106 protein-coding genes, 1 tRNA gene and 1 pseudogene (2 of these 108 only partly in view) are annotated in these 115,343 nt (G+C 42.5%); 67 read left to right on the forward strand and 41 right to left on the reverse strand.

All coding sequences use genetic code 11. From position 1 onward, the window contains the following. Nucleotides 1-76, forward strand: partial view of a methyltransferase RsmF C-terminal domain-like protein gene (locus tag DC487_RS08005; RefSeq protein ID WP_116775433.1) — the 3' end only. The gene continues 1,289 nt to the left of window position 1, outside the view; 76 of the gene's 1,365 nt are visible here — the last part of the coding sequence; its start codon lies off the left edge, out of view; its stop codon occupies nucleotides 74-76. On the opposite strand, the gene coaBC is transcribed toward DC487_RS08005, so the two are convergent. From coaBC to DC487_RS08020, 3 genes are read right to left on the reverse strand one after another with little or no spacing between them, the layout of a single operon-like run. Beyond that, entirely contained in the window at nucleotides 71-1,291 is a 1,221-nt protein-coding gene (gene coaBC / locus DC487_RS08010) for a bifunctional phosphopantothenoylcysteine decarboxylase/phosphopantothenate--cysteine ligase CoaBC (RefSeq protein ID WP_116775434.1), read from the reverse strand. The genes DC487_RS08005 and coaBC overlap by 6 nt on opposite strands. Before the next feature lie 4 nt (nucleotides 1,292-1,295). After that, nucleotides 1,296-1,622: a DNA-directed RNA polymerase subunit omega gene (locus DC487_RS08015; protein WP_116775435.1), complete on the reverse strand. Its 327-nt coding sequence runs from the start codon at nucleotides 1,620-1,622 to the stop codon at nucleotides 1,296-1,298. A 30-nt stretch (nucleotides 1,623-1,652) separates the two neighbouring features. After that, complete coding sequence (locus DC487_RS08020) at nucleotides 1,653-2,570, reverse strand: outer membrane protein assembly factor BamD (protein WP_116775436.1); 918 nt, start codon at nucleotides 2,568-2,570, stop codon at nucleotides 1,653-1,655. A gap of 216 nt (nucleotides 2,571-2,786) precedes the next feature. On the opposite strand from DC487_RS08020, the gene DC487_RS08025 reads away from it, so the two are divergent. Both DC487_RS08025 and DC487_RS08030 read left to right on the forward strand, forming a co-directional pair. Beyond that, on the forward strand, nucleotides 2,787-3,056 hold the full coding sequence (locus DC487_RS08025; RefSeq protein ID WP_116775596.1) for a NifU family protein: 270 nt from the start codon (nucleotides 2,787-2,789) through the stop codon (nucleotides 3,054-3,056). A 78-nt stretch (nucleotides 3,057-3,134) separates the two neighbouring features. After that, the gene (locus DC487_RS08030) at nucleotides 3,135-3,794 is read left to right on the forward strand and encodes a hypothetical protein (RefSeq protein ID WP_116775437.1); all 660 of its coding nucleotides are present in this window, start codon (nucleotides 3,135-3,137) and stop codon (nucleotides 3,792-3,794) included. Here the strand turns inward: DC487_RS08030 and DC487_RS08035 are convergent, their stop codons facing one another. The 11 genes from DC487_RS08035 to polA form a co-directional block, all read right to left on the reverse strand. Further along, nucleotides 3,795-5,030, reverse strand: coding sequence for an FtsX-like permease family protein (locus tag DC487_RS08035; RefSeq protein WP_116775438.1), 1,236 nt, complete (start codon nucleotides 5,028-5,030; stop codon nucleotides 3,795-3,797). A gap of 3 nt (nucleotides 5,031-5,033) precedes the next feature. Then, nucleotides 5,034-5,675: an MBL fold metallo-hydrolase gene (locus DC487_RS08040; RefSeq protein ID WP_116775439.1), complete on the reverse strand. Its 642-nt coding sequence runs from the start codon at nucleotides 5,673-5,675 to the stop codon at nucleotides 5,034-5,036. A gap of 15 nt (nucleotides 5,676-5,690) precedes the next feature. Continuing rightward, a complete protein-coding gene (locus tag DC487_RS08045) occupies nucleotides 5,691-6,449 on the reverse strand; it encodes a shikimate dehydrogenase family protein (protein WP_116775440.1) in 759 nt (252 codons plus the stop codon). Nucleotides 6,450-6,462: 13 nt separating this feature from the next. Then, entirely contained in the window at nucleotides 6,463-7,866 is a 1,404-nt protein-coding gene (locus DC487_RS08050) for a tetratricopeptide repeat protein (protein ID WP_116775441.1), read from the reverse strand. 216 nt (nucleotides 7,867-8,082) lie between these two features. Next, complete coding sequence (locus tag DC487_RS08055; RefSeq protein WP_116775442.1) at nucleotides 8,083-9,474, reverse strand: OmpA family protein; 1,392 nt, start codon at nucleotides 9,472-9,474, stop codon at nucleotides 8,083-8,085. Between the two features lie 220 nt (nucleotides 9,475-9,694). Then, nucleotides 9,695-10,705: an inorganic phosphate transporter gene (locus tag DC487_RS08060; RefSeq protein ID WP_116775443.1), complete on the reverse strand. Its 1,011-nt coding sequence runs from the start codon at nucleotides 10,703-10,705 to the stop codon at nucleotides 9,695-9,697. A gap of 37 nt (nucleotides 10,706-10,742) precedes the next feature. Beyond that, on the reverse strand, nucleotides 10,743-11,390 hold the full coding sequence (locus DC487_RS08065) for a DUF47 domain-containing protein (protein ID WP_116775444.1): 648 nt from the start codon (nucleotides 11,388-11,390) through the stop codon (nucleotides 10,743-10,745). A 67-nt stretch (nucleotides 11,391-11,457) separates the two neighbouring features. After that, a complete protein-coding gene (locus tag DC487_RS08070) occupies nucleotides 11,458-12,498 on the reverse strand; it encodes a sensor histidine kinase (protein WP_116775445.1) in 1,041 nt (346 codons plus the stop codon). Nucleotides 12,499-12,554: 56 nt separating this feature from the next. Next, on the reverse strand, nucleotides 12,555-13,208 hold the full coding sequence (locus DC487_RS08075; protein ID WP_116775446.1) for a phosphatidylserine decarboxylase family protein: 654 nt from the start codon (nucleotides 13,206-13,208) through the stop codon (nucleotides 12,555-12,557). Between the two features lie 41 nt (nucleotides 13,209-13,249). Then, complete coding sequence (locus DC487_RS08080) at nucleotides 13,250-14,380, reverse strand: toxin-antitoxin system YwqK family antitoxin (protein WP_116775447.1); 1,131 nt, start codon at nucleotides 14,378-14,380, stop codon at nucleotides 13,250-13,252. Between the two features lie 16 nt (nucleotides 14,381-14,396). Next, on the reverse strand, nucleotides 14,397-17,216 hold the full coding sequence (polA, locus tag DC487_RS08085; RefSeq protein WP_116775448.1) for a DNA polymerase I: 2,820 nt from the start codon (nucleotides 17,214-17,216) through the stop codon (nucleotides 14,397-14,399). A 206-nt stretch (nucleotides 17,217-17,422) separates the two neighbouring features. Between polA and rsgA the strand changes: the two genes are divergently transcribed. From rsgA to DC487_RS08115, 6 genes are all read left to right on the forward strand, one after another. Next, nucleotides 17,423-18,361, forward strand: coding sequence for a ribosome small subunit-dependent GTPase A (gene rsgA / locus DC487_RS08090; RefSeq protein WP_116775449.1), 939 nt, complete (start codon nucleotides 17,423-17,425; stop codon nucleotides 18,359-18,361). A gap of 92 nt (nucleotides 18,362-18,453) precedes the next feature. Then, nucleotides 18,454-20,280, forward strand: a complete 1,827-nt coding sequence (locus DC487_RS08095; protein ID WP_116775450.1) for an AsmA family protein — start codon at nucleotides 18,454-18,456, stop codon at nucleotides 20,278-20,280. 6 nt (nucleotides 20,281-20,286) lie between these two features. After that, nucleotides 20,287-21,045, forward strand: a complete 759-nt coding sequence (map, locus tag DC487_RS08100) for a type I methionyl aminopeptidase (RefSeq protein WP_116775451.1) — start codon at nucleotides 20,287-20,289, stop codon at nucleotides 21,043-21,045. A gap of 26 nt (nucleotides 21,046-21,071) precedes the next feature. Next, nucleotides 21,072-22,850: a TrkH family potassium uptake protein gene (locus DC487_RS08105; protein WP_116775452.1), complete on the forward strand. Its 1,779-nt coding sequence runs from the start codon at nucleotides 21,072-21,074 to the stop codon at nucleotides 22,848-22,850. Next, the gene (locus DC487_RS08110) at nucleotides 22,850-23,536 is read left to right on the forward strand and encodes a potassium channel family protein (protein WP_116775453.1); all 687 of its coding nucleotides are present in this window, start codon (nucleotides 22,850-22,852) and stop codon (nucleotides 23,534-23,536) included. The genes DC487_RS08105 and DC487_RS08110 overlap by 1 nt, the downstream gene beginning before the upstream one ends. A gap of 75 nt (nucleotides 23,537-23,611) precedes the next feature. Further along, nucleotides 23,612-26,101, forward strand: coding sequence for a YfhO family protein (locus DC487_RS08115; protein WP_116775454.1), 2,490 nt, complete (start codon nucleotides 23,612-23,614; stop codon nucleotides 26,099-26,101). A gap of 47 nt (nucleotides 26,102-26,148) precedes the next feature. On the opposite strand, the gene DC487_RS08120 is transcribed toward DC487_RS08115, so the two are convergent. Further along, nucleotides 26,149-26,760: a ribonuclease HII gene (locus DC487_RS08120; RefSeq protein ID WP_116775455.1), complete on the reverse strand. Its 612-nt coding sequence runs from the start codon at nucleotides 26,758-26,760 to the stop codon at nucleotides 26,149-26,151. 145 nt (nucleotides 26,761-26,905) lie between these two features. Between DC487_RS08120 and DC487_RS08125 the strand changes: the two genes are divergently transcribed. From DC487_RS08125 to fabD, 4 genes are all read left to right on the forward strand, one after another. Further along, entirely contained in the window at nucleotides 26,906-27,652 is a 747-nt protein-coding gene (locus tag DC487_RS08125) for a hypothetical protein (protein WP_116775456.1), read from the forward strand. Nucleotides 27,653-27,663: 11 nt separating this feature from the next. Continuing rightward, the gene (locus tag DC487_RS08130; RefSeq protein WP_116775457.1) at nucleotides 27,664-30,477 is read left to right on the forward strand and encodes a TonB-dependent receptor; all 2,814 of its coding nucleotides are present in this window, start codon (nucleotides 27,664-27,666) and stop codon (nucleotides 30,475-30,477) included. 62 nt (nucleotides 30,478-30,539) lie between these two features. Further along, the gene (locus DC487_RS08135) at nucleotides 30,540-31,769 is read left to right on the forward strand and encodes a M16 family metallopeptidase (RefSeq protein WP_116775458.1); all 1,230 of its coding nucleotides are present in this window, start codon (nucleotides 30,540-30,542) and stop codon (nucleotides 31,767-31,769) included. A 50-nt stretch (nucleotides 31,770-31,819) separates the two neighbouring features. Then, nucleotides 31,820-32,713, forward strand: a complete 894-nt coding sequence (gene fabD, locus DC487_RS08140; RefSeq protein ID WP_116775459.1) for an ACP S-malonyltransferase — start codon at nucleotides 31,820-31,822, stop codon at nucleotides 32,711-32,713. Nucleotides 32,714-32,802: 89 nt separating this feature from the next. Here fabD and metK read toward each other — a convergent pair whose 3' ends face one another. Next, nucleotides 32,803-34,059: a methionine adenosyltransferase gene (metK, locus tag DC487_RS08145; RefSeq protein WP_116775460.1), complete on the reverse strand. Its 1,257-nt coding sequence runs from the start codon at nucleotides 34,057-34,059 to the stop codon at nucleotides 32,803-32,805. A 273-nt stretch (nucleotides 34,060-34,332) separates the two neighbouring features. Here metK and DC487_RS08150 point away from each other — a divergent pair, with 273 nt between their 5' ends. The 26 genes from DC487_RS08150 to DC487_RS08275 all read left to right on the forward strand — a co-directional run bounded on the left by DC487_RS08150 (nucleotide 34,333) and on the right by DC487_RS08275 (nucleotide 59,609). Beyond that, nucleotides 34,333-35,211, forward strand: a complete 879-nt coding sequence (locus DC487_RS08150; protein ID WP_116775597.1) for a diacylglycerol/lipid kinase family protein — start codon at nucleotides 34,333-34,335, stop codon at nucleotides 35,209-35,211. A 9-nt stretch (nucleotides 35,212-35,220) separates the two neighbouring features. Further along, complete coding sequence (locus DC487_RS08155) at nucleotides 35,221-35,571, forward strand: translation initiation factor (RefSeq protein WP_116775461.1); 351 nt, start codon at nucleotides 35,221-35,223, stop codon at nucleotides 35,569-35,571. 397 nt (nucleotides 35,572-35,968) lie between these two features. Beyond that, nucleotides 35,969-36,799, forward strand: coding sequence for a MotA/TolQ/ExbB proton channel family protein (locus DC487_RS08160; protein ID WP_116775462.1), 831 nt, complete (start codon nucleotides 35,969-35,971; stop codon nucleotides 36,797-36,799). A gap of 101 nt (nucleotides 36,800-36,900) precedes the next feature. Continuing rightward, nucleotides 36,901-37,554 carry an ExbD/TolR family protein gene (locus DC487_RS08165; protein ID WP_116775463.1) on the forward strand — a complete coding sequence of 218 codons (654 nt, stop codon included), beginning with the start codon at nucleotides 36,901-36,903 and terminating at the stop codon, nucleotides 37,552-37,554. A 12-nt stretch (nucleotides 37,555-37,566) separates the two neighbouring features. Beyond that, nucleotides 37,567-38,124 (forward strand): ExbD/TolR family protein, encoded by a 558-nt coding sequence (locus tag DC487_RS08170; protein WP_116775464.1) that lies wholly within the window; start codon nucleotides 37,567-37,569, stop codon nucleotides 38,122-38,124. A 20-nt stretch (nucleotides 38,125-38,144) separates the two neighbouring features. Then, nucleotides 38,145-39,029, forward strand: coding sequence for an energy transducer TonB (locus DC487_RS08175; protein ID WP_116775465.1), 885 nt, complete (start codon nucleotides 38,145-38,147; stop codon nucleotides 39,027-39,029). 8 nt (nucleotides 39,030-39,037) lie between these two features. Next, a complete protein-coding gene (locus DC487_RS08180; RefSeq protein WP_082785015.1) occupies nucleotides 39,038-39,274 on the forward strand; it encodes a hypothetical protein in 237 nt (78 codons plus the stop codon). 39 nt (nucleotides 39,275-39,313) lie between these two features. After that, entirely contained in the window at nucleotides 39,314-40,252 is a 939-nt protein-coding gene (locus tag DC487_RS08185; RefSeq protein WP_116775466.1) for a PstS family phosphate ABC transporter substrate-binding protein, read from the forward strand. A 31-nt stretch (nucleotides 40,253-40,283) separates the two neighbouring features. Further along, nucleotides 40,284-42,017, forward strand: coding sequence for a tetratricopeptide repeat protein (locus tag DC487_RS08190; RefSeq protein WP_116775467.1), 1,734 nt, complete (start codon nucleotides 40,284-40,286; stop codon nucleotides 42,015-42,017). Nucleotides 42,018-42,146: 129 nt separating this feature from the next. Further along, complete coding sequence (locus DC487_RS08195; protein WP_116775468.1) at nucleotides 42,147-42,512, forward strand: NADH-quinone oxidoreductase subunit A; 366 nt, start codon at nucleotides 42,147-42,149, stop codon at nucleotides 42,510-42,512. A gap of 59 nt (nucleotides 42,513-42,571) precedes the next feature. Beyond that, nucleotides 42,572-43,126: an NADH-quinone oxidoreductase subunit B gene (locus DC487_RS08200; protein ID WP_116775469.1), complete on the forward strand. Its 555-nt coding sequence runs from the start codon at nucleotides 42,572-42,574 to the stop codon at nucleotides 43,124-43,126. After that, entirely contained in the window at nucleotides 43,119-43,616 is a 498-nt protein-coding gene (locus tag DC487_RS08205) for an NADH-quinone oxidoreductase subunit C (protein WP_116775470.1), read from the forward strand. Before DC487_RS08200 ends, DC487_RS08205 begins: the two co-directional genes overlap by 8 nt. Before the next feature lie 24 nt (nucleotides 43,617-43,640). Beyond that, nucleotides 43,641-44,876 (forward strand): NADH-quinone oxidoreductase subunit D, encoded by a 1,236-nt coding sequence (locus tag DC487_RS08210; RefSeq protein WP_207774340.1) that lies wholly within the window; start codon nucleotides 43,641-43,643, stop codon nucleotides 44,874-44,876. Continuing rightward, on the forward strand, nucleotides 44,869-45,396 hold the full coding sequence (locus DC487_RS08215) for an NADH-quinone oxidoreductase subunit NuoE family protein (RefSeq protein ID WP_116775471.1): 528 nt from the start codon (nucleotides 44,869-44,871) through the stop codon (nucleotides 45,394-45,396). The genes DC487_RS08210 and DC487_RS08215 overlap by 8 nt, the downstream gene beginning before the upstream one ends. A gap of 4 nt (nucleotides 45,397-45,400) precedes the next feature. Then, nucleotides 45,401-46,759, forward strand: a complete 1,359-nt coding sequence (gene nuoF, locus DC487_RS08220) for an NADH-quinone oxidoreductase subunit NuoF (RefSeq protein WP_116775472.1) — start codon at nucleotides 45,401-45,403, stop codon at nucleotides 46,757-46,759. A 16-nt stretch (nucleotides 46,760-46,775) separates the two neighbouring features. Further along, nucleotides 46,776-47,792, forward strand: a complete 1,017-nt coding sequence (locus DC487_RS08225) for a 2Fe-2S iron-sulfur cluster-binding protein (RefSeq protein WP_116775473.1) — start codon at nucleotides 46,776-46,778, stop codon at nucleotides 47,790-47,792. A 13-nt stretch (nucleotides 47,793-47,805) separates the two neighbouring features. Beyond that, nucleotides 47,806-48,843, forward strand: coding sequence for an NADH-quinone oxidoreductase subunit NuoH (nuoH, locus tag DC487_RS08230; protein WP_116775474.1), 1,038 nt, complete (start codon nucleotides 47,806-47,808; stop codon nucleotides 48,841-48,843). A 17-nt stretch (nucleotides 48,844-48,860) separates the two neighbouring features. Next, nucleotides 48,861-49,376 carry a NuoI/complex I 23 kDa subunit family protein gene (locus DC487_RS08235; RefSeq protein ID WP_116775475.1) on the forward strand — a complete coding sequence of 172 codons (516 nt, stop codon included), beginning with the start codon at nucleotides 48,861-48,863 and terminating at the stop codon, nucleotides 49,374-49,376. 12 nt (nucleotides 49,377-49,388) lie between these two features. After that, entirely contained in the window at nucleotides 49,389-49,898 is a 510-nt protein-coding gene (locus tag DC487_RS08240; protein ID WP_116775476.1) for an NADH-quinone oxidoreductase subunit J family protein, read from the forward strand. Next, a complete protein-coding gene (nuoK, locus tag DC487_RS08245; RefSeq protein ID WP_116775477.1) occupies nucleotides 49,891-50,220 on the forward strand; it encodes an NADH-quinone oxidoreductase subunit NuoK in 330 nt (109 codons plus the stop codon). The genes DC487_RS08240 and nuoK overlap by 8 nt, the downstream gene beginning before the upstream one ends. A gap of 67 nt (nucleotides 50,221-50,287) precedes the next feature. Further along, nucleotides 50,288-52,219: an NADH-quinone oxidoreductase subunit L gene (gene nuoL / locus DC487_RS08250; protein WP_116775478.1), complete on the forward strand. Its 1,932-nt coding sequence runs from the start codon at nucleotides 50,288-50,290 to the stop codon at nucleotides 52,217-52,219. Nucleotides 52,220-52,230: 11 nt separating this feature from the next. Then, on the forward strand, nucleotides 52,231-53,691 hold the full coding sequence (locus DC487_RS08255; RefSeq protein WP_116775479.1) for a complex I subunit 4 family protein: 1,461 nt from the start codon (nucleotides 52,231-52,233) through the stop codon (nucleotides 53,689-53,691). 19 nt (nucleotides 53,692-53,710) lie between these two features. Next, entirely contained in the window at nucleotides 53,711-55,105 is a 1,395-nt protein-coding gene (locus DC487_RS08260) for an NADH-quinone oxidoreductase subunit N (RefSeq protein WP_116775480.1), read from the forward strand. A 149-nt stretch (nucleotides 55,106-55,254) separates the two neighbouring features. Next, on the forward strand, nucleotides 55,255-57,732 hold the full coding sequence (locus DC487_RS08265) for a DUF5686 family protein (RefSeq protein WP_165799046.1): 2,478 nt from the start codon (nucleotides 55,255-55,257) through the stop codon (nucleotides 57,730-57,732). A 12-nt stretch (nucleotides 57,733-57,744) separates the two neighbouring features. Next, complete coding sequence (locus DC487_RS08270; RefSeq protein ID WP_116775482.1) at nucleotides 57,745-58,515, forward strand: enoyl-CoA hydratase/isomerase family protein; 771 nt, start codon at nucleotides 57,745-57,747, stop codon at nucleotides 58,513-58,515. Between the two features lie 44 nt (nucleotides 58,516-58,559). Further along, nucleotides 58,560-59,609: an AI-2E family transporter gene (locus DC487_RS08275; protein WP_116775483.1), complete on the forward strand. Its 1,050-nt coding sequence runs from the start codon at nucleotides 58,560-58,562 to the stop codon at nucleotides 59,607-59,609. 15 nt (nucleotides 59,610-59,624) lie between these two features. On the opposite strand, the gene hemW is transcribed toward DC487_RS08275, so the two are convergent. The 7 genes from hemW to porX all read right to left on the reverse strand — a co-directional run bounded on the left by hemW (nucleotide 59,625) and on the right by porX (nucleotide 66,181). Beyond that, entirely contained in the window at nucleotides 59,625-60,758 is a 1,134-nt protein-coding gene (gene hemW, locus DC487_RS08280; RefSeq protein WP_116775484.1) for a radical SAM family heme chaperone HemW, read from the reverse strand. Between the two features lie 34 nt (nucleotides 60,759-60,792). Continuing rightward, on the reverse strand, nucleotides 60,793-61,842 hold the full coding sequence (locus DC487_RS08285) for an ABC transporter ATP-binding protein (RefSeq protein WP_116775485.1): 1,050 nt from the start codon (nucleotides 61,840-61,842) through the stop codon (nucleotides 60,793-60,795). Nucleotides 61,843-61,909: 67 nt separating this feature from the next. Next, nucleotides 61,910-62,725, reverse strand: a complete 816-nt coding sequence (locus DC487_RS08290; RefSeq protein ID WP_116775486.1) for an outer membrane beta-barrel protein — start codon at nucleotides 62,723-62,725, stop codon at nucleotides 61,910-61,912. A 29-nt stretch (nucleotides 62,726-62,754) separates the two neighbouring features. Then, complete coding sequence (locus DC487_RS08295; RefSeq protein WP_133228463.1) at nucleotides 62,755-63,561, reverse strand: hypothetical protein; 807 nt, start codon at nucleotides 63,559-63,561, stop codon at nucleotides 62,755-62,757. Between the two features lie 20 nt (nucleotides 63,562-63,581). After that, nucleotides 63,582-64,127: an RNA polymerase sigma factor gene (locus DC487_RS08300; RefSeq protein ID WP_116775488.1), complete on the reverse strand. Its 546-nt coding sequence runs from the start codon at nucleotides 64,125-64,127 to the stop codon at nucleotides 63,582-63,584. A 77-nt stretch (nucleotides 64,128-64,204) separates the two neighbouring features. Next, a complete protein-coding gene (gene tsaE / locus DC487_RS08305) occupies nucleotides 64,205-64,615 on the reverse strand; it encodes a tRNA (adenosine(37)-N6)-threonylcarbamoyltransferase complex ATPase subunit type 1 TsaE (RefSeq protein ID WP_116775489.1) in 411 nt (136 codons plus the stop codon). A 12-nt stretch (nucleotides 64,616-64,627) separates the two neighbouring features. After that, the gene (porX, locus tag DC487_RS08310) at nucleotides 64,628-66,181 is read right to left on the reverse strand and encodes a T9SS response regulator signal transducer PorX (RefSeq protein WP_116775490.1); all 1,554 of its coding nucleotides are present in this window, start codon (nucleotides 66,179-66,181) and stop codon (nucleotides 64,628-64,630) included. A gap of 227 nt (nucleotides 66,182-66,408) precedes the next feature. On the opposite strand from porX, the gene DC487_RS08315 reads away from it, so the two are divergent. The 7 genes from DC487_RS08315 to DC487_RS08345 all read left to right on the forward strand — a co-directional run bounded on the left by DC487_RS08315 (nucleotide 66,409) and on the right by DC487_RS08345 (nucleotide 72,903). After that, nucleotides 66,409-67,638, forward strand: coding sequence for an HD domain-containing protein (locus DC487_RS08315; protein WP_116775491.1), 1,230 nt, complete (start codon nucleotides 66,409-66,411; stop codon nucleotides 67,636-67,638). 18 nt (nucleotides 67,639-67,656) lie between these two features. Beyond that, nucleotides 67,657-68,691 carry a UDP-3-O-(3-hydroxymyristoyl)glucosamine N-acyltransferase gene (gene lpxD, locus DC487_RS08320; protein WP_116775492.1) on the forward strand — a complete coding sequence of 345 codons (1,035 nt, stop codon included), beginning with the start codon at nucleotides 67,657-67,659 and terminating at the stop codon, nucleotides 68,689-68,691. Between the two features lie 42 nt (nucleotides 68,692-68,733). After that, nucleotides 68,734-70,128 (forward strand): bifunctional UDP-3-O-[3-hydroxymyristoyl] N-acetylglucosamine deacetylase/3-hydroxyacyl-ACP dehydratase, encoded by a 1,395-nt coding sequence (locus tag DC487_RS08325; RefSeq protein WP_207774341.1) that lies wholly within the window; start codon nucleotides 68,734-68,736, stop codon nucleotides 70,126-70,128. 10 nt (nucleotides 70,129-70,138) lie between these two features. After that, nucleotides 70,139-70,933: an acyl-ACP--UDP-N-acetylglucosamine O-acyltransferase gene (lpxA, locus tag DC487_RS08330; protein WP_116775599.1), complete on the forward strand. Its 795-nt coding sequence runs from the start codon at nucleotides 70,139-70,141 to the stop codon at nucleotides 70,931-70,933. A 24-nt stretch (nucleotides 70,934-70,957) separates the two neighbouring features. After that, entirely contained in the window at nucleotides 70,958-71,590 is a 633-nt protein-coding gene (locus DC487_RS08335) for an ABC transporter ATP-binding protein (protein ID WP_116775494.1), read from the forward strand. A gap of 41 nt (nucleotides 71,591-71,631) precedes the next feature. Then, nucleotides 71,632-72,192, forward strand: a complete 561-nt coding sequence (gene efp / locus DC487_RS08340) for an elongation factor P (protein WP_116775495.1) — start codon at nucleotides 71,632-71,634, stop codon at nucleotides 72,190-72,192. A 126-nt stretch (nucleotides 72,193-72,318) separates the two neighbouring features. After that, nucleotides 72,319-72,903: a 5-formyltetrahydrofolate cyclo-ligase gene (locus DC487_RS08345; protein ID WP_165799047.1), complete on the forward strand. Its 585-nt coding sequence runs from the start codon at nucleotides 72,319-72,321 to the stop codon at nucleotides 72,901-72,903. 82 nt (nucleotides 72,904-72,985) lie between these two features. On the opposite strand, the gene DC487_RS08350 is transcribed toward DC487_RS08345, so the two are convergent. Continuing rightward, nucleotides 72,986-73,885, reverse strand: a complete 900-nt coding sequence (locus DC487_RS08350; protein ID WP_239016344.1) for a sugar phosphate isomerase/epimerase family protein — start codon at nucleotides 73,883-73,885, stop codon at nucleotides 72,986-72,988. Between the two features lie 19 nt (nucleotides 73,886-73,904). After that, the gene (gltX, locus tag DC487_RS08355; protein ID WP_116775496.1) at nucleotides 73,905-75,425 is read right to left on the reverse strand and encodes a glutamate--tRNA ligase; all 1,521 of its coding nucleotides are present in this window, start codon (nucleotides 75,423-75,425) and stop codon (nucleotides 73,905-73,907) included. A 95-nt stretch (nucleotides 75,426-75,520) separates the two neighbouring features. Between gltX and DC487_RS08360 the strand changes: the two genes are divergently transcribed. From DC487_RS08360 to DC487_RS08370, 3 genes are read left to right on the forward strand one after another with little or no spacing between them, the layout of a single operon-like run. Further along, nucleotides 75,521-76,762 (forward strand): sensor histidine kinase, encoded by a 1,242-nt coding sequence (locus DC487_RS08360; RefSeq protein ID WP_116775497.1) that lies wholly within the window; start codon nucleotides 75,521-75,523, stop codon nucleotides 76,760-76,762. Continuing rightward, nucleotides 76,740-77,291: a DinB family protein gene (locus DC487_RS08365; RefSeq protein WP_116775498.1), complete on the forward strand. Its 552-nt coding sequence runs from the start codon at nucleotides 76,740-76,742 to the stop codon at nucleotides 77,289-77,291. Before DC487_RS08360 ends, DC487_RS08365 begins: the two co-directional genes overlap by 23 nt. Then, nucleotides 77,281-77,697, forward strand: coding sequence for a hotdog fold thioesterase (locus DC487_RS08370; RefSeq protein WP_116775499.1), 417 nt, complete (start codon nucleotides 77,281-77,283; stop codon nucleotides 77,695-77,697). Before DC487_RS08365 ends, DC487_RS08370 begins: the two co-directional genes overlap by 11 nt. Before the next feature lie 52 nt (nucleotides 77,698-77,749). On the opposite strand, the gene DC487_RS08375 is transcribed toward DC487_RS08370, so the two are convergent. Then, a complete protein-coding gene (locus DC487_RS08375; protein ID WP_116775500.1) occupies nucleotides 77,750-80,215 on the reverse strand; it encodes a family 20 glycosylhydrolase in 2,466 nt (821 codons plus the stop codon). A gap of 116 nt (nucleotides 80,216-80,331) precedes the next feature. Here DC487_RS08375 and DC487_RS08380 point away from each other — a divergent pair. From DC487_RS08380 to DC487_RS08425, 10 genes are all read left to right on the forward strand, one after another. Next, nucleotides 80,332-80,403 (forward strand) — tRNA-Glu (locus tag DC487_RS08380). A gap of 192 nt (nucleotides 80,404-80,595) precedes the next feature. Further along, nucleotides 80,596-81,174: an RNA polymerase sigma factor gene (locus tag DC487_RS08385; RefSeq protein ID WP_116775501.1), complete on the forward strand. Its 579-nt coding sequence runs from the start codon at nucleotides 80,596-80,598 to the stop codon at nucleotides 81,172-81,174. Nucleotides 81,175-81,366: 192 nt separating this feature from the next. Next, on the forward strand, nucleotides 81,367-82,362 hold the full coding sequence (locus tag DC487_RS08390; RefSeq protein ID WP_116775502.1) for a FecR family protein: 996 nt from the start codon (nucleotides 81,367-81,369) through the stop codon (nucleotides 82,360-82,362). Nucleotides 82,363-82,557: 195 nt separating this feature from the next. Beyond that, nucleotides 82,558-85,914, forward strand: a complete 3,357-nt coding sequence (locus DC487_RS08395) for a SusC/RagA family TonB-linked outer membrane protein (protein WP_165799048.1) — start codon at nucleotides 82,558-82,560, stop codon at nucleotides 85,912-85,914. A 24-nt stretch (nucleotides 85,915-85,938) separates the two neighbouring features. Beyond that, nucleotides 85,939-87,363: a RagB/SusD family nutrient uptake outer membrane protein gene (locus DC487_RS08400; protein ID WP_116775504.1), complete on the forward strand. Its 1,425-nt coding sequence runs from the start codon at nucleotides 85,939-85,941 to the stop codon at nucleotides 87,361-87,363. An 18-nt stretch (nucleotides 87,364-87,381) separates the two neighbouring features. Next, the gene (locus DC487_RS08405; protein ID WP_116775505.1) at nucleotides 87,382-88,134 is read left to right on the forward strand and encodes a DUF4843 domain-containing protein; all 753 of its coding nucleotides are present in this window, start codon (nucleotides 87,382-87,384) and stop codon (nucleotides 88,132-88,134) included. Between the two features lie 14 nt (nucleotides 88,135-88,148). Beyond that, nucleotides 88,149-89,648: a PKD-like family lipoprotein gene (locus DC487_RS08410; protein ID WP_116775506.1), complete on the forward strand. Its 1,500-nt coding sequence runs from the start codon at nucleotides 88,149-88,151 to the stop codon at nucleotides 89,646-89,648. Between the two features lie 38 nt (nucleotides 89,649-89,686). Then, nucleotides 89,687-91,627 carry a TlpA family protein disulfide reductase gene (locus tag DC487_RS08415; RefSeq protein ID WP_116775507.1) on the forward strand — a complete coding sequence of 647 codons (1,941 nt, stop codon included), beginning with the start codon at nucleotides 89,687-89,689 and terminating at the stop codon, nucleotides 91,625-91,627. 1 nt (nucleotide 91,628) lies between these two features. Next, on the forward strand, nucleotides 91,629-92,702 hold the full coding sequence (locus DC487_RS08420) for an alpha/beta hydrolase (RefSeq protein WP_116775508.1): 1,074 nt from the start codon (nucleotides 91,629-91,631) through the stop codon (nucleotides 92,700-92,702). Continuing rightward, nucleotides 92,702-93,982 carry an aspartyl protease family protein gene (locus tag DC487_RS08425; protein WP_116775509.1) on the forward strand — a complete coding sequence of 427 codons (1,281 nt, stop codon included), beginning with the start codon at nucleotides 92,702-92,704 and terminating at the stop codon, nucleotides 93,980-93,982. The genes DC487_RS08420 and DC487_RS08425 overlap by 1 nt, the downstream gene beginning before the upstream one ends. A gap of 130 nt (nucleotides 93,983-94,112) precedes the next feature. Here DC487_RS08425 and DC487_RS08430 read toward each other — a convergent pair whose 3' ends face one another. The 5 genes from DC487_RS08430 to DC487_RS08450 all read right to left on the reverse strand — a co-directional run bounded on the left by DC487_RS08430 (nucleotide 94,113) and on the right by DC487_RS08450 (nucleotide 102,050). Continuing rightward, a complete protein-coding gene (locus DC487_RS08430) occupies nucleotides 94,113-95,594 on the reverse strand; it encodes a TlpA disulfide reductase family protein (RefSeq protein ID WP_116775510.1) in 1,482 nt (493 codons plus the stop codon). A 34-nt stretch (nucleotides 95,595-95,628) separates the two neighbouring features. Beyond that, nucleotides 95,629-97,002, reverse strand: coding sequence for a RagB/SusD family nutrient uptake outer membrane protein (locus DC487_RS08435; RefSeq protein ID WP_116775511.1), 1,374 nt, complete (start codon nucleotides 97,000-97,002; stop codon nucleotides 95,629-95,631). Nucleotides 97,003-97,010: 8 nt separating this feature from the next. After that, nucleotides 97,011-100,340, reverse strand: a complete 3,330-nt coding sequence (locus DC487_RS08440; protein WP_116775512.1) for a SusC/RagA family TonB-linked outer membrane protein — start codon at nucleotides 100,338-100,340, stop codon at nucleotides 97,011-97,013. Between the two features lie 29 nt (nucleotides 100,341-100,369). Continuing rightward, complete coding sequence (locus DC487_RS08445) at nucleotides 100,370-101,386, reverse strand: FecR family protein (protein WP_165799049.1); 1,017 nt, start codon at nucleotides 101,384-101,386, stop codon at nucleotides 100,370-100,372. A gap of 82 nt (nucleotides 101,387-101,468) precedes the next feature. Continuing rightward, nucleotides 101,469-102,050, reverse strand: a complete 582-nt coding sequence (locus tag DC487_RS08450) for an RNA polymerase sigma factor (protein WP_133228467.1) — start codon at nucleotides 102,048-102,050, stop codon at nucleotides 101,469-101,471. Between the two features lie 396 nt (nucleotides 102,051-102,446). On the opposite strand from DC487_RS08450, the gene DC487_RS08455 reads away from it, so the two are divergent. After that, complete coding sequence (locus DC487_RS08455; RefSeq protein ID WP_116775515.1) at nucleotides 102,447-102,641, forward strand: hypothetical protein; 195 nt, start codon at nucleotides 102,447-102,449, stop codon at nucleotides 102,639-102,641. A 133-nt stretch (nucleotides 102,642-102,774) separates the two neighbouring features. Beyond that, nucleotides 102,775-102,912: pseudogene (locus DC487_RS17410) on the forward strand (type II toxin-antitoxin system RelE/ParE family toxin); the annotation flags it as partial. A 74-nt stretch (nucleotides 102,913-102,986) separates the two neighbouring features. On the opposite strand, the gene DC487_RS08465 reads toward DC487_RS17410, so the two are convergent. Genes DC487_RS08465 through DC487_RS08480 form a run of 4 tightly spaced genes read right to left on the reverse strand, consistent with a single transcriptional unit; the run spans nucleotide 102,987 to nucleotide 106,087 of the window. Next, a complete protein-coding gene (locus tag DC487_RS08465) occupies nucleotides 102,987-103,829 on the reverse strand; it encodes a DUF6620 family protein (protein WP_239016345.1) in 843 nt (280 codons plus the stop codon). Between the two features lie 18 nt (nucleotides 103,830-103,847). Beyond that, nucleotides 103,848-104,789 carry a hypothetical protein gene (locus tag DC487_RS08470; RefSeq protein WP_133228470.1) on the reverse strand — a complete coding sequence of 314 codons (942 nt, stop codon included), beginning with the start codon at nucleotides 104,787-104,789 and terminating at the stop codon, nucleotides 103,848-103,850. A gap of 54 nt (nucleotides 104,790-104,843) precedes the next feature. Next, complete coding sequence (locus DC487_RS08475) at nucleotides 104,844-105,089, reverse strand: hypothetical protein (protein WP_116775517.1); 246 nt, start codon at nucleotides 105,087-105,089, stop codon at nucleotides 104,844-104,846. A 50-nt stretch (nucleotides 105,090-105,139) separates the two neighbouring features. Beyond that, on the reverse strand, nucleotides 105,140-106,087 hold the full coding sequence (locus DC487_RS08480) for an SPFH domain-containing protein (protein WP_116775518.1): 948 nt from the start codon (nucleotides 106,085-106,087) through the stop codon (nucleotides 105,140-105,142). Between the two features lie 411 nt (nucleotides 106,088-106,498). On the opposite strand from DC487_RS08480, the gene DC487_RS08485 reads away from it, so the two are divergent. From DC487_RS08485 to DC487_RS08500, 4 genes are all read left to right on the forward strand, one after another. Next, on the forward strand, nucleotides 106,499-107,074 hold the full coding sequence (locus DC487_RS08485; protein ID WP_116775603.1) for a Crp/Fnr family transcriptional regulator: 576 nt from the start codon (nucleotides 106,499-106,501) through the stop codon (nucleotides 107,072-107,074). Between the two features lie 62 nt (nucleotides 107,075-107,136). Next, nucleotides 107,137-107,574 (forward strand): carboxymuconolactone decarboxylase family protein, encoded by a 438-nt coding sequence (locus tag DC487_RS08490; RefSeq protein ID WP_116775519.1) that lies wholly within the window; start codon nucleotides 107,137-107,139, stop codon nucleotides 107,572-107,574. Nucleotides 107,575-107,922: 348 nt separating this feature from the next. Further along, nucleotides 107,923-108,150: a hypothetical protein gene (locus tag DC487_RS08495; RefSeq protein ID WP_239016346.1), complete on the forward strand. Its 228-nt coding sequence runs from the start codon at nucleotides 107,923-107,925 to the stop codon at nucleotides 108,148-108,150. Between the two features lie 13 nt (nucleotides 108,151-108,163). After that, on the forward strand, nucleotides 108,164-109,360 hold the full coding sequence (locus tag DC487_RS08500; RefSeq protein ID WP_116775520.1) for a GTP-binding protein: 1,197 nt from the start codon (nucleotides 108,164-108,166) through the stop codon (nucleotides 109,358-109,360). 17 nt (nucleotides 109,361-109,377) lie between these two features. On the opposite strand, the gene DC487_RS08505 is transcribed toward DC487_RS08500, so the two are convergent. The 5 genes from DC487_RS08505 to DC487_RS08525 all read right to left on the reverse strand — a co-directional run bounded on the left by DC487_RS08505 (nucleotide 109,378) and on the right by DC487_RS08525 (nucleotide 112,861). After that, nucleotides 109,378-109,956 carry a Crp/Fnr family transcriptional regulator gene (locus DC487_RS08505; RefSeq protein WP_116775605.1) on the reverse strand — a complete coding sequence of 193 codons (579 nt, stop codon included), beginning with the start codon at nucleotides 109,954-109,956 and terminating at the stop codon, nucleotides 109,378-109,380. 196 nt (nucleotides 109,957-110,152) lie between these two features. Further along, a complete protein-coding gene (locus DC487_RS08510) occupies nucleotides 110,153-110,773 on the reverse strand; it encodes an alpha/beta hydrolase (protein ID WP_116775521.1) in 621 nt (206 codons plus the stop codon). Nucleotides 110,774-110,782: 9 nt separating this feature from the next. Beyond that, nucleotides 110,783-111,076, reverse strand: a complete 294-nt coding sequence (locus DC487_RS08515; protein WP_116775522.1) for a GNAT family N-acetyltransferase — start codon at nucleotides 111,074-111,076, stop codon at nucleotides 110,783-110,785. Between the two features lie 8 nt (nucleotides 111,077-111,084). Further along, the gene (locus DC487_RS08520) at nucleotides 111,085-112,014 is read right to left on the reverse strand and encodes a ring-cleaving dioxygenase (protein ID WP_116775523.1); all 930 of its coding nucleotides are present in this window, start codon (nucleotides 112,012-112,014) and stop codon (nucleotides 111,085-111,087) included. A 199-nt stretch (nucleotides 112,015-112,213) separates the two neighbouring features. Continuing rightward, complete coding sequence (locus DC487_RS08525) at nucleotides 112,214-112,861, reverse strand: hypothetical protein (protein ID WP_116775524.1); 648 nt, start codon at nucleotides 112,859-112,861, stop codon at nucleotides 112,214-112,216. A gap of 54 nt (nucleotides 112,862-112,915) precedes the next feature. On the opposite strand from DC487_RS08525, the gene DC487_RS08530 reads away from it, so the two are divergent. After that, complete coding sequence (locus DC487_RS08530) at nucleotides 112,916-113,602, forward strand: M949_RS01915 family surface polysaccharide biosynthesis protein (protein WP_133228472.1); 687 nt, start codon at nucleotides 112,916-112,918, stop codon at nucleotides 113,600-113,602. A 13-nt stretch (nucleotides 113,603-113,615) separates the two neighbouring features. Next, entirely contained in the window at nucleotides 113,616-114,149 is a 534-nt protein-coding gene (locus tag DC487_RS08535; protein WP_116775606.1) for a GNAT family N-acetyltransferase, read from the forward strand. A 13-nt stretch (nucleotides 114,150-114,162) separates the two neighbouring features. Here DC487_RS08535 and DC487_RS08540 read toward each other — a convergent pair whose 3' ends face one another. After that, nucleotides 114,163-115,343 carry the 3' portion of a SulP family inorganic anion transporter gene (locus tag DC487_RS08540; protein WP_207774342.1) on the reverse strand. The gene runs 349 nt beyond the window's last position, so 1,181 of the gene's 1,530 nt are visible here — the last part of the coding sequence; the start codon falls outside the window, past its right edge; the stop codon is at nucleotides 114,163-114,165.

Here is a 115,343-nt window from a genome sequence, read left to right on the forward strand (position 1 = left end):
TCTCGGCTGGATTAAGGCATTGCCCAACCGAATCAACAATTATTATCCCAAAGAATTACGGATTTCTAATCTATAAGGAATGGCGATGTGCTAAGATGTGCACGCAAATATCGGACGCTACTTCGTCTTTGCTTTTCAGCTCGTAGCGATGTTCCTGTCCATCTCTTTCTATGATGGTAATGTGATTAGTGTCTGTCGAAAACCCTGCTCCAGCATCTTTCATAGAATTTAAGACAATGAAATCTAGATTTTTGCGGGCTAATTTACCTTTTGCATTGGCTAATTCATCATTGGTTTCCAACGCAAAACCCACCAAAGTTTGTTGATCTGTTTTTTGCTGACCTAAGGTCGCCAAGATGTCGGTAGTGCGTTTCAGCGGAAGCGAGAAAAGATCCTCTTTTTTCTTGATCTTTTGATCAGCGTATTCGCTGGGTGTATAGTCGGCTACAGCGGCACTCATCACCACAATGTGAGACGATTGGAAGTGATCCTGACAGGCGGCCAACATGTCTGCTGCCGATCGTACTTTAATAAGATCTACACCTTCTGGTACGATCTCATGCGATGGACCAGAAGCTAAAGTAACCGTTGCACCAAGATCGCGTAATCGCTTAGCGACTGCGTAACCCATTTTCCCACTAGAATGATTACCTATAAATCGTACGGGATCGATCGCCTCATAAGTTGGGCCTGCAGTCACTAAAGCCTTTAGACCACTAAAAGGCTTATCGACTTCATTTAGTTCGGAGGATTGCTTTTGCAGGAAAGCAATGATTTCTTCTGGCTCTGCTAATCGACCTTCGCCAGAAAGTCCACTAGCCAATTCACCATTTCCCGGAGGGACAATTTGGTTACCGTACGATTGGAGTAGAGAAATATTGCGTTTAGTTGCCGGATGTTTCCACATGTCGAGATCCATTGCGGGAGCAAAATATACCGGACACTTGGCGGAAAGATACACCGCCGTAAGCAGATTGTCGCAAAGTCCGTTCGACATTTTGGCCAATGTGTTCGCAGAAGCTGGTGCAATTACGAGTAAATCCGCATCTAGACCAATTTGAACATGATTACTCCATTCTCCGGTTTTCGGATCGAAGTAGTCAACAAGAACGGGTTGTTTGGATAATGTTGCCAGTGTGAGTGGAGTGATAAACTCGGTGGCATCAGGTGTCATAATCACACGGACGGAAGCGCCTTCGTGGATCAATAATCGGACAAGTAGGGCGGATTTGTATGCGGCAATACTGCCGCATACGCCCAAAACAATATTTTTGCCCTGCAAAGAAGACATGAAATTATTCTTGCTCTTTAGCAGGATTTCTGAAGTACACTTTGTCGTGCAAAAAGTCGTCAATCGCTACCAAGCTTGGTTTCGGCAAACGCTCGTAATGCTTAGAGATTTCGATTTGCTCTCTGTTTTCAAATACTTCTTCTAAGTTGTCGCTGCTCGTTGCAAACTCTGCTAGCTTACCGCTCAACTCTTCTTTAATATCTACTGCAATCTGATTAGCACGTTTGCTAATTACTACGATAGACTCATAGATGTTATCAGTACCGGTGTCTAGATCGCGTAAGTCGCGTGTTACCGTACTATTAGGGACAGTTGATGAATTATGACTCATAGTTTATCGTATTTTTCTTGTTGTTATTATTTATTGTGCCTCGTTTGCACTGGCAGCATCAGGACCGCCTGCAATACCAAGTTCTTCTTCGTGTTTCTTTCTAGCTTCGTTCATTTGGTCGGTTTGTTTGACCGCAAGAACGATTTTACGCTCCGCACTTTGGCGCAACGTTTCGAGCTCTTTCACGTATTTGCTTTCTGGATAGTTTTGCACGAAGCTCTGATAGTAATCAATGGCATCATTATAACGCTCTTCTTGACGGAAGAAAGCGCTATGCTCCGCAAACATGTACTGCGAGCGCACGATCAGATATTCAGCTTCTTCGGCATACTTCGTATCAGGATACTGTCTCAGCATACTTTCAAAAGCGATAACGGCCGCTCTAAAATCCGCTGGTTGTGCCATATTATAATACAACTTGGCATTGTCGAAAGCTTTTTTCTCTAACTTATTTCGCAGATTTTGAATCAAATCAGATGCCTCTTCGCTGCGCTCTGATTCAGGATACAAGTTCACAAATAGCTGTAGCTCATCGATGGCTTTGTACGTGTTTTCTTGGTCCAGATTGGTGCGTGGAGAATCGATATAAAAACAATAAGCCGACATAAAACGGCATTCTTCCGCGCGTGCACTATTCGGATAATTCTGCGCAAATGTTTTGAAGTGGTAGCGAGCAGAAATGTAATCCTTCATACGATATGATGTATATGCCGTATAATAACTCAAATCTTCTGCTTCCGCACTTGCGCGGTATTTAGTGAGTAAATCGGTAAATAGAACCGAAGCTTTAGAATACTTTCCAGCTTCGTAATATTTCACCGCTTCTAAGTATTTCATCTGGATATTGTTACTCGCACGCAACCTCTCAAAGCGACTTTTACAAGCGCCGAGACCCAATACCAGCACCGTGCCGAGACAAAAAAACCAGATACGTTTATGTGAAAACATTTTGCAAAGATACTTCAATTCGTACTAATAATCAATTTATTTTTCGAATCTAAGGTAATTTAATAAAGCACACAAAGCGTTTAGCTATCACCTATTTAACATTCTTTAACTCTGTAAAAACTTTAGTCATTACAGTGTTTTATTAAACATCGGATGCGTCAGTGTTACGATAAAATTGACTATCTTTATACCATAATTATAATAGTTAATAGTAAAATGACTTTACACGAGCGCGTTGAGCAGGCATTAGATACCATCAGACCTTATCTAGAGACAGACGGAGGGAATGTGAGTGTGGAAGAGATTACTGCAGATAATGTTGTGAAGCTGAAACTGTTGGGTGCATGCGCGAGCTGCGCTATGAGTATCATGACATTTAAAGCAGGTTTGGAGCAAGCTATTAAAAAGGCTGTTCCCGAGATTGTTTCTGTCGAAGCGGTAAACCTAACCGATATGGACGATCCTAACGCTACCACACCATACTAAATCTACGTTTTTCCAAATAGTCCTGATTAACACATTTTAACAACGCTACCTATGGTGATTGTTTATTTTTGTGCACATATGGCAAAGGGGTTTCCATTTCTTGTTTTCAGTATACTATTCCTAACGGTTTCTTTTGCGCAAGCGCAGAAGAAGGAGATTGTACAATTCTCTGGCGTGATCACGGCAACGGGAACTACTATTGAGGTGCCGTATGTGACTATCATCAATTCAAGTTTTGGAAATCAATTGTTTATTGCCAATCACGAGGGATATTTTACGTTCGTAGCACACAAAGGTGATGTCATTGCTTTTTCGTCCATAGGATACAAGCCGATGACGATTACTGTGCCTAATGATATCCCAGGTGACAAATACAGTTTAAATATTGAAATGGAAAGTTTGGTAGAAGAGCTTCCAATTGTTTCTGTCGGGCCGCCCCTACCATGGGCTAGTGTAGAAGAGTTTACCATGGCCTTTTTGGCCATGAACTCGGGTATGGATGAACATCTGAACGCACGTAGAAATCTTAGTCCTGAAGCTCTGGCCGCGCTTTCTGCAGTTTTGCCACGTAGTCCAGAAGAGATGCAGAGTTTTGATGGGCGAATGAATCACATTCAGATGAACAATTCGGGTATCCGGCAAAATGCGACGACACCCTTCCTGAATCCATTTGCTTGGGGAAGTTTCATCAACCAAATTAAAAATGGTGACTTTAGTAGAAAACGCTTAAAGTACTAGCTACTCTTCGTGAAGCCCTAAAGAGCCAAATCTCGTGATACTGAGTTTTGATGCAGCATACGAAATTAAGATGGACGAGAGCATTACAGTGAAGAAAATAAGTACGAAGTCCATATAGCGCACTTCTACTGGATAAGCATCAAAAAGAGTTTGTCCTCCAGTACGTACAAATCCATATTTTATTTGCAGCAAGCAAAAGGCAATTCCCAGTCCTATACCGATCACACTTCCTAAAAGCGCAATAAGCACTCCTTCAAAGAAAAATATACGCTGGATAAGACTGGCGTCCGCTCCAAAGCTCTTTAATATTTGGATATCCTTTTTCTTGTCGATCACTAACATGGTTAATGATCCGATGATGTTAAAGATAGCGATAACGCCGATTATAGTGACAATAAAGAATACGATCCACTTCTCTGAACTTACCGTCTTGTATAATGTAGGATTCTGCTGCTGTCTGTCTTTGATAACGAAGTCATCACCCAACTCTTTTTGGATAGATCGTTGTATCTTATTGACTTCCGTAGGATCTTGTAAGAATAGTTCAATGGCTGATACGTGGCTTGGCTCACTCAACAGGTCTTTTGCAAAACTCAGTGAAGTGATGACGAGGTCATCAAATCCCTGCTGGAATTTCATGACGCCCGTAGGAGTGATCCTTCGCACGTTGATCTCATCCATAGGATTTAGATTACTAACCTGTGGGTTGATGTTTTTCTTGGGTATGTATAATGCGATCGCATTATCAAACTCTTTGTAAGGAATCTGCAAATTGGTTTGCACCTGAGCACCTATTATAGCAAAATTAACACTGTCTTGCTGCACCTTGTAGTCACCAAAATGCAAAATTTCCTCTGTGGCTTGAGTTTGTAAGCTTTCTTGCTCCACACCTTTGATTCGGCCTACGAATTGCTGGTTGCCATATTGTACCAACACGCGATCCTCCAGAATTTCGCTGTATGATTTGATTGCCTTATCTGAGCGTAGCTCTTTAAATATAGCGCCTTCTGCATCAAATACTTTTCCAGTCGTAGGCTCAATACGCAGATCTGGAGAGAACACGCTGTATTGCGATAAGATAAACTGTTCCATGCCATTGTAAAACGAAAGTACAATGACTAGGGCGGCACTGCTGACTAGCACTCCTACAACACTGATCGAGGAAATGATATTGATCGCGTTTACAGATTTTTTAGAAAAGAGGTATCGCTTCGCGAAGAATAAAGGCAACTTCATGGATTAACCTTGGATGAATGGGTTTGAAGTCTTTTCAAAACCAATCGTAGTACTTGGTCCATGGCCGGGATAAACCGTCGTGTTATCGGGCAGACTATAAATGCGTTCTTTAATGCTTTGTAGTAGTTGACTATGATTTCCTCCCGGAAGGTCGGTGCGTCCAATACTATTGCGAAACAATACATCACCGCCGATCAAAAACTGGTGCTTAGCAGAATAGAAGCAAAGGTGTGCGGGTGAATGTCCTGGCGCCAAGATTGACTCCAACGTTTCCTCTCCTAAGTTAATGATGTCTTTTTCCGATAGAAATTGCTCGGCAATGGGTGCTGCATCGTAATTAAAACCCATTTGTGGTGCATAATTCTGCACTTCCAGCAAAACAGGGATTTCGCCTTCATGAAATTGAGCCAGTAATCCAAAGTTGTCATAGACAAATTTGTTGCCCAAGACATGATCCACATGGCAGTGTGTGTTCAATAGCAAAACCGGATTAAGTCCATTGTTACTGATGAACGATAGAAAGTGTTGTTCTTCCTGTCTATTGTGCATACCCGGATCTATGATAATACACTCTTTCTGATCATTGTATAGAACGTATGTATTTTCTTGATAAGGATTGTAAGTAAGGGTCTCGATTGCTATCATCTTCAAAAATAGAAACTATTTTGCCTGCTGCCAAATCTCCCAATTCTTATCTGCTTGTAGGATCAACATCTCCAAACCATTTTTGGTTAAGGCTCCCTGTGTACGTCCTTGCTTTAAGAAAAGTGTTTCTTCTGGATTATAGATTAGATCGTAGAGGTAATGATTTTCTCCAACTCCATCATAGGGAATAGGAGGGCAAGCATCTACGTTCGGAAAAGTGCCTAATGGTGTACAATTGATAATCAAACGATGTTCAGCGATCATTTCTGTGGACAGATCCTCGTAGCTAATGGCAGAGTCTGAATTGACCCTGCTAACCAGCTGAGCCTGAACATTGAGTTTTTTTAGCACGAACAAAACGGCTTTGGCCGCGCCACCATTGCCCAATACCAATGCCTTGTTGTGCTTGTCGGGATTCCAATATTTTTTTAAAGATTCTTCAAATCCATACGCATCCGTGTTGTATCCGACCAGCTTCTTTTCACCCGAAGGAAGATGCTGGATCGTAATGCAGTTTACGGCACCAATTTGGCGAGCTTCCTCCGATAATTCTTGCAAGTATGGCATCACTGCTTGCTTATATGGAATAGTGACATTACAGCCGACAAAATCAGTATTCTCCTCATTATATAGATTCGGAAAATCTTCGATGTTTGGAATAGGGTATAAATCATAATCTATTCCCCCAATATTTTCCTTTTCCATCTTCTCCACATAATATTTCTTGGAGAAAGAATGCCCCAGAGGATAGCCGACTAGGCCAAGCTTCTTCATATTTGATAGGATCTTATCCGGTGTATTTCTTTATTAATTCTAAAATAACTTGGTTTCCTTCTAGCTGAGGTAAGTATTCAAATATGACATACGCTTTGTCTGGATCTTTGGTCAAAGCGATATCTAAAAAGTTCAGCGCTTCATTCAAATTTCCATTCGCGATAAGATACGCTACAGTACGGTAATACAACAGCGCTTCATCCGGATTGCATTTAATCCCTTCGGCCATGGATTCAATAGCCGCTTCCAGTTTACCTTGCTCAAATAAGAGCGAAGAATAATCTAACCAAGCCTCTGCATCGGTGGGATTCAGTTCTACCACGCGCGAATAAGCGTATTCCGACTCTTCGATTTGATGCAATTTGTAGCGCGCATCAGCAATTGCAAACCAGAAATCTGGGTTCTCTTCGTCTATTTCTAACGCTTTCTTGTAGTAGTATAGCGATTCGAAATAGCGACCTTCCGAATCCAGCGTCACACCAATCCCGAACCAAGCATCGGCGTGCAATGTATCCAGTTTCACGGACTTTTCGTAATACTCTCGAGCTTTGGTCATTTTGTCCAGCTTCTCGTAGCATTCACCAATGGCACAAAAGGTTTCGGCACGCGGACTTTCGAATTCAAACGTATGTTTAAAAACTTCGATCGCTTCACGGTAACGCTCCAAATTGATCAAGGCGTTGCCTTTGTCAAGATAAGCCGGAGAAAAGTTCTCTTGTATTAATATCGCATAATCGTACGCATCAATAGCCTCTTCAAATTTACCTAAATGATGGAAGGCATTCCCCAAGTTGTACCAAGCCACGAAAGAATAAGGATCACTATCGATGTATTTTTGATAAAAGGATATACTCTCTTCCAATCGATCTAAACGATCATAACATTCAGCAATAGCGTATAGCGCATCAGAATTTTCATTATTGAGACTTAATGTCTTTTTGAAAAACTGAATCGCTTTAGAGAGATCATTATTGGATTGATGCATCTGTCCGATCTGAAAATAGATATCGTCCTTAGAATCGCTAAGTTCTAGCGCACGGTAAAAGTTTTCCTCTGCTCTGGCAGAATCTCCATACGAGGCAAAAACAGCTCCTTTGATCAAGTAAATTTCCGATTCGGATGGTTCTAATAGCTCTGCCTTCTCCAATGCTTCTAATGCCAGCGAAAGCTGTTGCATACTGAGTAGCAGCTGCGCTTTGCGAATAAAAAAGTTGGTCTCGAAAGGATGTTGATTTAGGGCAAACTCGGCGACCTGCAATGCTTTTACAGGATCGTTTTTTCCGATGTAGTATTCAATGATTCCTTCGAAGGCAATCGTGTCAAAGAAGTACTGATCTTCATTGCGAAGCATTTCCTCATACCGATCCACTGAGTGCTTCTGTTCTTCGGGCGATCCAAAGTCAAAATTTTCTTCCATAGTACAGTATCTCCTAATGGTTGACAATACAACGTTAATCCGTTGCGTTGAAATGAAGATAAACGTTTTCGAGTTCAAATTATCCCGATTGTTTTCCACATTTACACATTAGACTGTAAACGAGTTACATTGTTTAATGTCGGAAATCATAGAAAACAGAAAAGCCGACTCCTAAGAGTCGGCTTTCTTATGTTGATAATCAACGCGAGGCGTTAATTATTTTTTGATCTCAACACGACGGTTTTGAACGCGACCAGCTTCAGTATCGTTAGACGCTACTGGGTTAGACTCGCCTTTACCTTCTGCAGTGATTTTAGCAGCAGCAACACCAGCGTTAACTAGGTATTGACGAACCGCGTTAGCACGATCTTTAGAAAGGTTCATGTTGTAAGCTTCGTTACCTTCAGCAGACGCATAACCATCTAATTTTACAGAACCGTTAGTATCACGTAGTTCTTTCGCTAATCTATCAAGAGTAGAGTAAGATTCAGTTTTCAATACAGAGCTATCAAATTCGAATTGAATTGGAGCTGCGTAAGAACCTGTAGCTACGTTGTTAACAACTTGTGGCTCTGGGAATTTGATTGGACATCCAGCACCATCTACTTGAGTTCCAGCAGGAGTGTTAGGACATTTGTCAAATTTATCAGATACACCGTCACCATCAGAGTCTTTGCTCAATTGATCAACAGTACCTTCTAAAGTAGATACGCGTTGTTTCAAAGCTTCAACTTCGTTTCTCAATGTGTTGTCTTTCAACTCATCGTATAGAGCAGCAACTGGGTTAGCAAAAGTCAAGTTTTCTTTGTCACGTGATCCTAGAGTGAACTCTAAACCACCAGTAACAGTAGAGAATCTTCCTTTGTAGTCAGCACGAGCTGGTCCGTAGAAGTAGTTATCATCTGTGAAGTTCATCGTATAGCCTAAGTTCAAGGCAACCACTTCAGATAATTTGAATTTCGCACCAACACCTACTGGAATGAAACCAGTCAATTTATTTTTGCGATCTCCTGTGGTAGTTCTATCTCCGAAGATTTCAGAACCCCAGTTTCCTTCGTTGCTGAAAGAAGCTCCAGAGAAATCGTTGTTAGCGTATTGTACTGGATTCGAAGCTAATACTCCCATACCCACTTTAGCGAAGAAGTTAACCGCATTCTCTCTTCTCATGAAGTCGATAGTACCCAATTGGAATACTGCATTCAAGCTACCCGACCAGTCAACACTAACTTCAGAAGAACGAGCTCCACCTGGTAACCACTCAGTACTCTCGATCGCAGGACCAGAAGCATCTGCGTTGAAAGTTTTGATACGACCACGGTTACCTTCCAATTCTAAACCAAATAGGTGAGAGAATTGTTTACGGATAGTCAAACCATAGTACTCACCAACACTGTTTTGGAAGTAACCAACTTTTTGACCGAAAGCGTTAGATCCGCCAGTCAAAACGTTAGGTGCAGTGATACCACCGTGAACACCGATAGACCAAGTTCTGTATTGAGATCTTCCACCGAATACAGTTGGTTGTTGAGCCTGAGCAACTTCAGCAAAACCGAAAGCGGCTACTAAAGAAGCTGCAACAGCTGTTTTTTTAATTGTAGAATAGTTCATACTCTTGTTTTTAAGGTTATTGAATTTTTAATTGTTTCTAATTAATCCCAATTGAACATCACTGTTACAAGAACGATGCCAAAAATTATTTTAGCATCCGTGAATTTGTAAAATTCTGTCCTATGGGTATTGTGCCGTAAAAATACGTTAATACAAACGATGTTTCCAAATTTTAAAAGAAAAATTTCTTCTAAATGGAGCAAATATTTTTTTTGGCTGTCTAAACAATATAGTGGATGATCGCGAATGTGATCCCACCCAATACCGCACTAACTGGAATAGTCAACACCCATGCCCACAAAAGGCTGATCGTAACGCCCCAACGAACTGCAGAAACACGTTTTACAACACCGACACCAATGATCGCACCGGTAATAGTATGTGTAGTAGAGGCAGGAATACCGAAATGCTCTGTAATACCCAATGTCAATGCACCAGCACTTTCCGCACTAACGCCTTCTAGTGGTGTTACTTTCGTAATTTTCGTACCCATGGTTTTTACAATCTTCCATCCTCCGCTCATTGTACCTGCAGCAATAGCCACATAACAGGACAGTGGAACCCATTCTGGCATCGCTTCAAAGTTTGGAATGACTTGTTGCGCGATCAAAGCTGTAGCGATAATACCCATGACCTTTTGTGCATCATTACCGCCGTGGGCAAAACTTAATGCGCCAGAAGAAATTAACTGAAATATCTTGAACCATTTCTCGGCCACGGCAGGACGAGATTTTCTAGCTAGGTTGATAATGATCAAGGTAATGATGATGGAAATCGTCATACCAATGACGGGTGCTAATACAATGAAAGAAATAATCTTCGCGGTAGCACCTAAGTTTACAGCGTCCAAAGGATTGGCTCCTTGAATCAGCGCATATGCCATACCCGAACCAGCGAAACCGCCAATTAAGGTGTGGGACGAACTAGAAGGAATACCATAATACCAGGTGAATAGATTCCAAGAAATAGCGGCTACCAAACCAGCAAAAATCACTTCAAGTGTAATGTATTCCTCTAATACTGTTTTCGCAATGGTATTGGCTACCTTATGATCCGTAAAGTAAAAATAGGCCGCAAAATTAAATAGCGCTGCCCATAGTACCGCTACGAAAGGTGTCAACACTTTCGTGGAAACGATGGTTGCAATGGAGTTCGCTGCATCATGAAATCCGTTGATATAATCAAACGCGATCGCTAATATGACAACAACGACAAGTAATGTAGTAATCATGTACTATTTGTTTTCTTTGTAAAGTACGCTGTGCTAATTACGCGTTTTTAACTAATATACTCTCCAAAACGTTGGATACATCCTCACATTTGTCTGTGGCCGTTTCCATTGAAGACAAGATTTCTTTATGCTTGATAAGGATGATGGCATCTTTTTCAAATTCGAATAATTCAGCCACTGCTTTCTCGAAAATGTAATCTGCTTTATTTTCTACACTGTTAATACGCACACAAGAATCGGTAATGTTACGTACGTTTTTGATGTCTTTCAACTCGTAAACTGCTTTGGCTACATGTTCTGTTGCTTCGATTAGCAATTCTGCCAATTCTTTCATGGCCTGCGTAGGGTTTTCTACTTTGTACAAATCCATGCGGTTCGAGGCGCCGTGGATGTAATCTGCCACATCATCCAGTGAGCTCGCTAATGAGTGAATATCTTCGCGATCGAATGGTGTGATGAAGTTTTTGCCCAGTTCCAAGTGTATTTGGTGTGTGATATCATCACCGCGATGCTCCAAATCTTCTATCTTTTTCGCTAATGTTTTACGTAATTGACTATCCGTTGTGTTTACAGATTCATTGAGAACCTTAGCCATTTCGATCAGGTTAGAGCCTGCTTGCTCGAAAAGAGGAAAGAATTTTTTGTCCTTAGGAACGAAAAAATTGAAGATATTACCTAATGCCATATAATGTATTGTTTAAGCTTACAAAAGTATGTAGCTAATGTTAAGTTAATGTTAAGTTTCCTTGTTTTTATCCGTTGGTCAACTTTGCCTTTTGCAGTGTAAATGAAAAGGTTGTCCCAATTCCCTCGGTACTTCGTACATGCACACTTTGCTGATGTGCTTCCACAATGTGTTTTACAATGGATAGGCCTAAACCAGAGCCGCCAATATCACGCGATCTACTTTTATCAGTCCGGTAAAAGCGCTCAAACACGCGAGAGAGATTTTTCTCTTCAATACCTTGTCCGTTGTCTGTCACTTCAACTAATATCTGCTCAAAAAGGGGGCTGGTTTTGATAGTCGTCGTTCCGCCGCGGTTTCCATATTTGATGGAGTTTTCCACTAAATTGATTAAAACCTGTTGGATTTTCTTCTTGTCGGCCTTTACAAAGATCTGCTGTGTGGATTTGTTGGCCATCTTTAGGGTTATATCACTGCTTTTTGACTTATCTTCCAAATATTCGATGGTGTCGTTGATGAGGTCATTAATATCGAAGCGTTCAATATTGAGTACCACTGCGCCTGATTCTAATTTGGCAATTTCATCTAGATCATTGATGAGATAGCTTAGTCGGTCGATATTGCGTGAGGCTTTTGCTAAAAAGGTCAAAGCCATATCAGGATCTTCTTCCATCATACCATCTTGCAAGGTTTCGATGTATCCTTGCACTGCAAATAATGGTGTCTTAAATTCGTGTAAAGTATTGGAGAGAAATTCTTTTCTAAATTTCGCTTGCTCTTTTAATCGGCCGATTTCCGACATTTTTTGGTTGGCCCAAGCAGAAACTTCCTGTTCTGCTTCTGCAATAGGATTTTCTGGGCGGTATGGTCCGAGTGCTTCTTTCAGATCTTTACCCAGCTTGAGGTTGGTGATCAGTTTATACAGATTGTGGATTCTATCATTAATCGATTTCTCCAGCACGGTACTGATAATCAGATAGCTAGCCGCAAATGCAGCAGCAGCTATGGTTGCGGGGCGCTTCCATTCTGACATGAAATACAACAAGATACCCAAAATAACACCTGCAAAAGAGAGTGAGACAAAGAAGGATATCTGTCTAAAGGTCATACGGACTTTTTTGAGTGTATAAAACTCAAATATACAAATGCTTTATTAAGGAATTGTTAAAGGCGGGCTAAAGTCGTTTTGCCGCCGACGACCTTATCGCCAATTTTGACGTCAACTTGCGTACCGATCGGCAAGAAAAGATCGACACGAGAACCAAATTTGATGAAGCCAAACTCAGCTCCTTGCTCCACTTGATCGCCTTCGTTCACATACCATACAATTCTGCGAGCCAAAGCTCCAGCAATTTGTCTAAACAACACTTCCACACCATTCTCTTGCTTTACGACGATGGTCGTACGCTCGTTATCCGAAGAAGATTTAGGATGCCAAGCGACCAGAAATTTGCCGGGATGGTATTTGAAAAAAGAAACCAATCCGGTGATCGGACTTCTGTTGATATGCACGTTTACAGGTGACATGAAGATGGAAACCTGCAAACGTCTGTCTTTAAAATATTCGTTCTCCTCGGTTTCCTCAATAACTACTACCTTGCCATCTGCCGGACACAGTATGGTATTCGCTTCTTGTGTAATCTTGCGTGTCGGACTGCGGAAGAATTGTAAAATCGTCAGGATAAGAAATGCAGATAATAGGTAGAAGAACCATTTAATATACGTATTGGCGTCGTAATAGTTGGCTATGGCATTCACAATAAAACAAAAGAGAATGACTAAAGCTAAACTGGTGTATCCTTCTTTATGAAATTTCATGTCGATATCTGATTAATACCCGCAAAAGTAATCTTTTTGTCTTACTTATTGTGCTCCAATTTTCGTTCAATACGATTCGTCTGAAATTGTAGGCTATTATCTGCCGTTGTAGACATGGTGCCGTATACCGTGATCGTGTCATCAATGTACTCTCCAAGTTTAAAGGAAGGCACATAATATGGGATGGATTCGACCACTCTTTTAAAGCTATTTTCCAATTGGCCAGGTAATGAACGAATAATCGTCGTGCCGCGAGGCGTGCCATCTTTACGCACGCGCACTTCAAATGCGTAATCGGTAGTGATCTGACTGTCAGCTTTCAACAATTGGAAAGAATTGCGCAGGTATTCGGCAAGGTAGACGGTAAATCCTGTAAAATCATCATATGTGCATTGCTTGAATAACAAAGTCTCTGCACGATAGAAGTTATCGTAAGGCAGAATTCCATATGCTGGCGTCGTATACTCCGCATCTTTAAAGGCATCGTAACCTCGTATCAATACGCCATCACGATAATATTCCTCGGCCGCAAATTCTTTTTGTTTTGCTTCCGGATTTTCAAAATGCACGGTCCATGCTCCATTTGGCAAACCATCTTTGATGCGGCCGCTCATCGAATAAAATCCAAATCCATATTCTGAAAATCCGTCTATTGGATTGAGAAATTCATACCGCCCATCACCTAACTTCACGTTCAACTTTCCTCGACGATCCCATTGTGATACGATGCGCGTGGTAGAATCAGAAAATGAGACACTCAGATACGGTTTTCCATCGGGATAAAAATAGTTCCAAAAACCTTCTGGCTTGTTGTCTTTGAATGTTACTTCCCATTTTATCTGCCGATTAGGATGATAGGCGATAAAAGAGCCATTTTTTGCACCCTGTGTGTATGCGCCTGTCAATAGAAGGGTTCCATCTCCACTGTAATCTGCAAATTTGCCATCGAACTTATTCGTTGCGCGATCAAATCCTGCACGTCTTTCAATTGATTTAAATTCACAGTTTTTATCGACCAAAAAGTAGTTTCGATCATAAAAGAAGCGAACTTCATCGGTATCGATCCGCTCGAAAAAAACATTGCTAATCGAATCTTGTGCCGTCGCCACAGACAAAGTCAACAAGAACGATAGGCAGTATAAAAATAAAGTAAGTGTGTTCTTCTTTTTCATGTTTAAAATTGAAATGCTAATGTGCTTCCAACCAGTTGCTTCCTTCACCAATCTCGACTTCCAAAGGAACTTCCATCCTTATAGCCGTTTTCATGCGATGGCTGATGATTTCTTTAAATGTGTCTACTTCCGACTTCGGCACATCAAACACCAACTCATCATGCACCTGCATGATCATCTTTCCTTTTAAGCCTTTTTCCACAATATCCTGATGGATGTGGATCATCGCTACTTTAATCATATCGGCGGCAGAGCCCTGAATGGGCGCATTAATGGCGTTGCGTTCCGCGAAACCACGCACGGTCATGTTAGCCGAATTGATATCTCGTAAATAACGTCTGCGTTTCAGAATTGTTTCCACGTAACCTTTTTCCTTCGCCGTTTCAATAGTTTGAGACATGTAGTTGCGAATGCCGCTGTATTGCGCAAAATATTGATCAATGATCTCAGCCGCTTCTTTTCTAGAAATCTTCAAGTTTTGCGAAAGACCGAAAGCGGATTGACCATAAATAATTCCAAAATTCACCGCTTTTGCGTTACGACGTTGGTCGGAAGTAACATCTTCCAATGCGATGCCATATACGCGCGCTGCTGTAGCGCGATGGATATCTTGGTTTTTCTGAAAAGCTTCCATCATGTTTTTATCCTTACTCAGCTCAGCCATTAGGCGCAGCTCAATCTGCGAATAATCGGCCGATAAGATCACATAATCCGCATCTCGCGGAATGAAAGCCTTGCGCACTTCGCGACCGCGCTCGGTACGGATGGGAATATTTTGTAGATTGGGATTTGTGGAACTCAAACGGCCCGTAGCCGCTACCGCTTGATTGTATGAGGTGTGAATCAGACCAGTTTCCGCATTGATCAATGTCGGCAAAGCATCTACATACGTAGATTTTAGCTTTTGCATCTGCCGAAAGTCCAAGATGTCTTGTACAATATCCGATTTGTCGGCCAAGGCCAACAATACATCTTCACCTGTTTTATATTGGCCGGTCTTTGTTTTCTTCGCTTTTGGATCCAGTTGCAATTTGTCGAACAGTACTTCTCCGAGCTGTTTTGGGGAAGCAATGTTGAACGTAACGCCCGCTTTTTCGTAGATGGATGCTTCCAATTTGGCGACATCTTTTTCTAAGCTTTTCGAAATGGTTTTCAACGTGTCAACATCGATCTTCACACCATTTTGCTCAATGGAGGATAGCACATACACCAACGGAAACTCTACTTCATGCGCAAGTTTCTCCGTGGCACTATCTTGCAATAGCGGTTCAAAAATGGCCTTGAGTTGCAGTGTGATATCAGCATCCTCGCTGGCATACTCTTTTATTTTCTCGATCTCTACATCGCGCATCGATCCTTGCTTTTTGCCTTTCGCACCGATAAGCTCAGTGATAGATACTGGCGTGTAGCTCAAATACGTTTCGGCAAGCACATCCATGCCGTGGCGCGTATCTGGATCGATGAGATAATGTGCCAACATCGTGTCAAACAGTTCTCCGCGAAGCTGTACATCGTATCGTGAAAGCACTAAAATATCATATTTAATGTTTTGGCCGATCTTTCCAATTGCTGGGTTTTCTAGTAAATTTTTGAATGGTGTAATGATCTTTAGCGCTTCTTCGCGATCAGCCGGAGTTGGCACATAGTACGCGATGCCTTTTTCTAGCGCGAATGACATCCCCACGATCTCTGCAGAAAGTGCATCAAGGCCAGTGGTCTCTGTGTCAAAAGCAAATTCCTTGCTTTTGGCCAACAGCTGCACCAATTCTGCTTGTTTTTCTGGCGTATCCGCCAAATGATACGTGTGCGCTATGGTATTGATGCTGTGCTCTGCTACAGTTGGTTCAGATCCTGTTGTCGGCATATCTGGAAAACCGGATTTATCTGCGCTAAACAGATCCATCTGCCCATTAGATTTTTTGCTATCCGTATCTGTTATGGTGAAATCATCCCCAAATACGCGCTTTCCTAAGGTTCTAAATTCAAGCTCGGTAAAGAGTGGTTCCAACAATTCCTTGTTCGGAGCCGTGTATAATAATGCCGCTTCATCTAACTCCGTTGGCACATCCAGTAGAATGGTCGCCAATTTCTTAGAGACCAAACCTTGCTCTGCAAAATTCTCGACATTCTCTTTCTGTTTCCCTTTGAGCTTATCCGTATTCGCAATCAAGCCTTCGATGCTGCCATATTCCTGAATTAATTTTTTGGCAGTTTTTTCGCCGATTCCCGGTATTCCTGGAATGTTATCCACCGCATCACCCCATAGACCTAAAATGTCGATTACCTGCAATGGATCGGTGATTTCCCATTTCTCCAAAATCTCAGGTACGCCAAGTACTTCAGCGCCATTGCCCATTCGAGCAGGTTTGTAAATGAAAATATTATCGGATACCAGCTGTCCAAAATCTTTATCTGGCGTCATGCAATACACCGTAAATCCGCTTTGCTCTGCGCGCTTTGCCAGTGTACCGATGATATCATCGGCTTCGTAGCCATCTTTGGTAATGATAGGAATGTCAAATCCTTCAATCAGGCGAAAAATATAAGGAATAGAAGCTGCCAAATCTTCGGGCATCTTCTCCCGCTGTGCTTTGTATGCTTCAAAATCTAAATGACGTTGCGTTGGTGCATCCGTGTCAAACACGACAGCAATATGCGAAGGCTGTTGATTCTTCAATACTTCTAACAAAGTATTGGTAAATCCCATGATCGCCCCCGTATTCAAACCATATGAAGTGAGGCGTGGCACTTTGTTTAACGCAAAATAGGCACGGTATATTAAGGCCATGCCATCCAGAAGAAACAGTTTTTTATCGCTATTATTTGAGGAGCTCATACTAGATTTTTAAAAATTCGAAGCGTAGCAAATATACTTTTTATTTTTATTAGAACTACGGTTAGAGGAGGAGAATTGGCCTATTCTAATAGCCTAATGTGAGCCGTGCGGCAATGGATATTTGCCGCGAAGAACATCTTTCTTACATCGCTTTTCGTAGCTTTGTAGCGATACGCATGATTAAGAATAACGTAGTATAGAGCGCAATGACAAATCGAGGAATATTAAAAGGTCTGGTAACCAAGTCGACTGGAAGTTGGTATCAGGTGCTCGGTGAAGATAATCAGCGCTACGAATGTCGGATCAAAGGAAAATTTCGTATCAAAGGCATCAAGACAACCAATCCGATTGCTGTGGGCGATCGTGTCACGATCGAGCCAGAACAAGAAGAAGGCTTTGCAGTCATTACCACACTAGAACCGCGAAAGAATTACATTATCCGTCGTTCGATCAATCTTTCTAAACAAACGCAGATCATCGGAGCCAATTTAGATCAAGCATTGCTGGTGGTTACATTGGCTTCGCCGCCAACTTCTATGGGATTCATTGATCGGTTTTTGGTTACGGCCGAAGCGTATAGTATTCCCGCTGTCTTGGTGTTCAATAAATTGGATCTTTTTAGTGACGAGGGATTGGAAATTCTTCACGAATACCAATCCGTTTATACCAAAATTGGTTACACCTGTTTAGAAGTTTCTGCATTAGAAGGTACGAATCTCACTTCCTTGCACGCACTGTTGCAAGACAAGATTAGCTTGGTTTCTGGTCATTCTGGCGTGGGCAAATCGACCTTGATTAATGCATTGATTCCTGATATCAGTCTGAAAACAGGTCAGATATCGAGTTGGTCTGATAAAGGGAAGCATACCACGACATTTGCCGAGATGCTTGATCTACCTTTTGGCGGCAGCTTAATTGATACACCAGGAATTCGTGAGTTGGGTGTGGTGGATATTGAACCACAGGAGCTTTCGCACTTTTTTCCGGAAATGCGTGCGCTGATGAATCAGTGCCGATTCAACAATTGCAGACATATAAATGAGCCCGGCTGCGCCGTAATGGAAGCCGTAGAACAGGAAGAAATCGACCTATCCCGTTATGAAAGTTACTTGAGTATTTATCATAATGAAGATTCTAGGCATTAACCCGCTGTAAGATAAATCTATACCGTAAAAACATCGGTTCACTTTCTTTGTTAAGGAGAATACTTAATAGTAATTTTGATCAAATACAATTTATGAAACCTATTTGGAAGTGGATCATTGGTATAGTCAGTGCGATACTCGTGATTATATTGGGCGCAGCTTGGTACCTCAGCAACAATTACAAGCCGATTTTAGAAGATAAACTTAAGGAAATCATTGCCGAATCGTCGGATGGTCTTTATAGTTTGCAGTATGATGCGCTGGATCTCAGTGTAGCGCTCGGTAATGTGACGTTGAAGAATGCGGTATTGATCCCAGATAGCGCGGTGTACGAACAGCTGGTGGCAGCCGAAAAAGCGCCAAATAATCGGTTTCACATTGCTTTAGATGAGCTGAAAATTCGCCGTTTCGGTGTCATGAATCTCTTGCTTAACAAAAAGTTGAGCATCAGCTCTATTGAGTTGGCTACGCCTACAGTGCATATGATTAGTCAGCCGCATGCCTATAATGATACGGTGAAAAATGAGCAGCCGAAAACATTGTACGAGCAGATCAAAGATGATCTTTCCGCCATTGCAGTCGATAAAATCGATTTTACCAATGTGAAATTTAGCCATACAAAAATCGCGGATGGTAAGCGATCAACCATGGAGCTGGATAGTGTGCAGTTGCATATTCGGGATGTCTTGATTAATGAGCACTCCGAACAAGATTCTACGAGACTGTTTTATACCAAATTAGTGGATTTATCCTTGCCAGGGTTTGAGTACGATTTACCAGATGGTTTTCACCGGGCAAAATTCGATCATCTAAAATTCAATACGCAGAAGCGCAGCTTATTGGTGAGCAAAGTTTCATTCGCTCCGCGAATGAGTAAAAGTGAATTCTTTAGAAGAAAAGGAAAGAAAACCACGATGGCGATCATGAAAGTGGATAGCCTGAGTTTCGAAGGATTGGATATTGCGCGCTTGATCGACGATCAGAAAATCTATGCGCAAGAAGCTAGGCTTAAAGATGGCTCGGTGTCACTGTATATGGATCTTCGGTATCCATCGACGCCCAAATCACAAATTGGGAACTCACCACATCAGCAAATCATGAAACTCAAGCAGTCGATTCATATAGATACGGTGTACATCAATAATATCGACGTGCTGTACGGTGAGACCAGCAAAAAGTATAACCAAGAAGGTATTATCACGTTTAACAACGCAACGGGTATCATCACGAATGTGACCAACGATACGGTTGCTTTGCAAAAAGATAAATTTATGCGTGCCGATCTTCGCGCGAAAATTATGAATTCGGGCAATTTACATGCTATCTTTGGCTTTGATATGTTGAGCAAGAATGGCGCGCATACCTACAAAGGTAGCTTAGGCGCGATGAAAGCCACGGCATTCAATCGCATCATCAAGCCGTTGGTCAATGTAGAAATCAGCTCGGGCAACATTCGAAAAGTGAGTTTTAACATGGCCGGTACAGATTATCGGAACTGGGGCGATTTTCGGTTTGACTACGATGACTTGAAGGTGAAGATTTTGGGTAGCAAAGATGAGGAAGGAAAGCGCTCTAGCAAAGGCATTTTATCCTTTTTAGTGAATCAGATACTTATAAATGATAGTAATCCAGACGCGAACGAAGTATACCACAAAGGGACTGTGGAATATAAGAGAGATCCTACACATTCGTTCTGGAAAACCTTGTGGCAAAGTTTGTTGGATGGTATAAAACAAACGGCTGGAATTAGTGCAGAGCGTGAAGCGAAACTAACGCAGGCTGGACGCAAATCGCAAGAAGCTGCAACGGGAGTAAAAGGTGCGGCACAAAGAACAGGTGGATTCATTAAAGGCTTGTTTAGTAAGAAGGACAAAGAAGACGCCGATAAAAAAGAAGAAAAGAAGAAAAAATCAAAATAGCAATCTATGTCGATAACGAATGAGCAAGAGCTGAATGGGATGAAAAAGATTAGCGAAGTGGTCGCTCTCACGTTGAAGGAGATGATCGCTTTCGCAGCGCCAGGAATGTCTACCAAAACATTGGACAACTATGGTCGCGATATTCTCGAATCATATGGCGCCGCTTCTGCTCCTTTCAAAACTTACGGTTTCCCTGGTTGGACTTGCATCAGCGTAGACAAAGAATTTTGTCACGGCATCCCGTCCGATCAGCGCATTCTGCAAGAAGGACAGTTGATTAATATTGATGTGTCGGCGGAGTTAAATGGATTCTGGTCCGACAATGGAAGTTCCTTCGTCGTTGGGAATGTCGCATCAGAACATGAAAATTTATTGCAAGCATCTCGCGAAATTTTGCATGAGGCCATTGCACAGATCAGCGGTGGAGTACGTATTTCGGATGTGGGCGAGCTGATGGAGAAATCGGCCAAGCGCCGAGGATACCGCGTGATCAAAAACCTCACAGGGCATGGCGTCGGTCGAAGCCTGCATGAAGCACCACACGAGATTGCTAATTTTCGTGATCGATTCAATCGCGAAAGATTCAAAAAAAATACGACTGTAGCGATCGAAACATTTATCTCCACCGATTCTTCGGAAGCCGTAACGCTGAAAGATGGTTGGACGATGGTGGGCAACAAAGGTGGTTATATGGCGCAGCATGAGCATACTATCTTAGTAACTGGAGGAAAACCCGTGATTCTGACATCAAGTAACGGTGTGTAATTTGTATCTCTGTTCGGTGATTACCTATGTCGGAACTATTCCAATACATTATCAGGTATAAGGCACAGGCTCTAGATAAAATCATGTTTTATCTAAGCTTGTTTTGCACAGCGATTATCTTATTGCATATTGGTTTTGTTCGAGATCTTTTCTGGGCGAATATGCTTGGGCAGTCAGCGATTATACTATTCTACGGCCTTTTTTCTCTCGAGTTCATTCGGCTTTTTGCCAGTGTATTCGTACTGAAAAAAATAAATGTAACACACTTTTCGAGTGTCTTTCTGAGTGCTTACATGCTCTTTGTGATTTTTGTGCGGCATGTCGGTTGGTCAGGCGAAGTGGATTTTACCAGAGACGAATGGGCTTTTCTTGGCGTCGCCCTCGTTTTTTTAACACAATTGTCTAAGAATAGCCTGTTTTTAGACAAGTTATATTTCAATCCTACCATACTCTTTGTCATTAGTTTCTTAGCACTTATTTTATTGGGTACGGTGTTGCTGATGCTTCCGCGTACATCCATTGGCGCACCATTGGCATTTATAGATGCCTTTTTTATGTCGACGAGTGCAGTCTGTATTACAGGACTGCAAGTCACGAATATTGCTACGCAGTTTTCCTTCTTCGGTCAGTTTGTGATCTTGTTGTTGATCCAAATCGGTGGTCTTGGCATCATGACTTTTACGGGCTTTTTTGGTTACTTCTTCTCAGGTGGTTTTTCGTTTAAAAATCAATTGATGTTTGGCGAGGTGCTAGGGGAGAGTAAGTTAAATGAGGTAATCAAAACATTGCTAATGATTATTTTCATCACATTTTTATTAGAAGCGATCGGTGCATTCATGCTATTCTTTTCGATAGATGCTGCGCAAATTCCAGACGTAGGCTACCGGATATTTTTTGCGGCCTTTCACGCTGTTTCCGGATTTTGTAATTCAGGATTTACCCTGATGGAAGGCGGTATGGCCGGCAATGTCTTCCGGTTCAATTATCCTTTTCAATTGGCACTGTCGAGTATGTTTATCTGCGGAACACTGGGTTTCGGAGTTATTCACAACTTTTATACCTATGGAAAGAAAACGGTGACCGCTTACATCGACCGATTTATCAGACGCCGTCGCGTCGTGCACAAAGCACACAACTTTTCATTCGCACATAAATTCGTGGTGTATTGCAATATCATTGTGATTGCATTGGCCACGATCTCGTTTTTCGCATTAGAATATCAGCGCTCATTGGCGGCAGATGAAAGTATTTGGGGAAAGATGACTACCGCATTCTTTATGGCGAACTCCGCGCGAACCGCTGGATTCGAAACGATCGGAGTTAGTTTGCTGTCTATGCCAACCTTGATTATGTCGGTGACATTGATGTGGATTGGATCGTCACCGGGATCTACAGGCGGCGGTGTGAAAGTCACTACTATTGCGGTAGCATTGCTCAATGTCGTGTCGCTTGCGCGTGGCAAAGAATCCATTGAAATTTTTGGTAGACGTATCTTACCAGAGTCGGTGAGTAAAGCTTTTGCCATTATATTGCTGTCTATACTCTCGATTTTGCTTTGCTTTATTTTTCTCAATGTCACGGATGGCGATCTGGATACGACCGCGTTATTGTTTGAATCCATTTCGGCATATACTACCTCAGGTCTGAGTTTGGGCATTACAGCCGAGCTCAGCTCGGCTGGCAAATTGGTCTTAATGACTACGATGTTTGTCGGTCGTGTCGGTATGTTGACACTTTTGGTGGCATTTATTAAAGACTCGTCTAAGAAGAATTATATTTACCCATCAGAAAAGCTGTTATTTTAATGAAGTACATCGTATTAGGACTCGGACATTTTGGAAGATCATTGGCCATACGGCTCACCGAGATGGGACATGAAGTGATTGGCGTAGACGTAAAGCTGACTTTGGTAGAGCAATTTAAAGATCAGATTACGCACACGGTATGTCTGGATACCACGGATCGAGAATCGGTCAGATCGTTGCCGCTCAAAGATAGTGATGCGGTGATTGTGGGTATTGGTGAAGATGGTGGTGCATCTATATTAACGACGGCTTTGCTCAAGCAACTTCAGGTAAAGCGCATCATCGGGCGAGTAATTTCTGATCTGCAGAAAACGGTTCTTGAAGCGATGGATATCGCTGAATACGTGATGCCAGAGGAAGAAGCTGCCACACGGTTGGCGATGCGCTTAGACAATATAGATATTGTCGACTCGTTTCAGGTGTCTGACAAGTACAGTATTATTGAGACTAAAGTGCCAGCGAAATATGTCGGTTTATCTTTGCAAGAAGCGAATCTGACCAATATCTATAAAGTCATTGTACTCACCACACTACGCGATCAAGTCGGCAGTGCGCTCGGTCAAAATCGGCTTAAACGCGAAGCAACTGGTATTGCTAAATCGGACACAATCTTACAAGAAGGCGACGTGTTGGTCTTGTTTGGAGAAATGGCGGATATTATGCGCCTGATTCGTAAAGGGGAATAGCGGGAAATACTTCCTTGTATTTTAAAATATTTATATATTTTTGACCCTTAATCGATATTTAATCCAAAAGCGCGCATGAAAAATTGGTTCAAGGAGAATGCCTCCCACCTCACAATTATAGCGATACTCGTTTTACTCGTCTTTTTTTATTTCACCCCAGTTTGGCAGGGCAAAACCTTAGCTCAGTCGGATGTCGTGCAAGCGGCCGGTGGCCAAAAGGAGATGTTTGACTTCAAAGCAAAAGATGGGAAAGCACCTTTATGGACAAACTCCATGTTTGGCGGTATGCCTGTTTACCAAATATGGTTAGGGCACGAAGCCAACGTCACAACTTATATTTCTAAAGCGCTGCGCGCGGTATTTCCTCCACCAGCAGATATTTTATTGCTGTATCTTTTAGGCGGATATCTATTATTTAGTGTACTCCGGCTCAAACCTTGGTTAGCTGCGGTCGGTGCTGTCGCATTGGCCTTCTCGTCGTACAATATGATTTATATTGAGGCGGGTCACATGAATAAAGCGTATGCTATTGCTTACATCGCGCCAATTATCGCATCTATTATTTTATGTTATCGCGGTTCTTGGCTGTGGGGAGGCTCTTTGTTGGCGCTATTTATGGCGTTGGAGATTCGCACCAATCACATACAGGTTACCTATTATCTATTCATTAGTTTATTGGTGTTAGTCGGTTTTGAGGTGTATTATGCTATTCGCGACAAAAAGCTGAAACCATTTTTACAATCTACTGCGGTGCAGTTGGGTGCGGTGCTAGTTGCAGTGCTCGTGAATGCGACCGTATTATTCCCGACCTACGAATATAGCCAGCTGACTACACGCGGCAAAGCCAACCTGACTAGTGCAGAAAATGGTGGTGGTGCGGAATCTGGTCTTACTAAAGAATATGCTTACGGTTGGTCGCAAGGTGTGGGTGAGAATATTACTTTCTTGATCCCAAATGCCTATGGCGGCCGTTCGGGTGGTGTGCTGGATAAAAATTCTAATGTTGCCAAGTTCGTTAAAGGCCTGAATGTTCCAGAAGCACAAGCAGAGCAGTTTGCGCAATCTATGCCAACCTATTGGGGCGAAAAAATGTTCACTTCAGGACCTTGGTATTTCGGAGCCGGTGTGATCTTCCTTTTCATTTTAGGAATCGTCATCGTTAAAAACAGATATAAGTGGTGGTTGGTGTCTGCTACAGGCCTCACTATTTTCTTGGCCTTTGGAAAGCATTTACCTTTCATTTCGGATTTGTTCTTCGATTATTTCCCGATGTACAACAAGTTCCGCGCGGTAGAATCTATTTTGGTGATCCCGTCGGTCTTGATTCCCATTCTGGCTATTCTGGCCTTGGATCAAATCATCAGCCGTGCGGCAGAGGTCAAGAATCTGGATAAAAAATTACTGTATACAGGTGGCGGTGTAGCAGCGCTTTGTTTGCTGATCGCCTTAATGCCGGATCTTTTCTTGAGTTTCCGTTCTTCTACGCACCAGCAATTGATCACTTCGTACCAACAGCAAGTTGGCGATGCGGCCATGGGCAATGAAATCGTCAATGCCTTATTGAAAGACCGCGCAGCCATCGCAAGCGCAGATGCTTGGCGTTCTTTAATCATCGTGCTGATTACTTTTGGAGCGGTTTGGTTCTATATCAAGAAAAAAGCTTCGCTTACGATCATGTTAGCCGCAGTTGGTTTAGTGACGCTCGCTGATTTATGGACGGTAAACAAACGTTATTTAAATGACGAATCCTTTAATAGCCCAGCAGCTTTGCAGGATCATATGCCGAAGCGCGAAGTAGACGATCTTATTTTGATGGATAAAGATCCATCATACCGTGTGTTTGATTTGACGACCAGTCCATTCCAAGATGCGCGCCAATCCTATTATCACAAAAGCTTAGGTGGCTATCATGCAGCGAAGCTAATGCGTTTTCAAGAAGTGTTGGAGCATCAGTTTGATGGTGCCATCAACGAAGATGTATTGGATATGTTCAATGTACGCTATGTCATTACGCGCGATCCGAAAAACAATTCAGAACGTATCCAAAGACGTAGTTCAGCAGCTGGAAATGCTTGGTTTGTAGACAAGATTACTTTCGTAAAAGACAATAACGAGGAGATGAATGCTCTGGATAGTTTCGATCCGCGCAAAGAAGCATTTGTCAACAAAGAATTTGAAGACAAATTAAAAGCAACACAATTGGGTAACAGTGCTAACGCACAAATCAATTTGGTTTCTTACCATCCAGATACCATGCGTTATGAATATACAGCACCCCGCGATGCATTCGCTGTATTCTCTGAAGTGTATTATGAGAAAGGTTGGAAAGCATATGTAGATGGTGAAGAAGTGCCGATTATTCGGGCCGATTATATCTTGCGCGCGTTACAGCTTCCTGGTGGAAACCATGAGGTGGAATTTATCTTCGCGCCACAATCTATGAAGACCAGTACTGTATTATCTATGATATTCTCTATCGTATTGGTATTGGGTATTGCGGGAGCACTTTTCTGGCATTACCGCAGGAAAAGCCAAACACCAAAAGTGGTAGTGAATCACAAATAAATTTTTCTGCACCCTGTTTAGGTGCAGAAAGAATTATACTAAAACCTTTAGAATAATCGAAGCTGCGGATCGGTTACTCTAAAGGTTTTTCTATGATGTGGTGTCAACCCAAGCTCTAGAATGGCGTTACGATGTTTGATCGTGGGGTAACCTTTATTACTCAACCAGTCATATTCTGGATGTTCTACCGCGATGTTGTGCATGTATTCGTCGCGATACGTTTTAGCCAGAATAGAAGCTGCGGCAATAGATAAGTATTTGCCATCTCCTTTTACGATGCAGGAATATGGTAGTGTTTGATAGGGAACAAATTTATTCCCATCTACAATGATGTACTCCGCTGGCGTTTTCAGCATGTCCAATGCGCGGTGCATCGCCAGATAGGATGCCTGGTGTATATTTATTCGATCAATCTCTTCGGCAGAAACAGATGCTACGGCAAAATCCAGCGCTTCTTGTTCTATTACCGTGCGTAAGGCATGGCGTTTCTTTTCCGATAGCTTTTTCGAATCATTGAGAATCGGATTATAATAATCCAAAGGAAAAACCACGGCGGCAGCAAATACAGGACCAGCTAAGCAACCTCGCCCAGCCTCGTCACAACCAGCTTCGCGCAAATCATTTTGGAAAAAAGAGAGTAAGGGAACAATTTCTTGCATAACGACACGAATTTAAGAATAATTGTAACTTATGTGTGATAAAACCTCATTTACACTTATTTACACTCCGAATGATTTCTTTTGTCAAAGATTTATTTTTTATAGTTGCTTATTTTAGCGCCGCCAAAAAATAAATTAACTTAACATGAAGAGATTAATAAGTGCTTTTATACTATTCTTTTTGGCTTGTGCGACGTTTGCGCAAGCTAAAAAATCGGACGCGAAGTTTATTTCGGGTCTTCAAATGGTCATAGATGGACAATTAGAAGATTGGAGCACGCAGTGGAATACTGTGGGAGATAAAGAGCCGCTCTGGACTTATGCTATAGGCTATGATGATCAGTATCTTTTCGTTGCGGTTAAGGTGATTGATCCAGCTTTACAATTAGAAGCAGCAGCGCATGGCATATCAGTCATGGTAAACAAAGACGGTAAGAAAAAAGATGGTATGCAGTTCATATTTCCGGTACCAGATGCAGAGACGATTCGATCTATGTTGGAAATGGGTGATTTCTCTGCGACACATGTTAAGACAGAATTGATTGCGCGATCGCGTGGCTATAAAGTAAAGGATTTTCCCAAAATAGTAGATGGTTTGTTGTCTTTGAGTAATGCGTATGGTTTGCAAGCTGTTGCGAAAGTGGATGCCGCCGATCATTTGGTTTACGAATCGGCCATTCCATTAGCACAACTAGGATTGCCCGCTTCTGCAATAACACCAGTGGCTATAGAAATAGCCATTCAGAATAGATGGAACAACCGACTAACAGCTCAAGCACATCAACAACAGAAACCATCTGCACAACAACAAACCGGCGCGCGAGCAAAATCGCCCTATAAAGGTAAAACTGCAGTGTGGGTTATAGATAAGCTGCCTTTACAAAAAGATTAAGTACAAAAAAAATGAAAATTCTAAATTTCCTTTTCATCGGCATTCTCGCTCTCATGAGCCAATTCGCTTATGGCCAAACGGGCAAAACCGTGCAGGGTATGCTGCGCGATACAGAAGCAAGACCTATCTCTGGCGCTACAGTTAAGCTTGTATCTGCTCAAGATTCTATGGTAATGACCTCAAGTCCTGCCGGTATTTATAACTTTGATTTGGTCAAGGCCGATCAATTCAAAATTACGGTCAGCAGTCTTGGTTTTGAAACCTATTCCAAAGATTTTGAATTTCCTGCTGGACAGCAAAAAATGTTCATTCCTAGCTTTGTGCTAGATGTCAATTCCAACTTGATAGAGGAGGTCGTGATATCTGGCGTATTGACCGTGCAGGTAAAAGGTGATACGGTAGAATATTCTGCTCAAGGGCTAAAATTGCGGGAAGGTGCCGTCGCTGAAGATGCCTTGAAAAGATTGCAAGGTGTAGAGGTCGATAAAGATGGTAATGTAACGGCGCAAGGCGAAGCGGTAACACGGGTACGCATTAATGGGAAGGACTTCTTTGGAGGTGATGTAAAAACAGCGACCAAAAACTTACCGGCTAATATCATTGATAAGATTCAAATTGTGGACGATTATGGTGATATGGCCAATCTTACCGGCAATCGAACGGGCGATTCGGAAAAAGTATTGAATATACAAATCGATCCCAAATACAATAGTGGATGGATGACGACTTTGCGAGCTGCGGGCGGGACAGAAGATCGGTTCCAGACCACGGCCATGGTAATGCGAATGGCCGACAAAACGCAAATATCTGTTTTGGGGAATTTAAATAACTTAAATGCGTCTATGTTTGACTTTCAAACAATGGGCGGCGGTGCGCGGAATCGGCAAGGCGGCGGTGGCAGACCGGGCGGAGGTCAATTCTCAAACAATCAAGAGGGTATTACTAAAACTAGTGCCATCGGACTAAACGTAAGACACGATTTCAGTGATAAATTTAAGATTTACGGTAGTTACTCTTTTGAGCGGAATGACAACAACACGTTGTCGAATGTATTTAGAGAATATATTGGATTGAATCAGACAGAAGAGGAGAACTCCGAGAATAATAATATTAGAGCAAACCACCGATTTGAAACCAATATTGAGTGGAACATTAGTGATAAAGACTATATCAAGCTGACACCCCAATTCGGTTTCAACGACAACAAAACAAACAATACGGCCAGCTCCATCCTGTTTAGAGATTCATTATTAGATAACAATCAATTGTTGACCACGCTATCCAACTCTACAGCACCGCGCTATAATATAAGTGGTTTGTACAATAGAAGAATGAATGATCGAGGTCGAAATTTCTTTATCAATTTCAATTTCGACAATTCGGTCACTGAGCGTGATGTTAATGAAGCATTAGAGCGTCAGGTTTTTGACCCAAACAATCAGCAAACACCGGCTAGCGAAATCTATCAACAAGTTCTGCAAGATGTGCAGAATAAAAGCTGGAATGGTGGAACCTCACTATCCTATACCGAACCATTAACTGACAAAAGCAAAATTGAGGTAACCTACGATTACAATATCAGCGATTATGATAATACGGATCGTCAGCGCGCGGTAGATCGTGAAAACAATCCGATTGATGGGTTACCAGGCTCTAACTACAACTATGCATACGATTACTCATTCACCACACATCGGGCTGGTGCAAGTTATATGTTTGAAAACGATAAAATTAAATACTCCTTAGGGGCAGCCGTGCAGCCGTCTTTACTGCGTGGAGATGCTTTTAGTGCGAATGATGACGCAGTTATCAATCGGACGAATTTAAATTTTGTGCCGATTGCTAGATTCGAGTACAAGTTTTCACGGCAGTCTAATCTTTCCATGAGCTATTCCGGCAGGGCAACCGAACCAACTGTTACGCAGATTTTGCCATTTGAAGTAACCCGTAACTTGATGACCACGACCGGAAATCCAAATCTAGATCCAGAGTTCCGCCATCAAGTGCAATTCCGTTTTCGTGCCGGGGATGTGCAAAAGGGGAAAAATTTCTTTGCTGTACTGCGCGCCGAACTAATCAATGATCGCGTAGTAACCATGAATAAACGCTTCGCGCGACCAGGACAGGGAATGTTTCAATTTGTAGATTATAAAAACGAAACTGATCCGATTTACAATATCAGCTCATTCTACATGTTTGGACGATCTTTAAAAGACAAAACCTATAATATTACTTATATGGGTGGCGTGACGTACAATAAAAATGTATCCTATCTAGCGACTGATTCCTTAGCAACACTAGATGATTACCGTAAAAACGTGGCCAATAACGTGATCCTAATGCAAAACTTATTCTTGCGTTATACACCATCAGAGCGTATAGAGATTAATCCCGGGGTGCGTTTTACGTACAATATGGCAAACGCTTCCTTGCCAGAGTTTGATGCTCCAAACATTACGACCGTTGCGCCAACTTTAATAGGTTCTGTCAACTTGACCAAGAGCACTATTTTTGGAGCAGACGTGTCCAAGTCCTTTAATAGAGGCTTTGCTAATAACGTTAACCCGTTTATCATCAACAGCTACATCGAACAACGTTTTATGAAAGGTGACAGAGGCGCGTTACGCCTGCAAGGATTTGATTTGCTGAACCAGCAGGTAAACCTAAACCGATCGATTGGTGAAGTTCGTACAGATACGCAGACGAATAGGTTAGCGCGCTACTTCTTACTATCGTTCACCTATCGCTTCCAGAAATTTGCTTTGGGCACGCCAAGTGGGTCACAGAGCGACTTGCCATTCGACAAGCCACGCCCACGGATGTAAGGTGGTAGCGCTAATTTTATTTATAATCGTACCTTTGCGTGCACTTCTTAGTAAAGCAACGTATGGGGTATCATATTATACAATTAGACAATGGAATACGCGTGGTGTTAAACCAACAAGCGTCTAGCATCACGCATACTTGTTTGATTGTCAATGTAGGTTCGAGAGACGAAGAAGAAGGGAAGTTCGGTATGGCACATTTTATTGAGCATTTATTGTTCAAACAAACTGCCAAACGCAACACCAACCAAATTCTCCACCGATTGGAATCTGTGGGTGGTGATCTCAACGCATATACTACCAAAGAATACACCTGTATCCACGCGTCTGTTTTACGGCCTTACTTAAGTCGTGCATTGGATCTTTTTGAAGATATTACTTTTCATTCCACGTTTCCAGAAGTAGAAATGATTAAAGAAAAGGGTGTCATTCTGGATGAAATGGCTTCTTATCTAGATAGTCCCGAAGAATCCATTATGGATGATTTTGATGATCTGCTATTTGCAGGAACAGGGTTAGGGCACAATATTCTGGGATTAGAAAAGGATCTGCAGTCTATCACGCAACAAGATGTAAAAGATTTTATCGCTAATAATTATACCGCCGAAGACATCGCCATTGGCATCTCTGGCGACTATACGCCAAAAGAGATTGAGCGGATGGTCAACAAGATCTTTACCTTTCCATTGCGTCAATCTCGTGACAAAGCGCCTGCTCTACCAGCGCTTCCTGCGCCAAAACACGAAGTCGTCTACAAGCCGATCAACCAAGTGCATTATGCTTTGGGTGTACCAGCATATGGCATTCACGATGCGCGCAAAACCACGCTTATGCTACTCAATAATATGCTTGGCGGCATTGGCATGAGCTCCATTCTGAACCTATCGGTCCGAGAGAAATATGGTATCGCGTATACGATAGAATCTAGCTACGCCATGTATGGCGATACAGGTATTTTTAGTATATATCTCGGTACCGACGAAGAAAAAATAAAACGAGCCACCCGATTGGTTCGCAAAGAACTGGATAAACTGATCCTAAAACCGATCAGCGAAAGCACGTTAAGCAAAGCAAAGCATAAATTTAAAGGGCAGATCGCTTTAGCCGAAGAAAACAGAATGAGCGTGATCATTGCCGAAACGAAAAACATGTTGGACTATAATAAAATTATCACCTTAGACGAAGTTTTTCAAAAGCTCGATGCGGTTACGGCGACTAAAGTACACGAGGTAGCTACAGAACTGTTTGCTGCTGATCGCATGTCGTCTTTATCTTTTGCGCCAGAAGATTAGATCTAGATTGATAGTATAGTTAAGGAATAACAAGAAACAATAACATAGATATGAAAACAGCGTATATTTTTCCGGGTCAGGGTGCCCAGTTTGTGGGAATGGGACAGGAATTGTATCAACTAAATGATACCACCAAAGCTTTATTTGAGCAAGCAAACGATTTATTAGGCTTCCGGATTACGGATATTATGTTTTCGGGAACGGATGAAGATCTAAAACAAACCAAGGTTACTCAACCAGCCATCTTCTTGCACTCGGTGATTTTAGCCAAAGCGTTGGGCGACAAATTTCAACCTGCTATGGTTGCCGGACATTCATTAGGTGAGTTTTCTGCCTTAGTAGCAGCAGGCGCTTTGTCTTTTGAAGATGGTTTATTATTGGTTTCCAAACGTGCTAATGCGATGCAGGCCGCTTGTGAGGCGCAGCCTTCTACGATGGCAGCTATTTTGGGCTTGGAAGATGAAGTTGTAGAGCGTATCTGCGCGGAGATTGAAGATGTGGTTGTTCCCGCAAATTACAATTGCCCAGGCCAATTGGTGATTTCTGGTTCTATCGAAGGTGTGGACAAAGCTTGTTTGTTGCTAACGGAAGCGGGAGCCAAACGCGCCTTGAAACTAAATGTCGGTGGTGCGTTTCACTCGCCATTGATGGAGCCGGCTAAATTAGAATTGCAAAAAGCGATTGAAAGCACCAATATTCAAACGCCAATTTGCCCGATTTACCAGAATGTCGATGCCAAAGCCTACACAGATCCTGCGGAAATCAAAGCTAATCTAATCGCACAATTGACGGGTGCCGTGCGTTGGACACAAACGGTGCAACACATGTTAAACGATGGTGCAGAAAACTTCGTAGAAGTAGGTCCAGGAAATGTATTGCAAGGCTTAGTGAAAAAAGTAAATAGACAAGCAGCCACCTCATCGGCGAGCGTAGCAGCAGAATAATAGAGATTAACCTATTTCACGAACTAGATTAAACCAAGAGAGCCATACATCTGTACGGCTCTCTTGTTATTTATAGAACAATCGAATTATTACAATCCGAAAGCTTCTTTTACTTTATCTACGTAGTCCAGTTTTTCCCAGGTAAAGAGATCCACCTCTACGGTTTTCGTTTCACCCGTGCTACTTTCAAACGTTTTAGAAACCGTTACGGGTGTACGACCCATGTGTCCGTAAGCGGCTGTTTCCGAATAAATTGGGTTACGTAAGCCTAAACGTGTTTCGATACCATACGGCGTCATGTCAAATAATTGACCGATCTTTTCTGCGATATCGCCATCGCTCAAGCCGACTTTACTGGTGCCGTAGGTGTTTACATAAATTCCCATCGGATCTTTTACACCGATTGCATAAGAGATTTGTACCAAAATCTCGTCCGCCAAACCAGCCGCTACCAGATTTTTCGCGATATGACGTGTGGCATAAGCCGCAGAGCGGTCCACTTTTGAAGGATCTTTTCCTGAGAATGCACCACCACCGTGCGCGCCTTTTCCACCGTAGGTGTCTACAATGATCTTACGGCCAGTCAATCCTGTATCGCCGTGCGGTCCACCAATCACAAATTTTCCGGTTGGATTAATGTGGTATTTGATATGATCGGTGAATAATGGTTGCAATTCTGCTTTCAATTGTGCTTGTACGCGTGGGATCAAGATGTCGATCAGATCTTGCTTAATCTTTTGCTGCATCGCCACCTCATCGCTATCGAAATCGTCGTGCTGCGTAGATATCACAATCGTATCGATGCGCAATGGCTTGTTGTTCTCGTCATATTCTAACGTTACCTGCGCTTTTGCATCCGGACGTAAGTAGGTGATTTGTGTATTCTCACGACGTAGTTCCGCCAATTCATACAACAAGCGGTGCGACAGATCCAATGCCAACGGCATGAAGTTTTCTGTCTCGTTGCTGGCGTAGCCAAACATGATCCCTTGATCTCCAGCACCTTGATCTTGCTTGGTCTGGCGCTCTACGCCTTGATTGATCTCATTAGATTGTTCGTGAATCGCCGACAGAATTCCGCAGGAATTCGCTTCAAACATATACTCCGACTTAGTGTACCCAATGCGTTGAATCACTTGGCGCGTGATTTTCTGCACATCCAAATAGATGTTCGATTTAACTTCACCAGCTAAGATCACTTGTCCAGTGGTGACCAAAGTTTCGATAGCTACTTTAGAATCCTGATCCCAGGCTAGGAAGTTATCGATTAAAGCATCTGAAATCTGATCGGCAATTTTATCGGGGTGACCTTCCGAAACAGATTCGGATGTAAAAAAATATCCCATAAGTCTTACTTAAACTTTAAATAATTAACGATTTGTAGAGAATGCGGGCAAGGTGTTAAAGCATTATTCGAATGGTTTTAGCACTTTTTTTCTGTGGTTGCAATCTCTTTGTCTATCTCGGACGAGATAAAAACGCAAATCAATCCACTTTTTTGTTGCTGCAAAACTACGACTCTTAATTGTATTTGTGAAATGCAATGTAGCATTCGTCCAAATAATAGATTATAATGACAATATTTTTAGCTTATCTTTATGATTCGTATAGGTAAATCGATGAATACAAAAAAGAAGATCCTGTTTGTGATCAATCCCATTTCGGGAGGTAAACGAAAGACGGCATTTAAAAAGCAGATTCTCGACACGCTGGATTTGAATAAGTTTGAGCCCACCTTTCAGCAGACAGACCATGCTGGACATGCCCACGAATTAGCAAAACAAGCGGTCGTCAATAAATACGATGTGGTAGTGGCTGTTGGTGGTGACGGCACAATCAATGAAATTGGATCTGCACTCGCCGGCACAGATACGCCTTTGGGAATCATACCAGAAGGTTCTGGAAATGGGTTGGCCTTGTATTTGGGAATTCCGCTGAACGAAGCTGGTGCAATTCGGCGCATCAATAGATTTGATATGATGACGGTAGATACGGGTCGTGTCAACGATCGCTTCTTCTTTAATGTTGCAGGAGTTGGGTTCGATGCTTCTGTAAGTGATAAGTTTGCGACAGATTCTACGCGCGGACCGATAGGTTACTTACGTACCGTGATGAATTTGTTGGGTTCGTATCGATCCAAAAAATATAAACTTACGATTGACGGGAAATCATATGAGCGTGAGGCATTTATGATCAGTGTAGCCAATTCGCCACAATATGGGAATAATGCCTATATCGCACCAAATGCATCTGTCACCGATGGATTGATTGATGTATGTGTTGTACATAAATTTCCCTTGTATTTGTTGCCGATGATGGTTTTTCACCTATTTAATAAGTCGGTCGATCAGTCGGAGTATGTAGAGATCATTCCTGGCAGGGAAATTAGTATTGACTCGGAAGACATTGGTCCTGTACATGTCGATGGTGAACCACTGGCATTGGAAGCGCCATTAAAATTTACAGTACAGGAAAAATCCTTAAAGATCATTTGTTAGTATATAGATATGGCGAAGCAGAAAAAGCAACAATATGAGGGAGTCGTATATTCTACGGCCGAAGATTTTAATTACAGTCCGTTTGGTGAGTTGGCTACAGAGGAGACCCTACCCAATCAACAACAGCAATTACGAGTGGGTTTGGATCGAAAATCACGCAAAGGAAAAGTTGTTACAATCGTCGAAGGTTTTAAAGGGCAAGAAAGTGATTTGGAAGCACTTGCCAAGCGCTTAAAGCAGAAATGTGGCGTCGGCGGAGGTGCAAAAGACGGTGTAATTTTGATTCAAGGAGACTTTAAACAAAAATTAATTGATTTGTTAAGTGCTGATAATTATAAAGTTAAGGGTTTTGGCGGGTAAAATATTTGTTTAAACACAATACTGCATAGAATATACCGTTTATAATAGCACGTGTAATCTATTATGAAAATCGATGAGTAAACACTTACTTAATTTTGACATTTAATAATTTGATAATTTGCATATGAGAAAAAAAATACCTTTCATTGCAAAACCAAAATCAAAAACAGTCTACTTTGGTTATTGAAATAGAATTGAAAAACGAAAGAGAACTGCTGGCTCTATTTCATTACAGACATATTGGCGTGATTTTATGGAATTGTGTAACGGGAATTTTATTTTTATCATAAAATAGTATATTTGTTTTTGAGGTACATCAGTGAAACGAGGTATTTCTTAGAAAATTTTTGAATTAAACTATAATAATTAACAACAGTAAAATCTAAAAATCAGTAAAATGGCAAACGCACCAAAAACAACAAGTCCTGCTAAACAAGAGGGAGGAAATTCGGGTAATTTATTTGCAAGTTTAGCGATTATCATATGTTTGGTAATTGGTTATTTAGTTTATGAGTTTGTAATGGGTTCACCTAGCAACTTTATAGACGGAAATCGCGAGAACCAACCTTTGCCAGGAAACTACTATGGTATGGTTTATCACGCGGGAGTTATCGTACCAGTTCTTTTGGGATTATTCTTAATGGTATGGGTATTCTCTATTGAGCGCTTCATCGTAATTGGTAAAGCTTCAGGTACAGGTAACGTAGGTAACTTCGTACGCAAAGTACAAGGTTTATTGAGAGCACAAAACATTGACGCAGCTATCTCTGAGTGTGACAAGCAAAAAGGTTCGGTTGCAAATGTAATCAAAGCAGGTTTGTTGAAATACAAAGATGTTCAAGCTAACCCAGGATTAGATGCAGAAAAATCTGTATTGGCGATCCAAAAAGAAATTGAAGAAGCTACTACGTTAGAAATGCCAATGTTGGAGAAAAACTTAACAGTTATCGCAACATTAGTATCTATCGGTACACTATCTGGTCTACTAGGTACAGTAACTGGTATGATCAAGGCCTTCTCTGCGTTAGCAACAGGTGGTACTCCAGATTCAGCTAAATTGGCGAATGGTATCTCTGAGGCCCTAATCAATACGGCTACAGGTATCGGTACTTCTACTATCGCAATTATCTTCTACAACATTTTGACTTCTAAAATCGATACATTGACTTACTCGATCGACGAGGCTGGTTTCTCTATCGTACAAACTTACGCAGCAAACCACAAGTAAGATATATGGTGAAATTATTTTAGATTTCTTTATGGAATCTGAAATAATTAATCATCATAAAGATGTAGTGAGTTAAGTAAGTAATTTAAAAGGAGACAGAAATGGCAAAAGCAAAAGTAAAAAGAGCAAGTACCGTCATCGATATGACGGCCATGTGTGACGTCGCTTTCCTACTTCTTACCTTCTTCGTATTGACGGCTACGGCGCGTCAACCAGAAACTTTGGAAGTGGATACGCCTGCTTCTACTGTAAAAGAAAAACTAGTTGGTGACAACATCGGTATGATTACAGTAGGTAATGAAGGCAAGATTTTCTTCGGATTGAAAGATCCAGCGGTTCGTCGTGAGACGTTGAAGAACATCAGCGCTAAGTACAAAGTCAATTTTTCTGAAGAAGAATATGAGCAGTTTGCAGCGTCGGAAGATTTTGGTGTGCCTGTGCGCACATTGAGACAGCTGCTTTCGTTGCCGAAAGAACAACGGAAAGTGGAAGTTCAGCCCGGTATTCCGGTGGATTCTACAGAAAATGAATCAAATGAACTTTATCACTGGGTGCAGCAGGCAAGGTTAGCGACTGTAAAGGTAAATCGTGATCGCGAAAACGAACAACGTGATTTCGTAAATCCAGGTCCAATGCAGGTCGCTATCAAAGCAGATGCGGAAGAAAAGTACGCAGTAATGAATTTGATCATTGAGACGCTTAGAAACCAGAAACAAAACAAATTTAGTTTTATCACTGGCCTAAGAGCGGAATAAGAAAATAGGAAAATGGCAGAATTAAATCAAGATTCCGGCGGCGGCAAAAAAGGCGGCAAGGTAAGATCAAAGAAAAACGGTGGACGGGTCGATTTGACCGCCATGGTGGATCTAGCATTCTTATTGATCACGTTCTTTATGTTGACGACATCCTTAAATACGCCACAGGCGATGGATGTGGCCATGCCGGATAAGAATAAAGATCTCAACGAGCAAAATCCAGATATTGATATCGCAGATAACCGCTCGATAACTCTATTGTTAGGATCCGATAACAAGTTAGTATGGTACTATGGTCAGCTGGCAAAGCCGATCACAGCTCCTACGGTCACCGATTACAGTGCGGAAGGTCTTCGTAAACTGTTGATTGAGAAGAAAGCACAAGTGCCTAAAGTAGCTGGTGGAAAGGATCTTATCGTAGTTATTCGTCCGAGCGATCGATCTGTTCAACGGAATCTCGTCGATGTTTTAGATGAAATGAAAATCGTGGATATAAAGCGTTTTACAATTTCGAAGATCAAAGCAGAAGAGATAACTGTTTTGGAAACTAACGGAATTTATAACAATTAATCCCGTATAAATAGAAAGATATGTTTGGATCTAAACTAGATTTGTTCAAGAAGGAGTGGCTTGAAGTCGTCTTCGAGGACAGGAACAAAGAATACGGGGCTTATGAGTTGCGTAAGAACGCCTACAAAGCAACCAATATTGGTTTGCTAGCGGTAGTCGTCATTGTAACCGTCATTAGCTTGCCTAAAGTATTCGGATTTAGCTATTTCCCTGCAGGTGAGCCTAAGGAGGAAATAGAGTATACGGAAGTAACACTGGAGGATTTGGATATACCAGAACCGGAGGAAGAAGAGGAAGAGGAACCGATTGAAATCGAAGAAACTCCGCCTCAACGTATCGCCGAAGAACCGCCAGCGCAAGATCTTATCCGTTTCCCTGACGTAAACGTGGCAGATGCCAAAGACGTGAAGGAAGAGATCGTTTCGCAAGAAGAGATCAAGGAAAAGAATGCTACACCGGCACGTTTAACTTTAAAAGGAACGCCAGGAGCTACTGGTGTACCGACAGGTGAATTCGGTCCGAAAAAAGTAGAAGGTGCTATTACTGGTAGTACAAAGGGAGATCCTGATGGCGACGCAGATCCAAATAAGATCTTTACGTCGGTAGCAGTAGAGCCTGAGTATCCAGGAGGTATGGCAGCATTCCGTAAGTACGTGGAAACCAGTTTTCAATATCCTTCAGGTGCGATTGATGCCGGTGTTAAAGGAGCTGTCGAATTGACATTCGTTGTTGAGAAGGATGGATCATTAACAGACATCAAAGTCTTGAAAGATTTAGGTTACGGAACAGGTCAAGCAGGTGTGAACTTGTTGAAACGTTCTAAAAAATGGAAACCAGGTATCCAGAATGGTCGTCCAGTACGTGTTCAATATAGATTACCAATCTCGTTGAACTTACAAAACTAATAATACAGATGTCGGAAAATCGACGTATATCAAATTATAGACGGAAATCGCCCACACAGCGATTTCTGTCTATTTTAGGGCTGGCGATGTTCTTATTTTACTTCGTCTTGGGTCTGGTTGTCATCTTCTGGGAAGAACTTCCAATTCAAATTGACCCCACCTATCGCAAGCTTTTTGGTGGTCTGCTGATCGTGTACTCTTTTTTACGATTTGCTAGACTTTGGCAGAATAATTTTAGAGATTAGTATTAATCCTTTTCTTATTTTTCTATTCTTATATAACAAATGGCAAATTATTTGAACATATCATTATTTTGCGCAGCACTCCTAGGGTTAGCTGCCTGCACTAATAATTCTGGTGATGGCAGTCAGCAACGTACCGAGACGCCATTAGCAGATGATAGAAATGATATTTTGACCGGCAGTATGACTGTCATTGTCGACGAATCCGTGGCAGACATCATGAAAGACCAGTTGGATGTTTTTCGTTCGTCCTACGTTAATACGGAGGTAAAGTTGGTTGCCGATGCGGAACGTCCTGCCATCAATCGTTTGTTGAATGGAGAAGGCAGTATTGCTATCTTGAAAAGAAAGCTCACAGAAGCGGAAGCTAAAGGGTTTACGCAGCGATCGATCAAGCCTCGTATTTTTGGCGTTGGGTATGATGCGGTAGTATTTGTCGCTAACACAGCATCATCAGATTCTACGATCAACTATAAAGAGATCGGCGATCTATTAGCTGGGAATACTGTAGGCAAAAATAGCTTGGTATTCGATAACATAAACTCTAGTTCGTTACGTTTATTAAAGGAAGTAACAAATGTGGAGAAGGTAAGTGCCGCACAGGTGTCTGCAGCTGGGTCAGCCGCAGATGTTTTGAATACGGTGCAAAACAAGTCGAATACAATTGGTGTTTTAACGTTGAATCAGTATTTGGCTCTACGAGATTCATTAGGCAGTCCCGATATAATTCGTATATTGAGCGTAAGTAAAGAAGTCAATGGATCGGCTTATCGTCCTTCGCAAAGTACACTCGGCGATGATACTTATCCACTGAAGCATGAGTTCTTTGTGTTGAATTATCAGCCGAACATGGGGTTGGGAATTGGTTTTTCGGCATTCCTAACAGGTGATAGGGGCCAGCGCGTGGTGTTGAAATATGGACTATTGCCATTTACAATGCCAGGCAGACAATTAATTATTCGAGACGAAGCAAATTTTTAATAGAGTAAACAACAAGAATTAGAAATAGATTATGACAAAAAGAGAATTATTTTTAGGACTATTAATGGCTAGTGTAGCGGGCGGTGCCAGCGCACAGAAGTTGAAAGACGCGCAAGAAGCTATGCAAGTCGAGCAATATGACAAAGCAAAGGGCATATTGCAAGAATTGATTCAAAAGAAGCCTAAAGATGCAGAAAACTACTTTTATCTAGGTCAAATCCATTTGGTGAATGATAAAGTAGACTCGGCACAGATCGTGTTTCAACAAGGTGCATCAAGCGATGCGAAGGATGTATTGAATACAGTAGGATTAGGTGCGGTTGATTTACAAAAAGGTAATGCATCTGCTGCAGAAAGTAAATTTACTCAAGCTACTTCTAATTTAGGTAAGAAAGATTACTTGCCATTGTATTTCACAGGTCGCGCATACATCGCAGCTCCTAAGCCAGATTACACGAAGGCTATTGAATACTTAACTCAAGCAAAAGAGAAAAATGCGAAAGATCCAATGATCCCTATTGCATTAGGTGATGCCTATGCTGGATTGCGTGAAAGTAACCAAGCATACATCAGCTACCGTGATGCTTTGAGTTTGGATGAAAGCTTAATCGCTCCAAAAATCGGACAAGCGGTAATTTCTCGTTGGGCACAAGCTTATGATGTGGTTATTGAAGATTTAAATAACTTAATCACAGAAAACCCAACTTACGCACCTTTGTACCGTGAGCTAGCGGAGACGTATTATTACTCGTCGCTAAAAGCAGCGGAAGAAGATTACCGTGAGATCAACCAAAAAGGTTTAGATGCTTACAAAAAGTATTTGGAAGTTTCTGGTGATCAATCAATCGATGCGCAAGTTCGTTATGCCGATTTCTTGGTTTACACTGGTAACTACGAAGAGTTGAAAACAGTAGCTCAACGCCTAAGTAGCATTCCGGGAGTAGATGCGAAAGTATACCGTTATTTAGGATACATTACTTTCTTGCAAGAGAAAGATTATGCTAAAGCAAGCGAGTATATGGACAAATTGTTCCAAGAAGTAGAAGAGACTAGATTAATTGGTCGTGACTATTTGATCGCTGGTCTTGCGGCAGTATCTGCTGGAGATGAGGCTAAAGGTACCGAGTTGCTGAAAAAAGCGGTAGAGAAACAAGGTGAAGACGAAGATTTGGATTCGGAAATTGCTGAAACAGCATTCGCGAAATACCAAGATGGCGAGCAAGATATCGCGATGAAAATCTTTGCTATTCCTGCTGCGAATCCAGAATCTGATTACTACTATGATTCTAACTACTACTTGGGAACGACAGCGTATACTGAAGGATCTAAATTGTATATTGGTCAAGGTGGTGAGCCGGAAGATAAAGGCGCAGCTAACTTAGAGGCAGCTAGACCATATTTGGAGAAAGCAATCAAAGCTTTCGATGTAGTTTTGGGCGCTAAGAAACCAGAAACTATCGAGAAATACTTAGTGAACGCGATGTATTTCAAAGGTCTTTCGGAACTAGCATTGGATAACTTGCAATTTGATCCGGAGGCGCACCAAGGTTTATTTGTTCCTACTTTCGAGCAATTAGCAGCTTTGTTGTCAGAAAAAGCAGAATTACCTGATGTGCAGCGCGGATACTTAGTAGATGCATACAACTACTTAGGTTACCACACCTATTTTAAAGGTGATATGCCTAAAGCGAAGTCTTACTTCGAAAAATCTTTAGCAATTGATCCAGAAAACGAAACAGCAAATGCATTCGTGAGTCAAATGTAATAGTAAAGGTTAACAATAAAGTTAAAGGGTTGATATTTATATCAGCCCTTTTTTTTTACTCTTTAATTTTATATATTTGATAGAGAGAAGATAAGAGAATTCTAACACGATTATAATACAACATTGCCAATGGAAAATACACCATTTGACTATGTGCCTATATTGATTCAGCTTGCTGTAGCTGCTGGCTTCGGCATTACCACAATTATTGGTACACACTTGTTGGGGCCGAAGGTACGCAACGCGAATAAGCTTACGTCTTTCGAATCTGGAGTCGAGGTGATCGGCAACGCACGGCAACCATTTTCCATTAAATATTTTTTAGTAGCCATACTCTTCGTCATCTTCGATATAGAAGTAATTTTCATGTATCCATGGGCGGTTAACTTTCGGGAGTTTGGATGGGAAGGATTAGTACAAATGTTTGTCTTTATGGGGTTGTTGTTGCTGGGCTTCATATACATCCTAAAGAAAAAAGCATTGGATTGGGAGTAAGAATTATGGTCTGATAGTACCTTAGGTATGATTCAGCGTAGAGAAAGGAACTTGAACAAATGAGTCAAATAACACTAGCCGATCGCCCGCCTGGAGTGGAGGGATCAGGTTTTTTTGCAACAACATTAGATAAGGCGGTCGGGTTGGCTCGTGCCAATTCCTTGTGGCCACTTCCTTTTGCAACATCATGTTGTGGAATTGAGTTCATGGCGACGATGGGATCTACTTACGATCTAGCGCGTTTTGGCGCCGAACGGCCTAGCTTTTCGCCGCGTCAGGCAGATATGTTGTTGGTGATGGGGACGATTGCCAAAAAAATGGCGCCTGTGCTTAAGCAAGTGTATATTCAAATGGCAGAGCCGAGGTGGGTCATTGCTGTTGGTGCTTGTGCATCAAGCGGCGGCATATTCGATACATATTCCGTATTGCAAGGTATAGATGAAATTATCCCAGTAGACGTATACGTTCCCGGCTGTCCACCGCGACCAGAAGCGATCTTAGATGGTGTGATGCGACTGCAAGATATCGTAAAAAGCGAATCGCTGAATCGCAGAAATACACCAGAGTACAAAGCATTATTAGAGAAGTACGGTATACCAACGGATAATGGATAAATTAAATAATCAGCAACTGCTGCAACAGCTAACAGATCACTTTGGTGAAGATATTACGCGTCATGAAGAGCCATATGGCTTACTGACGGTGCATACTAACAAAGAGCGAATTATAGAATTACTCCGCTTTCTGAAAGAGTCTGTTGGTTTCATTTATTTAACTGATATCACCGCGGTGCATTATCCCGAGGGAGAAAACACTTTTGCAATCGTATATCATGTCCACAATTTGGTGGAAAATATACGCGTGCGGATCAAAGTATCGATCCCGGTCAGCGATCCTAAAATACCTTCTGCTACGGTAGTATGGGCAGGAGCCAATTGGATGGAGCGTGAAACGTATGATTTTTTTGGAGTTCAATTTGAAGGGCATCCCGATCTACGTCGGATCCTCAATATGGATGACATGGAGGTCTTTCCAATGCGGCGGGAATATCCATTAGAAGATCCAAACCGAGTAGATAAAAGAGATTTTTATTTCGGACGTTAGTCCACATTATAAAGCGCGATACGCATGAGCAAGCCGATCACTGAATTGACATCTAACAGACCCGTATTCGAGGAGCATGATCCAGAAGAAGTGCTAACCACGCTCAATCTGGGGCCTACGCATCCTGCGACGCACGGTGTATTTCAAAATGTGCTGCAAATTGATGGTGAGCGTATAGTTAGTGGTGTGTCTACCATCGGCTACATTCATCGCGCATTTGAAAAAATTGCAGAACACCGTCCATTCTATCAAATCACGCCGCTTACGGATCGATTAAACTATTGCTCCGCTCCGATCAACAATATGGGTTGGCATATGACGGTCGAGAAGTTACTAGAGATTGAAATCCCCAAACGCGTACAATACATGCGCGTGATCGTGATGGAGCTGGCGCGAATAGCGGATCATATTATCTGTAATGGAATTTTAGGTGTAGATACTGGAGCATTTTCTGGCTTTCTGTATTTGATGCAAGAACGCGAGTTCATTTATGAAATCTTTGAAGAAGTCTGTGGCGCTCGATTGACAACCAACATTGGGCGAATAGGAGGATTCGAGCGTGACTTTAATGCCGTTGCTTTTACGAAAATCGAAGAATTTGTAAAGCGTTTCCCGGCGGTGTTAGCCGAGTTTCAGGAGCTATTTACACGAAATCGCATATTTATTGAAAGAACTTCCAATGTCGCGGCCGTAACGCCCGAGCAAGCGTTGGATTATAGTTGGAGTGGCCCTATTTTGCGCGCTACTGGCGTGGATTACGATGTACGTGTCCTATCGCCATATTGTTCGTATGAAGAATTTGAATTTGATGTGCCCGTGGGCACCAATGGCGATGTATACGATCGCTTTATGGTGCGCAACGAGGAGATGACGCAATCTATTCGGATCATCGAGCAAGCGCTGGAAAAAATAAAAGGCGAACCAAAAGGCGTATTCCATGCGGATGTGCCTGAGTTTTATTTGCCTCCTAAAGAGCAAGTATATACTAATATGGAGGCGCTTATTTACCATTTCAAAATTGTGATGGGTGAATGGGAAACGCCTAAATCGGAAGTATACCATGCGGTAGAAGGAGCGAATGGCGAATTGGGCTTTTACCTCATACACGATGGCGGTCGCACACCCTATCGCTTGCATTTCCGTCGCCCTTCGTTCATCAATTATCAAATGTTTGCGCCGATGAGTAGCGGAATGCTGCTTTCAGATGCCATTATTAATATGAGTAGTTTAAACGTAATCGCGGGAGAGTTAGATGCTTAATGTCAAAGAAAATCTGGTAGTAGACTTTTCTCCTAGCTTGCTGGAGAAGTTTGGTGAGATCGTCGCTCGCTATCCGGAAGGTCGGCAAAAATCTGCTTTGCTACCAATCTTGCACGAAGTGCAAGCTGTATATGGCTGGCTGAGTGCAGATATGATGGATAAAGTTGCTTCTTATCTTTCGATTAAGCCTATCGAAGTGTACGAAGTCGCTACATTTTACAGCATGTATTTCTTACAGCCGCAAGGCAAATATACGTTGGAAGTGTGCCGCACTGGCCCTTGCTGTTTGGTAGGCGCAGAGAAGATCATGGATCATCTAGAAGATAAGCTGGGCATCAAGGAAGGCGAGATTACGGCTGATGGATTATTCTCTTGGCGCGGCGTTGAGTGTTTGGCTGCGTGTGGATTTGGTCCTGTATTGCAAATCGGGCCAGAATATACGTTTTATGAAAAACTCACGCCAGACAGTGTGGATGCGTTAATCGCAAATTTGAGGACCGAAGCACAAGCTAAAGATTAGGATCATGGGTCGAAAGTTATTACTCACACATATAGACGTACCCGGCATACAAAGTTATTCCGTGTACAAGGCGCAAGGCGGCTATCGATCGGTCGATAAAGCCCTGAAATCTATGAGTCCGGACGACGTGGTCGAAGAGGTAAAGAAATCTGGACTACGCGGACGTGGTGGAGCAGGTTTCCCGACGGGAATGAAATGGAGTTTTCTGGCGAAGCCAGAAGGCGTGCCACGCTACTTGGTGTGCAATGCCGATGAATCAGAACCGGGAACATTCAAAGATCGTTACTTGATGACTCATATTCCGCATGCCTTAATTGAAGGAATGATCGTGTCCAGCTATGCATTGGGCGCACACACTTCTTTCATCTATGTGCGCGGTGAAATGATGCCACAAATCCGAATCCTCGAAAAAGCGATTGCAGAAGCAAAAGCAGCAGGATATTTAGGTAAAAATATATTAGGATCGGGCTACGATCTCGAGTTGTATGTACAACCTGGAGGCGGAGCTTACATCTGCGGTGAAGAAACGGCTTTGCTGGAATCCTTGGAAGGTAAACGCGGAAATCCGCGTATCAAACCACCTTTTCCAGCTATTGCAGGGCTTTATGGTTGTCCGACGGTAGTCAATAATGTCGAATCAATCGCAGCGACCGTGCCTATCATCAATGACGGTGGCGAAGAGTACGCTAAGATAGGCATCGAGCGCAGTACGGGAACAAAATTGATCTCTGCTGGTGGCAATCTGGCTAAACCCGGGGTGTATGAAATAGAACTTGGATTGCCCGTAGAAGAATTTATCTACTCCGATGAGTATTGTGGCGGTATTGCCAATGGCAAGAAGCTGAAAGCTGTCGTAGCTGGAGGATCTTCTGTACCGATCTTACCCGCCAATCTCATCACGAAAACAATCAAAGGCGATCCACGGCTAATGACCTACGAATCCTTGGCCGATGGCGGTTTTCAATCGGGTACGATGATGGGATCGGGCGGATTCATCGCCTTCGATGAAGATCAATGCATCGTGCGAAATACTTGGAATTTCACCCGTTTTTACCGACACGAGAGCTGCGGACAATGTTCGCCTTGTCGTGAAGGAACCGGTTGGATGGAGAAAGTGCTCTACAATATTGAGCACGGCCGAGGTACCATGAATGATATTGATCTCCTGTGGGATATTCAACGAAAAATTGAAGGAAATACCATTTGTCCATTGGGTGATGCAGCAGCATGGCCTGTTGCGGCAGCGATACGACATTTCAGAGATGAATTTGAATGGCATATCAACCATGGGCAAGAAGCACAAAGTAGAAACTATGGATTAGCACATTATGCGGATCCTTTGGAAGTCGTAACGGAATCATAGCGCAAAGAAAACGGTGATGGCGGAAGAAATACAAAAATTTCAGGTAAGTATAGATGGTATCTCGGTGGAAGTAGATGCCGGCACAACCATATTGAATGCAGCTCGTCAGATCGGTGGAGATATTGTGCCGCCAGCGATGTGTTATTATTCGAAGTTGGAAGGTAGTGGCGGTAAATGCCGCACATGTCTGGTAAAAGTCACTAAAGGATCTGAAAAAGATCCTCGCCCGATGCCGAAGCTCGTCGCCTCTTGCCGTACTACGGTGATGGATGGCATGGAAGTGCAGAATATCACTTCGCCAGATGTAGTGGATGCGCGCAAAAGCGTCGTGGAAATGCTTTTGATTAACCACCCATTAGATTGTCCGGTTTGTGATCAGGCAGGAGAATGTAAGCTGCAAGACCTGGGCTATGAACATGGATCAGAGAATACGCGCTACGATTTTCCGCGTCGTACCTTTGAACGTATCGATATCGGCGACAAAATCCAATTGCATATGAATCGTTGTATTCTGTGCTATCGCTGCGTATATGTGGCTAATCAATTGACCGATACACGTGAACACGGTATTTTATATCGTGGCGATCATGCTGAAATATCCACTTTTATTGAAAATGCATTAGACAACGATTATATCGGAAATGTGATCGATGTATGTCCGGTAGGCGCATTAACCGACAAAACCTTCCGCTTTAAAAATAGAGTATGGTTCACGAAGCCAGTCAATGCGCATCGTGACTGCCCGTCTTGCTCGGGTAAAGTGACCTTATGGTACAAGGGAGCGGATGTCTTGCGCGTCACGGCACGTAAAGATGAATACGATGAGGTAGAAGAATTTATCTGCAACACTTGTCGGTTCGACAAGAAGGAAACGGCCGATTGGACTTTAGAGGATCCGACTAAAATAAGTCAAGAGTCGGTGATCGCATCTAACCATTATTCGCAATTCCAACCACCAGCGGTTATTGCAGAAAATACCCCATTGAAAGAAGCTAACTGGGAACAGTTGGCCAGAACGGAAAAATTGAAATAAACCACTAGAAGATATGGAAACGGCATTTCTACTCGAAAAATTGATATTAGTGGTTGTCATATTCACGATTACACTGGTAATTGCGATGTATTCCACCTTGGCAGAGCGTAAGATTGCAGGTTTTATGCAAGATCGGCATGGGCCAGATCGTGCAGGTGCTTTCGGAATTCTGCAGCCCTTGTGTGATGGTGGTAAATTCTTTTTTAAAGAAGAAATCATTCCGGCAGGCGCGCACAAAGGTTTGTTTATCATGGGGCCAGTCATTGCTATCATCACGGCGTGTATTAGTTCGGCTGTTATTCCGTGGGGACAAACTTTGACCTTTGGCGATACGACGATCACATTACAGGTGGCCGAAGTGAATATCGGTGTGTTATACATTTTTGGCGTCATTGCCTTAGGTGTGTACGGCATTATGCTTGGTGGCTGGGCATCTAACAACAAATTTTCGTTGATGGGCGCTATTCGCGCAGCGTCACAAAGTATTAGTTACGAAATTGGCTTAGGCTTGTCATTGATCGCTTTGCTCATGGTAACAGGTACACTGTCTATTGGCGAGATCGTGGCGCAGCAATCGGGATTTGTCAATTGGAATATCTGGTCGCAACCGCTTGGTTTTATCATCTTCGTTACCTGTGCTTTCGCTGAATGTAACCGTGTACCTTTCGATTTGCCGGAGTGTGAAACCGAGTTAGTCGGTGGTTATCATACCGAATATTCGTCGATGAAACTGGGCTTGTACATGTTTTCAGAGTACATCAATATGTTTGTGTCGTCGGCATTGATGGCGGCCTTATATTTTGGTGGGTACAACTTCCCTTTTATGCACGATTTGGGTCTGTCGGCCAATTGGATCACGATCATTGGCGTTTTGGTGTTTTTTTCCAAAATATTTGCCTTTATCTTTTTCTTTATGTGGATCAGATGGACCTTACCACGTTTTCGGTACGATCAACTGATGCGCCTAGGATGGAAGAAGTTGATACCCTTGGCTATCGCCAATATCGTATTGACGGGCGTGATCATATTGATCAAGGATACATTTTTTTAGAGAGAGAGGAAATTCATATGCAGTCGTTATCGAATAGAAAAAAAGTACTGGAACAAAAACCGATGAATTTCTGGGAGCGCATTTACCTGCCTGCCATATTCAAGGGATTGTCCATTACTTTAAAGCATTTTTTTAAGAAAATCCCGACCGTGAAATATCCGGAAGAGGTACGACCTTATTCCAAAAATTTCCGCGGACAACATTCTCTCAAGCGTGATGAGGAAGGTAGAGAGCGCTGTACCGCTTGTGGATTGTGCGCTTTATCCTGTCCCGCAGAAGCCATCACCATGACATCTGCAGAGCGTGCCAAAGGCGAGGAAAACCTATACCGCGAGGAGAAATATGCTTCGGTATATGAGATCAATATGTTGCGTTGCATATTTTGTGGCTTATGCGAAGAAGCTTGTCCGAAAGAGGCCATCTATCTTGATGGGCCACATGTAACAGCCGACTATTTGCGGAAGGATTTTATCTATGGAAAAGATAAATTGGTGGAGCCCAAATTTGACATTACTAAACTTGCTAAAGACTAAATAAATAAGCCGATGTCCTTTTTTTATCTCGTGGCTTTTCTATCGGTGATTTTTTCACTGATGACCATTTTTACGAAGAATCCCGTACATAGTGTGCTGTACTTAGTGATCACATTTTTCACTTTCACGGTGCATTACATTATGCTGAATGCGCAGTTTTTGGCCGTGGTGAATTTTATCGTGTACATGGGGGCGATTATGGTCTTGTTTCTATTCGTACTCATGTTGCTGAATCTCAACAAAGATACCGAACCGATGAAATCTCCTTTGGTAAAGGTGATGGGAGCGATCGCAGGGATGTGCTTATTAGCGACGTTTCTTGGTGCTTTTCGGGCGTTGGAGCAAAGTGATGTACTCATCAAACCGCATGAAAATATTGGATTAGTGGAGAACTTAGGAAAAGTGCTCTTCGGAGAGTTTCTACTGCCTTTTGAATTGTCTTCTATTCTGTTGCTTACTGCAATGGTCGGAGCAGTGCTGTTGGCCAAACATGAGAAAGGAGTGAAGAAACAACATGGATAATTTCATAACTAATCTTCAAGGCGTGCCATTGCAGCATTATTTGATCTTCTGTAGTACCATTTTCGCTATTGGCGTGGTGGGCGTGTTGACCAGAAGGAATGTCATCATTATCATGATGTCGATCGAATTGATGCTCAATTCAGTGAATCTGTTATTAGCGGCCTTCTCTGCGCATCATGGAGATGCTGCAGGTCAGGTGTTCGTCTTTTTCATTATGGCATTGGCGGCAGCCGAAGTGGCTGTAGGCCTCGCGATCGTGATTATGGTGTATCGAAATACTAAATCGCTTGATATCGACTCCTTAACCAAGCTGCGCTTGTAATTGCAGCACCTAGAAAGAACTTTGCTAACTCAAGAATATAAACTTGCATAGAAAAAATTAACCACGTATGAACGAATTGATCTGGATAGTGCCCTTGCTGCCTTTGTTGGGCTTCGTATTCATCGGGACTTTACGAAATTACCTACCGCAGTGGCTCGTAAGCTTGGTCGGCTGTGGCACGGTACTCGCGGCATTTGTCGCCAGTGTGGCGCTATTTTCGGAGGTGTACGGCGCAAGAATGGTAGGTGGTACCGGCGAGATAACGCAAGAGTTATTTACTTGGATTTCCGTATCAGATTTTCAGGTTTCTTTTCGCTTTTTGGTAGATCCTTTGAGTGCCATCATGCTCTTAATCGTCACAGGGATCGGTTTTCTGATTCATCTGTACTCGACGTCATACATGCATAAAGATGCAGGATTTGCTAAATTCTTCAGCTATTTGAACTTATTTATCTTTTTCATGCTGCTGTTGGTGTTAGGTTCCAATTACTTGGTGATGTTTATTGGCTGGGAAGGCGTTGGTTTATGTTCTTACCTATTGATTGGGTTCTGGTACAAAAACACTAACTATGCAAAAGCGGCTAAAAAAGCTTTTGTGATGAATCGGATTGGCGATTTGGGTTTTCTAATTGCCTTGTTTTTCATGATTGCACACTTTGGTACGTTAGAATTTGCTGGCGTGCTGGGGCAAGCAAAGCTGATGGTTTCTGGCGACGCGACTTTATTGATCATCACCTTATTACTTTTCGTAGCAGCAACGGGTAAATCGGCACAAATCCCACTTTTTACATGGTTGCCTGATGCGATGGCAGGGCCAACGCCTGTTTCAGCGCTGATCCACGCGGCAACGATGGTTACCGCCGGTATTTACATGATTGCGCGATCAAATATCATGTTTACGCTATCGCCGATTACCATGCAAGTGATTGCTATTATAGGTGTGGCGACTGCTGTCGTGGCAGCATTTATTGCGCTGACGCAAAATGATATCAAAAAGGTATTGGCCTATTCGACTGTATCTCAATTAGGATATATGTTTCTGGGATTGGGCGTCGGTGCTTTTACGGGTGCATTTTTCCATGTACTGACACATGCGTTTTTCAAAGCCCTGTTATTTCTCGGAGCAGGCTCTGTGATTCATGCGATGAGCGATGAGCAGGATATGCGAAATATGGGCGGACTGCGGAAAGCGCTGCCTATCACCTTTGCGACGATGTTGATCGGTACGATTGCTATCGCGGGTATTCCACCGTTTGCGGGATTCTTTTCTAAAGATGAGATCTTGGCGTATGCTTTTGTCGAGAACCCGGTCTTTTGGGTACTTGGTTTAGGAGCAGCGCTCATGACGGCTTTCTATATGTTTAGATTGCTGTTTATGACCTTTTCAGGAACTTTCCGAGGTACAGACACGCAAAAAAGCCATTTGCATGAATCGCCTTGGCCGATGACGACTGCACTGATCGTGCTAGCGTTACTATCCGTGGTGGGTGGTGCGCTGAACGTGCCAGAAGCCTTGCATGGTCATCATTGGCTAGCCAACTTCCTGCATCCTATTTTTGCGGATTCGGCGGCTGTGTCGGTGCCATTCAGTTTAGATCATACGACCGAATATCTGCTGATGGCGGCGTCAACCATAGCCGCATTGGCAATGGCAGCCGTGGCGTATACGCGCTATGCCAAATCTTCAGCAGAAAGGTCAGAAAAATCAGTAAATGATCGAGGCATTTTGTACCGTCTGTCCTACCACAAGCTGTACCTGGATGAAGCCTATGAGCTTTTGATTACAAAACCGCTGAGCAGTTTGGCTGGCGCATTTAAGCAAGCTGATGTGAAGTTGGTCGATGGATTAGTAAACGGCGTGGGTAGAATGTTTGTAACCGCTGGAAATGGCATCCGTCATTTGCAAACTGGGCACGTTAGTTTTTATATATTTATGATGGTATTGGGCGTCGCAGGCATTATGTTGTATGGCCTTATTGCACAATTAATAGAAAGATAACCTAAGAATTCATGGACAACCTTTTTTCGCTGCTGCTGCTTCCTTTAATTTCTGCTATCGTTCTGGTCTTCGTGCGCTCGGATCGGGCTAAATGGGTGGCATTGCTCTTATCCTTAATCAACTTAGGACTTACCGTACCGTTTCTACTGCGTTTTGATCCACAAGCTGGAGTACAGTTTGAGCAGATGTGGGTATGGATTGAGCGCTTGAATGTCAACTTTCATATTGGTCTGGATGGCATTAGCTTACCGTTGGTTTTATTGACCAACGGACTGATTCCGCTGATCATTGCGACGACGGATCATACGCGATTCAAAGGGAATTTTTATGCGTTGGTGCTTTTTATGCAGCTTGGGCTTTTGTTGGTCTTCACAGCATTGGATGCATTTTCCTTTTATGTAGGCTGGGAGATTGCCTTGATTCCGATTTATTTTATCTGCGCTTTGTGGGGTACTGGTGATCGCGTTGCTACCAACCTCAAGTTCTTTATCTATACATTTGCTGGAAGTATTTTGATGCTGATTGGTATACTTTATCTCTACCAACAGACACCAGCTGGCAGTTTTGAATGGACAGCATTTGCTGGTTTAAACCTTCCTGAAACGACACAGCATTGGGTTTTCTGGGCATTCTTTCTCGCATTTGCGATTAAGATTCCTATCCTTCCATTTCATACTTGGCAACCTAACACCTATGTACAAGCGCCTGCCGCCGGTACCATGTTGTTGTCTGGTATCATGTTAAAAATGGGCGTTTTTGGCCTAATACGTTGGCTATTACCGATCGCGCCTTTAGGCGTAGCAGAATATGGTACACTGGTGATGACATTATGTGTGATTGGAATTGTCTATGCGTCGCTTATTGCCTTTCGGCAAGATGATGCAAAGCGACTCATTGCTTATTCGTCTATTGCGCACGTTGGCTTAATATCTGGCGGTGTATTTTCTTTAACGGTTGATGGTTTGCAGGGCGCCATGATCCAGATGGTGAATCACGGGATCTCCGTAGTCGGGCTGTTCTTTGTGATTGATCTGATCGAGCGCCGGACCGGCAGCAGAAGTTTATCGGAGCTCGGTGGATTGGCTTCGCGTACACCTAAGTTGGCCATTGCATTTTTAATTTTGGTGATGGGCGCGGTAGGCTTGCCATTAACGAACGGTTTTATCGGAGAGTTTCTTTTATTGAAAGGCTTGTTTGGTACAGCAGGTTATGGGTTGTGGTATGCCGTTTTTGGTGGACTCACCCTGATATTGGGCGCGGTATACATGCTTCGACTTTATCAGAAAACGATGTTGGGCGAATTGCCCGAGCAATGGTTTTCTGTTTCCGATATCAAAAGCACGGATGTAGTTATATTGGGAATTTTGGTCGTATTAGTCGTGGTTATCGGCGTATTGCCCAACTACCTGCTAGAGCTATCCGAGCCAGCAATAAACAATTTATTACAGCAAATCTCATTTAGAACAGCATAGCTTAATACCAACAGACATTATGGGTGCAATTATCACGCTTTCATTATTGGCAATACTGCTTTTGTACTTAGGGCTCTTTAAGGCCAAAAGTGCGCTGCTGCCGGTCACCTTAGCGGGCTTAGCATTAGCCATCGGTTTCGAGTGGTACGGCTGGAATCAAATGGCAGCGCCACAATACAGCGGAATGGTGTTGTTTGACCATTATGCGATTGCATTTTCGATTTTGTGCATCTTTATCGCTGGCTTAGTATTATCGCTTTCCAAAGCTTATTTTAAGGCGATCAGCGAAAATGTAGCAGAATATTATGCCCTAATCTTATTCTCCTTAGTAGGCGCTTTATTGGTGTGTGCTTATCACAACTTTGCCATACTATTTATTGGTATAGAGGTAATGTCCGTCGCTTTATACATCTTGGTAGGCATTCGAAAGAAAGACCGCGCTTCCAACGAAGCAGCATTAAAGTATTTCTTGATGGGTGCATTCTCTACCGGATTTCTGCTGTTTGGTATTACGCTGATGTACGGTGCTACCGGATCCTTCGATCTGAACGAATTGCAACAGTACGTGCGCAGCACGCCAGATCATCAGATCTCGCCATTATTCTTTGCAGGAATTTTATTGATGTTGGTGGGCTTATGTTTCAAAGTGGGCGCAGCGCCATTTCACTTCTGGACTCCAGATGTGTACGATGGATCGCCAATTTTAATCACGGCTTACATGAGCACAGTGGTAAAAGTAGCTTCTTTTGCCGGTTTCTTGCGGTTGTTTTCTATGGTGATGGTGCCGTTAGACGGTTTCTGGGAACCATTACTACTAACCATTGCGATCATTACGCTATTTGTGGGTAATATCTCCGCCTTAGTACAATCTAGCTTCAAGCGCATGCTCGCCTATTCTAGTATCGCACATGCGGGTTATATGTTGTTTGCTATTCTTTCGATAGGAAGTCTCTCGCCATCGGCGATCCTCACCTATGGATTGGCTTATTCACTCGCTTCCGTTGTGGCATTTGCAGCACTTATTTTGGTGAAAAGACAAATTGGTACTGATCAGTTCGAATCATTTAATGGATTGGCCAAGCAAAACCGATTCTTGGCTTTTGTCGTTACCGTAGCTATGCTGTCGTTAGCAGGTATCCCATTGACCGCAGGTTTCATCGGAAAGTTTATGATGTTTGGCCGGGTGATGGAAAGTTACCATACCTTACTATTGGTATTGGCTGCGATCAATGCGGTCATCGGTGTATGCTACTATTTGCGTGTGGTCGTGCATCTTTATTTCAAATCTGTAGGTGATCAAGTCGAAACTTCGGCGATTAAAGTGCCTTTGAATTTTCAAATCATATTTGCCATTTCGATCCTGTTGACTTTAGCGGTAGGCGTCTACCCAGAATGGCTGATCAATTTGTTGTAAATGTGAAGCCAAAGCGAACGTTAACAAAGAAATAAGTTTTTCCTCTATAAGCGATTAACTCTGCGAACAAATTGTATCTTTATCAGAGTGAGCATTGAGGATACATGACTATAAGGGCGTTAGCGATTAGATATATATACCTGCTTTTCTTGATATCGTGTTTAACACCTGCCGTATTTGGACAGCATAGAATCCAAGGTGTAGTCGTAGACGAAGATTCGGGAAATAAATTGATGGGAGTGTCGGTGCGTGTATTGGGAAGCAATACAGGCGCATCCACGGACTCTATTGGGCGTTTTGTCTTACTTTTGGACAAATCTTATGCGCAGGTGGAGCTTACCTCTATTGGCTATGCAACAAAAGTGTTGCGCGTAAGCGAACAAGAACCCAACTTGATTTCACTGCGAACCGAAGGTACGCTTATTGATGGCATTACGATTCGTTCAAACCGACGATATTCCAATAAAGATAACCCTGCTGTGGAGCTGATCGACTCGGTCATCCGTTACAAATCACAAAACCGCCTCTCTGGAAATGCACGTATACAATTTGAACAGTATGATAAGATTAAGATTGGGATTGTAGACCCCCCAAAACTCTTGAAACGTACGCTAGCAATGGTCAACTTTCCGACGGATTATATGGATAGTCTCACGCTGCCAGGGAAGAAATTGTTAGGGGTTTATCAAGAAGAAAACCTAGCCAAAGTATATAGCCAACGAAATCCATCGCGCTCCAAACGCCGGATTGAACACCAGATCAAAACAGAATTTGATCAGCGTTATGTGAATAATCCCAACATCCAATCTTACATCAATTATGTGTTGCAGCCGATAGATATTTATGATGAAAGTATCTTCATGCTCGACAAGCTAATATTGAGCCCCATTGCCAACAGCGGAAAGACCTTTTACAAATATTTTGTAATAGATACCGTCAAGAATGAATATGGTGAATTTCTGGAGCTAGAATTTGTACCGCGCAATGATAAGGATTTATTATTTCGAGGCAAGTTGCAGGTCGCATTGGACGGAAGCTATGCCGTAAAGCGCGCCGAATTACACCTCGGAACGTCGGCTAATATCAATTGGATTAGTTCGGTAGATTTGGAGTTAAATTATTCTCCGACAGCAGATGGCGTAATGCTGTTAGATAATACTCATGTTGGCGTATCTTTTGGATCGGAGAATAATCAAGCTATGTATGCTGAGCGAATGAGTATACATTGCGATTATGACTTAGATAGTCCGATTGACAACTCAGTATTTGGCGGGCCGCCAATCGAAGTGATACCCAATGTGAGCGCATTTATTCCTAATAGACCGATACCACTTACGGTGTTTGAAAGAAACACCTATGAAAATATTAATCGACTTAAGGAGAATGCTGCTTTTAGATCCACCTTGGCCTTTGGATATCTGATTGCACAAGGATATTATAACCTCAATGAATTCGAGCTGGGGCCATTAGAGTACACGTATAGCCGAAATAATATTGAAGGTAACCGCATTCGTTTCGGTGGTAGGACAACACCACTGCTGTCCGAAAAGATGTATTTAGAAGGATACGTGGCTTATGGTACGCGTGACAATGATCTGAAATATTTCTTGCGAACGGCTGTATCTTTGGATGGCGGCAATATTGCCACTTTTCCAGCGCATTATATAGAAGGTACGATCCAACACGATATTTTAGAGCCAGGGCGACAGCCTAGCTTCTTGCGCGGGGATAGTTTCTTCGAATCGTTTAGAAGCAATCGGCCGACTAAATGGTTTATGACTGATGCGTACCGATTGGGTCATGTCGTGGAATTTGGAAATCATTTCTCCATTGCCACAGCCTTTAGCCATATCAGACGAAGAACCATCGGCGATTTTCGATTAATTAGTTCGGGCGATCCAACCCTTGCTGTGCGTGATATTAATACCAATGATGCAGAAGTGATTTTGCGTTGGGCACCTTACGAACGATTTTATTATCGAAACTTAACCCGAAGCACCATCATCGAACGCCATCCGGTATTTACAATACAATATAATAAAGGGCTGAAAGGTTTTTTGGATGCGCCGTATGATTATGATATGATCAAGGCTTCGGTATCACGCCGATTATTCTTAGATCAATTTGGTTTTGCAGATATAACAGTTACGGGGGGCAAAATTTGGGGCGTGTTGCCTTACACGCTGCTACACATGCCCAATGTTAGGCAGCAAGAATTGGACGGTCGGCACGAAATTCGCTATGATTTGATGAACAGCATGGAGTTCGCGGCAGACCAATATGTAAAGTTCGGTTTTCAGCATGCGTTAAATGGCTTTATCTTTAACAAAATTCCGTTGTTGCGCAGGTTAAAGTTGCGTGAAATTTGGGGAGCACAAATGTTTTATGGACGTATGAGTCCACAAAATGATCCGGCGCTTAGCGATCGAGTCCTTGAATTTGATTTAGACGGAGATGGGTTGCCCATAACGAGAAGCCAGAATGGAAAACCTTATTGGGAAGCATCGGCAGGAATAGATAATATCCTTCGTGTGCTGCGCGTGGAATATGTGCGCAGGCTCACACATCGAGACTTTCCAAACATTAGTCAAGATAGATACCGCGTTTCGCTGTCCCTAAATTTCTAAAACCAATACGTTATGTACAACAACATTAAAATCCAATTGCTCGATCAAACCGCGCTATTGGAGATCGACCGTCCCAAATTTTTAAATGCACTCAGCAGAGAAACGCTGGAGGAAATTGAGCATGCTTTTCAGCATGATTTACTTCAAAATACCGCTATTCGTGGCGTCATCATCACGGGAGCTGGCGAGAAAGCCTTCGTAGCAGGCGCCGACATTAAAGAGTTCGAAAACTACAGTTCGGAAGAAGGGATGGCATTAGCGAAGTGGGGGCACGGAGTGATGAATCGTATTTATGAGTTTCCAAAACCCGTCATCGCGGCCATTAACGGTTACGCTTTAGGCGGCGGTTTGGAATTAGCCTTGGCATGCCACATTCGTATCGCTTCTGATAACGCTAAAGTAGGACTTCCAGAAGTTTCCTTGGGATTGATCCCCGGATATGGCGGTACGCAACGCCTTGCGGATTTGGCGGGGCGTGGAAAAGCATTGGAAATGATCATGAGCGGCGAGATGATTGATGCGCAAGATGCGCAACAATGGGGCTTAGTAAATCATGTGGTTAGTAGCGATGAATTAATAAGCAAATCAACCGATTTGTTGAAAAAGATGTACAGCAAATCTTCTCACGCGATTGCCGCAGCTATAAAAGCGATAAATGCAGGTTTGGACAAGCAAAAAGATGGATATGAAAGTGAAATTGCAGCCTTCGGCGACAGTTTTGGAACACCTGATTTCCGTGAGGGGGTAGATGCATTTCTTGCTAAACGCAAACCAAATTTCTAATTTGTTGTTATAACAACATCATATCGTAAATTTTTTAACTTAACATGGAAAACCCGGTTTTTTCTCAGAAAGAACGGAATATAATTATTCTGCTCATTGTCCTTGTATTAGGAGGCATAATCTTGTACGCCACGCAAGGCTTATTTGGCGCTTTCTTAGGCACCATGCTCATGTATACGCTTTTTCGTGGACTCAATATCTTTTTGATTGAACGCTGGAGATGGCCGAAGCCCGTGTCTGCGATCTTTATCATCATCATTTCCATCTTAATCATTGTATTACCTTTTTATGGAATTGGGAAAATGTTGTTTTCCAAGGCAATTGAGCTACAACGCGATCCAGAATGGATTAATAATTTGGTAGGTGCCATCAAGCAATTTGCGGGTGATAAATTGGGTCAGCCAGATTTCATTGAGAAGCAGTTGGAATCCAGCTCATCGTATATCGGCGGTCTATTAACGAATACCTTGGGAGGAGCGGCGAATCTATTTCTGGAAATTACCGTAATGTATTTTATCCTCTATTTTATGTTTGTGGGCTACAAAAGTTTTGAGCAGTCCTTACGATTCTACTTGCCGTTTGATGATTCCAGTGCGGGAGTTCTAGCTGAAGAGTTTAAAAATGTCACGTACGCCAATGTTATTGGACAAACTTTGATTGCTATCGTACAAGGAGCTTGTCTCAGTATTGGGTTCTATATATTTGGTGCATCAGATCCCTTCTTTTGGGGAGTGATTACGGCAATTTTGTCTTTTATACCATTATTAGGGCCGCCACTTATTTTTGTTCCAGCGGCGGTGATTATGTTTTCTCAGGGAATGACTTGGCAACCGATAGGTTTATTGATTTGGGGATTTGGATTGGTGATTAATATCGACAATGTGTTGCGGTTTATCATTGCAAAACGTATGGGCGATATTCATCCCATCATTACCGTGGTAGGTGTGATTATTGGTATCCCGTTGTTCGGACTGTTGGGTTTAGTGTTTGGCCCTCTATTATTGGTCTACTTTTTATCAGCCGTCAAAGTATATAAAGCAAACAAACGTTTATCCTTGAAGGAACAAACTATTCGAGAGAAAATGCGTGATTGAGGAGATTAATGTTTCTTAATCTTCTTCGGATAGGACAAACAGCTCACTGGCAATAAGATCAGCGAGCTGTTTGCCTTTTGGAGAAAGTTTCAGCGTATCGTTATCATACAAAAGCGCTCCACTACCGATATAGGGTTTAGCTTGTTGTAGCAAGAGTTGCATCACATCAACGCCAAATTGCTGCTCGACTATATCTCTGCGAATGCCCCACATGGTGCGCAGGCTCGTCATGATGTATTCATTGATGCGATCTTCTGTGCTCAGCACCTCACTTTCCAACGCAGGCATGTCATTATTAATGCCGCGCATGTACAATGCATTGTTGCTTTTATTCCAGGATCGTGATGTGCCATTGAAAGAGTGCGCCGATGGCCCGATGCCTAAATAATGCGTGCCATTCCAATAGTTCGTGTTATGCTGCGCATATTTCCCATCTTTGGCGAAGTTCGATATTTCGTAATGCTCAAAACCATTCGCTGTCAATTTATCGATGAGAATGGCCATTTGGTCAGCACTTTGTTCCTCATCAATGGGTTTTGTCTTCCCTTTTTTGATCTGATGATGTAATGCAGTTCGCTCCTCGACCGTCATGGCATAGGAGGAAATATGTGGTACGCCATAGCTAATTAACTGATCAATATTACTGTGCCATTTTTCATCGGTCAATAAAGGATAACCATAGATAAGGTCGCACGTAATATTATCAAATCCGGCATCCTGCACGCGTTTGATCACCACATCTGCTTCTTGCGCATTGTGTGCACGATTCATCCAGCGAAGATCTTCTTCGAAAAAGGATTGAATGCCAATGCTAAATCTATTGATTGGCGTAGTGCGAAGGTCTTGTATTTTAGAAAGGTTAAGATCGTCTGGATTGGCTTCTAGCGTAATCTCTGCCTGAGGATCTAAGGTGAAATGTTGTGAAATTTTATCTAACACACGCTCAATATCCGAAGCCGCTAACAGAGAAGGCGTGCCGCCACCAAAATAGACCGATTGGATACGACGATCTACCAAATAATCTGAGCGCAGCTCAATCTCCCGAAGCAATGCACTGACCATCGCATCCTTATCTCCCAACTGTGTGCTAAAGTGAAAATCACAATAGTGGCAAGCTTGTTTACAGAAAGGAATGTGGAGATAAAACATGAGAATAATTACAATAAGAGAGTTGTATCGCTATTTAACCACCAAACTCGATAAACCTTTCAAAGCTTACCTGCACTTTATCGCCTTTGGCGAGTGTTGGAGTTCCAATCTTCGCTGCACGAACGCTAACATCTCCATTGCCTGCGACGTATTCGTAATACATTCCGCGGAACTTAATTTCTTGAATTTGACAGCGAGCAGATTCGTCCGCAACCAATGAAATATCTTCTTGATGGATAGCAATCGTTGAGTCTGTCTCAATGTCCAAAGCGCGGGCCTGCGATGCAGAGAGAATATTGCTTTTGGCTAATAATTGTGCGGTGTAGATATTGCTCGGCTTGAAGTATAAATCCTTCGGATTACCGCTGTCGATAATCTTACCATCTTTCATGACGATCAATTGATCGGACATAGCCAACACCTCTGCCGGATCGTGAGAAACCAATAGCACAGTAAGCCCAGTATCCGCCACGATCTGCTTAATATCATGTTGCAACGCATCGCGAAAAGCAGCATCTACTTGGTTAAATGGTTCATCCATCAACAGGACTTCTGGATCATTGATTAAAGCGCGACAAATGGCTACACGTTGGCGTTCGCCACCACTCAAATCCGCAACGCGCTTCTGCGCAAGATGGGATATTTGTAGCTTTTGTAATGTTTCTTCTGTTTTGCGCTGCTTGTACTCTAGATTGATATTCGATAATTGCGAAGCCACATTATCCCACACTTTCGCGTACAGATTGAGATCGTCAAAATTCTGAGAAACCATCTTCATAGCTTCATGCCCAGGAATGAGCTTGTCTTTGCGTGTTGGTACCAACCAGCCACGGTAACGGATTTCCCCGTTCGTGGGCTCGAGCAATCCGTAGATCAATTTTAGTAACGTACTCTTGCCACTTCCCGAAGCTCCGATAATCGCCGTGATGCTATTCTCTTGGATTCCGACACTTACACGGTCGACCGCAACGACATCGTCTTTGCCCTCAAAAACACAGGAAACATCATGGACATAGATTAAAGGTAAATCATGTTTTTGTGTGTCTTGCGGTACGTATTGACAAGAGGAGGAAGTCGTGCTCATAAAAAATGCCGGATCCTTTTAGGTGATCCGGCACAAAAATACGGTTTTAAAATCAGGAAATGATTACCTAGAAACCCAAGGTCAGACCGAATGCAAAATTCTTGAAACCTTTTTGATCTGGAGATTGTTCGAACATATCGTTCATATAATATTTGGTGAAAACACCGAATGAACCAAATCCTACCCGCAGATGCGCACCATACTGGAAAGATTGTAGGTTGTAGGTATCCCGAAAACTTTGTTTGCCCAATTCATCGCTGCGCAATCGTTGCGAACCTTTTAATAAGATGCCAAACATTGGCCCTGCCACAATGCGTACACGATCGCCACCGCGGCTACGGCCGCTACGCCATTCAAATGCCACTGGTACCCGTAGGTAAGTAGAGGTCAATACGTTCTTCGTGTAGTTTACCTCATTGCGATCTACAAAAGTCGGTGTAAGCGGCGCTTGATTCTGATTCAATATCACATTGTTGGTCAATCGCATGTAGTTCCATTCAAAGCCAGCTGCGGTATATATCTTGAAGTTATCATCTAAGCGAACACCAAACTGTGCAATATCAAAACCAAAATTAGAGGCTCTGCTGTGCGACAAAAATTGATTCTCTTCCGAGAAGGTAAAGCTACCATTGTCCATCGGACGGGAGAAACCCCAATCAATGCGTGTGAACGTCAATCCGCCAAAGATACATGGGTATTTTACTTTCTTTTTACTGCTATTATTGTCTTCGTCGTCACCCTTTCCAAGGGTAATATTCATATTTACTTTTCTGCTGGAATCACGTTCGGTAATTAAGCTGTCTTGTGTCTGTGCTTGTGTGGCGGTGGTAGCTGAAAGCCCGAATGCAATCGCGACAATCAGTAGGTATAGATATGTTTTCATAGTAATTTTGTTGAAATATATGGTGATCGTTATTTGCGTTTTTTTGTTCTGTTTTTGGCGAAGAGATTACCTATTTCGAGTCGGAAAGAACCTTCGTCATCCTTAAGTACATACACGTCTTTTGTTACCTGTGTTGGTGTATTGTCACTCACCACGTCGATGATTTTGTTAATGACGTTGCTCGTTGCTTTGCGTACTGTGCCTGCAATCATCATTTCCTCCTCCTCTTCAAATGGCTCAATAAGTGGCTTGATCGGTTCTACATCGGTTACAAAACGAGTAGGCAGATTTACCGCTGGGACCTCCGCCAATCTAACTGGCGGTAAATCTAGAGCTTCCGCTTGTTCTATTGTCGCCAGCTGATTTACTTCAGGCTGGTCAACAGAAGCGATGTGCTTTTGTTTTACGGATTCGCTCGGTATTTCTCTGACAGATTCTTGCTGATGCACTGGTGTTGTGCTGTAAGCCACTATCTTTTCTTCCGTTATATGGCTAGGAGTTGATTCTACGTCAAAAGAACTGCTTTCGTTCATTTGCTCAACCTCCTTTTGTGCCGGCGGCTGATGCGCCATCTCTTTTTGCGGAGCTGTGATTTCCTGTTGCGTCGTAAAGTAGGCGAATAATCCTACTCCGACTAGGGCACAAGCTGCCGCATACTTTACCCATTGGTAATTTCGTTTTTTGCTAATCGCAGGAATTAGTGGGACGATTCGGTCCTCGCTCTCCGCCTCCTCATCCAACTGCTGCGCGATCTTGTCCCACAATTGTGGGCCCGGAGTTGCCTGCTCGCTTTCGAGCGCATCACGAAACAGTTTGTCGAGATCTTTCTCTTTCATATCCATTCCTCCTTATATTATTAACTAATATTATCCATCTTTAGTAATCGTTCTTTCAGCCAGCTCCTTGCTCTAGACAGTTGCGATTTCGAATTTGTTTCTGTAATCGATAGGCTGTCGGCAATTTCTTTGTGACTGAATCCTTCAATAGCATACAGGTTGAAGATCGTTTTGTAGTTGATGGGTAGTTGATTGACCAATTGCAACAAATCTTTGTATGCCGTCTGATCGGCCTGAAATGTGCTAACCATCTTTGATGCACCGGTGCCTTCTTCTTCCAGATCGACATACATGATCTTCCTTTTTCTATATACTTCAATCGCGGTATTGACGATCACGCGCCTAATCCAACCTTCCAAAGATCCAGCGCCGTCATACAAATGGTGTTTGGTGTATACTTTCACAAAGCCCATTTGTAGCATATCTTCTGCTTCCAGATGATCTTTGGCGTACCGCAAACACACGGCAAACATCTTCGACGAAAAATGATGGTATAAAGCTTCCTGTGCTTTGCGATCCTGCTTTTTGCAGCCCTCCCATACCATGTCAATATTCGTCAGTTTCAATTTTTACTAGGTTTTATAAGCAAGACGGGGCTTCTCAACGAATGGTTGCAGCAGAAATGAAAAAAAGTTAAAAAATCTTAAATCAGTTCGATGATGCGACTGTCAGGTCCGGTAACTTTGATGTAGACGGATTTTGAATCTGGAGGTAATAGGTTGGCGATTTTATCCGGCCACTCGATGAGACAGTAATTGCCGGAGTATAAATATTCTTCATATCCCATGTCAAAGGCTTCCTGCTCGTCTCGTAATCGATAGAAATCAAAATGATAGATAGAGCCGTTTGTGGAATCGTATTCATTCACAATGGAAAATGTGGGGCTAGATGTATTTTCAATGACACCAAGCTCCGCACAGATTTCTTTAATGAACGTGGTTTTGCCGGCGCCCATGTCTCCATAGAATAAGATCACGCGGGCATCGGAAAATGATTTTACTATTTTTTTGGCGACCGCGTTGAGGTCTGCCAAGGTATCTACGCGGTATTCCATAAGCAAATTTACTTATTTCGGCGTGTAGGTCGCAAATGGAATAATCATTTCTTCTAGTGAGATCCCTCCGTGTTGGAAAGTGCCGTAGAAATGATTCACAAATTGATTGTAATTGTTTGGATATACAAAGTAAGCATCTTCTTTAGCGAAAGTATACACCGAACTGATGTTTATCTTGGGGAGCTGTGCATCGTGTGGATTTTTGACCACAAATACATCTTTGTCCTGATAGTTCAGGTTTTTACCTTGTTTGTACCGCAAGTTCGTGTTAGTGTTGCGATCACCCACGATTTTACTCGGTTTTTTAACGCGAATTGTGCCATGATCGGTCGTCACAATAACGCGGACTTTGTGTTGCGCCAGCCACTTCAGCACATCTAACCAAGGCGAATGCTCGAACCAAGACAAGGTCAACGAACGATACGCGGCATCATCGTTGGCCAATTCACGAATCATCGCCATATCAGTGCGCGCGTGCGAAAGCATATCGACGAAATTGTACACCAATACGTTCAGATCATTGTTCATCAGGTTGTTTAGATTTTCTAAAACATCCTTTCCTTGCTCGTGCGTTAATATTTTGGTGTACGAATGCTTGATGTCTTTACGGTATACTCGCTTGATTTGATCAGCCAAGAATACGTCTTCGTACATGTTTTTGCCACCTTCATCATTATCATTTTGCCAATGATCGGGGAAGCGGCGTTCCATTTCCAACGGCGTTAGTCCACTAAAGATGGCGTTTCGCGCATATTGCGTTGCCGTTGGCAGAATGCTATAATAGCTGTCTTCTTCTTCCAGTCGGAAATATTCGGTAATGATTTCATTGATCACGCGCCATTGATCGTACCGCAGGTTGTCAATCAGAAAGAAAAAGGTCGGTCGGTCCTCTTCCATGGTCGGGAAAACCTTTTTCTTAAAAATGTGATGGGAGAGTGTCGGTCCGCTGCCTGGATCATTGATCCAACCCAAGTAATTGTTCTCGATGTATTTGGCAAACAGGGCATTGGCTTCCGATTTTTGCATCGTTAAGATTTCATGCATGCCGCTATCTTCCAATTTTTCAAGCGATAGTTCCCAATACAACAGTTTCTTATAGGCTTCTATCCATTGCTCATAATTCAGCGCATCATTCATGATAGTGCCTAGATTTCGGAAATCTTGCTGATAAGCCAATGACGTTTTTTCGCTAACTAATCTTCGGTTCTCTGTTAGCTTCTTTATCGTCAGTAATATCTGTTTAGGATTGACCGGTTTTATAAGGTAATCATCGATTTTCGAACCAATAGCGTCTTCCATCAAATGTTCTTCCTCGTTTTTGGTGACCAATACGGTTGGAATCGAGGCATTGACCGATTTCAGGATGCTCAGTGTTTCTAGTCCGGTAAGCCCCGGCATATTCTCGTCGAGAAAAACAAGATCGTATGGATCGCTTTTAAAGGCATCTACCGCATCGTAACCATTATTTACGGTCTTGACTTTGTATCCTTTTTGTTCTAGTAATAATATATGAGGCTTCAGAAATTCAATTTCATCGTCTGCCCAGAGTATACGTGTTTTCTGCATGTGTGTTGTCTTAGGAAATCATTCAGTTCAACAACTGAAGTTTAAAAATGATTTGAACGGTGAAGATAAGGGGAAGAAAACCATCCTGTGCCTCAACAATCAAATCGTTGTGCTTTTTTAACAAGAATTAACGCATATCTGTGTATCTTTGCCGTTATATTCGAGCAGTATTACGCTTAAAAGTAAGGCAAAAAGGCTAGATTATTATATTAATAGACTATAAAGTATTGAATAAGAAAAAAATAATTAATGATCCGGTGTATGGTTTTGTAACCATTCCATCTGCCTTCATTTATGATCTTATTCAGCATCCCTTCTTTCAGCGGTTGCGGTACATCAAGCAAGGCAGCATGAGCCATCTGGTGTATCCTGGTGCATTGCACACACGCTTTCAGCATGCTATTGGTGCTATGCACTTGATGAGCTTGGCTATTAGCACCTTACGTGCTAAAGACGTGGAAATATCGGAAGAAGAAGAAGAAGCGGCACTAGCGGCAATTCTTTTACATGATATTGGGCATGGTCCATTTTCCCATTCTTTGGAGCAAACCATAATCGAAGGCGTATCACACGAGATGATATCCTCCGTTTTGATGCAACAGCTCAATGAGGCATTTGAGGGTAAATTGGATTTAGCCATTTGTATCTTTAATAATAAATATAATCGTCCATTTCTACATCAGTTGGTGTCCAGTCAATTGGATACCGATCGGATGGATTACCTTAATCGCGATAGCTTTTTTACGGGTGTTTCAGAAGGAGTTATTTCATTTGATCGCATCATCAAAATGCTTTACGTCGTGGATGAGCAGTTGGTCATAGAGCAAAAAGGTATCTATTCTGTAGAGAAGTTTTTGATCGCGCGAAGGCTGATGTATTGGCAAGTATACCTGCATAAGACCGTGGTCGCTGCCGAGCAGATGTTGCTTCAAGCATTACGTAGAGCCAAAGAATTAGCCCAAGAAGGAGTAGCTTTATTTGCTAGTCCGGCATTGGTTCATTTTTTACATCAACGCATCACGAAAGATAATTTTCTGAGTGATCAGTCTCATCTATCGTGGTTTACTCGTTTGGATGATACCGATATTATGTCGGCCATCAAGGCTTGGAGCACTCATGAAGACAAAATTTTACGCATACTGTGTTCGAAGTTGATGAATAGAGAGCTGTTCCGTACCGAGATGCGTAGCGGAGCCGTGACTGCGACTGAATTTCAAGAGTTGCAAAAGCGTACGCAAGCCACTTTTGAATTGCAAGATCATGAGGTAGATTATTTTGTCTATGCGCAGACTATTCAAAATAGCGCATACGACCCAACTCAGAATAATATAAACGTATTGGCGAAAGACGGTACATTACTAGATATTACGGCCGCATCAGACTTGTCAAATCTAGACGCATTGTCGAAAATAGTGGTCAAGCATGCCGTCATCTACCCAAAAGAAATTTTTAATTAAAAGAGTCCTTTACACGCGATGAAATTTTCAGCTCAACAAATTGCTACATTACTGCAGGGCACAATAGAAGGAAATACCGAAGTGGCGGTATCTCGCCTATCGAAGATTGAAGAAGGCGATTCCGAAAGCTTGTCTTTCCTTTCTAACCCGAAGTATGAGCAACATCTTTACGATAGTAAAGCGGCGATCGTCATCGTTAATGCCTCTCAAGTGTTGGATCCGCAGCGTACGGTAAGTCCAACTTTGATTCGTGTTAAGGATGCTTATCAAGCTTTTGCCGAGTTATTGAAGATCTATGAGCAAATGCGTTTCGATAGATCGGGGCGAGAAGAATACAGCTTTGTACACGATTCTGCCCAGCTTGGAGAAGGATATTATGTCGGCGCTTTTGCTTACATCGGTTCGCAAACGGTATTAGGGGAAAATGTCAAAATCTATCCACAAGTATATGTCGGCGATAATGTACGCATTGGCGATAATTGTACGATATATCCGGGAGCTAAGATCTACCATGATTGTGTGTTGGGCGACAATGTAACCGTACATGCAGGATCTGTGGTTGGGAGTGATGGTTTTGGTTTTGCACCACAAGAAGATGGGTCTTATAAGAAGATTCCGCAGATCGGAAATGTGGTGATAGAGGATGGTGTGGAGATCGGAAGTAATACCACGGTGGATCGTGCAACACTGGGACAAACAGTCTTACGCCGCGGTGTAAAATTGGATAATCTGGTACAAATCGCGCACAACGTGGAAGTGGGTGAAAATACAGTGGTGGCTGCACAAACGGGAATATCCGGTAGCACGAAGATCGGAGAAAACGTGATTCTTGGTGGTCAAGTAGGTATTGTTGGCCATATCTCTATTGCTAAGGGCACACAAGTGCAAGCGCAATCAGGAATAAATAGATCAATTAACGAAGAAAACAAAAAATGGGCGGGTACGCCGGCATTTCCTTATCAAGGGGAACTCAGATCACAGGTACTATATGCCAAATTGCCTGAGTTGGAGAAGAGAATTGCCGAACTGGAAAGACGCCTTCGCGAAAAATAATAGCTACATTTAATACATACTTGAGTCAATATAATGCTAGATATGAATGTAAAACAAAGAACTATCAAGTCCGACGTGCATATTTCGGGTGTAGGACTACACACCGGACATCACGTAAATATATGTATCAAACCTGCTCCGGAAAATCACTGGTACAAATTCCAGCGTGTGGATTTGGAAGACAAGCCATTGATACATGTAGATGCAGACAATGTAACAGACACCTCACGAGGTACTACGATTGCGCAAAATGGCGGATCGGTGAGTACGATAGAGCATTTGATGTCTGCTTTAGTCGGTCTGCAGCTTGATAATATCTTGATCGAGATTGACGGCCCTGAAGTGCCGATCTTGGATGGTAGTGCAGACATTTATGTCGCTAAACTGCGCGAGGTTGGCTTTGTAGAGCAAGATGCTGATCGCGAATATTTTGAAGTAAGTAGCAATATTCATTATAACGAACCCGAACGGAAAGTAGAAATCGTGGCTATGCCATTGGATGGCTACCGACTAACGTGTATGATCGATTTCAATTCGCCTGTGCTTGGTAGTCAGCACGCATCTATTAGTCATATTTCGGAGTTTGAAAAAGAGATAGCTTCCTCCAGAACGTTCTGTTTCCTACACGAGCTAGAAATGCTCGTACAACAAAATCTAGTAAAAGGTGGCGATTTGTCCAATGCCATCGTTATAGTTGACAAAGAAATTGAAGAAAGCGAGCTTGTCAAGCTAGAGCACGTATTCAATAAGAAGGTAGAAGTGGCTAGCGAAGGCATTTTAAATAATGTGCAGCTACGGCACTTAAATGAGCCTGCTCGCCACAAATTGCTTGATATGATTGGTGATTTGGCTTTGGTAGGCCGGCCGATAAAAGGGCATATTATGGCGGCGCGTCCTGGTCATGCGGCCAATGTCGCGTTTGCGAAGCGTATTAAAGCTCAAATGAAAAAAGAGCGTTCGCGCAAAAACGTTAAAGTCTATGATTTAAACATGACTCCGGTATACGATACCGTACAAATCATGAAAATATTGCCACATCGTCAACCGTTTTTGATGATCGACAAGGTTTTAGAGCTATCTGAACAACACGTCGTCGGTTTGAAAAATGTAACGATGAACGAAGATCTGTTTATGGGGCATTTCCCAGGTTCGCCATTATTTCCTGGCGTATTGCAGATCGAAGCCATGGCACAAACGGGTGGTATCTTGGTGCTCAACACAGTGCCTGATCCAGAAAACTGGTTGACACTGTTTTTGAAAATAGAAAATGCCAAGTTCAAAAACCCAGTTCGCCCGGGCGATACAGTGATATTTACCTGTGAGTTGCTAGAGCCGATACGTCGCGGCATTGCTCGCATGAAAGGAGTTGGGATGGTCGGCGAAAAGATAGCGAGCGAGGCGGAATTGATGGCGCAAATCGTTCGAGTAAAAGAATAAATTAAGCATGATGATACAACCATTATCATATATACACCCCGAAGCGCAAATAGCGCACAACGTGGTGATCGAACCTTTCTCTACCATACACAAAGATGTAGTGATTGGAGAAGGAACGTGGATCGGCTCTAACGTGACGATCATGGATGGCGCGCGCATTGGAAAGAATTGCCGCATCTTCCCGGGAGCTATTATCTCGGGTGAACCCCAAGATTTAAAGTTTGAAGGCGAAGTGACGACCGCAGAAATCGGCGATAATACCACGATTCGTGAATGTGTCACCATCAACAGAGGTACGAAAGATCGTTACCGTACGGTGATTGGTAAGAACTGTTTGATCCAAGCATATAGCCACATCGCGCATGATTGTTTTGTGGGAGACAATTGTATTTTCTCTAATTCGAGCACACTTGCCGGGCATATTACTGTTGGCGATTACGTGGTTTTGGCAGGAATGGTTGCTGTGCATCAATTCTGTAAAATTGGATCGCACGCTTTCGTGACTGGCGGTACGTTGGTGCGTAAAGATGTACCTCCATATATCAAAGCGGCACGCGAGCCAATCGCATATGCCGGAATTAACTCTGTCGGTTTGCGTCGTCGTGGTTACACGAATGAGCAAATCAATGAAATTCAGAATATCTACCGCGTGCTTTTTGTGAAGCACAGTAACTTAGGTAAAGCTTTGGATATTGTAGAGACTGAATTTGAAGCGACAGAGCTTCGAGATGAAATCATCGGATTCGTTCGAGCTTCAAACCGTGGTGTGGTCAAAGGTTTTGGCCAAGGACGCGCTAGTCTGTAGCAGCAAAGCACTAATTGCACGGACTTGAAGATCACGCTGCACGATATAGGAAGAAGGTATAACCGAGAGTGGATATTTAGACACCTCAGTTATACCTTTTCTGCTGGAAAAAGCTATGCGATTCTGGGGCCAAATGGTTCTGGGAAATCGACCTTGATTAAAGTGCTGACAGGTAGTTTGTCGGCCAGCGAAGGCACGATACAGTATGAGCGCACTTCGGCGGATATTTGCTTGGTAGATGATGTGTACAATCATCTCAGCATGGCAGCACCTTATATGGAAGTGATCGAAGAGTTCACCCTATCAGAATTGATTGACTTTCACTTCAAACACAAAAGCTATTTGCCGGGCTACGACAAAGAATCACTATTGCAATTATCGCAATTACAATCTGCCAGAGATAAGCATATCAAACACTTTTCTTCTGGGATGAAGCAACGTCTCAAGTTGGTGTTGGCCTGCTGCTCGGCCAGCGATCTAGTTTTTTTGGATGAGCCGACCAGCAACTTGGATGTACAGGGTGAAAACTGGTATCTAGATCTTGTGCAGCAGACTATTGGTGCCGAGAGAATCTTGATTGTTGGCTCCAATCAGCCAAAGGAATACAGTTTTTGTGACGAACATCTCCATATCCAAGACTACAAGCTTTTTAAATAACCGCGGATTTTTCTATTTTTGAGTCCGAAATAAAAACTATTATGGCTAAAGCATCAGACGTAAAATCTGGAAATATATTGCGTTTCAACGGAGAGTTGGTAAGCGTAGATGAATTTTTGCACCGTACACCCGGAAATCTAAGAGCATTTTACCAAGCTAAAATGCGCAATTTGAAGACTGGTAAGTTGGTAGAATACCGCTTCAGAACTGACGAGGAGGTAGAGATTGCCCGTGTAGAAACAAATGATTATCAATACCTATACGATGATGGCGATTTCTTCGTGATCATGGACAATGATAGTTACGAGCAATTCAATGTGCCAAAAGCTCTTTTTGGAGGTAGTGCACGTTTCTTGAAAGAAGGTATGAACGTTATTGTAGCTTTCGAAAGTGAAGAACCGATTATGGCGCAAGCGCCAACTACGGTTGAGCTAGAAATCACGTACACCGAGCCGGCTGTAAAAGGAGATACATCTACCAATGCATTGAAAAGTGCTACGGTAGAAACTGGAGTGGAGATCAGAGTACCTTTATTTATCAACCAAGGTGATCGCGTAAAGGTAGATACTCGCACAGGAGATTATATTGAACGCGTAAAATAATTTATACGAGTTTACTATTCCTTCAATAGCACAAACGCGGCCTCTGGTAAGATCCAAAGGCCGCGTTTGTGATTTAAAGACGGGATAAGTCGCCAAACCATTGCGGCAGCACAAAGAACCAACTGGATGGAAAACATGACGAAGGACGAACTGAGAGCCAGTTTTAAGAATAAGCGTCTGGCGCTTTTGCCAGCAGAACGGCAAGCGTTGGATGATCAATTGCTGGAAGGGTTGAAAAGTCTGGACCTCTCCGCTGTAAGGTATGTACATATTTACCTGCCTATTGCGAAGTGGAAGGAGTACGATACGATGCCATTCATTCATTGGCTACGCCAATATCATCCTGAAATACATATCGTTGTTTCAGTATCTGAGTTGAAGCATGGCACTTTAGAACATTTTATCTGGAATACAGAATCGGTGGTGAAAAATGCTTGGGGGATTCCTGAACTTGTGTTACACCCCAATACGAATCGGGTAAATCCTACGGATATTGATTTGGTGGTGATTCCTTTATTGGTTTGCGACCACGAAGGAAATCGTATCGGTTACGGGAAAGGGTATTATGACCGTTTTCTACAAGCTTGTCGATCGGATGTACATAAGGTTGGTATCTCGTATTTCGAGCCATTAGATGAGCTTATTCCGGCAGATCCTTGGGATGTGCCGTTGGATAGGCTGATTACGCCAGCAGGATCAATTGTTTTCTAATATTTCTACGACACGTTATATTAAAAAAGCGATCAAGACTCCGAGTCTTGATCGCTTTTTTCTAATTAGCTGCGCGAAGCGCTTACAGTGCTTTTCTGAAATTGGCAACACTAGTTTTAACATCACCAGCATTGTTTTCCCAATTGTGTTCGTATTCTGCAGAGATCATTCCTTTGAAGTTCTGACGTTTCAGCTCTTCGATGATCTGTGGCATGCCGATCACACCCGTTCCCCAGTGCACATCGTGCGCCGATTTATCGTTAGCTACATTTAGATCTTTGAAGTGCATATGGTATACTTTTCCTTCTAGTTTTTTCAAAGATTCTACTGGATTCAATCCTGAGCGCTCCCAGTGACCGACATCAGCCGCTGCACCCATTTTGTCACTTCGGCCTTCAATCGCTCTTAATACAGTTGTAGGATCCCAATACGTCGAAGGGTCTGGGTGATTATGAATGGCTACTTTAATGTTGTGCTCATCGCACAATTTAGATAAGATGTCCAAATGTTCTGCCTTTGGCTCACACACGATCACGCTGATGCCCATTTCTTTCGCGAATTCAAAGATCAGACGCCATTCCGCTTCGTCTTTTCCATCCACTACGCCGTAAGCATTTAAGGTGATGCCATTTTCAGACAATAATTCTTTAGCTTTTTTGCGGCCTTCGGCAGATAGTTGATGGCCAGTTTTATCCGAACTACCTTTGGTCAAATCTTGACCAGGATACATTTCTACGTGTTGTAATCCCGCTTCTTTGATCTTTTGCAATGCTTCTTCGAAAGAGAATAGACGAAATGTATACGCTTGTGCGCCCAGTTTCCATCCTAATTCTTCTTCTGGATAACTTGCTGCAACCGATGTGCTGCTGTCTGCCGTTTCTTCAGCAGTGTTTTGAGATGTTGAATTGTTGTTGCAAGCAGTCATAGTCCATGCTAGCACGGTCACCAAAGCTGCTTGTAGCATCGTGGTTTTTAGTTTCATAGTGATGATTTATTAGTGATTAGTTTTGTATGATTTCAAGGCCATTTTTGATACGATTAGCCACTTGCTCTTTGCCAAGGGTTTCGACAATCACAAAGACATCTGGACCAAATTTTCCGCCTACCAACATGATGCGCAACGGGAGCATCAACTCTCCTACTTTCAATCCAGATTGTGCAATTTTCTCTTTAAATATAGTTTCTAAATGACTCGCCGTCCAGTCAGATTGTTCCTCAAAAAGCGCAATTACTTCTTCGAAGAAAGCTGTCTTTTCAGGTGTCCATTTTGGTTTTACCGCAGCTGTATCCAAGGATTCTGGCGCCTGAAAGAAATATGAAGCATGTTCCCAGAAGTCCGCAACGAAGGTCATCCGGTCTTTTACCAACGCCAAGGTTGTATTTACTTTATCTGCCTCCGCATTGATGCCTTTTTCGGCTAATAATGCTATGATTTGAGGAACTAACTCTTCATTTGGTGTGCGTTGGATCCATTCTCTGTTGAACCATTTAGCTTTTTCAAAATCAAATTTTGCGCCCGCTTTGCTGATGCGCTCGAATGAGAACTTTTCAATAAGCTGCTCCAACGTGAAGAATTCTTCTTCTGTGCCATCATTCCATCCCAACATCGCCAACATATTGACAAATGCTTCTGGTAAGAAACCTTTCTCGCGGAATCCTATCGTCGTATTCCCAGATGCAGGGTCAGTCCAATTCATCGCATATACAGGGAATCCTAAACGGTCGCCATCGCGTTTACTAAGTTTTCCGTTGCCATCTGGTTTTAAGATCAATGGCAAATGCGCCCATTGTGGCATTTCTCCTTTCCATCCCAAATATTCCCAAAGCAAGATGTGTACGGGTGCAGATGGAAGCCATTCTTCGCCACGGAAAACGTGGGAGATTTCCATCGCTTTGTCGTCCACTACCACGGCTAGATGATACGTAGGCATGCCATCGGCTTTTAAAAGTACTTTATCATCGATTAAGCTAGTTTCAAAAGCGACACGACCGCGAATCATGTCTTCGAAAGAAACGGTTCCTTCTGCAGGGATTTTGATGCGGATCGTGTGTGGGTGGCCTTCGGCCAATAAGCGCGCTACTTCTGCTTCATCCAAGCTTAGGGAGTTGCGCAAATCAAGGCGGTTTTCGTGGCTATAGCGAAAGTTTGGTTGCAGTTTACGCTCTTCGTCCAGCTCTTCAGCCGTGTCGAAAGCGTAATAAGCGTGTCCCTTTTCGATTAATTGCTCGGCATATTGACGATATGAAGGTTTGCGCTCGCTTTGGCGATATGGTCCGAATGAGCCCGGTTTCTCCGGACTTTCGTCTGGTGTGATACCACACCACGCTAGACATTCGTTGATGTATGATTCTGCACCAGCTACAAAACGCGTCTGGTCGGTGTCTTCGATACGAAGAATGAAATCTCCTTTGTGATGTTTTGCAAATAGATAATTGAACAATGCGGTACGTACACCGCCCAGATGCAAACCGCCTGTAGGGCTGGGCGCAAAGCGCACCCGAACTTTCTTTTCCAAACTCATAACCACAAAACTACATATTATTTCCCGATCGTGACAGCGTAAATGGCCTCCTGCTAATTAGAAAATGCCTATTTTGTAAAGCGATTTAGAAAACTATGCAACGAAATCCGTACCGTCACCATCGACAACATTGGAAGTTATTTCTGTTTTTATTTGCAGCTATGATTGCGGCAGCATCCCTGCTATACACGAATTATCTGACCAAAAGTCTGTCAAAATCTGAGCGCACTAAGGCCGAAGTGTGGGCCATGAGTACGCGAACAATCGTTTCCTTGCCAGATGTGAATGACGAATTTATCAGTTTTATTTACGCGGTACGTGATAGTCTTTCTTTGCCAGCAATCATTACAGATGACACAGGAGATATAATCTTTTGGCGTGATTTAGACAGTACACGGACAAATATTCAGACAGAAGCAAGTGACACCTTGTCATCCAAGCTGGTGTATGATCCGGGCTATTTTGCAAAAGAGCTCGCCGAAATGCAGCGCCGACATGCGCCCATTATCATTGAGTTGGAAACGGCAGGACAGAAATGGTTTGTGTATTATAAAGATTCGGATGCCCTGCGGCAACTTCGGATCTTTCCATACATACAATTGTCTTTAATCGCGATATTCTTGATTATTGCATATACCGTATTCAATTCTATCAAACGCTCGGAAGAAAACTTAGTATGGGTCGGAATGGCCAAAGAGGCTGCACATCAGCTCGGTACGCCGATTTCCTCTTTAATGGGTTGGCTGGAGCTGGCTCGAGCAACCTTTGATACAGAAGACAGTACGTTGTTTGACGAGATGGAGCGCGATGTATATCGGCTGGAAGTGGTAGCCGATCGCTTCTCAAAAATTGGTTCCGATCCGCATCTTTCCAATCACAATATTTATCATGTGGTCAAAGAGTACATGGATTACTTTCGCGTGCGTACCAGTGGCCGTATTTCTTTTGAACTGGAAGGTGATCAACATGTGGAAGCCATGCTCAATGTACAGCTGTTTGATTGGATTGTGGAGAATCTCTTGAAAAACGCGGTGAATGCGATCGAATCGGAAGGCAAGGTGCACATCTCCATTCATGAAAATATCGCTAAAGAAGAAATCTTCATGGATGTGAGCGACACGGGGCGTGGTGTGCCAAGATCGAATTGGGAAACAATTTTTCTGCCTGGTTTCACCACAAGGAAACGTGGCTGGGGCTTAGGCTTGAGTTTGACCAAAAGAATGGTGAAACTACATCGTGGCCAGATATTTGTGAAGGAATCCGAGGTGGGCAAGGGTACCACATTCAGAATAATTTTAAAAAGTAATTTGAGATATGAACCAACTCAAATCGGATGATTATCCGGCGATTTACAAGGAGTATATCGATAGTGTAACCGAACCGGTTATGAATGAACTCGCAGAAAAATTGAACTCTTTTCCAGAGTTTGTGCGTAGCATTCCCGAGGAGTTAGGTACTTATGCTTATGCCGAAGGCAAATGGACGGTAAAGGAAGTACTTTGTCATCTTTTAGATGCCGAACGCATTATGGCGTATCGTGCCTTGCGTTTCGCGCGCAATGACATGACAGCCTTAGCCTCTTTTGAGCAAGATGAGTTTGTGGCCAATGGTCGACATAATGAACGGTCTTTTGAAAGCATTATTGAGGAGTTTATGGCTTTACGACAAGCCAACATTCTATTGTTTAAAACATTTAATGAAACGGAGTTGAGTCGCAAAGGCATGGCATCTGATCGCTTGATTAGTGTAGAGGCGTTTATTTACATTATTGCTGGCCACATGAATCATCACATGACCATTTTGGGCAGTCGCTATCTCAAAGACAACAATAACAATAATAATCAAAAGCAACTGCATGTGGTTTAAGGAATACAGTATCGCTGAACTCAATGAGCTTTTCGGCAAGAATATGAGTGGCTTTCTAGGCATAGAGGTGATAGAAATTCGTGAAGATGCGCTTGTAGCGCGCATGCCGATCACTGATAGAGTGAAGCAGCCGTATGGGTTGTTGCACGGTGGCGCTTCTGTCGTGCTGGCTGAGTCGGTCGGTAGTGTAGCGACGAACCTCATTGTAGATCCAGAAAAATATGTAGGCGTGGGTTTGGAAGTAAATGCCAATCACTTACGTCCGGTGTTATCTGGTGAGGTCATTGCAACCTGTACGCCGTTGCATATTGGCGGCAAAACGCACGTATGGGATATCAAAATCAGAGATAGCAAAGGCAAATTGACTTGTGTGTCTCGTTTGACTGTGGCTATCGTCCGTAAATAAAAATTCCCCACATCTTGCTTAAAAGATGTGGGGAATTTTTATTTTCTCATTTTTACTTCGTGTAATGACTCACACGACCTTTACGACCGTCTACATCGATGGTAAATACCTGAATTTTTTCACCCGCTTTTAAAGATAAACCTCCTGCTGGAAATGGCTTTGCATTTGTGTCAGAGCCTGCGGTATAATGGATTGGAAAACCCGGATATTCGGCATTCGCCCATACTTTTCCATCTTTTGCTTTGAGTCCTACAGCGGGTAGGCGATAGTGAAATCCGCCGGCAAAGCTGCGCAATTTTGGTAGCTCCTGTTTACCGATCTTGTCAATAAATCCGGCATACGTTTGATCAAATGCTTTTTTATCGAAGTTAGCTTCGCTTTCCCATTCGCTCGCTGGTGCCCACGCACGTTCTGCCAAAGCAAAGAAACGCGGGAAGATCATGTAATCCATGGCATCATTATCCAACACGGTTTCTGCCCACAAAGCGCCTTTCAACCCTTTCAGGTGTTTTGCACCTGCTGCTGTCAGTCTTGTTTTGTCTTCAAAATGTTTTTTGCCTAGTGGCTTGCCACGATCTGTATATTCGATATTGGCAAAGTAACTTTCTGGAAGTAATGAATACGCATGGTATAAATCTGTTTTAGAAGCCCAAGTCAAACCAGGCTCTTCAAAGCGATTGTCCCAAGCCATATCAAAATAAAAGTTGCTCGCACTTACGAATACCGTATTATGCCCGGCGTTCGCTAGTTTATAAGCCAAATCTTCTTGGCCACCGCCGATGGTATTATTCCACACATCGAGCAAAAATCCACGATCGGCAAAAGCTTCATTTACTTCCATGCCTTTGCCTCGATTCACCATGCCCACTTCTTCCCATCCGGCCATAGTCAGCTCTTTTTCTTTCAGGATCTTATGTACGCGATCTATGTAATACGTCCACACTTCGTGTACCGAAGAATAACCTTGCTCTTTCATTAAAGCTTGCACTAGTGGTGATCCTTCCCAAGATCCGGTTGGCAGTTCATCACCGCCGATAGAAATAACTTTTAATGGTATGCCTGCTTCTGCATAGATAGCTTTAATCTCGTCCATGATGTGCGCAATGAAGCGATAGGTGCCAGGCATGGCTGGATTCATCACGTTATCTTGCCAAAATTGAGCAGAATAGTAGGTCGATGTGTCCTGAAAATCATTCATTAAGAACCGTTCGGCTTCTTCTTTTTGTCCGGCTTTCAATAAGCGATGGTAGCGAGCTTCCATGGCTTTCACTGCGGCGCGAGCATGTCCTGGCGTCTCCACTTCGGGAATCACGGTGACAAAGCGTTCATTCGCGTAGCGCAATAATTCTTTAAACTCCTCTTTCGATAAGTATTGTTTCTCTTTTACCGTGGCACCTGAGCCGTACGATGGCTGAATGCCAGATCCATCTGCATATTGCGGAGTTCTATTGGCTCCGATTGCAGTCAACTCAGGTAATGAAGGGATTTCCAAACGCCATCCTTCGTCGTCAATAAAGTGCAAGTGCAGTTTGTTTAACTTGTACCGCGCCATCACATCCACATATTTTTTAAGTGTTTGTAGATCTTTGAAATTGCGCGAAATATCCAACATCAAACCACGGTAAGCATAGCGCGGAGCATCTTTTACTTGTACAATTGGGAGCGAGATCGATTGGCTTGCTTGAAAATTGGGTGGAAATAAGGATAACAAAGATTGCAGTCCATAAAATGCCCCTTTGGCATGGCTAGCCTGCAGGCGAACGCCTTTGGCATCTACCGAAAGCTGATAGGCATCTTCAGCTAATCCTTCGACCTTTTCAATCGCTAATTGTGCATTGTTTGGTTGATCAACGTTTTTAAGACTCCACGTAGAAAAATCTTGAGCTACTTCATTTAATACGGTAGATAGCTCTTGTGCTATCGTAGCATCGATATAATAAGAGAAACCTTTTTTTAGTTCGTATTGACCTGCTGATGTGGTTAGAGATTGCGGAGTAGGCAAGATTAGCTGTGTATTCGTACCTTGAAATAACGCGTTTTTATCGTACAAGTCAGCCAGCATTTTGACGTGCTTCTCTGCCGATAATTGCGGCGCAGCGATCTCTGGATTCGGTAAAGCGATCACCTGACTTGGATCTTTTCGTGATTGCAGGTAAAATCCATTGGGCGATATAGAGGTATGTGTAATCGGAAAATCCGTCTTGTACGTTAAGAGCAATGAGTCGCGATTCGTCAGACGTATGGCTTCCTTAAAGTTGACGCGATATAGATTCCCATTCTCGTCAGATATTTTATATTTAGCTTGTTCTTGTTTCTTAAGATGATAGTTGGAATTGAACCAAAGATCATATGTACCTAGATCCAGCGCTTCGTTTTGGTTGTTTTTTAATACAATATCAAACTGCTTACCGGTAGTGTCATTTGGTGAAACTCGCCAACTTAAAGAATAAGGTTGTTGAGCGTATCCGATACTCAGGGCAACAAGATAAGCGGAAAGTGATAGGCCTATTTTTTTCATGGGATGGATATTACGTTGGTCTAAAATAGCTTTTTTAAAAGGTCGCTGCAATTTTTTAAAAATAATTTTGATCTGTAGGGATATAATTCTATATTTGCACACCGAAACAGAAAATCGGCCCGTTCGTCTAGGGGTTAGGACGCCAGATTTTCATTCTGGAAACAGGGGTTCGATTCCCCTACGGGCTACTAAAAAATGATCGAAAGCTACAAATCAACGATTTGTAGCTTTTGTCGTTTATGGGGTCCCGAAAAGTTCAAAACCTTAAAGAACCACCACAAATTCTCACGCTACAGCAACGATCTTCTTAACAACCTACTTCTAAAGTTTTAAAAAATTATATTTGCGAAGAACTATATTGCCTCACGCAGAAGTGCAAAATGGAAGAGCGCTCCAAACATATTGATCAATATTACATCGTAGGTTTAAAAAACCGCGATAAGGCTATTTTCGAAAAAGTCTACGATCTGTATTGGTCAAGCTTGTATATTTCTGCGTTTAACGTGCTTCGCAATAAAGAGCAATCCGAAGATGTCGTTCAAGAGGTCTTTAGCAGCTTATGGAATAATGCAGAATCATTGGCCATTCTAAACCTCAATGCTTGGCTATTCTCTGCTGTTCGGTACCAAGTTTTTAATATTTTAAGATCGGGCAAAGTGCGTACGCGCTTTGAAAACCTGTATATCGTGGAAGAACTCACACAGAATATCGGAGAGCTAAAATTAGTCAAGGAGGATCTGCATCGTCGCATGCTTGAAGGCATAGAACAACTGCCTCCGCGCTGTCGAGAGATTTTTATATTAAGCCGTATTGACCGCTTATCCCATCACGATATCGCCGTCAAATTAGCGATATCCGTCAAGTCCGTAGAAAACCAAATTTCTATTGCGCAAAAAAAACTTCGCATTTCCTTAAAGGATTTAGCGTACCTCCTTCCCTTGCTTTTTTACCGATCCTAGCTTCCTCCTATTATCTATAGTGATTGATAGAATTCCATTCTTCCGGATCAATCTTTCACGTATTAACACTGTTTTAATGTTTTTTTAATAAATTTTTCATTTTCCTTTGGGGGTTAGCTCGCATTAGCGTTACATACATATAAAAGGGGGTAATAAAACCTCGTGCCTGATTAACCGTACAATTAAGAAAAGATGGATCGCAATCACCTACATCAACTGGTAGACAAACTCAATAGTGGTCAACTATCTGCTGACGAGCGGCAAGAACTCATGGACTATTATAATAGCTACCAATGGTCTTCTGCTTGGGATGCGTCTTCCATGGGCGAAGAATCTGTCGTAAAAGCGGAACTTTTTGCTCGAATCCAAGAAAACCAATACGCAAGCAAATCTAGAACAGGTAGATCCTTATCATTTTATATGCGGATTGCAGCATCCCTACTTTTGATCGGCGTTTTTTCGTGGATGACCTATGTCTTTGTCATCAATAAAGAAGATATGATCGTCGTGTCGACCGACAAGGAAACGAAAGAGATTGTGCTTCCAGATGGATCGACGGTGACTTTGAATGTAAATAGTTCGGTGAGCTATCCCGTTGCATTTACGGGCGATTCGCGTCAGGTTACATTTTCGGGAGAAGGATTTTTCGAAGTTCAGTCAGACAGTTTGCATCCTTTTATCGTGTCCACCCCACAGGTCAAAATTCGCGTGTTGGGCACTGCATTTAATGTGAAAGCATATCAAGAAGACCCTGCTGTAGAGACCTCACTGATACACGGGAAAGTAGAGGTGTTGAAGGCTGACGATGGCAAGTTACTCAGTACCCTTAGACCACATGAAAAAATTGTGGTGAAAAAGGAGCATTTAAATTCGAATAAGAACAAGACGAGCATGCCAAAGATCGCTATTCAAACACTTGATTTTCTAGAAGACGATGATCTATCCAGTCCGGTCGATGTCGCATGGAAAGAGGGCAAATTTGCTTTTGTCTCGATGCCGCTACAAGATATCGGTAGAGAGATGAAAAGAAGATATGGCGTAGAGATAAAAATTGAGAATGATGAAATCGCCAATAATCGATATTCAGCCACATTTGAGAAAGAGGGTATTGATGAAATGTTGCGTGCACTCATTATGGTGAAACCATTTTCGTATAGGAAGGAGGGCAGTATCATTGTAATCTACTAACTCAACTAATTAGTAGTGCACAGAAACTGTCAAGACAATTCTGTACACTACCGGTTTTAGTAATCGAGAGGTTTTAAGATTGGCGTCCGTACCTCTCTATTGATTAACTATTAAATCCATTCTAAATCTATGAATAATTTTTTAAAGCAGAATCGCTTTAACCAGACTTCTGTTTGCCCTAAAGTTTTAATATATATGAAACTGACGCTATTATTGGTATGCATCGGCACACTGAGTGCAGCGGCCAATGCCATTGCTCAAAACAAGGTTTCGGTGAATTACCGGAATACTTCTCTACATACATTCTTACATGATATGGAGCAGAAGTCCAAAGTGCGCTTTGTGTATAGTGATGATTTATTTGATCAGAATATCGAAGTTTCGGTGCGTGCGACCAATGAAGATGTCGTAGCGGTTTTAGAGCGTGCTTTTGAAGGCAAGGATATCACCGTATCAAAGGTCAATAATACGTTGTACGCAATACATCGACAAGAAAAAGAAAGATCAGCTCTTGATAACTCCAATCAAGAAAAAGAAGTAACTGGTCGCGTCGTGGATCAAGAGGGAAATCCACTTCCTAAAGTTACGTTCTGGGTGGTCGGTACACGTTATGGAGGAACGACATCCGAAGCGGGTAGTTTCCGCATCATTCCACCAGAAGGTGGTACTCAAATTGAATTTAAATATTTAGGTTTTGTAACCCGTATCGTGGCCATCGGCGATGGAAAAATGGGAGATATCGTGTTACAAAAGCAAGATAATGTGTTAGAAGAGGTCGTCATCAATACAGGTATGTTTGAGCGTAAAGCGGGGACATTTACTGGAAGTACGTCGACTTTTAATCAGAAACAGATCAAAGAAGTGACCAATCAAAACGTATTGTCTGCGTTGGCCATTTTGGATCCTGCTTTTCAAATGCTAGCTAATAATGATTTTGGCTCTAATCCCAACATGATTCCAGATATTCAGTTGCGCGGACAAACCGGCTTTTCCGAGGATTTACGTACAGAGTACAGCAACATTGCCAATCAACCACTCTTTATTGTGGATGGTTTTGAGTCGACTATACAGCGGGTATTTGACTTGAATATCAACTTTATTAAAAGTGTCACGATATTAAAAGATGCTGCCGCGAAAGCGATGTGGGGTGCCAAAGCGGGTAATGGCGTGGTGGTTATTGAAACATTGCGACCACAGGTTGGGCAAATGCGTATTTCATACAATGCCAGCTTAAATATTCAAGCGCCAGACTTGAATAGCTACCGGATGACCAACAGCCACGAAAAAGTACAAGCCGAGGTGTTAGCGGGTAAATACTTCTCTGCGAATCCAGAAACGCAAGCAGCGCTTACCAAAGTATATTCTCAAAATCTCAAAGCAGCGTTGGACGGAGTCGATACCTATTGGCTTTCGCAACCACTGCAAAATGGTATAGGTCAACGTCATTCGGTAACGCTTGATGGCGGTGAAGAGAGCCTGCAATATTCGGTCAATCTGGGTTACAATAATGTTAAGGGCGTGATGATCGGATCGGATCGTGACAACTACACCGGTCAGTCTGTGCTAGTTTACAGAAAAGGGAAACTTTCTGCCACCAACAACTTAACGGTTGATCGTAACTTTTCTCATAATAGCCCGTACGGCACCTTCCGCGATTATGTACGGATGAATCCGTATTGGCGTGTGCATGATGATAATGGTAATCTTATTAAATCATATACTATTGGTACTGGCGCTTCTAGCCTGATCGTAGGAAATCCATTGTACAACGGCACGCTAAATTCTAAGGATGGAAGTAACTATACGACCATTACCGAAAACTTTCAGGTGGACTATAGGCAAAATGATAATTTGAGGTTCAATGCGCGTGTAGGATACAACCAACAAAATACGGCAACCGACTTTTTCCGCTCTGCTTTACATACCGATTACTTGAATGTTTCACCGACGAGTGCGGAGTATCTAAATCGAGGAACATATAGAATAACCAATGCTTTTCAAAAAGCATATACCGTAGACTTAAGTGCGATTTACAATAAAGTAATTGGAAAACATGAGTTCTACTTCAATGGTATTTTGACCGCTAACGAAAACGTTACCGAGATGAATGGGATGAGCATGGTCGGTTTTCCTAATGATGAGTTGAATAATATCTCGATGGGTAAGCAATACCAAGAAGGAACAAAAGCACTGGGCACGGAGAATACCGTGCGTGTTGCTGCCGCTACTGCTGCCCTCAACTACGTGTTGGATAGAAGATTTTTGTTGGACGCTTCGTTTCGCCGAAATGCTTCCTCGCAATATGGCCGTAATGCTAAATGGGGTAATTTCTGGTCAGTAGGTGCAGGGTGGAATTTGCACGAAGAAGAATTTGTGCGAAACCTCGGTTGGGTCGATTTGTTCCGCATCACAGGTAATACGGGCGTAACAGGAACGCCTCCAGGACAAAACGCGTATCAAGCATTAGCCACTTACAATTATATATTAGACAGAACGTACAATGGCGACATGGGTTTGGAGCTGATGGCTCTGGCCAATCCTAACTTGCAATGGCAAAAAGTAGCAGAGACGAATTACCGCGCCGAGTTTGGATTTTTAAATCGCTTCAATGCTAGTTTCGACTATTACATCAAGAATACCAACAACCTGTTGTTGAGTCTGGAGATTGCACCTTCGCTAGGCTTCTCCGATTATGCAGAGAATATTGGCGATGTACAGAACAAGGGATTCCAAGCGACCTTGAATTACCGTTTGATAAAAGATACAGGCCGAGGTTTGAATGTGAATATTTTCGGAAATGTAGCACACAATACCAATAAGATTCGTCGTATTTCAAGTTCCTTAGAAGCATTGAATAATCTGAATAGCGATAAATATGATGAGATAGGAGGCGACGGCCAAGCTCTCGCTCCAAAAGGCGATAGACAGCGGCCAGCACGACGTTATGAAGTCGGTCGTTCCATGTCAGCGATATGGGCCGTACGATCTTTGGGTATTGACCCATCTAATGGTCAGGAAATATTCTTAAAGCGCGATGGCACCATGACGTACCAATGGGCTGCAGAAGATCAAGAAGTATTGGGCGACACGCAACCGCTATACAACGGAACGTTTGGAGCAAATGTACAGTACAAGGATCTGAGTGTGAATTTTGCCTTCACCTATCGTTGGGGCGGACAGATGTACAACTCTTCTTTGGTGAGCTTAGTGGACGATGCAGACTTTAATTACAACGTGGATATTCGTGCATTGGAAGATCGTTGGAAGCAACCGGGTGATGTTTCCTTGTTCAAAGGAATTACCGAATTGAGCTCCACTGCTACGCGCCCGACCTCACGTTTTGTGCAAGATTACAATGAGTTTATTTTTTCATCGGTGAGTCTGTCGTACAATTTTACAAGAATGGGCTTTGTAACCAAGTCACCATTCAAAAGTTTAATGGCGACCTGTAATCTAAACGACTTAGGACGATTGAGTACCGTTCGCATTGAGCGTGGAATCGACTACCCCTATGCTCGTACACTATCGTTTAGTGTGAGTGCAAGTTTTTAGTAACCATTTATTAGAAGAAATACAATGAAAGCATATACTACATATTTACATATTGGAATTATCGCTCTGGCGGTATGTCTATCATCGTGTGAGAAATGGCTGGATGTAGCTCCACAAACTCAAATTGAGGCGGATCGCGTTTTTGAAAAAGAATCTGGATTTCAAGATGCTCTGACCGGCGTATACGTCAAAATGACGGATCAAAAGTTGTATGGGAGAGAGTTGACCTTTGGCATGTTGGATGGCCTCGGCGGGCAATTCAATGGCTTGGCTACAGCGAATGAATATTACTCCACCATAAACTACGATTACAATCAAGAGACCTTTATCACAAAATCGGGAGATGTATTCGAAAGCGGCTACAACACCATAGCCAATATCAATATGCTCATCTCCAATTTAGATAGCAAAGGGCCAAGCTTGTTCTCCGGTGTCAATTACCATACTATTCGAGGTGAAGCTTATGGACTTCGTGCTTTTCTGCATTTTGATTTAGTACGGTTGTATGGATCTGCCATCGCGGCCAACGGAGAGACAGCGCTTGCCATTCCCTATATGGATGCGGTTAGTGTGACTCCAAAAGAACGCTTATCAACGCGCGCTATTCTAAATCGCGTGATAGCAGATTTGGAGATCGCTGCCGAAGAGTTGAGAATGTACGATCCTATTGTCCCTGCCAATGCGGCAAATGCCACAACCTACCTGCGTGATCGATACTTAAAATTCAATTACTATGCGGTAAAAGCATTGCAGGCGCGCGTATATCTGTATGCGGGCGACAAAGAGCGTGCCTTGGCTGCGGCCAAAGCGGTGATTGAGTCTAATGTGTTTGAATGGACACCATCTTCAGAAATCGCCACTACGGTGGAAGGAAATAGAAACCGTGTATTCACACAAGAGCTCATCTTTAGCTTGTATATCAATGGTATGTCTACGATTACAAGTCCTTTTTATGATGAAGGTGTATCAGGTGCTCTTTTGAAAAGATCTGACTTCGATTATTCAAACCTATTTGACAATAAAGATGATTACCGGTTTGTCTATTTGACGAAATACAGCGATGCGGTGTGGGCTAGATATTCTACCAAATTTGTACAACCGCCATCTTCACAAGCAGCTTTTAGCAATCGTATGCCGATGATACGTAAGTCGGAACTCTATTACATTGCAGCAGAATGTTTGTTCGAAACCAATCCACAGGAAGCCATAAACTACCTAAATACCGTGCGCACGCATCGTAATGCAGGTGAGTTATCGTCTTCCTTGTCTTCAGCAGATGTAGAAGGGGAAATCAAAAATGAATACCGCAAAGAATTGATCGGCGAAGGGCAGATCTTTTACTATTACAAGCGTATGAATGCGGAGCAAATTGATGGTGTGTATATCACAATGACAGAGAATACGTATGTATTGCCTTTGCCTGATCGCGAAATATCTTATGGACAATAATTCGAAAGGAATAGCAAGATGAAGACATATTTTAAACAGATAAATGCAGCTATTATACTTTCGAGTGTGATTGCGTTTTGGAGCTGCGAGAGAGATATTATAGGATACGAGCAAGATGCACGCGTCTATTTCTTTGAGCGCGCCAATGATGTTACTGCTACGCGTATTACACAGCGCAGCTTTACATTCTTAACCTTAAAAGAAGAGCAACAGAAGGATACCCTACACATCAAAGTAAAAACAATGGGCGAAGTGTCTGCCAACGATAGATATCCCATTGCAAAAACGATCAAGGAAGGTACGACAGCGGTGGAAGGAACCGATTATGAATTTATTCCAGGATTGGTTGCTGCCAATCAGATTGAAGGTTACGTAGCCGTGGTTTTACATCGTACAGTACGCCTCAAGCAGGAAACAGTAATGCTGAATCTCACCATTGGAGAATCGGCTGATTTTAAGGGTGGTGTGCGTGAAGATGATACATTTTCACTGAGTTGGTCTGACCGTTTAGTGCGTCCAGATAATTGGCCATTTGCTTTTGGAGCCTATAGTAATGTGAAGTATCAGTTTGTGATCGATGAACTGGGGATTGCGGATTATCCGGCGCAGTTGAGCCCACGCATTGAAGCAAAACCCGGCGAATATTCATTAGCCGATTTGACAGATATGGCCAGTCAGCTTCGCATCCGATTGAGAGAAGTAAATGAACAGAATGTAGGCAATCCCAATTATCCTTTACGGGATGAAAATGGGGTGTTGATCGTATTTTAAAAAGGAGCATACACATGAAAGGAATAATATATTTAGTAATGGGGCTATTTTTTGCCGCTTTTACAAGCTGTAAAGAAGACCTCGGCTCGTATGACTATGTCGATACGGATATCGTTCAGATCGATACCACCGGAATGGGATCTACTTACCGTATAATTCGTTTATCCAATCTAAAAATTTCACCGAAAATCCGTGTTCCCGAAGGGCATAATGGTACCTATCAATGGTTGTTGTATGCGAAGCAAACTTCCAACAATTCTTCGATGAATTCGAAAGAAATTTCGGATCGTCCAGATTTAGATGTTGTTATCGCAGAACCTATTGGCGAGTATGTTGCAGAATTAATTGTAACGGATCAGACAACGGGTATCAAGTCTAATGTGACGTTTAATGTCAGTGTAACCGCCAATATGGAATTTGGGATGATGATCTTGTATCAAGGTTCGGCCGGTGGCGATGTGGATTTTATTCGTACGCCAGCGTTGTCTAGTACCATTACCGAGAAAACCCATGTCAAAGGCTTATACAGCCTCTCGATGGGCAAGCCGCTTAGCGGTCAAGCCAAATTTATCTGGAGCGCCTACCAAGCGTTTCAGATTACCAACTGGATCACTTTAGGAAGTGATAATTACCTAGCACGTTTCAAAGGTGGAGATTTTACATTTATTCGTGATCAAGAAGATATTTATCGTCGCAGAGAGACAGAAATCAACCCGCAAGCTTATGTATATAACAGCAATTCATTGCATGTGTTGGTCAATGGTAAAAAACTACATGTTACTGGAAATGGATTTTACGAAAGTGATATCAAATTTCCGGGAGCAGTAGATGGCAATTATGAGGTAGCGCCTTATTTGGTGCAGCGTCACGCATCAGCGTTCTCTACCATAGCTTATGATCAAAAAAATGGTCGCTTCATTCGATATTATCTATCTAATAACTCCATTGGTGATTTCGCTCAGCCTACACCAGGTCAGTTGTTTAGCTTGAGAAATGTTGGCAAAGATATGCTCTACATGTGCAATGGTGCTTCCAATTATACCTATGCTTTCTTTAAGGATAAAACAGGCAACGGTCGGTGGATGCATGTCATAGATTTTACAAAAAGTGTAGATGGAGGTGATTTAGCTGTGGGTATGTACGATATGGCAGCTTTGCCAGAGATAGAGCAGGCCAAGTATTATCAAGTGAGTGGTTTTGGTGGTTTTGCTTACTACGCTACTCGTGATAAGATATATAATTATGCCTACCGCAACGCCAATACCGCGAGTGTCGCATTTCAAGTGCCTGCGGGAGAAGAGATTACGTGCATGCGATTTTACAAGCCTATTCCGAATATTAGAGTTACAGACAAAGAAGAAAGAGTGTTATACGTAGCAACATGGAATGGCACGGCAGGTAAAGTCTACGAACTAGCCTTAAATGAAACCTCAGGTGTTATTTCATCTAACCCCGTTAGCACATTTGAAGTGGGAGGCCGCGTCGTGGATATGGCTGCCAGAGCTACCAATTAAAAGCTAAAAAACAACGAGAATTAAGCAACAAATACGAAATGAAGAATATCAAGAACAGAATTAAAGTATTAGCCGCAGCCATTTTTTTCAGCACTTCGGCGATAGCACAGACGCCAAACTTTAAGGTGACGCCGGAATTTCCGAAGGAAAATGAAAAGGTAGAACTTAGCTATGATGCCAGACAGACATCGTTGAAAGATGCAAAGGAAATCACCGCTACGCTCACAGGATATCAAAATTTTACATGGACACAGGAGCAGCTCAATTTCACTAAGCGCGATTCCGTGTGGACCGCTAATTATGTTATCCCATCAGGATTGGGTTTGATGAACCTTGTCTTTCAATCAGGAGAATTGATGGATTTGGGTGGAGATCAGACCTATTCTTACATTCTATCCGCACCTGACGGACGTCAAATATCGGGCGGTATGCTGGGCTGGGGTTTGCTACGTACACCTCATATTGTAAAAGGCGTTCCGTATGTGGTAGATAGCGCTTCGTACAAGACGGATGAAATTCTGATGATGTGGGTAAAGTACGAATTGCAGTATCACCCGGAAAATAGATTCAAAGTATTGTATGCGGCAGCATCTGCCTTGAAGCATATGAACACAGAAGCGTCTTTAGGGAAACTGAATAATGAGCTGAATACGCTCATGCAAATCCCTGATTTGAAAGAGGAAGATCTTTTGGAAATTCAGAAGGTGTATAAAGAGGTCTTAAACGACGATGCTAAAGCTGCAGAGTTACAGACACTGATCACCACACGCTTTCCTGATGGTCAGTATGTTAAAGATCAACAACGGTTGGCCGATTTCAAGAAGTTTACGGAAGCAAGCACTGATGAAACCCGTTTAGCATTGGCAAAATCATTCTTGGATAAACATCCGTACAACGAGGCGGAAGCGGCTTTTAATGATGCCAATCGTATTAGTTACATCACAGTGTACTGGAGTTTGTCTGTCTACACTAGTATGGCTAAAGATCTGGCAGCATACACAAAATACATTTCTACTTTGGCGCCTTATGAGGCCATGAGTAATGTAATCTACCGTACATTAGATGTGCCTTATTTATCGCAGAAAAGCATGAATGCACAAGAGATTTTACCGTATGCTCGCGTGGTAATGGACAGGTTGAAGTATTACAGAGATAATTTTCAAGGCGATAAATATGCAACTTTGTACTATACCAACGCCGATCTGTTTGCGAAGATATTAGTAGACAATGGCCTTTTTGATGAAGCATTTGAATACGCTTCTGCTGCGCAGAGCATTCAGAAGTACGAGCGTGCTGACCTAAATGATACGTATGTCCGTGCCTTAGAAGGTCAGAAAAAATCCAAAGAGTTGAGACAAGCGCTGGAGACAAGCTATAGATTGAATCAAAGTTCCACCTATATGTTGGATCTGATGAAAGCACTATACATCGTTGATAATGGATCCGAAAAAGGGTATGATGCCTATATAGCTTCTTTAAAAGACGCAAGTAAGGGCGAAGAATTGAAAGCTAAGGTCAACAAGTTACTCATCAGCAAAGAAGTGCCTAACTTTCAGTTGAAAGATCAATACGGCAATACAGTTTCATTAGCTGATCAAAAGGGAAAAATTGTTGTGCTAGATTTTTGGGCTTCTTGGTGCGCACCTTGTAAAGCAGCTTTCCCAGGTATGAAACTCGCTGTCGATCATTTCAAAAACGATGATAATGTGGTTTTCTTTTTCGTAGATACGCAAGAGAAAAAAGGTGATATGACGGAGTATGTGAAAAATTATATGGAAGAGAATAATTATCCTTTTACCGTATTGTTGGATGGCGACAGCAAAGCATCGACAAGCTTTGGTGTAGGCGCTATCCCGCACAAGATTGTGGTAGGGCCAAATGGGAAGATGCGGTTTTCAGAAGTAGGCTATATGGGCAGCGCTTCAGAATTATCGGATGAGATTATTGAGATGGTACGTGTGTTAAAAGAGGGTAAATAGTATGAGGAAGTTGATTAACCTATTGGTTTTGTCTATGTGTTTGATTCCAGGATTAGGTTTTGCACAGCAGTACAAGCAAGAGGATGTTATTATCAAGACAAAAAAAGATACAATACAAATCGGTGCGACGATTACTGTTCCTGCCAGTGCCGGTTCATTTCCTGCCCTAGTTCTACTTTCTGGGACTGGGGCGCAGGATCGTGATGGTACCATGGCGGGGCAAAAGTTATTTGCTCAGGTAGCAGATTACTTGAGTCAGCGCGGATACATTGTATTACGCATGGATGATCGTGGTGTGGGCAGAACCACAGGTAATTATATGGATGCGACCACCGCGGATTTTGCTAAAGATGCTTTGGAAGCGGTGGAATATCTAAAAGCGTACCCACAAGTAGACGTCAATAAAATCGGTCTTCTTGGACATAGTGAAGGCGGCGCTGCAATGTCAATTGCCGCTTCTCAATCGGATGATATTACTTTCTTGGTAAGTTTAGCTGGTCTAGCGACTAATGGTATGGAGTCACTACTTGTTCAAAACGAAAATATCGTACGTAATTCGCCTGCTACACCTGTAGATCAAGAGCGCTACAATCAAATTAATAGATTGATGTTCTCTACAGCTTATCAATATGCGGAGTCGGATAGCTTACATAGTAAGTTGAATCAGGTGTATGATTACTGGAAGCTTAAAGACGATTTGTACTTCAAGACATTGGGTATAGAGCATGATCATTTTAGGTTTCCCATCTATTCTTACTCATCGTATGCCTCTGGTCCATGGTATAGATATTTTGTGCGCTATAACGCAGAGAAAGTATTAAGTCATGTAACAGTGCCAATCTTAGCGATCAATGGAGATAAAGATATGTTTGTGGATCCAACCAATCTAGACGGCTGGAAAAATTATAGTCAGTCAGGACAAAAAGGTTTGGTCACTACGATCTTATTGCCGCAGGTCAATCACCTGATGCAACAATGTGTGACTTGCGATACGAAGGAATATGCGGAGCTAGGCGCCATGCCGATCAGTACGCTGGAGCTCGTGGGTGATTGGTTAGACAAAACGGTGAAATAATGAAGCAGCGTTTTTTTCTGATCGTTTTGTCTTTGGGGCTATTCGGTACACTATCCGCGCAGGAAAGTCAGTCTACCAAAAAGGTGAATACGATTATAGAGCATCTCAATACCAAGAATGGCGATGCATTGTTGCGTATGATGGCAGATAGTGCCCGCATTGGCAATCTACCGAAGGTAGATAACAGCAAAGTGGTGCCAGAGATTTTATCTAAATTCAATAGCATAACAGATTTTTCTGTGTCTAAAGAAGAGCGTTTGCCCAATGGTGATCTGATGATTTCTTTGCGTGTCACCTACCAAGATGGTAAGGAAGGCAAGCCTACTTTCGCCTTTAATAAAAAGGGAGATATCGTTAATCTAGGCATCATTAAGGCTCGACTGACTGGCAATCCAGAGCGCGCATTGGCAGATGCCTTGTCGACTGCTATCCAGCCAGATACGGTTCAAATTCCATTTCAAATGATGAATGGTCTTATTTATGTACCTGCAACACTGAACAATCAACAAGGATATTTTATGTTTGATAGCGGTGCTCCAGTACTTATTCTTCGGAAAAAGTATATCAGTGAAGCCCATATCAGCAAGGATGTCTCTGTCGATTTCACTGGGATGGGCGGCATGATGCAAGACGTAAAATGGGCGACAGGAAATACCTTAGATTGGGGAGGTATCCAATTGAATGACTTAGATGCTCCGGTCGCTTCCATGGATGACATGGAGTTAGAAAATGGCGTTCCTATTTTTGGCTTGATGGGCTACGGCATTCTGAAAGGATATCAGCTTACCTTCGATTACAACAAGCAAGTACTTTTATTAGAAAAGGTGGATGAGCAGGGCAATTTGACAGGTGCTCAATTTGCTAAAGGCGAAATTCTTGCTAGCTCCGTCATGCGTATGAAAAGGCATATTCCAATCATCGATGTAATGGTAGATGGAGCGATCTATCCGATGGGAATCGACTGTGGTGCCAATGCAAATGTGATTAAAGTAGCAGCAGCGGAGGACCTAGCCGAACATATGGATTATGAGGAAGAGCAGGTCGCCATTAACGGAGTTGGCGGCTCTGCCCAGAATAATAAAGTGGGATTTTTGATGCATTCCACTGTTGGAACGGTTGCGTTCGAAGATATGTACACCGCCGTGACAGATCAAATGATTGGCGGAGGCGCTGGCGAGCAAGCATTGCCTATTGTCGGTTTATTAGGAACTCCCTTTTTGAATCAATATAAAATGACGTTAAATTTCAATAAAGGAGAGATTTCCTTTTATCAAAAATAAGTGTTCGTAGTTTAGTTTAATAAATATAAGAGCCTGTTACCGAAAGGAAACAGGCTCTTTGAGATTAGCACTGTAATTGAAAAATCATGAAGAAATGCTCAAAACATCAGTTCCTGATAGTTTTTCGAAATTAGGATTTTGTTGCCGCTTGATAGGGCTTTTTAGCTGCTTCGATTAATTCCTTCATCTCCATTTTGATGTAATCTACATTGGGCGATGAGCCGGTTAAGAAATAACGGATGTTGCCGTCGGCATCGATTACAAACTTTGCTGGAATGCCTCTTACACCAAACTTTCCAGCCAATACTTCTCCAGTCTGCGCGTCTTTCTGGTCATCATACAATACCTCAAAAGGGTAGTTGTTTTTCTCGATGAATGATACCACATTTTTCTTGTATTCTTTGTCGCGTTCCCAAGTGTTGATGAACAAGAATTGCACATTTTCATCGTTCTCGTACATGGCTTGAGCAGCTTGCATGCCCGGGAAGGAACGAATACAGGGCTGACACCAAGTTGCCCAGAAATCCAACACCACCACTTTGCCTTTCAGGCTGGCCAAGCTCACTTTTTCACCCTTAAGATTTAGCAAGTCGAATGCTGGTGCCTCTTTGTAGATGGCCATTTCTTTAATGTGCTCCTGAATAGATTTTACCAGCTCCTGTTTCAGACCAGCATTAAACCGTTCATAGCCCTGCATAGAACCATTCAGCTCAGCGTAGAGTCTTTTCAAATCATTCTCTACGTTAAACTGCCCTTTGGCATACAGTTTTGAAAGCACATTATACGCCTCCAATTTACGATTCGTGCCCATCAATGATTTGTAGTACACGTTTGATAAGCCGTCCGCTTGTTCAGGCGCAACCGCCATCGCTTTCTCAATAAGATCCAACGCTTCGGCGTACTCTCCTCGGTTTACCAAGATACCCACGTACGCAGACATAGAGCTCGCATAACCCATGGCAGCAAATTTGGCTTTATTATCCTTTTGCTCTTCGGGCAGGCTAATATAATAATAAGCGTCGTCCATCGCGACCTTCAATAGCGGTGCTGCGGAAACTGTGTCGCCAGCCGCTAATAAAGTTTGTCCGACAGGCAGATAACCGTTTCCACGCCAAAAACGCTCGTGCATCTGCTCCAGATATTGAATGGCTTGCGTGGGTTTTTCTTCTTTGGCAAAAGTTCCCGCCAAATTAGCGAGCACATAATCGTACGTGAGCTCCTGCTCTGGGAAGTTTTTCACCGGCCATTTTTTGACCAACTCTTTATATGCCTTTTCTTTCGCGGCACTACCTTCGGCCTCATAAAATACCTCGGTAATGTATGTATCTCTAGTCAGACTGCCTTTTGGAAATTTCTTTGTAGCCGTCTTCGTTACGGCCTCCATCTTATCCTCGTGGCCGAGTGTACGAAGGATGTTGATCGTCATGCGGTAATCTTCTTCGGCCTTCAAGTTTTTGACGTCGCTAAACAAAGCATTCGCTAAGGAATCCTTCTGTTCTAGTGTGCCGTTTTCCAAGACACCGAGATTTTTTTGGTACAAGTTTTCTGGCTGCTGCTGCGCGTAACTAAAAGTTGCGGTGAGGAGCATAGCCATCAATAATTTAGTTTTCATATTGTATATGTTTTTATGGTTGACGTATGTAATGTTAGTTTTCGTAGCCTGCGTTTTGAGTCAGGTTATTATTTAAGAGGATTTGTGCGTTTGGAATCGGGAAAAGCACATCCGTAGCCTGCCAGTTCGCCTTGATTGGCGATAAGACTGCTGTCGCCCGATTGGTGCGTTTTAAATCAAACCAACGATGTCCAAGCTCCCCGAAAAACTCATGCAAGCGTTCCGTTTCGATTGCCGTTAGCAGTTGTGTCTGCGTGAGCGATGCAGATAGTCCAGCCAATCCCGCACGCGTACGAATAGCATCCACATCTTCCTTCGCGCCAGAAAGATTGTTGCGGTTAGCACGAGCTTCGGCACGGATGAGGTACTGTTCTGCCAAGCGCAGTACAATATGGTATTCATTGCCGGTTCCGGACGAAACTTTATACTTTGTAATAGCATAATAAGCTTTGCCAGAGACAGTTTTTGGAGCGGTCCAGTTGGTTTTGCGCGAATCTACCGTCGGAGTTGTCTCAAAGCTATTGTATGCGGCATCTGGTAGCGTATAGGCTGGGATTACATTGGCCACGGTAATGTATGTTGCTCCGAATGTGGTGACACCATTTAGGTTGGCAATTTGGAAAATCACCTCGTTACTGGTGTTGGTGAAGTTACTCGTTGTTGCAGGAAGGCCATACTCCGTAGCCTGCAGCACTTTTGTAGCTTGAGATTCGGCTTTTTCCCAGTCATTTCGGTAGAGGTAAACGCGTGCCAATAGGGCACTAGCGGCATGCTTATTTACGCGTGCTCGGAATGTGCCTTCATAGGCAGTTGGTAGTTTACTTTCGGCGTCAGTCAGGTCAGCAATAATCTGTGTGTATACTTGATCGGCAGGCGTTCTTGCTAAAGAAGCTTGATCAAACACTTCCAAGTCGCTTAACACATGCAAAGGAACATCGCCATATAAATTGACCAGATACAGATAGGTATATGCACGCATAAATTTGGCTTCTCCCAAAAGTTGGTCTTTCACGGCCGGTGTTAATGTAGTAGATCGTTCTAAGCCAAAGATCGCGTTGTTGGTGTTCTTAACCAGTTGGTACAGACTTCCCCACAAGTTGTTGACAAAGCTATTGGTATTCAACAATCCATTGTTGGCAAACTCCAATAAACCAGCATCGGCGGCGTTATATTGCAAATCATCGGCAGCCATTCCCGAATAGAAGGTAGTAGTACCTAGGTTGCCAATACCGGAAACATACAGACCGAGAACTACGCTTCGAGCGGAAGCATCGGTGCGAAAGGCATCATCTAAAAGTACTTGAGTTGGCGGTGCGCCCAGCTCCACAAATTTCTCACAAGATGTAGAGAGCAGAGATCCGGCTAGGATCGCGGCAGAAAATATATGTTTATTAAAAATAGTTTTCATGACGGTAATTAAAATTGACAGTTAAATCCAAAAACGATAGTTCTGAGCGGTGGTAGAACCTGCCCGATAGTTCCGGTTCCCAATCCCGATGGTCCACCTTGCACTGTAGTTTCGGTATCGAGCACATACTTGTTTTTTGCCCAAGTAAACAAGTTTTGTCCCTGTGCGAAGATGTTGACATTCGACATCTTTGTGCTGGATAGCCAACTGGCTGGCAAGCGATACGATAAGTTGACAGAGCGAAGTTTGATGTAAGAGGCATCGCCATACACCGCATTCGAATTCGTATATTGATTGTACGAGGTATACACGGGATTGCCAGCCGTAGTCGTGGCAGCTGGAATATCTGAACTACTATTTTCTGGTGTCCAGCGGCCTAGCCAGTATTCATTCTGATTTACCATGGCACCTGGTCTGGTATTCAATATTTTGGTCACGCCAAAACGGTGGTTAAACTGGAAAAATACACCGAGTTCAAATCCTTTGTACGTAAACGTGTTGTTGAACCCACCATAGAATGGTGTTCCTAAATCAGCAACATAACGGTCATCTAAATTAATCACCCCGTCTCCATTACGATCTTCATACATCGCAGCGCCGGTAGTAGGATTCACACCTTGGTAGTTATACAAACGAACTAAGTTAATGGGTTCGCCAACGATGAAGCTGCTGGCGAAGAAAGATTGCTCAATATTTGGAAATTCGAGCAACTTATTCCGGAAGAAGGTGAAGTTGGTCGAGGTCTTCCAAGAGAAATTTTGGCTTTCGATGTTCGTCGTGTTTAATTCCAGCTCCAATCCCGTGTTTTGTATTACTGCTGGCAAATTGGAGGTGTAACTGTTGTAGCCGACTTGTGTAGGCAAACCTGCCGAGGTGATCTGATCGCCAGATCTGTTTCTAAAATAGTTTGCTGTGAATAAGATGCGATCTTTTAGGAAACCCAGGTCTAATGCAAATTCCAGTTTCTTTGTGGTTTCCCATTGGATAAACTCATTCGGTAAAGTCACCAAGTTCATCGTGGCATTGCCCAGATAAGCTTGCGAGGAAGAATACAATTGTAGATAGATGTAATTTGATATTTGATCATTACCCGTCGTTCCAAAACTTCCGCGGAGCTTACCGAAACTCAGAAAGTCGACATTATCGGCTACAAAATCTTCTTTCGAGAATATCCAGCCCATACCAACGGCACCAAAATTTCCGAAGCGATTTTTAGGGCCAAAGCGTGAAGATCCATCGCGACGGAAAGTACCATTAAAGAGGTATTTCTCTTTCCAGTCGTAGTTTAGCTTACCAAATACCGCATTGTACTTGTACATCACCAAGTTGTTGCTTGCTGTAAATAAGCCTGCAGCACTCAATGAGCCCAAAAGGGCATCATTACTATAGTTCGATCCATTCGTGGTTTGCGTTGCCGAAGAGTTCTGTTGGAAACTCGTTCCCAATAAGGCAGTCAAATTTCCGTCTCCAATCACTTTGTTATAATTCAAAGTCGGTTCGATGATCCAGTTCTGCGCTTTGGTATTTGAAAAGGACGAAGACCCCAGTGTCGTTGCTACCGTATTATTTAAACTCGTGGAAGGCGTTTGATTATTTTGTTGCAATTGCGTGATGGTATAACCAAAATTTGCTTTGGCAACTAAACCCGGAGTAATGTTGTAGCTTAAGTTTGCATTTGAAATCAAGTTGTTGGTTTTGCCAATGTATTTGCGATCCAGTAATGCAATGGGATTGTTAATACCAAATGAGGAAGGCAACCAGTGGTAGGTGCCATTTTCATTGTATATCGGGTAATTTGGTGGCAAATTGTAGAAAGAAGATACATCTGAGCTCGGCATATCCGTCATGTCATTGGCATAACTTACCGAGAAAGCTGCATTGAATCTTCCATCGCTAGATTTATGATCTAGATTTAGGCGAGAGGTAAAACGACTGTTCTTACTATCACCGTAGAATACCGTGCTTTCCCTTCTGTATCCCGAGTTGAAGAAGAAGCGCGTGTATTCATTTCCGCCTGATAGATTGGCTTGTGCATCGGTAATATGTCCGGTATTTCCTATCAACAATTTCTGCCAATCCGTTGCGGCATTTTGATCCCATACGGTCAGATCCGGTGCATTGGCTGTCGTGGGTGTTATACCATCATTCGCAAAAGCCTCTTTCCGTAAAGCCAAGTAATCCGGCAAGTTCAGCATCGGAATAAAGCGATTTACTTCCGTAAGACCTGTGTTGAAATTAACCCCCACTCGCGTACGACCTGCAATACCTTTCTTCGTGGTAATCAAGACGACACCGTTGGCTCCGCGACTACCATAAATAGCGGTAGCATCGGCATCTTTCAAAATGTCAATCCGTTCAATATCGGACGGGTTAATCATGTTGAATGGACTTAATCCGCCTGATGCGCCTGAAATACCAAATGCGTTGAGATTATCTGTTGCTGGTGCGCCACCGTTGAAGTTGGTGAAAGGTACACCATCCACGACATAAAGTGGTATGGATCCAGAAGTCGTACCGCTTAGCGACGCCTGATTTCTGATCTGCACTTGAACACCACTGCCCGGTACACCGTTATTTTGTGCTATCAGCACGCCCGGCATTCTGCCGGAAAGCGCAGCAAGTGGATTACCAACAGGTTGCGTTTCGATATCTTTTGCCGTAATAGACGCGACTGAACCGGTGTTGAGACGACGCGTTGTCGTACCATAACCGATAACGACGACTTCCTCCAAACTTCCTTTTTCGGGGATAAGTTTGATAGGAGTATTTGATTTCGGTAGATCTTTCGCGGGGATTTCCAATTTTTGATAACCAATAAAGGAGAATATCAGGGTAAGGTTATCTCCTTCGAGCAACATCCCCCAATGCCCGTTGGCATCTGTCGCGGTACTCGTTTGCACGTTGCGGTAATCCAATTTCTGGTAATTTTTGACCACAATGCTAACGCCTGCTAATGGTTCGCCGACTTCGTTGACCACTTGTCCGGCAACGCGCGTTTTTGGTTGGGCATTTTCGCGGATGGAGATGATATCATTATTCATCACTTGCCAAGTCAGGTTGCTTCCTTCCAAAGATTTACTCAGAATCTCTTTGACCGTCAATTGCTTTCCGACTAAGTTAATCGTCTTGTTGGGAAGGCTGTTTTTGCTGTAAAACATTTTGTACTTACTCTGCTCGTTGATAGATGTAAACACATCCTCCAACTGTCCATTTCGAATAGAGATGTCCATCTTTTGAGTCTGAGAATAAGCGTATCCTGGCACATGGAGATGTGTTAAGCAGGATAATAGGATGGCGAGCCTCGCAGTCCTAGTTAGGTTAGGTAGTTTAGTATTCATAAGTTTGTGTAGATGCTATTATTCTTGTGTTAAGGCGTCGTGATGCTGATGTTTCCGGCGGTGTCTTTTTGATAGCGAAATGCCGCTACGGCCTGTAAGCCTTGCAGTATATCGTCCACCGGTTCATTATCGAAGGTGGCGGAATACACCTGATTGGCTACTGCTTGGTTTTTAATCGTGATTTTTACGCCGTAGATACGTTCTAGTCTGCGAGCAATCTGTGCGAGCGATTCATCCATGATCGTCACCCGTTTGACCATCCATTCTGTCTCGGTAGCTTGACCATCTTTTTCAGAAATAGCGATGGGTCTAATATTAGTCGCGACGTTAGGGAGTGTGTGCGGTTTATCCTTTTCCCGAATAGATTTCATTTCTTCAACAGGTGTATTTTCTAGGACGAATTTCTCTTTCGGTTTTAAGAGGTGTTTTTCCTTTTCTTGTCCTGTTTTCCAAACTTCCACCTGGCCACGAATAAGCGCCGTTTCGGCCTGTTGATCCTCTTGATAATCTCGTACGTTAAAGGCCGTTCCTAAAACGCGGATTTCCATGCGAGGCGTGTGAATCAAAAAAGGTTTTTGTTCGTTTCTCGCCACATCAAAATAAGCTTCCCCTATCAGTGTTACTTCTCGCGTTGAGCTGTTTTCGAATGATTTAGGGTAGATCAGCTTACTTGATCCATTTAAGGTGATTTTCGAGCCATCTTCCAGTATGATTTCCCGCATTTCACCACCTGCCAATTGTAATTCCTCTGTCCTTTTGAAATAGTTTGTTTGGAGATAGTAGCCTAGAAAAAGTAGCCCGAACAGTAATGTGGCCGCCGCGGCGAAGCGCATTCTGTTTTTGGATGCGCGATAAGGAGAAACCGATTTTTTCATGTTGGCTTCCACCGTGGCTAGATTTTCCGCTAACGCTGTATCACTAATATGGTGCTTAGATCGTTGTGCATAATGCAGATAGAAACTGTCTAGCCAGCGCTTTTCCGCTGCTGTAATAGGCTCTCCACTACGATACCGTTTTAATAGTTGCTCGATATCCTTTTTATCCATGTTCATAGGTTGTCTTTTCCGGCATTGCTGTCGGTTAGTTATACATATGACGGGGAACTAAAGGAAAGGGAGTACTGTGATATTAAAATAATGTTAAAATAACAGGAATAAGCAGGAAAGCTAGCTTGGTACGTAGATAGCGTAAGGCATTATGCACTTGTTTTTTTGCCGTTTTCTCTGAGATATGCAGTTTTTCCGCGATTTCTTTGTAGGAAAGCTGTTGTTCGCGGTTAAGTTCAAAGATTTCTTTGGTTCTATTGGGTAGCTGCTGTTTCTTTTCTTCAATAAGGGCAAAAAGGTCTTTCTCTAAAAGGTGCTCATCCGCGAAACAGTTGCCTTCGCTTTGGAAATGTAATAGTTCATCCATATATTTTGCCACTACTTTCTCATGACTAATATGGTCTAATATCCGGTGGCGAACAGCCTGATATAAATAGGCGAGTGGCGTGCTATGCACGGTCCATTTCGCGTGCTTAGCCCAAATGCTAAGGAAAACATCTTGGATAATATCGTTACACAGTTCGGTATCGCCCGTCATGTGATATGCATGGCGATACAGCGCCGTTTTATGCCGAAGAAACAATTCGTCGAAGGCGCGTTGGTCGCCACCGTTGACTAAAGTCACCAGTGTCATATCATCCAAATCCACCCATCTATTATTCAAAACTGTTTCGGTACTAAATATGTTGATTTGATAAATTTAAAAATTATTTACATAAATAATGCGAAATGATCACTTAAAGTGCTCTATTGGTTTGTTTTTATTAAAATATGGGTGTGTAATTTATAAATATTTCTTCTGGTTGCGATTTTTCGTTAGAACGAAATTTAGATATAAAATTTGGGATTAATTGCATTTAACTGCTAAGGGAGGTTTTGTATTGCAAAGGATTTGATCGGGTCAGTAATGCTTAGAACTCTTCGTTACTAATCTTTTCACGCTATGGACTTCATGTGTGTTTTCTGTAACAGCTAATGCTATCTTTTTATCTTGAAAGCCTAGGCTAATAATTTTATTTTTCAGTAACTTTAGGATAGTTTTAGTAAGAGAGATGCCATCATGGAAATCACGATCAAAATAGATAAGCGTAGCAAGCAAGCAAAAGTATTCTATGAATATCTAAAAACGCTTCCCTTCGTAGAGCTTAAAGAACCGCGTTACAATGAAGATACAGAAAAAGCAATAAAAGAGGCTAAATCAGGCAAGTCGACTAAAACCAACTTAGAAGAATTCAGGAAAGAGCTTTATTCGTAATGTATCAACTTGAACAGACCGGGAGGTTTAAAAAGGATGTTATACGTGCTAAAAAACGTGGTTTAGATATGCGACTTCTTGATGAAGTCGTTACTCATCTAGTTGAAAGAGGTGTGCTTCCAATAAAAATAAACCGCACAAGTTAACGGGAAACTATAAGGGACTTTGGGAATGTCACATTCAGCCCGATTGGCTATTAGTTTGGGAACAAGATGATGCGATAAGACTTATTACATTGATAAGAAGCGGTACCCACAGTGATTTGTTTTAATAATTAACACAGAAGTTTCAAGATAATAAAAACCTGCAAAATCAATTTACAGGCTTTTAAAGTTTTAAGCGACATTAAAAATCGATGTCATCCGCAATATTGCTTCCTTGCTCAGCGGCAAACATAGCTTTGTATTCCTCTTCCTTAGCCTGCTGATATTCGTGATCATCTTGAATTTCGTTGGAGTCAAAATTCTGATTACGATTGGTCATCCATTCCATGGCTACCGCTTGGAAATCCATCAATGAAATTCCGAATTTATCTTCGATCCATTGCGCTCCGTCCAATCCATACGCATACGCGGCTGTGCGCGCTGCGTTAAGTTCAAGGTAGAAGTATTTGTCGGTACGCATTCTGTCCAGATTTTCATTGCTAGCGCTAGGTTCTTTTCCGTCGGCCAAAGACAAGATTACGGGATGATTAGGTGCGTGCATAAATGCCTCTCCGTACAATGTAGCAACAGTGAATGTCTCATCTTCCTGCATACGTTTTGGCCATAGCACATTGATTTCTCCCCAAATAGCTTGGTCAATACCGAATGCTGAGAAAAGTGTGTTTTCATCATAATTTGTGATATTCATTGCAATGGCCGCATAGTCATTCAGCGAAATACCATGTATTGGTTCTAGGAGTGGATTGCCATCCGTATCACTTTGGCTCACAAATCCAGAAGTGGCATAGCCGCTATATTTCAGTGAGTTGGCCATTTCAAATTGAATAAAATCATCTTGACCTGTTTCCGGATTCCATTCTTGGTAGATTTGACGTAGGAAATGCCGTTTGTAGCTAGAGCGGTCACCTTCGTCCCAAGCAGTTCCATCTTGTGCGATCTGTTCGTTCAGTCTTCTTTCCAATTCTTGGTCAAATTGTTCTTCTGTGTAGTGTGTTCCGTGTAATGTTTTTGGATCTAAAGTCATCTTATTCCATTTTAATTATTAGAAGTTTCTTCGTTGTAATCCTTGATAAAAGTTCTCTGTCTGTTCAGCCAAGTCTGGCACGAGTCTTTTCCATTCATCAAACATAGCACGTTGGTATTGCTGATAATACTGGGGTGCTAGTGCTAGCGAATCTTGACGTCGTTTTTCTAATTCTTTGATCTGCTGCAAGTAGCGCTCATTTTCCCGATGGTTTTTCATCGGTGAAATGTTCAGTTTTAATTGATGTGCTTCATGATAAATGTCTCTTTCTCGCTGCTGTTCCTGATGGTATTTGTCCAACAGGTGCTGTGTGCGCTGCTCAGCCAATCCGCGTCCGATTTCCTCTAATCTCGAGGCTAAGGTGCTTGGCTTGAACGTATTTTTGGTTTGGCAGCTTGGGCAAGCGAGGTGCGAAACGATGAAATATACTTTCGTCAAAGGAATGGTATCTCCGCATTGGTGGCATGTAAACTTGTTTTTGATGCGTTCGTGCTCAGCCATTAATTGGCTGTACAGTGCTTCGTAATCGGTAAACTGCGATTGCTTTAATTTCTCGAAATGATGCTGGTATTTTCTATCGAAATCATTGTGATAGCGATCAGAACAGGTCATTCGGAAGGAGGTTAATTCTCGATGATTTGGATGCAGCACGCCAATGGCAGAATTGATTTGATAATAGAGATCTTCAATCTTCTCCTCGTAAACTTTCTGTGCCTTATCTCGTATGCTATCTAATTGGCCTTGCACGCCACTGTAGAGCGCGTAGAATTCTCGTTCGTTATCTGCTTTTACAGCTAGCAATTCAGGAATCGCGGATTCTGTGAGTTCCTCCATGCGTTCTTCCAGTTTTGTTAAGAATGCAAAAAGTCTTTCCTGTGCCTCCTGAAGTAAGGGCAACCACTCGGGGGCTTGGTTCGCTGCGGAGGAAGAGTTGTTGTCGTTGTTGAAAAAGTTAAACATCGTTTTTTCTGAGTTTACATGTAACCGTTGTATAACATGTTTTGGCGATAGCCTTTATTTTGAATTATCCTCCTTTTTCAGGTTGATACCGTCGGTTATTTTTACCGCAATAAACTGAAATCCACAATAGGCGCAGCGCGTTACGCCATCCTGCTGGGCTCGTCCAGCACCACAGTTTGGACAATCTTTGATCGCCATTTCGGCGGCGCTGTCCTCTCCTTTGCCACCATAATATTGTTGTGTTTTGGCCTTATTCTTCAGTCGCTCTAGTATAGAACTTGTTTTTTTCTCTGTTGACATAAGATTCTTGTAGGCTTACTTTGATTTATGATCCATTCGTCTAAGATGTGTTATAACTTATCGAGCAAATCCGCTTTTTTGGTTTTGAATTCGGCTTCGTCGATCAACCCGCTGTCGAACAATACTTTTAGCTTCTGCAATTTGGCCGTAATATCTTCCGGTTGAGCTACAGGTTTATTGTTTTGCTGCATCTGATTCATCATGGCGCTCATGGCCATAGCATTGGTGGTAGCATCATTGAGCGCAGTTCCTTTTTGACCGATGGCTTTGGCGGTGTTGAATTGGGTGAACTTGTCCATGTCGGAAACCATGTTCATATTGGTGATATTGTCATAATGCTTGGTTACTTCTTCGGGCAGCGTGACGCTGGTGACCACAAATTGCGTGAGCTCCAAACCAAAAGATTCAAGATATGGCTTTATGAATGGTTCAATTTTCTTCCCGAGTTCCGTGATGTTTCCAGCGACATCTGTTACGGTGATGTTTTCATTAGAAAGTACTTCGCCAAATTTTGGAGCAATATAATCGCGCAACTCATGCTGCAATTCGAAGATGGTAAAGCGCTCGAATGAACCTGCATACTGTCGGAAAAATGTAGCAATATCTTTGATCTGTATATCGAAACTACCAAATGCTCGAATGCGGATTTGCCCAAACTGCGGATCATTCATCAGTATTGGTGCTGGTGTGCCCCATTTGTTATTCACGAAGTGCCGCGTGTTGAAAAAATATACATCAGCCTTGAATGGACTTTTAAAGCCATATTTCCAACCTTTTAATCGAGAAAGTATGGGAATGTTCTCCGTGCTAAGCTTGTGAAGTCCCGGTTGGAATACATCGGCCAATTGACCTTCGTTGAGAAAGAGTGCTACCTGACTCTCGCGAACGGTGAGCTGCGCGCCGTTTTTGATTTCCTTATCTTGGTCTGCGTATTTCCACATCAACAAATTTGGATCTGGCGTGATGGATTCAATAATCTCTATAAATGGGCCCTTCATTATTTTTTAAGTGTATTGAGTTCGATTATTATTCATAGTAGACGATCGGCTTCATTTTACTTCTCGCCGATCTTTCCGGAAGCACGCTGTGGTTTACTCCCAGAAGTCCGATAAATCCTAACAAATGCCATACCGAAGATTATTAATGAGTTAGCAAATTTTGTGTCTTGAATCAACACAAATTTGTAAAGTAAAATGTAGTCTTCGCAACCTTCACATACTACAGAGTGCCTACTTTTCTATCATCAGATGTCTACATGTTGTCTACAACTATTCAGAGTGATTGAAATTTTAGTTATCTAAACTGCTTTTATTCTTTCGCAAATGATGGCTTTTGGTTTGCGAGCGAGAAGATCAGGATTATACGTAGATTTGTTTTTGAAGCATTATGAAGACGATTGTACTAGAAATATGTCTACACCATTAATTGCACATTTGAGGAAACAGATCGCCGTTGAAGCGAAAGATGAAGCGGAGATATTATCATTTTTCCAGCAACGGAGTTATCGGAAAAAAGAAAGTCTACTGATTCCGGATACCAAATGCAAGTTTCATTTTTTTGTACAAAAGGGATGCTTGAGAATGTTTTTTCTGAATGAAAAAGGCGTTGAGCAAACGGTGCAATTCGCGATCGAGAATTGGTGGATCACCGATTACTTGGCTTTTGATCGGCAGGCGAACTCGGGCTTTGGTATTCAAGCTGTCGAGGCGAGCGATGTGCTGCAAATCGAGTATAGCAATCAAGAAAAGCTATTTAAAAAATTTCCATCATTTGAGCGTTATTTCAGGATCATTTACCAGCGCGCATATTCGGCGTCGCAGTTGCGGACTAAGTATCTTTACGAACTTTCCAGAGAGCAATTTTACCATCATTTCAATGATCATTTTCCAGAATTTACTTCTAGAATTCCACAGCACCTTTTGGCTTCTTATCTCAACATGACGCCAGAGTATTTAAGTGAAATCAAAAAAAAATCAGTCACTTAAACCAGTTTAAGATTTTCATGTACAGAGGCTAGTAACTTTGAGAAAAGTAAAATACTATATACATGGAAAATCGAATAGATATACAAAAAATTGAACCTATGGCGTATAAAGCAATGTACGCTTTAGAAGACTTTCTGCAAAAATCTTCACTTTCAAAAACACATTTAGAATTGATTAAAATCCGCGCATCGCAGATCAATGGCTGTGCATTTTGTATCAATATGCACACGGCGGATGCACTAAAGCAAGGTGAAACCACTCAACGTATTTTCTTACTCAATGCTTGGCGAGAAACCACGCTGTTTGACGAGGGTGAAAAAATAGTTTTGGCGATGACCGAAGAGATTACGCTAATACAGCAACAAGGATTGAGTGATGAGACTTATCAACAAGCACAAAAAAAATTCGATGAAAGCTATATTGCGCAAATTATTATGGCGGTAGTGACAATCAATGCGTGGAACAGAATTGCGATCAGCACCAATAAACCATTAGCATAGAATGAGTTGTCCTTCGCTGCAAACTGACGATTTCTAGATAGAAATCGTCAGTTTAGACCTTTTTATGAAGCAGAATATATACCTGTACTACGTTTGCTGATTTTTCTTGATCGGTATTTAAATTCTGCCATTGTTTTGCGGTCATAATTCCTCATTCCGCTTTCAGCGGCAGTATTTCTGTATTATAAATCAGGCTGAACTTCCTTACTCACTACTCCAATAACTCATTCATTAGCCTTTAAATTCATTTAAACACTTCTCTCCGCAATTTATAAACACATTATTTTTTTAATTGCAACTATGTTGCGTTTTAATATTTTATTATATCTTTGATGAAAAGAAGCGTATATGGCGATCATTCCACAGAATTTTGAAGAATGGAAAATCTGCATAGAACAAAAGTGTGGAATTCCATTAACGCGGCAATTTGCCGAGCAGCGTTTGGCTATTTATAAAAATGAAAAACTGCCAGAAACGCAACGATTCATTGCCCGCTACGGTGCCGACCATTTGCAGCATATCATAGCGTGGTTTACTCGTGTTGTCGAAGAGAAAAAGAACGAATTAAGTGTGTAAATAAATTGGGAATATGAATAAGAAACTACCAGTAACGGTGCTAAGTGGCTTTTTGGGAGCAGGTAAGACTACCTTGTTGAATCATATTTTGCACAATAAGGATAATCTTAAAGTGGCTGTGATCGTCAACGATATGAGTGAGGTAAATGTAGACGCGCAGACGGTAGAACGGGAGAATTTGCTCTCAAGAACCGAAGAGAAATTGGTGGAGATGAGCAATGGCTGTATCTGTTGCACTTTGCGGGAGGATCTGATGGTCGAAGTGGAACGTTTGGCCAAAGAAGATCGCTTTGATTATCTGCTCATCGAAAGTACCGGAATATCAGAACCCGTACCTGTTGCACAGACATTCAGTTATGTGGATCCTAGTAATAATATAGATCTTTCTTCCTTTAGCTACATCGATACCATGGTAACGGTGGTGGACTGTTATAACTTTTTTAATGATTTCGGCAGCGCCGAAACTTTGACCGATCGCGCGCTGACGGATGATGATTTTGATAATAGGACAATAGTCAATCTGCTCACCGACCAGATTGAGTTCGCTAATGTAATTGTGCTCAATAAATCAGATCTGGTTTCTGATGAAACACTCGGTGTGTTGGAAGCGGCGATCAAAAAACTAAATCCCGATGCAAAAACAATTCGTACGCAATTTGGACAAGTAAAGCCGCAAGATATCATTGGTACAGGTGCTTTTGATTTTGAAGTAGCATCGTCCTCTGCTGGCTGGATAAAAGAGTTAGAGAATGATCATACACCCGAAACGGAGGAATATGGCATTTCCTCTTTTGTATTTCGGTCGCAAAAGCCATTTCACCCCGAGCGCTGGCATACGTACCTGAATGAAAATTATCCAAACAACGTGATCCGCGCGAAAGGACTTTTCTGGTTAGCCTCACGACCTGATGCGGCTATTAGTTTTAGTCAAGCTGGCGGTAGCCTTAGATTAGAAAATGCGGGATCTTGGTGGAGTAGTATGCCCGAAGAAGTACGCTATCAATATCCCGATTATGCAGATATTAGAAATGATTTGCTGGCGCGCTGGCATCCAGCGTGGGAAGATCGCAAAAACGAATTGGTATTTATCGGTCAGAATTTGGATAAGGAAAAATGTTTGACTGAGCTAGAGGCCTGTCTATTAACTACGAAAGAGGAGGTCAGTTGGAGAGTTACCCAGTGGAAAGATGAATTCCCGCAGAATATGTAACCGCAGAAAGCGATTGATTACTTAGCAGCCAATCGCTTTCTAATTTTACTAACGAACTCGGGAGAAATACCCAGATACGACGCAATATAATACTGAGGAACGCGCAAAGGTACGGTTGGATATAGTTTGATGAAATCCAGATAACGCTCGGTTGCCGTTTTTGAAATCGTATTGATCAATCTATTTTGCACCGTAGAAAGATTTCGTTGTACCAACATTCGAAAAACGCGTTCGAATTTTGGTATGGTTGAAAGCAGCTCTTCTTTGGTTTTCGGAGTCAGGATAAGCATTTCCGTTTCTTCCATCGTTTCAATATAGAAATTGGACGGTTTTCGTTCATGAAAAGATGCAATATCACTCACCCACCAGTCTTCCACAGCAAAAGATAAAATAACCTCTGCACCTTTCTCATCCAAGTAATAGATACGCACACATCCTTTGCTGATATATCCTTCAAACTGACAGATTTCTCCTGCTCGCAGCAGGATCGTTTTATTCGGAACAGTTCTGCTTTCCAAGAGTTCGGTAAATGTCGACTTTTCTTTGTCAGTCAGCGCGATCCATTTACTTACATTCTTGATAATATTTTCAAACATAGCCATCTGATTTTACGAATATCTGTTTCTGTCTTTATCTAGCAAAGCTCAATAGCAGCTGCGCTATGTGATAATACGTGCTAAATATAGCTAGAAAACAAATAATCCCAATCAGATAGCTGGCAGCATTTGCTGCGGGACAGTTTTTGATAACGGCAAAATGTTTACTTGCCCAGAAGAATTGGACAACTTGATCTTATCTAAAAACCAATTTGTTAGCCCAATCAATCTCTTCTTGGTTGATGGAGTGTCCAAAATTATCATATACTTTCACCGTGACATCGGCGTTCATTTCGGTCAATATACTGGCGGAAGCATGTACCCGTTCCAAAGGAACGTGCATATCGGGGTTGCTTGTTCCGATAAATATCGGGGTTTTTGCGAAATCACCTTTATAGTTGCTGCGATCTATTTCTTTGCCGATCACTCCACCGATAATCGCCACAGCTCCGCCATAACGTTGCCCATTTCTAACCAGAAATTCCAAGGTCAAACAAGCGCCCTGCGAAAAGCCGAAAAAGTACATGTTTTCGGCTTTGATACCGCTATATAAAGCCTGTTGAACAGTTTGTTCCACATTATTTAGAGCCGAGCTCAAATATGGTTCGTTTTGATCGACAGGAGCAATAAACGAATACGGATACCAAGTGTGATTGGTAGCCTGGGGAGCTAATAGTGCAAAGTCTGATACATTCAAATGCTGCGACAGACTCAGTATATCCTGTGCTGAACCGCCGCGGCCGTGCAACATGATCAACGCTTTCTCCGCATTATCCAATGGCACACCAGATGTTGTAATAGCTAAATTATGTATCATTTAAGATTTTTATCGTTTGTACCAAACATCTTCAAATTCTTCGGGACGTTTTTTGAACTGTGCATTTACAAAAGGACAAATCGGGATAATCTTTAAACTATTTTCGCGAGCGAATGATACCAGTTTGTCGAGCAACAATTTAGAAAACCCTTTGCCAGCATATTCATCTCTTACTTCTGTGTGAAATATGCGAAGCAAATCTCTGGAAATGGCTATGTCCATTTTGCCGGCTTTCTTATCGTCGGAAAATAGTTGGATCTCTCCGCCATTTTTTTCATCTAATACTACTTCAGTTCTTTCCATAATGATATTTATAATTTTGGTAAATTTTCTTCAATATCGTTTCTGATCCCTTCGTATTGTTTCGGTAATTTGAGATCTCGACCTAATTCAGCTAATGCTTCATCTTTGGTAAATCCTGGATTGTCGGTGGCTAATTCAAAAAGTACACCTCCTGGTTCGCGGAAATATAGGGAATAAAAGTAATCGCGATCGATCTTTGGCGTTATTTGTAAGCCAGCAGATAGAACTTTTTCACGAAAGTCCATCAAGATGTTATCATCTTTTACACGAAACGCAATATGATGATTCGTTCCAGCTGCACCTCGTCCGTAAGGAATCGTTTCGTCGGCAATGATGTCCACGATATTAGCTGTTTCTATGGCATCCGTAGATAATCGGAAGCGATTTCCTGCTTGCGCTTCGGTGCGATATCCCAAAATATCTGTCAGAACTTTGATCGTTGGATCGGCATTTTTGAGCGTCAAGGTGACGTTATGAAAACCTTTCAGACCATTTTCAGTAGAAATTTCATCTGTTTTCCAAGCGGTACGATTATCTGCTTTTTTGGGGACAATGAATTGCAACTGCAGCCCATCTGGATCTGTGAAAGACAGTGTTTTTTCACCGAATATTTCAGTTTCCTCAAATGATATGTCATTAGTCGTTAATCTGTTTCTCCAAAAATCGTAAGCTTCGGGGTTGATTGCGTAACCTATATGCGTGGCTTGTCCTGATCCGTTGACACCTTTTCCGATCCCTTCCCAAGGGAAGAAAGTAAGTATGGTACCTGGCGTACCGCTTTCATTTCCGAAATAGAAATGATACGTACCTGGGTCATCAAAATTGACTGTTTTTTTTACCAAACGAACGCCCAATACGCCGGTATAAAAGTCTAAGTTCCTTTTCGCTTGATTGGCTATTGCTGTGATATGATGCAGTCCTAATATCTTATTTTCCATGTTTTCTCCTTTGTTGTTTATACAAAGTTATGTGATTCATCCACGCCAGAAATTGAACTGGATTAAGAAATATCCTAATATTTATGATTAAATATTACGAAATAAAAACCAATATAGTCGAAAAAAAGTGTTTTTGAAAATGCTTTTCTAACGATTAAACCGAATTTAGAAGTAGTTAAGTCTGGCGAGCGGAAAAGTGTTACGGCCGCAAATGGCTAATTATAGCTTTAAACTTATTGATGTTTGCCGAATCTAGGTCATTCTCTGGATTGTCGATATACTGCTTCATCGCGTTGATGTAGCTTTTACGAAACTCGTCCGTTTCTGGGCTGAAATCATACTTTGTTTTCTCCTTCTCCACCACCTTCAGGTTGTCGTTGCTAATACGACGCTTGCCATATTCAGATTCGTCAGACATGATCACAATATTCTTTTCGTAACCCGGAATGTACCGAACGACAAATTCCTGATTCTGCGCTGGGATCAAGATGCTGTTACGGATCGGGTAAATGGAAACATTACTGGTGGAAAATTGACTTTCTACCGCTTTGCCTTCGGCCGTTTTCATTACGACGCCGTACTCCCAGATGTATTGCTCATTCATCATCGAACTGGTTTGTTCTGCTGAGGTAATGATTGCGGTTGCGTCAGTGCCAAACTTGGCCAGAAACCACGCATTCAAGATATTCCCCGCAAAAAAGTTGGCTATTGATAGGACAAAGGTAAATGCCAAAATACTGATCTTGAATCTCCAGATCACGAGCAGCAAACCAATCAAATTAATCACTAAAAAGGCGATCACAGAATGTTGTACGAGAAAATATAATAAAGTGGACAGTACTTGCATACGGTAAAATAGGTATATTTAATGATATTACTTGCTTTGAAGAATCTATTATTTATGCGTCTATTATTGATTGGTTTTGCTTTTCTGTTATGTTCTGGTCAATCATTTTCACAAACAAACCGTGTGCATACAACTATCGTGAGCGTAGCAGAAACGAAATCGCTATTGAATGATTCCATCTGCCAATCGCTGGGTATTACCTATCCTATTTTTCGGGTATATAGATACACGGATGTAACGGGCACGAATTATTCTGTCATGACAGAAAGTAATGATTTGATCACTGCCGATGGAGATACGGTGAGTACGAAAATAAAAGTGCTTCACCTGCTCGAAGAACGTGGTCAGTTACGAAGGCTGTGGGAAGTCAATGATCAAATCAAAGAGGAAGAAACCTTTATAAGAATCTGGACAAAATTTGTAGATTTCGGAGATCATGATAACGATGGTATTATAGAGCCTATCTTGGTTTATGGAACCTCAGCACTCAATGGTTATGATGATGGTCGTATCAAGATTTTGATTTGTGGTAAAGCACAAAAGATTGGGATCAGGCATCAAAATGGAGTACTAGACGATGAAAGGATGACAACAGTCGATGCTACCTTTTATCATTTGCCAATATCTATACAAGATGCTGTCAGAGAGAAGATCGTGTTGTTGGAAGAAAATGATTTAGCCATCTTCCCGTATGGCTGGCAAGATGCTATGAAACAAAAGAAGTTGAAGTGGAAAGAATAAAATGTATAGAACGATGCCTTTAGATTTACAACCAACATTAGAAAATGATTTGGTCGTATTACGACCACTGGAAGAAACAGATTTCGAGGATTTATACGCTACGGCGAGTGATCCAGCAATCTGGGCAGGGCATCCTAATAAGAACCGCTGGCAGAGAGATGTTTTTCTAAATTTCTTTGAAGGAGCGATGAAGAGTGGCAGTGCATTTCTAATCATCGAAAAGCAAACCGGAAAGATTATCGGGAGCACGCGGTATTACGATTATGATGCTGGAAATAAAAGCATATTCGTTGGGTATACCTTTTATGCAACTGCTTATTGGGGCAAAGGAATAAATCCTGTGGTAAAAAGGATGATGCTGGATTATATATTTCCTTTCGTAGATACCGTCAGATTCCATGTGGGTGCCGATAATCTTCGTTCTCAAATCGCCGTGACAAGGCTCGGCGCAACAAAAGTAGCCGAACTGGAAATGTCGTATTATGGCGAACCTTCGCGCTTCAATTATCTGTATGAACTGCGTAAAAGTGAGTATCTAAAGGCATAACCTTGAAAGATGCCTAATCCTTCGGCATCACCTTGTATGTCGGGTCTTCCATGACGTTGACTTCTACAATGCCAGCCGCATTACCAAGCAAATGAGCACTATCTTCGCTAAGCGACCGTAGATGAACTTTCTTGCCGATTTTGGCGTAGCGCGCGGTAATTTTGTGCAGCGCATCTATGGCTGACATGTCTACCACGCGGCTTTCCTTGAAGTCAACCACGATACGATCAGGATCTTCATTGACGTCAAACTTTTCTAAAAATGCAGTCGTAGAACCGAAGAATAGCGGTCCGTAAATCTCGTAATGTTTTACACCTGCATCATCCACATATTTTCGTGCGCGGATACGCTTCGCATTATCCCAAGCAAAAACTAATGCCGAGATGACCACACCAATGAGTACCGCCAAGGCTAGGTTGTGCAGTAAAACCGTGATGATAGCGACGAGTATGCCGACAAATATGTCGGACTTCGGGAACTTGTTGATAATGCGAAAGCTGAGCCATTCGAACGTCGAAATCGCCACCATCATCATCACACCAACCAATGCCGCCATCGGAATCATTTCGATCACCGGGCTGCCCACTAGGATGACAAATAAAATAGTGATCGCCGCTATAAAAGAAGAAATATAAGTCTTCGCTCCCGCATTGATATTGACCAAAGTTTGTGCGACCATGGCACAGCCGCCCATGCCGCCGAAAAATCCATTCACCACGTTGGCTGTTCCCTGCGCCATGGATTCCCGATTGGCTTTTCCCTTGGTGTCCGTTATCTCGTCTACCATATTCAGCGTAAGCAACGACTCGATCAATCCTACACCCGCCATCACGAGTGCATAAGGAAAGATGAGTTTTAGCGTATCTAACGTAAATGGAATCTGTGGCATATGAAAGCTAGGCAATGAACCACTAACCGAAGCAATATCAATCACTTTTTTGGTGTCGATTCCGAAATAGGTGACTATACCGAACACCACTAATATGGCGATAAGTGATGCCGGAACAGCTTTTGTCAATTTTGGTAATCCGATTACAATCGCGATGGTCAACAAAGTCAAACCAAGCATGGTGTACAATGGTGTACCGCTCATCCATTCGCCAGAACTACCTGAAACTTTGAATTGCTCCACCTGGGATAAAAAGATAATAATGGCTAATCCATTAAGAAAGCCATACATGACCGGTTGCGGAA

The organism is Sphingobacterium corticibacter (assembly GCF_003076635.1).
Lineage (GTDB): Bacteria > Bacteroidota > Bacteroidia > Sphingobacteriales > Sphingobacteriaceae > Sphingobacterium > Sphingobacterium corticibacter.

What these genes read in the sequence shown, in the direction of transcription:
- coaBC (WP_116775434.1), bottom strand. Translation starts at nt 1,291, where the DNA reads ATGTCTTCTTTGCAGGGCAAAAATATTGTTTTGGGCGTATGCGGCAGT.
- DC487_RS08015 (WP_116775435.1), bottom strand. Translation starts at nt 1,622, where the DNA reads ATGAGTCATAATTCATCAACTGTCCCTAATAGTACGGTAACACGCGAC.
- DC487_RS08020 (WP_116775436.1), bottom strand. Translation starts at nt 2,570, where the DNA reads ATGTTTTCACATAAACGTATCTGGTTTTTTTGTCTCGGCACGGTGCTG.
- DC487_RS08025 (WP_116775596.1), top strand. Translation starts at nt 2,787, where the DNA reads ATGACTTTACACGAGCGCGTTGAGCAGGCATTAGATACCATCAGACCT.
- DC487_RS08030 (WP_116775437.1), top strand. Translation starts at nt 3,135, where the DNA reads ATGGCAAAGGGGTTTCCATTTCTTGTTTTCAGTATACTATTCCTAACG.
- DC487_RS08035 (WP_116775438.1), bottom strand. Translation starts at nt 5,030, where the DNA reads ATGAAGTTGCCTTTATTCTTCGCGAAGCGATACCTCTTTTCTAAAAAA.
- DC487_RS08040 (WP_116775439.1), bottom strand. Translation starts at nt 5,675, where the DNA reads ATGATAGCAATCGAGACCCTTACTTACAATCCTTATCAAGAAAATACA.
- DC487_RS08045 (WP_116775440.1), bottom strand. Translation starts at nt 6,449, where the DNA reads ATGAAGAAGCTTGGCCTAGTCGGCTATCCTCTGGGGCATTCTTTCTCC.
- DC487_RS08050 (WP_116775441.1), bottom strand. Translation starts at nt 7,866, where the DNA reads ATGGAAGAAAATTTTGACTTTGGATCGCCCGAAGAACAGAAGCACTCA.
- DC487_RS08055 (WP_116775442.1), bottom strand. Translation starts at nt 9,474, where the DNA reads ATGAACTATTCTACAATTAAAAAAACAGCTGTTGCAGCTTCTTTAGTA.
- DC487_RS08060 (WP_116775443.1), bottom strand. Translation starts at nt 10,705, where the DNA reads ATGATTACTACATTACTTGTCGTTGTTGTCATATTAGCGATCGCGTTT.
- DC487_RS08065 (WP_116775444.1), bottom strand. Translation starts at nt 11,390, where the DNA reads ATGGCATTAGGTAATATCTTCAATTTTTTCGTTCCTAAGGACAAAAAA.
- DC487_RS08070 (WP_116775445.1), bottom strand. Translation starts at nt 12,498, where the DNA reads ATGACCTTTAGACAGATATCCTTCTTTGTCTCACTCTCTTTTGCAGGT.
- DC487_RS08075 (WP_116775446.1), bottom strand. Translation starts at nt 13,208, where the DNA reads ATGAAATTTCATAAAGAAGGATACACCAGTTTAGCTTTAGTCATTCTC.
- DC487_RS08080 (WP_116775447.1), bottom strand. Translation starts at nt 14,380, where the DNA reads ATGAAAAAGAAGAACACACTTACTTTATTTTTATACTGCCTATCGTTC.
- polA (WP_116775448.1), bottom strand. Translation starts at nt 17,216, where the DNA reads ATGAGCTCCTCAAATAATAGCGATAAAAAACTGTTTCTTCTGGATGGC.
- rsgA (WP_116775449.1), top strand. Translation starts at nt 17,423, where the DNA reads ATGACAAATCGAGGAATATTAAAAGGTCTGGTAACCAAGTCGACTGGA.
- DC487_RS08095 (WP_116775450.1), top strand. Translation starts at nt 18,454, where the DNA reads ATGAAACCTATTTGGAAGTGGATCATTGGTATAGTCAGTGCGATACTC.
- map (WP_116775451.1), top strand. Translation starts at nt 20,287, where the DNA reads ATGTCGATAACGAATGAGCAAGAGCTGAATGGGATGAAAAAGATTAGC.
- DC487_RS08105 (WP_116775452.1), top strand. Translation starts at nt 21,072, where the DNA reads ATGTCGGAACTATTCCAATACATTATCAGGTATAAGGCACAGGCTCTA.
- DC487_RS08110 (WP_116775453.1), top strand. Translation starts at nt 22,850, where the DNA reads ATGAAGTACATCGTATTAGGACTCGGACATTTTGGAAGATCATTGGCC.
- DC487_RS08115 (WP_116775454.1), top strand. Translation starts at nt 23,612, where the DNA reads ATGAAAAATTGGTTCAAGGAGAATGCCTCCCACCTCACAATTATAGCG.
- DC487_RS08120 (WP_116775455.1), bottom strand. Translation starts at nt 26,760, where the DNA reads ATGCAAGAAATTGTTCCCTTACTCTCTTTTTTCCAAAATGATTTGCGC.
- DC487_RS08125 (WP_116775456.1), top strand. Translation starts at nt 26,906, where the DNA reads ATGAAGAGATTAATAAGTGCTTTTATACTATTCTTTTTGGCTTGTGCG.
- DC487_RS08130 (WP_116775457.1), top strand. Translation starts at nt 27,664, where the DNA reads ATGAAAATTCTAAATTTCCTTTTCATCGGCATTCTCGCTCTCATGAGC.
- DC487_RS08135 (WP_116775458.1), top strand. Translation starts at nt 30,540, where the DNA reads ATGGGGTATCATATTATACAATTAGACAATGGAATACGCGTGGTGTTA.
- fabD (WP_116775459.1), top strand. Translation starts at nt 31,820, where the DNA reads ATGAAAACAGCGTATATTTTTCCGGGTCAGGGTGCCCAGTTTGTGGGA.
- metK (WP_116775460.1), bottom strand. Translation starts at nt 34,059, where the DNA reads ATGGGATATTTTTTTACATCCGAATCTGTTTCGGAAGGTCACCCCGAT.
- DC487_RS08150 (WP_116775597.1), top strand. Translation starts at nt 34,333, where the DNA reads ATGAATACAAAAAAGAAGATCCTGTTTGTGATCAATCCCATTTCGGGA.
- DC487_RS08155 (WP_116775461.1), top strand. Translation starts at nt 35,221, where the DNA reads ATGGCGAAGCAGAAAAAGCAACAATATGAGGGAGTCGTATATTCTACG.
- DC487_RS08160 (WP_116775462.1), top strand. Translation starts at nt 35,969, where the DNA reads ATGGCAAACGCACCAAAAACAACAAGTCCTGCTAAACAAGAGGGAGGA.
- DC487_RS08165 (WP_116775463.1), top strand. Translation starts at nt 36,901, where the DNA reads ATGGCAAAAGCAAAAGTAAAAAGAGCAAGTACCGTCATCGATATGACG.
- DC487_RS08170 (WP_116775464.1), top strand. Translation starts at nt 37,567, where the DNA reads ATGGCAGAATTAAATCAAGATTCCGGCGGCGGCAAAAAAGGCGGCAAG.
- DC487_RS08175 (WP_116775465.1), top strand. Translation starts at nt 38,145, where the DNA reads ATGTTTGGATCTAAACTAGATTTGTTCAAGAAGGAGTGGCTTGAAGTC.
- DC487_RS08180 (WP_082785015.1), top strand. Translation starts at nt 39,038, where the DNA reads ATGTCGGAAAATCGACGTATATCAAATTATAGACGGAAATCGCCCACA.
- DC487_RS08185 (WP_116775466.1), top strand. Translation starts at nt 39,314, where the DNA reads ATGGCAAATTATTTGAACATATCATTATTTTGCGCAGCACTCCTAGGG.
- DC487_RS08190 (WP_116775467.1), top strand. Translation starts at nt 40,284, where the DNA reads ATGACAAAAAGAGAATTATTTTTAGGACTATTAATGGCTAGTGTAGCG.
- DC487_RS08195 (WP_116775468.1), top strand. Translation starts at nt 42,147, where the DNA reads ATGGAAAATACACCATTTGACTATGTGCCTATATTGATTCAGCTTGCT.
- DC487_RS08200 (WP_116775469.1), top strand. Translation starts at nt 42,572, where the DNA reads ATGAGTCAAATAACACTAGCCGATCGCCCGCCTGGAGTGGAGGGATCA.
- DC487_RS08205 (WP_116775470.1), top strand. Translation starts at nt 43,119, where the DNA reads ATGGATAAATTAAATAATCAGCAACTGCTGCAACAGCTAACAGATCAC.
- DC487_RS08210 (WP_207774340.1), top strand. Translation starts at nt 43,641, where the DNA reads ATGAGCAAGCCGATCACTGAATTGACATCTAACAGACCCGTATTCGAG.
- DC487_RS08215 (WP_116775471.1), top strand. Translation starts at nt 44,869, where the DNA reads ATGCTTAATGTCAAAGAAAATCTGGTAGTAGACTTTTCTCCTAGCTTG.
- nuoF (WP_116775472.1), top strand. Translation starts at nt 45,401, where the DNA reads ATGGGTCGAAAGTTATTACTCACACATATAGACGTACCCGGCATACAA.
- DC487_RS08225 (WP_116775473.1), top strand. Translation starts at nt 46,776, where the DNA reads ATGGCGGAAGAAATACAAAAATTTCAGGTAAGTATAGATGGTATCTCG.
- nuoH (WP_116775474.1), top strand. Translation starts at nt 47,806, where the DNA reads ATGGAAACGGCATTTCTACTCGAAAAATTGATATTAGTGGTTGTCATA.
- DC487_RS08235 (WP_116775475.1), top strand. Translation starts at nt 48,861, where the DNA reads ATGCAGTCGTTATCGAATAGAAAAAAAGTACTGGAACAAAAACCGATG.
- DC487_RS08240 (WP_116775476.1), top strand. Translation starts at nt 49,389, where the DNA reads ATGTCCTTTTTTTATCTCGTGGCTTTTCTATCGGTGATTTTTTCACTG.
- nuoK (WP_116775477.1), top strand. Translation starts at nt 49,891, where the DNA reads ATGGATAATTTCATAACTAATCTTCAAGGCGTGCCATTGCAGCATTAT.
- nuoL (WP_116775478.1), top strand. Translation starts at nt 50,288, where the DNA reads ATGAACGAATTGATCTGGATAGTGCCCTTGCTGCCTTTGTTGGGCTTC.
- DC487_RS08255 (WP_116775479.1), top strand. Translation starts at nt 52,231, where the DNA reads ATGGACAACCTTTTTTCGCTGCTGCTGCTTCCTTTAATTTCTGCTATC.
- DC487_RS08260 (WP_116775480.1), top strand. Translation starts at nt 53,711, where the DNA reads ATGGGTGCAATTATCACGCTTTCATTATTGGCAATACTGCTTTTGTAC.
- DC487_RS08270 (WP_116775482.1), top strand. Translation starts at nt 57,745, where the DNA reads ATGTACAACAACATTAAAATCCAATTGCTCGATCAAACCGCGCTATTG.
- DC487_RS08275 (WP_116775483.1), top strand. Translation starts at nt 58,560, where the DNA reads ATGGAAAACCCGGTTTTTTCTCAGAAAGAACGGAATATAATTATTCTG.
- hemW (WP_116775484.1), bottom strand. Translation starts at nt 60,758, where the DNA reads ATGTTTTATCTCCACATTCCTTTCTGTAAACAAGCTTGCCACTATTGT.
- DC487_RS08285 (WP_116775485.1), bottom strand. Translation starts at nt 61,842, where the DNA reads ATGAGCACGACTTCCTCCTCTTGTCAATACGTACCGCAAGACACACAA.
- DC487_RS08290 (WP_116775486.1), bottom strand. Translation starts at nt 62,725, where the DNA reads ATGAAAACATATCTATACCTACTGATTGTCGCGATTGCATTCGGGCTT.
- DC487_RS08295 (WP_133228463.1), bottom strand. Translation starts at nt 63,561, where the DNA reads ATGAAAGAGAAAGATCTCGACAAACTGTTTCGTGATGCGCTCGAAAGC.
- tsaE (WP_116775489.1), bottom strand. Translation starts at nt 64,615, where the DNA reads ATGGAATACCGCGTAGATACCTTGGCAGACCTCAACGCGGTCGCCAAA.
- porX (WP_116775490.1), bottom strand. Translation starts at nt 66,181, where the DNA reads ATGCAGAAAACACGTATACTCTGGGCAGACGATGAAATTGAATTTCTG.
- lpxD (WP_116775492.1), top strand. Translation starts at nt 67,657, where the DNA reads ATGAAATTTTCAGCTCAACAAATTGCTACATTACTGCAGGGCACAATA.
- DC487_RS08325 (WP_207774341.1), top strand. Translation starts at nt 68,734, where the DNA reads ATGAATGTAAAACAAAGAACTATCAAGTCCGACGTGCATATTTCGGGT.
- lpxA (WP_116775599.1), top strand. Translation starts at nt 70,139, where the DNA reads ATGATACAACCATTATCATATATACACCCCGAAGCGCAAATAGCGCAC.
- efp (WP_116775495.1), top strand. Translation starts at nt 71,632, where the DNA reads ATGGCTAAAGCATCAGACGTAAAATCTGGAAATATATTGCGTTTCAAC.
- DC487_RS08345 (WP_165799047.1), top strand. Translation starts at nt 72,319, where the DNA reads ATGGAAAACATGACGAAGGACGAACTGAGAGCCAGTTTTAAGAATAAG.
- DC487_RS08350 (WP_239016344.1), bottom strand. Translation starts at nt 73,885, where the DNA reads ATGAAACTAAAAACCACGATGCTACAAGCAGCTTTGGTGACCGTGCTA.
- gltX (WP_116775496.1), bottom strand. Translation starts at nt 75,425, where the DNA reads ATGAGTTTGGAAAAGAAAGTTCGGGTGCGCTTTGCGCCCAGCCCTACA.
- DC487_RS08360 (WP_116775497.1), top strand. Translation starts at nt 75,521, where the DNA reads ATGCAACGAAATCCGTACCGTCACCATCGACAACATTGGAAGTTATTT.
- DC487_RS08365 (WP_116775498.1), top strand. Translation starts at nt 76,740, where the DNA reads ATGAACCAACTCAAATCGGATGATTATCCGGCGATTTACAAGGAGTAT.
- DC487_RS08370 (WP_116775499.1), top strand. Translation starts at nt 77,281, where the DNA reads ATGTGGTTTAAGGAATACAGTATCGCTGAACTCAATGAGCTTTTCGGC.
- DC487_RS08375 (WP_116775500.1), bottom strand. Translation starts at nt 80,215, where the DNA reads ATGAAAAAAATAGGCCTATCACTTTCCGCTTATCTTGTTGCCCTGAGT.
- DC487_RS08385 (WP_116775501.1), top strand. Translation starts at nt 80,596, where the DNA reads ATGGAAGAGCGCTCCAAACATATTGATCAATATTACATCGTAGGTTTA.
- DC487_RS08390 (WP_116775502.1), top strand. Translation starts at nt 81,367, where the DNA reads ATGGATCGCAATCACCTACATCAACTGGTAGACAAACTCAATAGTGGT.
- DC487_RS08395 (WP_165799048.1), top strand. Translation starts at nt 82,558, where the DNA reads ATGAAACTGACGCTATTATTGGTATGCATCGGCACACTGAGTGCAGCG.
- DC487_RS08400 (WP_116775504.1), top strand. Translation starts at nt 85,939, where the DNA reads ATGAAAGCATATACTACATATTTACATATTGGAATTATCGCTCTGGCG.
- DC487_RS08405 (WP_116775505.1), top strand. Translation starts at nt 87,382, where the DNA reads ATGAAGACATATTTTAAACAGATAAATGCAGCTATTATACTTTCGAGT.
- DC487_RS08410 (WP_116775506.1), top strand. Translation starts at nt 88,149, where the DNA reads ATGAAAGGAATAATATATTTAGTAATGGGGCTATTTTTTGCCGCTTTT.
- DC487_RS08415 (WP_116775507.1), top strand. Translation starts at nt 89,687, where the DNA reads ATGAAGAATATCAAGAACAGAATTAAAGTATTAGCCGCAGCCATTTTT.
- DC487_RS08420 (WP_116775508.1), top strand. Translation starts at nt 91,629, where the DNA reads ATGAGGAAGTTGATTAACCTATTGGTTTTGTCTATGTGTTTGATTCCA.
- DC487_RS08425 (WP_116775509.1), top strand. Translation starts at nt 92,702, where the DNA reads ATGAAGCAGCGTTTTTTTCTGATCGTTTTGTCTTTGGGGCTATTCGGT.
- DC487_RS08430 (WP_116775510.1), bottom strand. Translation starts at nt 95,594, where the DNA reads ATGAAAACTAAATTATTGATGGCTATGCTCCTCACCGCAACTTTTAGT.
- DC487_RS08435 (WP_116775511.1), bottom strand. Translation starts at nt 97,002, where the DNA reads ATGAAAACTATTTTTAATAAACATATATTTTCTGCCGCGATCCTAGCC.
- DC487_RS08440 (WP_116775512.1), bottom strand. Translation starts at nt 100,340, where the DNA reads ATGAATACTAAACTACCTAACCTAACTAGGACTGCGAGGCTCGCCATC.
- DC487_RS08445 (WP_165799049.1), bottom strand. Translation starts at nt 101,386, where the DNA reads ATGGATAAAAAGGATATCGAGCAACTATTAAAACGGTATCGTAGTGGA.
- DC487_RS08455 (WP_116775515.1), top strand. Translation starts at nt 102,447, where the DNA reads ATGGAAATCACGATCAAAATAGATAAGCGTAGCAAGCAAGCAAAAGTA.
- DC487_RS08465 (WP_239016345.1), bottom strand. Translation starts at nt 103,829, where the DNA reads ATGACTTTAGATCCAAAAACATTACACGGAACACACTACACAGAAGAA.
- DC487_RS08470 (WP_133228470.1), bottom strand. Translation starts at nt 104,789, where the DNA reads ATGTTTAACTTTTTCAACAACGACAACAACTCTTCCTCCGCAGCGAAC.
- DC487_RS08475 (WP_116775517.1), bottom strand. Translation starts at nt 105,089, where the DNA reads ATGTCAACAGAGAAAAAAACAAGTTCTATACTAGAGCGACTGAAGAAT.
- DC487_RS08480 (WP_116775518.1), bottom strand. Translation starts at nt 106,087, where the DNA reads ATGAAGGGCCCATTTATAGAGATTATTGAATCCATCACGCCAGATCCA.
- DC487_RS08485 (WP_116775603.1), top strand. Translation starts at nt 106,499, where the DNA reads ATGTCTACACCATTAATTGCACATTTGAGGAAACAGATCGCCGTTGAA.
- DC487_RS08490 (WP_116775519.1), top strand. Translation starts at nt 107,137, where the DNA reads ATGGAAAATCGAATAGATATACAAAAAATTGAACCTATGGCGTATAAA.
- DC487_RS08495 (WP_239016346.1), top strand. Translation starts at nt 107,923, where the DNA reads ATGGCGATCATTCCACAGAATTTTGAAGAATGGAAAATCTGCATAGAA.
- DC487_RS08500 (WP_116775520.1), top strand. Translation starts at nt 108,164, where the DNA reads ATGAATAAGAAACTACCAGTAACGGTGCTAAGTGGCTTTTTGGGAGCA.
- DC487_RS08505 (WP_116775605.1), bottom strand. Translation starts at nt 109,956, where the DNA reads ATGTTTGAAAATATTATCAAGAATGTAAGTAAATGGATCGCGCTGACT.
- DC487_RS08510 (WP_116775521.1), bottom strand. Translation starts at nt 110,773, where the DNA reads ATGATACATAATTTAGCTATTACAACATCTGGTGTGCCATTGGATAAT.
- DC487_RS08515 (WP_116775522.1), bottom strand. Translation starts at nt 111,076, where the DNA reads ATGGAAAGAACTGAAGTAGTATTAGATGAAAAAAATGGCGGAGAGATC.
- DC487_RS08520 (WP_116775523.1), bottom strand. Translation starts at nt 112,014, where the DNA reads ATGGAAAATAAGATATTAGGACTGCATCATATCACAGCAATAGCCAAT.
- DC487_RS08525 (WP_116775524.1), bottom strand. Translation starts at nt 112,861, where the DNA reads ATGCAAGTACTGTCCACTTTATTATATTTTCTCGTACAACATTCTGTG.
- DC487_RS08530 (WP_133228472.1), top strand. Translation starts at nt 112,916, where the DNA reads ATGCGTCTATTATTGATTGGTTTTGCTTTTCTGTTATGTTCTGGTCAA.
- DC487_RS08535 (WP_116775606.1), top strand. Translation starts at nt 113,616, where the DNA reads ATGCCTTTAGATTTACAACCAACATTAGAAAATGATTTGGTCGTATTA.